The 113730-nt window shown below is 64.3% G+C and carries 105 protein-coding genes, 1 other RNA gene, 2 pseudogenes and 1 other annotated feature (2 of these 109 only partly in view); of the genes and pseudogenes, 58 read left to right on the top strand and 50 right to left on the bottom strand.

Annotation, left to right across the window (positions count from 1 at the left end; translation table 11 throughout):
* Positions 1–904: the 5' portion of a MoxR family ATPase gene (locus THIX_RS11625; protein WP_112486370.1), read on the bottom strand. 17 nt of this gene lie to the left of the window's left edge; the window shows 904 of its 921 coding nt (coding positions 1–904); its start codon is at positions 902–904; its stop codon lies beyond the left edge, outside the window.
* A 123-nt stretch (positions 905–1027) separates the two neighbouring features.
* Here THIX_RS11625 and THIX_RS11620 point away from each other — a divergent pair, with 123 nt between their 5' ends.
* The 10 genes from THIX_RS11620 to can all read left to right on the top strand — a co-directional run bounded on the left by THIX_RS11620 (position 1028) and on the right by can (position 11934).
* Complete coding sequence (locus THIX_RS11620; protein ID WP_112486369.1) at positions 1028–1960, top strand: histone deacetylase family protein; 933 nt, start codon at positions 1028–1030, stop codon at positions 1958–1960.
* An 86-nt stretch (positions 1961–2046) separates the two neighbouring features.
* Entirely contained in the window at positions 2047–3690 is a 1644-nt protein-coding gene (locus THIX_RS11615) for an acyl-CoA synthetase (protein ID WP_112486368.1), read from the top strand.
* A 53-nt stretch (positions 3691–3743) separates the two neighbouring features.
* Positions 3744–4547: an enoyl-CoA hydratase gene (locus THIX_RS11610; RefSeq protein WP_112486367.1), complete on the top strand. Its 804-nt coding sequence runs from the start codon at positions 3744–3746 to the stop codon at positions 4545–4547.
* A 117-nt stretch (positions 4548–4664) separates the two neighbouring features.
* Positions 4665–5996 carry a mechanosensitive ion channel family protein gene (locus THIX_RS11605; protein ID WP_112486366.1) on the top strand — a complete coding sequence of 444 codons (1332 nt, stop codon included), beginning with the start codon at positions 4665–4667 and terminating at the stop codon, positions 5994–5996.
* Between the two features lie 138 nt (positions 5997–6134).
* Entirely contained in the window at positions 6135–6884 is a 750-nt protein-coding gene (locus tag THIX_RS11600; protein ID WP_112486365.1) for an electron transfer flavoprotein subunit beta/FixA family protein, read from the top strand.
* Positions 6885–6965: 81 nt separating this feature from the next.
* A complete protein-coding gene (locus tag THIX_RS11595) occupies positions 6966–7898 on the top strand; it encodes an electron transfer flavoprotein subunit alpha/FixB family protein (RefSeq protein WP_112486364.1) in 933 nt (310 codons plus the stop codon).
* Positions 7899–7975: 77 nt separating this feature from the next.
* Positions 7976–9760, top strand: coding sequence for an acyl-CoA dehydrogenase (locus tag THIX_RS11590; protein ID WP_112486363.1), 1785 nt, complete (start codon positions 7976–7978; stop codon positions 9758–9760).
* A gap of 2 nt (positions 9761–9762) precedes the next feature.
* A complete protein-coding gene (locus THIX_RS11585; protein WP_112486362.1) occupies positions 9763–10725 on the top strand; it encodes a nitronate monooxygenase family protein in 963 nt (320 codons plus the stop codon).
* A 95-nt stretch (positions 10726–10820) separates the two neighbouring features.
* Positions 10821–11177, top strand: coding sequence for a DUF962 domain-containing protein (locus THIX_RS11580; RefSeq protein WP_112486361.1), 357 nt, complete (start codon positions 10821–10823; stop codon positions 11175–11177).
* Between the two features lie 88 nt (positions 11178–11265).
* Positions 11266–11934: a carbonate dehydratase gene (can, locus tag THIX_RS11575; RefSeq protein ID WP_112486360.1), complete on the top strand. Its 669-nt coding sequence runs from the start codon at positions 11266–11268 to the stop codon at positions 11932–11934.
* A gap of 38 nt (positions 11935–11972) precedes the next feature.
* Here the strand turns inward: can and THIX_RS11570 are convergent, their stop codons facing one another.
* Entirely contained in the window at positions 11973–12965 is a 993-nt protein-coding gene (locus THIX_RS11570) for a LysR family transcriptional regulator (RefSeq protein WP_112486359.1), read from the bottom strand.
* A 174-nt stretch (positions 12966–13139) separates the two neighbouring features.
* Between THIX_RS11570 and THIX_RS11565 the strand changes: the two genes are divergently transcribed.
* The 5 genes from THIX_RS11565 (at position 13140) to THIX_RS11545 (ending at position 18809) form a co-directional block, all read left to right on the top strand.
* Entirely contained in the window at positions 13140–14561 is a 1422-nt protein-coding gene (locus THIX_RS11565; RefSeq protein WP_112486358.1) for a form I ribulose bisphosphate carboxylase large subunit, read from the top strand.
* A 107-nt stretch (positions 14562–14668) separates the two neighbouring features.
* The gene (locus tag THIX_RS11560) at positions 14669–15025 is read left to right on the top strand and encodes a ribulose bisphosphate carboxylase small subunit (protein WP_112486357.1); all 357 of its coding nucleotides are present in this window, start codon (positions 14669–14671) and stop codon (positions 15023–15025) included.
* Positions 15026–15198: 173 nt separating this feature from the next.
* Complete coding sequence (locus THIX_RS11555; RefSeq protein ID WP_112488325.1) at positions 15199–16005, top strand: CbbQ/NirQ/NorQ/GpvN family protein; 807 nt, start codon at positions 15199–15201, stop codon at positions 16003–16005.
* A gap of 32 nt (positions 16006–16037) precedes the next feature.
* Positions 16038–18368: a nitric oxide reductase activation protein NorD gene (locus tag THIX_RS11550; RefSeq protein WP_112486356.1), complete on the top strand. Its 2331-nt coding sequence runs from the start codon at positions 16038–16040 to the stop codon at positions 18366–18368.
* 147 nt (positions 18369–18515) lie between these two features.
* A complete protein-coding gene (locus THIX_RS11545) occupies positions 18516–18809 on the top strand; it encodes a hypothetical protein (protein WP_112488324.1) in 294 nt (97 codons plus the stop codon).
* A 48-nt stretch (positions 18810–18857) separates the two neighbouring features.
* On the opposite strand, the gene THIX_RS11540 is transcribed toward THIX_RS11545, so the two are convergent.
* Together THIX_RS11540 and THIX_RS11535 are read right to left on the bottom strand one after the other, a co-directional pair.
* Positions 18858–19298 carry a hypothetical protein gene (locus tag THIX_RS11540; RefSeq protein WP_112486355.1) on the bottom strand — a complete coding sequence of 147 codons (441 nt, stop codon included), beginning with the start codon at positions 19296–19298 and terminating at the stop codon, positions 18858–18860.
* Positions 19299–19441: 143 nt separating this feature from the next.
* Entirely contained in the window at positions 19442–20656 is a 1215-nt protein-coding gene (locus tag THIX_RS11535) for a YihY family inner membrane protein (RefSeq protein WP_112486354.1), read from the bottom strand.
* Positions 20657–20667: 11 nt separating this feature from the next.
* Here THIX_RS11535 and wrbA point away from each other — a divergent pair, with 11 nt between their 5' ends.
* The 9 genes from wrbA to THIX_RS11490 all read left to right on the top strand — a co-directional run bounded on the left by wrbA (position 20668) and on the right by THIX_RS11490 (position 27649).
* Positions 20668–21270 (top strand): NAD(P)H:quinone oxidoreductase, encoded by a 603-nt coding sequence (gene wrbA / locus THIX_RS11530; RefSeq protein ID WP_112486353.1) that lies wholly within the window; start codon positions 20668–20670, stop codon positions 21268–21270.
* Positions 21271–21280: 10 nt separating this feature from the next.
* Positions 21281–21796, top strand: coding sequence for a DUF2069 domain-containing protein (locus THIX_RS11525; RefSeq protein ID WP_112486352.1), 516 nt, complete (start codon positions 21281–21283; stop codon positions 21794–21796).
* A complete protein-coding gene (locus tag THIX_RS11520; RefSeq protein ID WP_112486351.1) occupies positions 21793–23223 on the top strand; it encodes an FAD-binding oxidoreductase in 1431 nt (476 codons plus the stop codon). The genes THIX_RS11525 and THIX_RS11520 overlap by 4 nt, the downstream gene beginning before the upstream one ends.
* A gap of 22 nt (positions 23224–23245) precedes the next feature.
* Entirely contained in the window at positions 23246–24586 is a 1341-nt protein-coding gene (gene kch / locus THIX_RS11515) for a voltage-gated potassium channel protein (RefSeq protein WP_233224530.1), read from the top strand.
* 239 nt (positions 24587–24825) lie between these two features.
* Complete coding sequence (locus tag THIX_RS11510; RefSeq protein ID WP_112486350.1) at positions 24826–25458, top strand: phasin family protein; 633 nt, start codon at positions 24826–24828, stop codon at positions 25456–25458.
* A 41-nt stretch (positions 25459–25499) separates the two neighbouring features.
* Entirely contained in the window at positions 25500–25727 is a 228-nt protein-coding gene (locus tag THIX_RS11505; RefSeq protein ID WP_112486349.1) for a hypothetical protein, read from the top strand.
* A gap of 103 nt (positions 25728–25830) precedes the next feature.
* Entirely contained in the window at positions 25831–26337 is a 507-nt protein-coding gene (locus tag THIX_RS11500) for a translational machinery protein (protein WP_233224529.1), read from the top strand.
* A 132-nt stretch (positions 26338–26469) separates the two neighbouring features.
* Complete coding sequence (locus tag THIX_RS11495; protein ID WP_233224528.1) at positions 26470–26817, top strand: universal stress protein; 348 nt, start codon at positions 26470–26472, stop codon at positions 26815–26817.
* 79 nt (positions 26818–26896) lie between these two features.
* A complete protein-coding gene (locus tag THIX_RS11490; RefSeq protein ID WP_158540866.1) occupies positions 26897–27649 on the top strand; it encodes a Crp/Fnr family transcriptional regulator in 753 nt (250 codons plus the stop codon).
* Between the two features lie 28 nt (positions 27650–27677).
* Here the strand turns inward: THIX_RS11490 and THIX_RS11485 are convergent, their stop codons facing one another.
* Positions 27678–29141, bottom strand: coding sequence for a TolC family outer membrane protein (locus THIX_RS11485; protein WP_233224527.1), 1464 nt, complete (start codon positions 29139–29141; stop codon positions 27678–27680).
* Between the two features lie 85 nt (positions 29142–29226).
* Here THIX_RS11485 and THIX_RS11480 point away from each other — a divergent pair, with 85 nt between their 5' ends.
* From THIX_RS11480 to THIX_RS11460, 5 genes are all read left to right on the top strand, one after another.
* Positions 29227–30582: an IS1182-like element ISThsp16 family transposase gene (locus THIX_RS11480; RefSeq protein ID WP_112484377.1), complete on the top strand. Its 1356-nt coding sequence runs from the start codon at positions 29227–29229 to the stop codon at positions 30580–30582.
* A gap of 271 nt (positions 30583–30853) precedes the next feature.
* A complete protein-coding gene (locus tag THIX_RS11475; RefSeq protein ID WP_112488321.1) occupies positions 30854–31888 on the top strand; it encodes an efflux RND transporter periplasmic adaptor subunit in 1035 nt (344 codons plus the stop codon).
* Positions 31872–33653 carry an ATP-binding cassette domain-containing protein gene (locus THIX_RS11470; RefSeq protein ID WP_112486347.1) on the top strand — a complete coding sequence of 594 codons (1782 nt, stop codon included), beginning with the start codon at positions 31872–31874 and terminating at the stop codon, positions 33651–33653. The genes THIX_RS11475 and THIX_RS11470 overlap by 17 nt, the downstream gene beginning before the upstream one ends.
* 88 nt (positions 33654–33741) lie before the next feature.
* Complete coding sequence (locus THIX_RS11465) at positions 33742–34857, top strand: ABC transporter permease (RefSeq protein ID WP_112486346.1); 1116 nt, start codon at positions 33742–33744, stop codon at positions 34855–34857.
* A 2-nt stretch (positions 34858–34859) separates the two neighbouring features.
* Positions 34860–35969, top strand: a complete 1110-nt coding sequence (locus THIX_RS11460; protein WP_112486345.1) for an ABC transporter permease — start codon at positions 34860–34862, stop codon at positions 35967–35969.
* Between the two features lie 55 nt (positions 35970–36024).
* Here THIX_RS11460 and THIX_RS11455 read toward each other — a convergent pair whose 3' ends face one another.
* The 7 genes from THIX_RS11455 to THIX_RS11425 are packed head-to-tail and all read right to left on the bottom strand — an operon-like array spanning position 36025 to position 47034.
* A complete protein-coding gene (locus THIX_RS11455) occupies positions 36025–37158 on the bottom strand; it encodes an alpha/beta fold hydrolase (protein ID WP_112486344.1) in 1134 nt (377 codons plus the stop codon).
* Between the two features lie 13 nt (positions 37159–37171).
* On the bottom strand, positions 37172–39544 hold the full coding sequence (locus tag THIX_RS11450; RefSeq protein WP_112486343.1) for a plasma-membrane proton-efflux P-type ATPase: 2373 nt from the start codon (positions 39542–39544) through the stop codon (positions 37172–37174).
* A gap of 27 nt (positions 39545–39571) precedes the next feature.
* Positions 39572–40981 (bottom strand): dihydrolipoyl dehydrogenase, encoded by a 1410-nt coding sequence (locus THIX_RS11445; RefSeq protein WP_233224526.1) that lies wholly within the window; start codon positions 40979–40981, stop codon positions 39572–39574.
* Between the two features lie 23 nt (positions 40982–41004).
* Positions 41005–42384 (bottom strand): DUF4010 domain-containing protein, encoded by a 1380-nt coding sequence (locus THIX_RS11440; RefSeq protein WP_112486341.1) that lies wholly within the window; start codon positions 42382–42384, stop codon positions 41005–41007.
* Between the two features lie 4 nt (positions 42385–42388).
* Positions 42389–43588: an acetate/propionate family kinase gene (locus tag THIX_RS11435; protein ID WP_112486340.1), complete on the bottom strand. Its 1200-nt coding sequence runs from the start codon at positions 43586–43588 to the stop codon at positions 42389–42391.
* The gene (locus THIX_RS11430) at positions 43585–45030 is read right to left on the bottom strand and encodes a bifunctional enoyl-CoA hydratase/phosphate acetyltransferase (protein WP_112486339.1); all 1446 of its coding nucleotides are present in this window, start codon (positions 45028–45030) and stop codon (positions 43585–43587) included. The genes THIX_RS11435 and THIX_RS11430 overlap by 4 nt, the downstream gene beginning before the upstream one ends.
* 33 nt (positions 45031–45063) lie before the next feature.
* Positions 45064–47034 carry an alpha/beta hydrolase gene (locus THIX_RS11425; RefSeq protein ID WP_112488320.1) on the bottom strand — a complete coding sequence of 657 codons (1971 nt, stop codon included), beginning with the start codon at positions 47032–47034 and terminating at the stop codon, positions 45064–45066.
* Between the two features lie 259 nt (positions 47035–47293).
* On the opposite strand from THIX_RS11425, the gene THIX_RS11420 reads away from it, so the two are divergent.
* Complete coding sequence (locus THIX_RS11420) at positions 47294–48619, top strand: UDP-glucose/GDP-mannose dehydrogenase family protein (RefSeq protein WP_112486338.1); 1326 nt, start codon at positions 47294–47296, stop codon at positions 48617–48619.
* Here THIX_RS11420 and THIX_RS11415 read toward each other — a convergent pair.
* Genes THIX_RS11415 through THIX_RS11405 form a run of 3 tightly spaced genes read right to left on the bottom strand, consistent with a single transcriptional unit; the run spans position 48598 to position 52561 of the window.
* A complete protein-coding gene (locus THIX_RS11415; protein ID WP_112486337.1) occupies positions 48598–49893 on the bottom strand; it encodes a hypothetical protein in 1296 nt (431 codons plus the stop codon). The genes THIX_RS11420 and THIX_RS11415 overlap by 22 nt on opposite strands.
* Positions 49894–49911: 18 nt before the next feature.
* Positions 49912–51705, bottom strand: a complete 1794-nt coding sequence (locus THIX_RS11410; RefSeq protein WP_112486336.1) for an N-acetylglutaminylglutamine amidotransferase — start codon at positions 51703–51705, stop codon at positions 49912–49914.
* Positions 51706–51742: 37 nt separating this feature from the next.
* Positions 51743–52561 carry a GGDEF domain-containing protein gene (locus tag THIX_RS11405; RefSeq protein WP_112486335.1) on the bottom strand — a complete coding sequence of 273 codons (819 nt, stop codon included), beginning with the start codon at positions 52559–52561 and terminating at the stop codon, positions 51743–51745.
* Positions 52562–52781: 220 nt separating this feature from the next.
* On the opposite strand from THIX_RS11405, the gene ssrA reads away from it, so the two are divergent.
* The 9 genes from ssrA to THIX_RS11365 all read left to right on the top strand — a co-directional run bounded on the left by ssrA (position 52782) and on the right by THIX_RS11365 (position 59644).
* Positions 52782–53142: a transfer-messenger RNA gene (gene ssrA, locus THIX_RS11400) on the top strand.
* A gap of 181 nt (positions 53143–53323) precedes the next feature.
* Entirely contained in the window at positions 53324–53626 is a 303-nt protein-coding gene (locus tag THIX_RS11395; protein WP_233224525.1) for a DUF6516 family protein, read from the top strand.
* Positions 53608–53967, top strand: a complete 360-nt coding sequence (locus THIX_RS11390; protein ID WP_112486334.1) for a hypothetical protein — start codon at positions 53608–53610, stop codon at positions 53965–53967. The genes THIX_RS11395 and THIX_RS11390 overlap by 19 nt, the downstream gene beginning before the upstream one ends.
* 225 nt (positions 53968–54192) lie before the next feature.
* Entirely contained in the window at positions 54193–54678 is a 486-nt protein-coding gene (locus THIX_RS11385; RefSeq protein WP_233224524.1) for a hypothetical protein, read from the top strand.
* Between the two features lie 190 nt (positions 54679–54868).
* On the top strand, positions 54869–55261 hold the full coding sequence (locus tag THIX_RS23010) for a hypothetical protein (protein ID WP_146748526.1): 393 nt from the start codon (positions 54869–54871) through the stop codon (positions 55259–55261).
* A gap of 798 nt (positions 55262–56059) precedes the next feature.
* Positions 56060–58150, top strand: coding sequence for a hypothetical protein (locus THIX_RS11380; RefSeq protein ID WP_146748525.1), 2091 nt, complete (start codon positions 56060–56062; stop codon positions 58148–58150).
* Between the two features lie 50 nt (positions 58151–58200).
* The gene (locus THIX_RS11375; RefSeq protein ID WP_112486331.1) at positions 58201–58659 is read left to right on the top strand and encodes a hypothetical protein; all 459 of its coding nucleotides are present in this window, start codon (positions 58201–58203) and stop codon (positions 58657–58659) included.
* A 36-nt stretch (positions 58660–58695) separates the two neighbouring features.
* The gene (locus THIX_RS11370) at positions 58696–58923 is read left to right on the top strand and encodes a hypothetical protein (protein ID WP_112488318.1); all 228 of its coding nucleotides are present in this window, start codon (positions 58696–58698) and stop codon (positions 58921–58923) included.
* Positions 58895–59644, top strand: coding sequence for a hypothetical protein (locus tag THIX_RS11365; RefSeq protein WP_199195280.1), 750 nt, complete (start codon positions 58895–58897; stop codon positions 59642–59644). The genes THIX_RS11370 and THIX_RS11365 overlap by 29 nt, the downstream gene beginning before the upstream one ends.
* A gap of 89 nt (positions 59645–59733) precedes the next feature.
* Here THIX_RS11365 and THIX_RS11360 read toward each other — a convergent pair whose 3' ends face one another.
* Together THIX_RS11360 and THIX_RS11355 are read right to left on the bottom strand one after the other, a co-directional pair.
* A complete protein-coding gene (locus tag THIX_RS11360) occupies positions 59734–60960 on the bottom strand; it encodes a hypothetical protein (protein ID WP_112486330.1) in 1227 nt (408 codons plus the stop codon).
* Positions 60957–61445: a TonB-dependent receptor gene (locus THIX_RS11355; RefSeq protein ID WP_146748524.1), complete on the bottom strand. Its 489-nt coding sequence runs from the start codon at positions 61443–61445 to the stop codon at positions 60957–60959. The genes THIX_RS11360 and THIX_RS11355 overlap by 4 nt, the downstream gene beginning before the upstream one ends.
* 104 nt (positions 61446–61549) lie before the next feature.
* On the opposite strand from THIX_RS11355, the gene THIX_RS11350 reads away from it, so the two are divergent.
* The 3 genes from THIX_RS11350 to THIX_RS11340 are packed head-to-tail and all read left to right on the top strand — an operon-like array spanning position 61550 to position 62488.
* Positions 61550–61804 (top strand): type II toxin-antitoxin system HicA family toxin, encoded by a 255-nt coding sequence (locus tag THIX_RS11350; RefSeq protein WP_112486328.1) that lies wholly within the window; start codon positions 61550–61552, stop codon positions 61802–61804.
* Positions 61801–62136, top strand: a complete 336-nt coding sequence (locus THIX_RS11345) for a type II toxin-antitoxin system HicB family antitoxin (protein ID WP_112486327.1) — start codon at positions 61801–61803, stop codon at positions 62134–62136. Before THIX_RS11350 ends, THIX_RS11345 begins: the two co-directional genes overlap by 4 nt.
* Positions 62137–62158: 22 nt before the next feature.
* Positions 62159–62488 (top strand): hypothetical protein, encoded by a 330-nt coding sequence (locus tag THIX_RS11340; RefSeq protein WP_112486326.1) that lies wholly within the window; start codon positions 62159–62161, stop codon positions 62486–62488.
* A 31-nt stretch (positions 62489–62519) separates the two neighbouring features.
* Here THIX_RS11340 and THIX_RS11335 read toward each other — a convergent pair whose 3' ends face one another.
* The 14 genes from THIX_RS11335 to THIX_RS11265 form a co-directional block, all read right to left on the bottom strand.
* On the bottom strand, positions 62520–62711 hold the full coding sequence (locus THIX_RS11335; protein ID WP_112486325.1) for a hypothetical protein: 192 nt from the start codon (positions 62709–62711) through the stop codon (positions 62520–62522).
* 11 nt (positions 62712–62722) lie between these two features.
* Positions 62723–63340: a hypothetical protein gene (locus tag THIX_RS11330; protein ID WP_112486324.1), complete on the bottom strand. Its 618-nt coding sequence runs from the start codon at positions 63338–63340 to the stop codon at positions 62723–62725.
* Positions 63340–64119, bottom strand: a complete 780-nt coding sequence (locus tag THIX_RS11325) for a hypothetical protein (RefSeq protein WP_112486323.1) — start codon at positions 64117–64119, stop codon at positions 63340–63342. Before THIX_RS11325 ends, THIX_RS11330 begins: the two co-directional genes overlap by 1 nt.
* Before the next feature lie 71 nt (positions 64120–64190).
* Positions 64191–64916 (bottom strand): hypothetical protein, encoded by a 726-nt coding sequence (locus THIX_RS23005; protein WP_146748523.1) that lies wholly within the window; start codon positions 64914–64916, stop codon positions 64191–64193.
* Between the two features lie 469 nt (positions 64917–65385).
* Positions 65386–65598 carry an ATP-dependent Clp protease adaptor ClpS gene (locus THIX_RS11310; protein ID WP_112486320.1) on the bottom strand — a complete coding sequence of 71 codons (213 nt, stop codon included), beginning with the start codon at positions 65596–65598 and terminating at the stop codon, positions 65386–65388.
* A gap of 160 nt (positions 65599–65758) precedes the next feature.
* Positions 65759–66955 (bottom strand): DUF4352 domain-containing protein, encoded by a 1197-nt coding sequence (locus tag THIX_RS23400; RefSeq protein WP_158540865.1) that lies wholly within the window; start codon positions 66953–66955, stop codon positions 65759–65761.
* A gap of 305 nt (positions 66956–67260) precedes the next feature.
* Positions 67261–68271, bottom strand: coding sequence for a YafY family protein (locus THIX_RS11300; protein WP_112486319.1), 1011 nt, complete (start codon positions 68269–68271; stop codon positions 67261–67263).
* Between the two features lie 86 nt (positions 68272–68357).
* The gene (locus tag THIX_RS11295) at positions 68358–70448 is read right to left on the bottom strand and encodes an SNF2-related protein (RefSeq protein WP_112486318.1); all 2091 of its coding nucleotides are present in this window, start codon (positions 70446–70448) and stop codon (positions 68358–68360) included.
* Positions 70418–72268 (bottom strand): hypothetical protein, encoded by a 1851-nt coding sequence (locus THIX_RS11290; RefSeq protein ID WP_158540864.1) that lies wholly within the window; start codon positions 72266–72268, stop codon positions 70418–70420. The genes THIX_RS11295 and THIX_RS11290 overlap by 31 nt, the downstream gene beginning before the upstream one ends.
* Positions 72269–72376: 108 nt before the next feature.
* Complete coding sequence (locus tag THIX_RS23000; protein ID WP_146748522.1) at positions 72377–73576, bottom strand: hypothetical protein; 1200 nt, start codon at positions 73574–73576, stop codon at positions 72377–72379.
* Between the two features lie 64 nt (positions 73577–73640).
* Positions 73641–73880, bottom strand: a complete 240-nt coding sequence (locus THIX_RS11280; RefSeq protein ID WP_112486315.1) for a hypothetical protein — start codon at positions 73878–73880, stop codon at positions 73641–73643.
* Positions 73877–75322 (bottom strand): DUF2779 domain-containing protein, encoded by a 1446-nt coding sequence (locus THIX_RS11275; protein WP_112486314.1) that lies wholly within the window; start codon positions 75320–75322, stop codon positions 73877–73879. The genes THIX_RS11280 and THIX_RS11275 overlap by 4 nt, the downstream gene beginning before the upstream one ends.
* A gap of 17 nt (positions 75323–75339) precedes the next feature.
* On the bottom strand, positions 75340–76839 hold the full coding sequence (locus THIX_RS11270) for an ATP-binding protein (protein ID WP_233224523.1): 1500 nt from the start codon (positions 76837–76839) through the stop codon (positions 75340–75342).
* 17 nt (positions 76840–76856) lie between these two features.
* Positions 76857–78980, bottom strand: a complete 2124-nt coding sequence (locus tag THIX_RS11265; protein WP_233224522.1) for an ATP-binding protein — start codon at positions 78978–78980, stop codon at positions 76857–76859.
* Between the two features lie 335 nt (positions 78981–79315).
* On the opposite strand from THIX_RS11265, the gene THIX_RS11260 reads away from it, so the two are divergent.
* From THIX_RS11260 to THIX_RS11240, 5 genes are read left to right on the top strand one after another with little or no spacing between them, the layout of a single operon-like run.
* Positions 79316–79567: a hypothetical protein gene (locus tag THIX_RS11260; protein ID WP_112486310.1), complete on the top strand. Its 252-nt coding sequence runs from the start codon at positions 79316–79318 to the stop codon at positions 79565–79567.
* Positions 79568–79575: 8 nt separating this feature from the next.
* Positions 79576–80013 carry a hypothetical protein gene (locus THIX_RS11255; RefSeq protein WP_112486309.1) on the top strand — a complete coding sequence of 146 codons (438 nt, stop codon included), beginning with the start codon at positions 79576–79578 and terminating at the stop codon, positions 80011–80013.
* The gene (locus THIX_RS11250; protein WP_112486308.1) at positions 79989–80633 is read left to right on the top strand and encodes a type IV secretion system protein; all 645 of its coding nucleotides are present in this window, start codon (positions 79989–79991) and stop codon (positions 80631–80633) included. The genes THIX_RS11255 and THIX_RS11250 overlap by 25 nt, the downstream gene beginning before the upstream one ends.
* A 30-nt stretch (positions 80634–80663) precedes the next feature.
* Positions 80664–81653, top strand: a complete 990-nt coding sequence (locus tag THIX_RS11245) for a TrbG/VirB9 family P-type conjugative transfer protein (protein ID WP_112486307.1) — start codon at positions 80664–80666, stop codon at positions 81651–81653.
* A gap of 34 nt (positions 81654–81687) precedes the next feature.
* On the top strand, positions 81688–83151 hold the full coding sequence (locus THIX_RS11240; protein ID WP_112486313.1) for a TrbI/VirB10 family protein: 1464 nt from the start codon (positions 81688–81690) through the stop codon (positions 83149–83151).
* A 91-nt stretch (positions 83152–83242) separates the two neighbouring features.
* Here THIX_RS11240 and THIX_RS11235 read toward each other — a convergent pair whose 3' ends face one another.
* Both THIX_RS11235 and THIX_RS11225 read right to left on the bottom strand, forming a co-directional pair.
* Positions 83243–83572, bottom strand: coding sequence for an HU family DNA-binding protein (locus tag THIX_RS11235; RefSeq protein ID WP_112486312.1), 330 nt, complete (start codon positions 83570–83572; stop codon positions 83243–83245).
* 786 nt (positions 83573–84358) lie between these two features.
* On the bottom strand, positions 84359–86482 hold the full coding sequence (locus THIX_RS11225) for an ATP-binding protein (protein ID WP_233224521.1): 2124 nt from the start codon (positions 86480–86482) through the stop codon (positions 84359–84361).
* A 335-nt stretch (positions 86483–86817) separates the two neighbouring features.
* Between THIX_RS11225 and THIX_RS11220 the strand changes: the two genes are divergently transcribed.
* From THIX_RS11220 to THIX_RS11200, 5 genes are read left to right on the top strand one after another with little or no spacing between them, the layout of a single operon-like run.
* On the top strand, positions 86818–87069 hold the full coding sequence (locus THIX_RS11220; protein ID WP_112486310.1) for a hypothetical protein: 252 nt from the start codon (positions 86818–86820) through the stop codon (positions 87067–87069).
* 8 nt (positions 87070–87077) lie between these two features.
* Positions 87078–87515, top strand: coding sequence for a hypothetical protein (locus THIX_RS11215; protein WP_112486309.1), 438 nt, complete (start codon positions 87078–87080; stop codon positions 87513–87515).
* Positions 87491–88135, top strand: a complete 645-nt coding sequence (locus THIX_RS11210) for a type IV secretion system protein (RefSeq protein WP_112486308.1) — start codon at positions 87491–87493, stop codon at positions 88133–88135. Before THIX_RS11215 ends, THIX_RS11210 begins: the two co-directional genes overlap by 25 nt.
* Before the next feature lie 30 nt (positions 88136–88165).
* Entirely contained in the window at positions 88166–89155 is a 990-nt protein-coding gene (locus THIX_RS11205; protein WP_112486307.1) for a TrbG/VirB9 family P-type conjugative transfer protein, read from the top strand.
* 34 nt (positions 89156–89189) lie between these two features.
* The gene (locus tag THIX_RS11200) at positions 89190–90671 is read left to right on the top strand and encodes a TrbI/VirB10 family protein (RefSeq protein ID WP_233224520.1); all 1482 of its coding nucleotides are present in this window, start codon (positions 89190–89192) and stop codon (positions 90669–90671) included.
* Between the two features lie 91 nt (positions 90672–90762).
* On the opposite strand, the gene THIX_RS11195 is transcribed toward THIX_RS11200, so the two are convergent.
* From THIX_RS11195 to THIX_RS11140, 13 genes and pseudogenes are all read right to left on the bottom strand, one after another.
* On the bottom strand, positions 90763–91092 hold the full coding sequence (locus tag THIX_RS11195) for an HU family DNA-binding protein (RefSeq protein ID WP_112486306.1): 330 nt from the start codon (positions 91090–91092) through the stop codon (positions 90763–90765).
* A gap of 246 nt (positions 91093–91338) precedes the next feature.
* Positions 91339–91761, bottom strand: coding sequence for a hypothetical protein (locus THIX_RS11190; protein WP_112486305.1), 423 nt, complete (start codon positions 91759–91761; stop codon positions 91339–91341).
* Positions 91762–91826: 65 nt separating this feature from the next.
* On the bottom strand, positions 91827–92174 hold the full coding sequence (locus tag THIX_RS11185; protein ID WP_112486304.1) for a transcriptional regulator: 348 nt from the start codon (positions 92172–92174) through the stop codon (positions 91827–91829).
* Positions 92171–93217 (bottom strand): hypothetical protein, encoded by a 1047-nt coding sequence (locus THIX_RS11180; RefSeq protein ID WP_112486303.1) that lies wholly within the window; start codon positions 93215–93217, stop codon positions 92171–92173. The genes THIX_RS11185 and THIX_RS11180 overlap by 4 nt, the downstream gene beginning before the upstream one ends.
* A 151-nt stretch (positions 93218–93368) precedes the next feature.
* Entirely contained in the window at positions 93369–94226 is an 858-nt protein-coding gene (locus THIX_RS23395; protein ID WP_158540863.1) for a beta-propeller fold lactonase family protein, read from the bottom strand.
* 44 nt (positions 94227–94270) lie between these two features.
* Positions 94271–95377, bottom strand: a complete 1107-nt coding sequence (locus THIX_RS11170) for a beta-propeller fold lactonase family protein (RefSeq protein WP_112486302.1) — start codon at positions 95375–95377, stop codon at positions 94271–94273.
* Positions 95378–95417: 40 nt separating this feature from the next.
* Positions 95418–98027, bottom strand: coding sequence for a beta-propeller fold lactonase family protein (locus tag THIX_RS11165; RefSeq protein ID WP_158540862.1), 2610 nt, complete (start codon positions 98025–98027; stop codon positions 95418–95420).
* A gap of 265 nt (positions 98028–98292) precedes the next feature.
* Positions 98293–98622, bottom strand: a complete 330-nt coding sequence (locus THIX_RS11160; RefSeq protein ID WP_112488313.1) for a TfoX/Sxy family protein — start codon at positions 98620–98622, stop codon at positions 98293–98295.
* Between the two features lie 108 nt (positions 98623–98730).
* The gene (locus THIX_RS11155; RefSeq protein ID WP_112486300.1) at positions 98731–99165 is read right to left on the bottom strand and encodes a GFA family protein; all 435 of its coding nucleotides are present in this window, start codon (positions 99163–99165) and stop codon (positions 98731–98733) included.
* Between the two features lie 455 nt (positions 99166–99620).
* The gene (locus THIX_RS22995) at positions 99621–99974 is read right to left on the bottom strand and encodes a hypothetical protein (protein WP_146748521.1); all 354 of its coding nucleotides are present in this window, start codon (positions 99972–99974) and stop codon (positions 99621–99623) included.
* An 80-nt stretch (positions 99975–100054) separates the two neighbouring features.
* Positions 100055–100564: a hypothetical protein gene (locus THIX_RS11150; RefSeq protein ID WP_112486299.1), complete on the bottom strand. Its 510-nt coding sequence runs from the start codon at positions 100562–100564 to the stop codon at positions 100055–100057.
* Between the two features lie 893 nt (positions 100565–101457).
* Entirely contained in the window at positions 101458–101676 is a 219-nt protein-coding gene (locus THIX_RS11145) for an SWIB/MDM2 domain-containing protein (RefSeq protein ID WP_112486298.1), read from the bottom strand.
* 42 nt (positions 101677–101718) lie between these two features.
* Positions 101719–102944 (bottom strand): annotated as a pseudogene (locus THIX_RS11140) (IS3 family transposase).
* Positions 102550–102666: a sequence feature (AL1L pseudoknot), on the bottom strand. (Overlaps the previous pseudogene by 117 nt.)
* Positions 102945–103117: 173 nt before the next feature.
* Here THIX_RS11140 and THIX_RS11135 point away from each other — a divergent pair.
* Positions 103118–104164 carry an IS110 family transposase gene (locus THIX_RS11135; RefSeq protein WP_112486297.1) on the top strand — a complete coding sequence of 349 codons (1047 nt, stop codon included), beginning with the start codon at positions 103118–103120 and terminating at the stop codon, positions 104162–104164.
* Between the two features lie 423 nt (positions 104165–104587).
* Here the strand turns inward: THIX_RS11135 and THIX_RS11130 are convergent, their stop codons facing one another.
* The gene (locus THIX_RS11130) at positions 104588–104887 is read right to left on the bottom strand and encodes an H-NS family nucleoid-associated regulatory protein (RefSeq protein WP_112486296.1); all 300 of its coding nucleotides are present in this window, start codon (positions 104885–104887) and stop codon (positions 104588–104590) included.
* 195 nt (positions 104888–105082) lie between these two features.
* Between THIX_RS11130 and THIX_RS23795 the strand changes: the two genes are divergently transcribed.
* The 3 genes from THIX_RS23795 (at position 105083) to dinB (ending at position 107543) form a co-directional block, all read left to right on the top strand.
* Complete coding sequence (locus THIX_RS23795; protein WP_233224519.1) at positions 105083–105688, top strand: helix-turn-helix domain-containing protein; 606 nt, start codon at positions 105083–105085, stop codon at positions 105686–105688.
* Positions 105689–105732: 44 nt separating this feature from the next.
* Positions 105733–106233 (top strand): hypothetical protein, encoded by a 501-nt coding sequence (locus THIX_RS23790; RefSeq protein WP_199195277.1) that lies wholly within the window; start codon positions 105733–105735, stop codon positions 106231–106233.
* 152 nt (positions 106234–106385) lie between these two features.
* A complete protein-coding gene (gene dinB / locus THIX_RS11115; RefSeq protein WP_112488311.1) occupies positions 106386–107543 on the top strand; it encodes a DNA polymerase IV in 1158 nt (385 codons plus the stop codon).
* A gap of 114 nt (positions 107544–107657) precedes the next feature.
* Here dinB and THIX_RS11110 read toward each other — a convergent pair whose 3' ends face one another.
* The 3 genes from THIX_RS11110 to THIX_RS11100 form a co-directional block, all read right to left on the bottom strand.
* Positions 107658–108176 (bottom strand): hypothetical protein, encoded by a 519-nt coding sequence (locus THIX_RS11110; protein WP_112486295.1) that lies wholly within the window; start codon positions 108174–108176, stop codon positions 107658–107660.
* 73 nt (positions 108177–108249) lie between these two features.
* Positions 108250–109473 carry an ISAzo13-like element ISCARN37 family transposase gene (locus THIX_RS11105; RefSeq protein WP_112484360.1) on the bottom strand — a complete coding sequence of 408 codons (1224 nt, stop codon included), beginning with the start codon at positions 109471–109473 and terminating at the stop codon, positions 108250–108252.
* Between the two features lie 38 nt (positions 109474–109511).
* Complete coding sequence (locus tag THIX_RS11100; RefSeq protein WP_112486294.1) at positions 109512–110573, bottom strand: PIN-like domain-containing protein; 1062 nt, start codon at positions 110571–110573, stop codon at positions 109512–109514.
* Positions 110574–111035: 462 nt separating this feature from the next.
* Between THIX_RS11100 and ltrA the strand changes: the two genes are divergently transcribed.
* Positions 111036–112544 carry a group II intron reverse transcriptase/maturase gene (gene ltrA / locus THIX_RS11095; protein ID WP_112486293.1) on the top strand — a complete coding sequence of 503 codons (1509 nt, stop codon included), beginning with the start codon at positions 111036–111038 and terminating at the stop codon, positions 112542–112544.
* Positions 112545–112873: 329 nt separating this feature from the next.
* Positions 112874–113730 (top strand): annotated as a pseudogene (locus tag THIX_RS11090) (IS5 family transposase) (its annotated part continues 58 nt past the right edge of the window); the annotation flags it as partial.

Below are 113730 nucleotides of genomic sequence, written 5' to 3'. Positions count from 1 at the left end.
GCAGCAGCTCGGCAATCTGCCCGAGCACGGCGTCGCGCGAGCCCGCGGTTTCGGCCGCCGGGTGCAGGCGGTGCACGGCGATGGCGGGGAGCACGGTCTGCACGTCTTCCGGGCTGCAGTAGTCGCGCCCTTGCAGCAGGGCGTGGGCGCGGCTGGCGCGCAGCAGGGCCAGGCCAGCGCGGGGGCTCAGGCCTTCGGCGAAGCGGCGCGGGTCGCGCGTGGCGGCGAGCAGGCGCTGCACATAGTCCACCAGCGCGGCGGCGACATGCACGGCTTGCGCCTGCTGCTGCAGCGCGGCCAGCGAGGTGGCGTTGAGCAGGGCGGGCAGGCGGGCCAGCAGGCTGCGGCGGTCTTCGCCCAGCAGCAGCGCGCGCTCGGCGGCGGCGTCGGGGTAGCCGAGCGACAGGCACATGAGAAAGCGGTCGAGCTGGGACTCGGGCAGGGCATAGGTGCCGCGCTGGTCGTGCGGGTTCTGCGTGGCGATGACGAAAAACGGCGAGGGCAGGGTGCGGGTGGCGCCGTCGATGCTCACCTGGCGTTCTTCCATCGCTTCCAGCAAGGCGCTTTGCGTCTTGGGCGGGGCGCGATTGATTTCGTCGGTCAGCAGCACCTGGGTGAACACCGGGCCTGGATGGAAGGCGAAGGCGCCGGTGTTGCGGTCGTAGACGGTGACGCCGAGCAGGTCGCCGGGCATCAGGTCGGCGGTGAACTGCACGCGGGAAAACTCCAGCCCGAAGGTGTGGGCCAGGGTGTGGGCCAGGGTGGTCTTGCCGACGCCGGGGAGGTCTTCGATCAGCAAATGGCCGCCGGCCAGCAGGCAGCACACCGCCAGCCGGGATTGCGCATTCTTGCCGACCAGCACGGTGTCGATCTGGGCCACCAGGGCAGCGAGTTGGGGGTTCATGGGAGTAGAAAACGCGGCGCGACCCGTAGTAGCACAATGAACCAGCATTGTGCCTACGCACTGTGGAATCGGCTGAGTGCGGGGCATCGAAAATCGTCAGATGTCGAATCGCGAGGAGACACCATGCGCACCGGGTATTACACCCACCCCGATTGCCGCCTGCACGAGATGGGCGCGGATCACCCCGAAAGTCCGCAGCGCCTGGCTGCGATCGACGATCGGCTGATGGCCAGCGGCCTGGACTGGGTGCTGCTGCGCCCATCGGTGCCGCTGGCGGACGAGTCGGCGATGGAGCTGGCGCACAGCGCCGCCCTGATCGCAGGCTTGCGCGAGGCGGGCAGCATCGAGGCCGGTTATGCCTGGATCGACCCCGACACGGCGATGAACCCGCAGACCTGGCAGGCCATACGCCGTGCGGCCGGGGCGGCCATTGCGGCGACCGACGCGGTGTTGGACGGCAGCCTCGACAACGCGTTCTGTGCCATTCGCCCGCCTGGCCACCACGCCATGCGTGCGCAGGCCATGGGTTTTTGCTTCGTCAACAACGTGGCGGTGGCGGCGTGTCATGCGCTGGACAAGCGCGGGCTGGAGCGCGTGGCCATCGTCGATTTCGACGTGCATCACGGCAACGGCACGGAAGACATTTTCAGCGGCGATGCACGGGTGCTCATGACGAGTTTTTTCCAGCATCCCTTCTACCCGTACAGCGGCACCGAACAGCCGGCCGCCAACATGCTCAACGTGCCGCTGCCGGCCTACAGCAACGGCGCGCGGGTGCGCGAGGTGGTGCAGCAGCAGTGGCTGCCGCGCCTGCGCGCTTTTGCGCCGCAAATGATCTTCATCTCCGCCGGTTTCGATGCCCACCGCGAAGACGACCTCGGCCAGATGGGCTTGGTGGAGGCCGATTACGCCTGGATCACCCGCGCGCTGCGCGAGCTGGCGGCCGAGGTGTGCGAGGGGCGCATCGTCTCCTGTCTGGAGGGGGGCTACAACCTGAGCGCCCTGGGCCGCAGCGTCGCGGCGCATGTGCGCGTGCTGGCGGGCTTGGACGACTGAGGCGCCGCAAGGAGCCGCACGGAGTTGTCCACCGCGCAAGTTCACAGCAAGGCGGAAGGCGCAACATGGCCCTAACGGAGACCCGCATGAACGACACCGACCTCGTGCCCAACGCGGCCAACCACGCGCCGCTCACACCCCTGATTTTTCTCGACCGCGCCGCCGACCTGTACCCGCAGCGCATCGCCATCGCCCACGGCGCGCTGCGCCGCACCTGGGGGCAAACGCGCGAGCGCTGCCGCCGCCTGGCGTCCAGCCTGGTGCGGCGCGGCTTGCAACGTGGCGACGTGGTGGCGGTGATGCTGCCCAATGTGCCGGCCATGGTGGAGGCGCATTTCGGTGTGCCGCTGGCCGGCCTGGTGCTCAACGCGTTGAACACCAGGCTGGATGCCGAAGCCTTGGCCTACATGCTGCTGCATGGCGGCGCCAAGGCGGTGCTGGTGGATGCCGAGTTGACCGGCGTGATGCGCCGCGCGGTGGACCTGGCCGTGGCGCAGGGGCTGCCGGCGCCGCTGGTGGTGGACGTTCCCGATCCCGAATTCGTCGCGCGGGGCGAGTCCATCGGCAGCCTGGACTACGACGCGCTGCTGGCCGAGGGCGACCCCGCTGACGCCTTGCCGGGTGCGACGCACGAGTGGGAGTCCATCGCCCTGAACTACACCTCGGGCACCACCGGCAAACCCAAAGGCGTGGTCTATTCGCACCGCGGCGCCTATGTCAACGCGGTCTCCAACATCCTGGAATGGGACATGCCGCGCCACCCGGTGTACCTCTGGACCCTGCCGATGTTCCATTGCAACGGCTGGTGTTTTCCATGGACGGTGGCGGCGCGCGCCGGCATCAACGTCTGCCTGCGCCGGGTCGAGGCGCAGGCGATTTTCGAGCGCATGCGCGGCGAGGGCGTGACGCATTACTGCGGCGCGCCCATCGTCCACGGCCTGCTGGTGAACGCCCCGGCGGAGATGAAAGCGGGCATCGCGCAAAAGGTGCGGGCGATGGTGGCGGGTGCCGCGCCGCCGGCCGCGATGATCGAGGGCCTGGAGGCGATGGGCTTCGAGCTCACCCATGTGTATGGCCTCACCGAGGTCTACGGCCCGGCCACGGTCTGCGCCAAGCAGGCCGACTGGGATGCGCTGCCGCTGTCCGAGCGTGCCCGCCTGAACGCGCGCCAGGGCGTGCGCTACCACCTGCAGGACGGCGCCACGGTGCGCGACGCCGACACCCTGGACGAGGTGCCGCACGACGGCCAGACGATGGGGGAGGTCATGTTCAAGGGCAACATCATGATGAAGGGCTATCTGGGCAACCCGCAGGCCACGGCCGAGGCCTTTCGCGGCGGCTGGTTCCACACCGGCGACCTGGCGGTGGTCGACCCGGACGGCTACATCAAGATCAAGGACCGCAGCAAGGACATCATCATCTCCGGCGGCGAAAACATCTCCAGCATCGAGGTGGAAGATGTGCTGTATCGTCATCCGGCGGTGATGGTGGCGGCGGTGGTCGCCATGCCCGATGTGAAATGGGGCGAGACGCCTTGCGCCTTCATCGAACGCAAGCCTGGCGCGCAGGCCACGGCCGAGGACATCATGGCCTTTTGCAAACTCCATCTGGCCGGTTTCAAGGTGCCGCGCAAGGTGGTGTTCGGCGAGGTGCCCAAGACCTCCACCGGCAAGATCCAGAAATTCGCGCTGCGCGAGCGGGCCCGCTCGCGCAGCGCCATCGATCGGTGAGCGCGAAGTCCGCGACGACACTGAAAATTCAAGCAACGATCAAGGAGACCGTCATGAATGCCGTACTGCAAGCCCAACCCCCTCTGGTGCTCAACACCCGCGACGCGCGCGGCGTGGTGACGCTCACCCTCAACCGGCCGCAGGCCTTCAACGCCCTGTCGGACGCGCTGCTGGGCGCGCTGCAGGCCGAGATCGACGCGCTGCAGGGCGATTCGTCCGCGCGCGTCGTCATCATCCAGGGCGCGGGCCGCGCGTTCTGCGCCGGGCACGACCTGAAGGAAATGCGCGCCGAGCCGAGCGCCGAGAAAAGCAGCGATCTGTTCGAGCGCTGCAGCAAGGTCATGCTCGGCCTGCTCGCGCTGCCGCAGCCGGTCATCGCCCGGGTGCACGGCATTGCCACCGCGGCCGGCTGCCAGCTCGTGGCGCAGTGCGATTTGGCGGTGGCAGCAAGCGATGCGCGCTTTGCCGTCTCGGGCATCAACGTCGGCTTGTTCTGCTCCACCCCCAGCGTGCCGCTGGCGCGCAATGTGCCGCGCAAGGTGGCCATGGAGATGCTGCTGACCGGCGACTTCATCGACGCCGCAACCGCGCTGCGATGGGGGCTGGTGAACCGCGTGGCCGCTCCCGAGGCGCTGGACGCCGAGGTGGAGAAGCTGGTGCAGAGCATTCTGGCCAAGCCGGCTTCGGCCATCGCCATGGGCAAGGCGCAGTTTTATCGCCAGATCGAAATGGGCATTGCCAGCGCCTACCAGCTGGCGGGCCAGACCATGACGTGCAACTTCATGACCGAAGAGGCGCTGGAAGGCGTGCAGGCCTTCATCGACAAACGCGCACCGGCGTGGCGCGGTGGGCATTGAGGCCGGTTCAGGAAGTGCGCCCAGCCTTGAGACGGCGCTCCCGGGTCGACGCACAAGTGGCAGACGTGCGGCGCTTGCTGCCGATAGCATGCGGCTTTGGCCTAGCCGCACGCATCCATGGAATCCCCCCTGCTTCTCGCCGTCCTCCACCATCCCTGGGCGCAGCTGCGCTGGCAGCTGCTGCTGATTGCGGGTGCCCTGCTTCTGGGGCTGGTCGCAGGCATGTGGCTGGAGCGTCGCCTGATGGCGGCCGCCACCTGGAAGGCTGCGTTGCGCGCGGCGCTGGGCGACGGTGTGGGCATGCCGATCATCGCGCTGCTGTCGCTGCAGTTTGCGCGCCACGCCACGCCCATGCTGCGCAACGCGCCCTTGCTCAAGCTGGCGCTGCCAGCGCTGGCCGTGTGGCTGCTGGTGCGGGTTGCAGCCCGGGCTTCGCAACGCGCGTTTCCAGGCAGCGAACCCATCCGCTTCCTGGTGCGCGGCCTGAGCTGGCTGGCGTGGCTGGGGCTGTTCCTCTACCTGAGCGGCGCGCTGCCGGAAATCATCGAGGCGCTGGACGCCTTTTCCTTTCATCTCGGCAACCAGCGCCTCACCGGCTGGACGCTGATGCGAGGCATCGCCTCCATCGCCATCACGCTGGTCCTGGCCTTGTGGGTGTCGTCGCTGCTGGAAAGCAGGTTGCTGGCGTCGCCGCTGGAAATCAATCTGCGTCTGGTGCTGTCGCGCCTGATTCGCGCCGCCATCTTCACCGTTGCCTTGCTGGTGGCGCTGCAGATGGTGGGCATCGACCTCACCGTGCTGGGCGTGTTCGGCGGCGCCCTGGGCGTGGGCCTGGGGCTGGGCCTGCAGCGCATCGCGGCCAACTACGTTTCGGGCTTCGTCATCCTCCTCGAGCGCAGTTTGCGGGTCGGCGACAACGTGCGCCTGGACACCTTCCAGGGCAAGATCCTGGACATCAAGACCCGCTACACCGTGGTGCGCAGCAGCGGCGGCACCGAGTCCATCGTGCCCAACGAGATGCTGATCTCCAACCGCATCGAAAACCTGTCGTACACCGACCCCAATGTGTGGATGTCCACCACCGTCTCGGTGGGCTATGCCAGCGACCTGGACGTCGTGCTCCCCCTTATTCGCGAGACGGCCATCTCGGTCGCCCGCGTGCTGCACGACCCGGCTCCCAACGCCGTGCTCAGCAACTTCGGCAGCGACGGGCTGGAGATCACCATCGGCTACTGGATTGCCGATCCCGAGAACGGCACCCTCAATATCCGTGGTGCCGTGAACCTGGCGGTCTGGCGCGCGCTCAGAGCCGCCAACGTGGAGCTTCCCTTCCCGCAGCGGGTGCTGCATTGGGGCCCGGGACAAAAGCCGGATCGGCCCCCGGCTCCGGAGCCGGCCGAGCCTTCGTCCCCGGACAACAACCCCATTCGGCCCGTGCAAGGGGCTTGATTCGGTATCCACAGGCCGATACACTAGAAAAAAGAACGGTCGTTCGATTTTTTTGGGTTATTTGCCGTGAGCCCACTTGGCTCTGAATGGCGCTGCCTATACTCGGAAACCGTTGTTCCCATTCCTCAGGAGTCTTGAATGAAAGTGCTGGTCGCGGTCAAGCGCGTGGTCGATTACAACGTCAAGGTGCGGGTCAAAACGGATGGCAGCGGCATCGACACCGCGGGAGTGAAGATGAGCATGAACCCCTTCGACGAGATTGCCGTGGAAGAAGCGGTGCGCCTGAAGGAGAAGGGCGTGGCCAGCGAAATCATTGCCGTGAGTTGCGGCCTTGCCGCCTGCGGCGAGACCCTGCGCACGGCCATGGCCATCGGCGCCGACCGCGGCGTGCTGGTGGAGAGCGACACCGAACTGCAGCCGCTGGCCGTGGCCAAGCTGCTCAAAGCCGTGACGACCCGGGAAGGCGCGCAGCTCGTCATCCTCGGCAAACAGGCCATCGACGACGACAGCAACCAGACCGGGCAGATGCTCGCCGCCCTGCTGGGCTGGTCGCAAGCCACCTTCGCCTCCAAGGTGGAACTGGGCGCGACCGAGGCGAACGTCACGCGCGAAGTCGACGGCGGTCTGGAGACCATTGCTGTGAAGCTGCCCGCCGTCATCACCACCGACCTGCGCCTGAACGAGCCGCGCTACGTCACCCTGCCCAACATCATGAAGGCGAAGAAAAAGCAGATCGACACCCTCAAGCCGGGTGAGTTGGGCGTGGACGTGGCGCCGCGCCTGAAAACCCTCAAGGTGGTGGAGCCGCCCAAGCGCGGTGCCGGGGTGAAAGTGCCCGACGTGGCCACGCTGGTCGCCCGCCTGAAGACCGAAGCCAAGGTCATCTGATCGGCCCTTTGCGGCGCACCCCACGGCGCGCAACGCACTGGCACACCCTCCATCGGCCCGCCATCCCATCGAGAATTTTCCATGACCGCACTCGTCATTGCCGAACACGATAACCACGTTCTCAAGCCCTCCACCCTCAACACCATCGCCGCGGCGCTGCTGTGCGACCCGCAGGTGCATGTGCTCGTCGCGGGCGAAGGCTGCGCCGCGGTGGCGCAGGCCGCCGCACAAGCCGCGGGCGTGGCCAAGGTGCTGTGCGCCGACGCGCCGCACCTCGGCGCCGGCCTGGGCGAGAACGCCGCGGCGCAGGTGCTGGCACTCGCCCCCGCCTACAGCCACATCCTCGCCCCCGCCACCGCCTTCGGCAAGAACGTCGCGCCGCGCGTGGCCGCCCTGCTCGACGTGGCGCAGGTGTCCGACATCATCCATGTGCTCGGTCCCGACACCTTCGACCGCCCGATCTACGCCGGCAACGCCATCGCCACGGTGCAGAGCGCCGACAAGACCCTGGTCATCACCGTGCGCACCACCGGCTTCGACCCGGTCGCCGCCACCGGCGGTAGCGCCGCGGTCGACAGCATTGCCGTGGTGGCCGACACCGGCCTGTCCAGCCTGGTCGGGCGCGAAACCACCAAGAGCGAGCGGCCCGAACTCACCGCCGCGAAGATCATCGTCTCCGGCGGCCGCGGCCTGGGCAGCAAGGAAAACTTCGAGGCGGTGATGACCCCGCTGGCCGACAAGCTCGGCGCCGCGCTGGGCGCCAGCCGCGCCGCGGTGGACGCGGGCTATGCGCCCAACGACTGGCAGGTGGGGCAGACCGGCAAGATCGTCGCTCCTCAGCTCTATGTCGCGGTCGGCATTTCCGGGGCCATCCAGCATCTGGCGGGGATGAAGGACAGCAAGGTCATCGTCGCCATCAACAAGGATGAAGAGGCGCCGATTTTCGGCGTGGCCGACTACGGCCTGGTGGCCGATCTGTTCACCGCCGTGCCGGAAATGGTCAAGCAAATTTGACGCATCAAGCGCGTTCACGAACAGCAGAGGCCGCACAGATGGCCCCACCAAAACTACGCCCCAAGCCGGAGACTCGCATGAGCTACACCGCCCCCGTCCGCGACATGATGTTCGACCTCGAACATCTCGCGGGCCTTGATTCCATCGCCAAACTGCCCGGCTTCGAGGACGCCACGCCCGACACCGCCCGTGCCGTGCTGGAGGAGTGCGCCAGGTTCAACCAGGATGTGGTCGCGCCGTTGAACCGCGCGGGCGACTTGCAGCCCAGCACATGGAAGGACGGCGTGGTGACCACCACGCCGGGCTTCAAGCAGGCGTTCAAGCAGTTCGCCGAGGGCGGCTGGCAAGGCTTGCAGCATCCGGCGGAGTTCAGCGGCCAGGGCCTGCCCAAGAGCATTTCCGCGGCCTGCACCGAAATGCTCAACAGCGCCAATCTGAGCTTCGCGCTCTGCCCGTTGTTGTCCGACGGTGCGATCGAAGCCCTGCTCACTGCGGGTTCGGACGAGCAAAAACAGCGCTACATCCCGAAGTTGATTTCCGGCGAGTGGACCGGCACCATGAACCTGACCGAGCCACAGGCAGGCTCCGACCTTGCGCTGGTGCGCACCCGCGCCGAACCGCAGGGCGACGGCAGCTACCGCCTCTTCGGCCAGAAGATCTACATCACCTATGGCGAGCACGACATGGCCGAGAACATCGTCCATCTGGTGCTTGCCCGCCTGCCCGACGCCCCTGCTGGGGTCAAAGGCATTTCGTTGTTCATCGTGCCCAAGGTGATTGCTGACGGGCGGCGCAACGACGTGTGGTGCGCCTCCATCGAACACAAGCTGGGCATCAAGGCCAGCCCGACCGCCGTGCTGGTGTTTGGCGACGGCAAGGGCGCGGTGGGCGAGGGGGCAGTGGGGGAGTTGATCGGCGAGGCCAATCGCGGTCTGGAATACATGTTCATCATGATGAACGCCGCGCGCTACGCCGTGGGCCTGCAAGGCATCGCGGTGGCGGAGCGCGCCTATCAAAAGGCAGCGGCTTATGCGAAAGACCGCGTGCAGTCGCGCCCGGTGGATGGCAGCGCGGCGCAGTCCGTCGCCATCATCCATCACCCGGACGTGCGCCGCATGCTCATGACCATGCGCGCCCTCATCGAAGGCGCGCGCGCGCTGGCCCTGATGGCCGCCAGCCTGCACGACGTGGGCCGCGCCCACGCCGACGCGCACCAACGTGCCGCGCACGAGGCCGCGTATGAATTCCTCGTGCCGCTGGTCAAGGGCTTCTCCACCGAAATGAGCATCGAGGTGGCCAGCCTCGGGGTGCAGGTGCATGGCGGCATGGGCTTCATCGAGGAAACCGGTGCGGCCCAGTTTTACCGCGATGCGCGCATCCTCACCATTTACGAAGGCACCACGGCGATTCAGGCCAACGACCTGGTGGGGCGCAAAACCGTGCGCGATGCCGGCGCGTTGGCGCTGAACTTCGCGCGCCGCGTGGGGCAGACCGAAGAAGCGCTCAAGGCCACGGGCGACGCCCAGGCCAGCGCCATGGCCGCGCAACTCGCCACCGCACGCGCGGCCTACGAGCAGGTTGTCCACTTCATCGCTGCCAACGGCAAGTCCAATCCCAATGCCGCCTACGCGGGCAGCGTGGCGTATCTCATGCTGGCGGGCATTTTGATGGCGGGCTGGCAACTGGCGCAAAGCTGGCTGGCCACGGCCCATCTGCCGGGTGAAGATGCCGCTTTTGCCCAAGCCAAGCGCAGCACGGCAGCCTTCTATTGCGCCCACATCCTGCCGCGCTGCGGCGCGCTGCGAGACGCGGTGCTGCAGGGCGCGGACAGCGTGATGGCCTTGCCTGTGGAGGCGTTCTGACCATGGCGCTGCCCACCGGTTTATCCACGCTTCGCCTACCGGTCATCGGTTCGCCGCTGTTCATCATCTCCAACCCCAAGCTGGTGATTGCGCAGTGCACGGCCGGCATCGTCGGCAGCTTTCCGGCGCTCAACGCCCGGCCCGCCTCGCAACTCGATGAGTGGCTGGCCGAGATCACCGAGGCGCTGGCAGCGTGGGACAAGGCCCATCCGGACCAGCCCGCCGCGCCGTTCGCGGTGAACCAGATCGTCCACCGCAGCAACGACCGGCTGGAGCACGACATGATGGCCTGCGCCAAGTACCGCGTGCCCATCGTCATCACCTCGCTGGGTGCGCGGCCCGAGGTGAACCAGGGCGTGCATGCCTGGGGCGGCATCGTGCTGCACGACGTCATCAACCAGGCCTTCGCGCACAAGGCCATCGAGAAGGGAGCGGACGGGCTCATCCTCGTGGCCACCGGCGCGGGCGGGCATGCGGGCGTGCAATCGCCCTTCGCCCTGGTGCAGGAAACGCGGGCGTGGTTCGACGGTCCGCTGGTGCTCGCGGGGGCCATCGCCGGTGGCGACGCGGTGCTGGCGGCGCAGGCCATGGGGGCCGATCTGGCTTATGTCGGCAGCGCCTTCATCGCCACCGAGGAGGCGCGGGCGCCGGATGCCTACAAGCAAATGATCGTGGGCAGCAGCGCCCAAGACATCGTCTACTCCAACCTTTTCACCGGCATTCACGGCAACTATCTGCGCGGCTCGATTGTCGCCGCGGGCATGGACCCCGACCACTTGCCGGAGGGCGACCCGAGCAAGATGGATTTCGCATCGGCCATCGGTGGTGCCAAGGCGTGGAAAGACATCTGGGGCTGCGGCCAGGGCATCGGCGCCATCGACCGCGTCTTGCCGGCAGCCGAACTCGTGGCCAAGCTCGGCCAGGAATACCGCGCTGCACGGCAGCGGCTTTGCATCGCGGCATGACGCTGTGCAACCGGCATCCGGCCATGCGATTCGCCCGTTTCGGCCTATGCTTGTCGTGGGCATCCCGCCCGCAGTCCTGATGGAGGAAGCTTGTCATGCGTGCCCGTCATCAAGCCAACGGCCCCATCGCCGCACCCAACCCTGCGCGCTTGGCGCAGTGCAAGACCTTCGCCGAGTTCTATCCGCTCTACCTGGCCGAGCACCGCAACCCGGTGTGCCGGCGGCTGCATTTCACCGGCTCCACACTTGCGCTGATCTGCCTGTTCTTCCTGGTGTTCACCGGCAACCCTTGGTGGCTGCTGGCCGGCGTGGTTTGCGGCTACGGCTTCGCCTGGGTCGGTCATTATTTTTTCGAGCACAACCGCCCGGCTTCATTCAAGCGGCCCGTCTACAGTTTGATGGGCGACTGGGTGATGTGGTGGCAGACCCTGAGCGGGCGACTGGCGCTGTAAATCCGGTGCAATTCCAGGGAGTCGGCCTGGGCTAGGATGTTCACTGCCAGCGCGAGCCCGCGCTGGTGCGACCGCACAAGCCCTAGCCATGCCATCATCCCAAGACCCCGACTACGCCCTGCTGTTCGACAACAACCAGCGCTGGGTGGAGCGAACCAACAGCAGCAAGCCGGGCTTTTTCCAATCTCTGGCACAGCAGCAGGCGCCCAAGTATTTCTGGGTGGGTTGTTCGGATTCACGGGTTCCTGCCAACGAGGTCATCGACCTGGCGCCGGGTGAGGTGTTCGTGCATCGCAACGTGGCCAATGTGGTGCCGCATTCGGACCTCAACGCCCTGTCCACGCTGCAGTTCGCGGTCGACATTCTGCATGTGGAACACATCCTGGTGGTGGGGCATTACGGCTGCTCGGGCATCCGGGCGGTGCTGGACAACACGCGGGTGGGCCTGGCCGACAATTGGCTGGGCCATGTGGGTGACGTGATGGAGCGCCACCTGGCCTTGCTCGACAGCCTGCCCGACGCGCAGGCCCGGCACGACCGGCTGTGCGAACTCAACGCCCTGGAGCAGGCGCACAACGTGTGCCGCAGCACCGTGCTGCAGGATGCCTGGGGGCGAAACCAGCGACTGACGGTGCATGCCTGCGTCTATGGCTTGAAGGACGGCCTGCTGCGCGACCTGGGGTTCAATGTGCGCGAGCCGCACAAAGTGACCACGCAATACGCCCACGCACTGCACGGCTTGCGCCAGACGGGCTGAAGCCGCGCTTTGTGGTCAGTGCTTTGCGCAACGACCGCCTAGGGCGACCGTTGCGGCTTGGACTTTGACGGCGCCTTCACTTTGATTCCAGATGCGGGCGGCATGAAGGCGGGAATCTGCGGCAGGTAGCTTCGTGCCATGGCCTGACTTTCGGTGAGCATGAAATCCAGGAAGGTTTGCGCCACCACGGAAAGCTGCTTGTCGGCCGGGCGCAGCACATACCACTGGCGGCGAATGGGGAAGCCCTGCACGTCCAGCACCGTGATCTCGTCGCTGTTCTTCTCCAGCGCCAAGGTATGGGCGGAAAGCACCGCAAGCCCCAAACCGCCCGCCACGGCCAGCTTGATGGCTTCGTTGCTGCCGAGTTCCATGCGCACTTTGAGCGCCAGGCCGTGATCCTTGAAGTGATTTTCGGCCGCCAGCCTTGTGCCCGAACCGGGCTCGCGAATGAGGAAGAACTCTTGCGCCAAACGGGGCAGGGTGATGTTGCGCTCCAGTGCCAGCGGGTGCTCGTGCGGCGCCACCACCACCAGCGGGTTGTCGAGAAACGCTTCGGCGCGCACATCCATGTGCTCGGGCGGCTGGCCCAGCACGTACAGATCGTCGGCGTTGTCGCTCAGGCGCTGCAGCACCTTGCCGCGGTTGGTGACTTCCAGTGAGACCTCGATGCCGGGGTAGCGCTCGAAAAAGCGCCCGAGCAGGCGGGGAATGAAGTACTGCGCGGTGGTGATGACCGACAGGCGCAGCCGCCCGGCCTTCGTGCCTTTGAAGTCGGACACGACCATCTCGAACCGGGCCAGGTTGTCGAACATGGTCTGGCAGACCTTCAACAGCTCCTGCCCCGCATCGGTCAGGTACAGCTTTTTGCCCACCTGTTCCAGCAGCGGCAGGCCGACGATTTCGGACAGCTGCTTGAGCTGGATGGACACCGTGGGCTGGGTCAGGTGCAGTTCCTCGGCGGCGCGCGTGACGCTGCGCAGGCGAGCAATGGACTCGAACACTTTGAACTGGCGCAGGGTGGCGTGTCGCATAGATAGGGATGCTGCGATGCAATATTCAACATAGATTGGTATCTATGATAACGCAGTGTAAAAACAATTATTTTTTGCCGCCAAAGCCGACTACAGTTCGTTTGCTCGTCCGGGCACCATGCCATCTCACACGTGTCGGGAAGGCTTTCGTCTCAATCTTGCAAGGAGTTTTTAATGGCCACGAAAACCTATAACGCCGGTGTGAAGGAATATCGGCAAACGTATTGGACCTCCGATTACACCCCGAAAGACACCGACCTCCTGGCGTGCTTCAAGATCACGCCGCAAGCTGGCGTGGACCGTGAGGAAGTGGCTGCCGCCGTCGCCGCCGAGTCGTCCACCGGCACCTGGACCACGGTGTGGACCGACCTGTTGACCGACCTGGACTACTACAAGGGACGCGCCTACGCCATCGAAGACGTTCCCGGCGACGACACCTGCTTCTACGCCTTCGTGGCCTACCCGATCGACCTGTTCGAAGAAGGCTCCGTGGTCAACGTGCTGACCTCGCTGGTGGGCAACGTGTTCGGTTTCAAGGCCCTGCGCGCGCTGCGCCTGGAAGACGTGCGCTTCCCCATCGCCTACGTCAAGACCTGCGGCGGTCCGCCCAACGGCATCCAGGTCGAGCGCGACAAGATGAACAAGTACGGCCGTCCGCTGCTGGGTTGCACCATCAAGCCCAAGCTGGGCCTGTCGGCCAAGAACTATGGTCGCGCCGTGTACGAGTGCCTGCGCGGGGGGCTCGACTTCACCAAGGATGACGAGAACGTCAACAGCCAGCCGTTCATGCGTTGGCGCGACCGTTTTTCCTTCGTGCACGAAGCCACCCTCAAGGCCGAGCGTGAGACCGGCGAGCGCAAGGGCCACTACCTGAACGTGACCGCCCCCACGCCGGAAGAGATGTACAAGCGTGCCGAGTTCGCCAAGGAAATCGGCGCGCCCATCATCATGCACGACTACCTCACCGGTGGCTTTACCGCCAACACGGGCCTGGCCAACTGGTGCCGCGACAACGGCATGCTGCTGCACATCCACCGCGCGATGCACGCCGTGCTGGACCGCAACCCGCACCACGGCATCCACTTCCGCGTGCTGACCAAGTGTCTGCGTCTGTCGGGCGGCGACCATCTGCACTCCGGTACCGTGGTCGGCAAGCTCGAAGGCGACCGCGATGCGACCCTGGGCTGGATCGACATCATGCGCGACGAGTTCATCAAGGAAGACCGTTCGCGCGGCATCTTCTTCGATCAGGACTGGGGTTCCATGCCGGGCGTGATGCCGGTGGCGTCCGGTGGCATCCACGTCTGGCACATGCCTGCACTGGTGAGCATCTTCGGTGACGACTCGGTGCTGCAGTTCGGTGGCGGCACGCTCGGCCACCCTTGGGGCAATGCTGCCGGCGCCGCGGCCAACCGCGTCGCGCTGGAAGCCTGCGTGGAAGCCCGCAACCAGGGCCGCGCCATCGAGAAGGAAGGCAAGGAGATTCTCGCGGCTGCCGCTGCCCACAGCCCGGAACTGAAGATCGCCATGGAAACGTGGAAAGAGATCAAGTTCGAGTTCGACACCGTGGACAAGCTGGACGTCGCCCACAAGTAATCGGGTCTCAGGCATCGCGATGGCACGGTGCGGGGCTGCCTCGATCCAGTCCTGGCAAGTCCGCGTCCGCCCGATGCCCTGTCCCCTAACACCTCAAAGGAAATCAAATGTCTGAAGTGATGGATTACAAAAGCCGCCTGAGCGACCCCGCCAGCCGCAAGTTCGAGACCTTCTCCTACCTGCCCGCGATGAACGCGGCCAGCATCAAGAAGCAGGTCGAGTATTTGGTGAAAAAAGGCTGGAACCCGGCCATCGAGCACATCGAGCCGCAATACCTGATGGACTCCTACTGGTATATGTGGAAGCTGCCGATGTTCGGCGAAACCGACGTGGACAAGGTCCTGGCCGAAGCCGAAGCCTGCCACAAGGCCAACCCCGACAACCATGTGCGTCTGATTGGTTACAACAACTTCAATCAGTCCCAAGGCACGTCGATGGTGATCTTCCGCGGCAAGACGGTCTAAGCTGCGACGGGTGACCCGTACCGAGCCCCCCGTCGCCCGCAATCGGGCGCGGGGGGCTTTTGTTTGCCCGCGAATGGTTTGTCCACGCATGGCGCGTCAACAGGCCGTTGCGCCGTCACATGGTGCTCGCGCCATTCGTGGATCAATCAAAACGTCCCATGCAAGGAGCCAAGATGAACGACAACATCATCGACCAATACCGCATCACCAAGGAACCGTATTACCGCCCCGTCGCCGACGAGGTGGCCTTGTTCGAGGCGGCCTATTCGGTGCGCATGCCCATGATGCTCAAGGGCCCCACCGGCTGCGGCAAGACCCGCTTCGTCGAATACATGGCATGGAAACTGGGCAGGCCGCTCATCACCGTGGCTTGCAACGAGGACATGACCGCCTCCGACCTGGTGGGCCGCTTCCTGCTCGACGCCCAGGGCACGCGCTGGCAGGATGGCCCGTTGGCCATTGCCGCGCGCCACGGCGCCATCTGCTATCTCGACGAAGTGGTCGAAGCGCGGCAGGACACCACCGTGGTCATCCACCCCCTGACCGACAACCGCCGCGTGCTGCCGCTGGAGAAGAAGGGCGAGCTGGTGCATGCACACCCGGATTTCCAGATCGTCATCTCCTACAACCCCGGCTACCAGAGCCTGATGAAGGATTTGAAGCAGTCGACCAAGCAGCGCTTCGGCGGCCTGGACTTCACCTATCCCGAGCACGCCATCGAAAGCGAGATCGTCGTCCACGAATCCGGCGTCGCCACGGACGTTGCCGAGAAGCTGGTGTCCATCGCCGAGCGCAGCCGCAACCTCAAGGGCCATGGCCTGGACGAAGGCCTGTCCACCCGCATGCTGATTTACGCCGGCAGCCTCATCGCCAAAAGCGTCGATCCCAAGTCCGCCTGCCGCGTGGCGCTGGTCCGCCCCATCACCGACGACCCCGACATGCGCGACGCGCTGGATGCAGCGGTGAGCACGTTCTTCTGATGGCGGTGTTCTTCAACGCGGAGGCATGACCCATGGCCATCAATCTCGACGACTACGCCGATTACCTCGAAGATTTGTCCGAGCACACCCAGACCGTGCTCAAGTCCGCCTGGCCCGACGCCACCAAGGTGCTGAGCCCGCGCGGGCTGGACAACTACCTCAAGGGCGCGGGTGCGCTGCATGGCCTCGGCAAGGGCGATTCGCTGGTGGAGAACTGGATCGACAACGCCCCGCTGGTGGCCAAGGAAGTGGGCGAGGACGTGGTTGGCGAACTGGCCACGGCGGCGCTCACACTGGCCTCCAAAACATCGGGCGCGGTGATCGAACTGCTGCTCGCCACCGCCCCGACCGCGGCCAACCGTCTGGGCGATGCCGAGCTGTTCAGCAAGTATCTGCAGTTCATCAACACCCTCATCGCCCAGGCCCCGCGCGGCGTGCGGCCGATGCTGGGCAAGATCGATGTGCTGTTCCAGCAGCTCACCCTGGGCGGCCTGCGCCGCTGGGCGCTGTGGGGCGCGCACGCGCATCGCACCGACTACGAGGCGCAGATCCAGTACTTCAGCCTGGAGAGCAAGGAATCGCTCGCCATGCTGCAAAAAGAGCGCAAGGGCACGCTGCTGGTGGACGTGCAGCGGCGCATCAATATGTATTTGCGCGCGCTGTGGGGGCGGGACTTTTTCATGTGCCCCACCTCGGGCGACTTCGAGAACCGCGAGGGCTACAAGCCCTATATCGAAGACTATCTGCTGCACCTGCCCGACGCCTACGACGACCACGGCGGCGTGCCCGGCCTGGAGCTGTACCGCGCCGCCGCCGCGCATTGCGCCGCGCATGTGGTGGAGACCCGAACGCCCATTTCCGCCGAGGCGCTGAACCCCTACCAGATGGCGGTGATTTCCGTCATTGAAGATGCGCGGGTGGAAGCCCTCTCCATCCGCCGCTTCCCCGGCCTGAAGCAAATGTGGGCCCAACTGCACACGGCCACGCCGGAGATGGCGGCCACCGTCGGCGACTATCTCAACCGCCTCGCCCGCGCCCTGCTGGACGACAGCTATGCAGACGCTGACCCGTGGGTCGCCGAGGGCCGCGCGCTGTTCACGCAGGCCCGCGACCGCCTGCACGACAACCAGTTGTCGTGGGACATCGGCGTCACCCTCGCACACAAGCTGCAAGCCGACAAACGCATCCCCTTCAACGCCCGCAACGACCTGCTCACCGCCCCCTACCGCGATGACAACCGCTACTTCTGGGAGTTCGAGGAATTCGATTTCAACAAGGCCGCCAATGCCGGCTATGAGTCCGTCAAGCAGGTGCGCAAGCATGTCAGCGTGATGGACATGGCGAATGAGATCGACGTCGAGAACGCCGGCGACGACGCCGAGGAAATATGGGTGCTCGACACCGAGCTCTTCCCCTACGAAGACATGGGCAAGAGCTTCAACGAGATGGAGGGCAAGGAGCCGGTTTCCGAACCCTTCCATTACTCGGAATGGGACTACCAGATCCAGCTCGAACGCCCGGCCTGGGCCACGGTGCTGGAGCGGCGCGGCAAGCTGGGCGACCTGGCCGCGATCGACGCCATCACCACGCAGTACAAGCGCGAAATCCACCGCATGAAGTTCCTGCTCGACGCCATGCAGCCGCAGGGCGTGCAGCGCATCCGCAAGCTCGAAGATGGCGACGAGATCGACATCAACGCCGCCATCGCCAGCTTCATCGACATGCGCCTGGGCCAGCAGCCCGACCCGCGCATCATGATGCGCAGCGTGCGCAAAGTGCGCGACTTCTCCATCCTGGTGCTGCTCGACCTGTCCGAGTCCACCAACGACAAGGTGGCGGGCCAGGACTATTCCGTGCTCGACCTCACGCGCCAGGCCTGCGTGCTGCTGGCCGACGCCATCAGCAAGGTGGGCGACCCCTTTGCCATCCACGGTTTCTGCTCCGACGGCCGGCACGACGTGCAGTACCTGCGCTTCAAGGACTTCGACCAGCACTGGAACGAAGAACCCAAGGCGCGCCTGGCGGGCATGACCGGCCAGCTCTCCACCCGCATGGGCGCGGCCATCCGCCATGCCGGGCACCATCTGCAACTGCAGAAGTCCGCGAAAAAACTGCTGCTCGTCATCACCGACGGCGAGCCCGCCGACATCGACGTGCGCGACCCGCAATACCTGCGCTCCGACACAAAGAAGGCGGTGGAGGACGTGGCCAAACATGGCGTCGTCACCTACTGCATGAGCCTGGACCCGCGCGCCGACCAATACGTGGCGCGCATCTTCGGCCAGAACAATTTCATGGTCGTCGACCACGTGCAGCGCCTGCCGGAGAAACTCCCGCTGCTCTACGCGGGGCTGACACGGTAATCGGCAGATCCAAACCTCGACCAGAACGACGCGAAGACAATCCATAGCATGGCCTTGCTCCTTCCCCAAGCCTTCAGGAGCCCGGAATGGGGAGTGTTCTATCCTTCGCGCTCGTTCGCGCCTTTCGCGGATTTCAACAACGGACCCATGGACAAATACGTCGGCCTCGATCGGGACAAACACGGCATCACCCAACTCGGACGGGTCGTGCTGGATGCGCGGCTGTTCGGCTTCATCCCCGACACGCAGGACTGTGGCGGCTGGGATCTCGGTCAGATGCAGGCGCTGATGGGCAAGGTCGACAAGGAGTGGGACCGGTACGGCAACCTCCCCAGCAGCCTGCCGCCCGAGCTCGCCGAGCGCCACGCCCGCATCTACGCCGCGGCCATCACCCGCGCCAAGGATGAGGGGTGGGACGCGGAGTTGGGCGACGACGAGTGAGGCCGCCGCCGTGTGCGGCAAGCGCGCGTTGGAACGCTGCTTGAGCGGTCAGGCTCCGTCGGGAGGTGCCGGACGCTCGTCTCCACGGCGACGCGCATGGAAATTCAGCACCTTCGCCGGCCCGTCGATGCGCTGTTTCGCGGCCAGGTCCTGCAGCGCGAGATGGAGTTCGCGCGGCAGGCGGCGCATGGCTTCGACGCCGCTGTCTTCGTAGCACACGGACTCGAACGGCACCGGCGCGTCCAGAGCGCTGCGTTCATGGGCGAGGAAGCCCTGCCAGGCGAGCATCACCCAGCTTTTGGTGTGGCCGTCGAGAAACACGAACTCGGTGGCGTCGAGGATGGCCAGCACCTGCATGGAGCGCACGGGCACGAAGGCCACGCCGCTGGGGCTGCGCGCTTGCAGGGTGCGGGCCAGGTTGTAGGTGGCGGCGGGCAGGGTGCGGCTTTCGCGGGCAAGGGCTTCAGCGCGATAGACGGTGATGTCCATGATTCCTCCAATTCAGCAAGGGCGGGGCAAATCATCAAGGGACCGAGGCCGGCGCATGGGCTACGGCTGCGCTTTCAGCTTGGCAAGATTCGTACCCCAGGTGCGCACTGCGTGTCAGCGAGATCTGCTACCAGCATGCGCGCTCAGGGCGTGTCTTGCAGCAGCCGCTCCAGCATCAGCGCGCGTTCCTTGTCGCTGACGATGTTGCCGAGCAAGGGCGAAAACTCGGCGGCGGCCTCGTGGTTCAGCAGCAGCACGTCCACCAAGGCGGCCACAGGGGTTTGCGCCGGGTCCACCAGCAAGGCCCAGCGCACCGAGCGATGGCGCGCATCGGGCGTGACACGGCCGATCCAGCCGATGCCTTCGAGCGCATTCAGCAGCGGCTGCAGGTGCAGCGGGTCGCAGCGCAGGCTGCGGGCCAGGACCAGGGTCTCGCGGCCAACGTCGGGCGCCTTGCGCGCGGCAGCAAGCTGGCGCAGCAGCTTCAGCACCAGAAGAAATTCGCCTCCCGCCACGGCCTGCGGCGGCAGGGCGCGCACCCGCAGCAGCGGCAGGAATGCGGCCAGCATCGCGCCCAGCAGCACCACCATCCAGCTCCAGTAAATCCATATCAGAAAAATAGGCAGGGTGGCGAAGGTGCCGTAGACGGCGGTGAACGTGGGCACGCTGGCCACATACCAGGCAAAGGCGCGGCCGGCCAGGTCGAAGCCGATGGCGGCGAACAATCCTCCCGCCAGGGCATCGCGCCACTTCACCTCGGTGTTGGGCACGAAGCGGTAGAGCGCGCCGATGGCCGCACCCATGACGGCCCACGACAGCAGCGTGAGCAACACACCGGTACCGCCCGGAATGTGGTGCAACCAGCCGCGATGCGCCGCCATCAGCGCTGCCGACGCCGCCAGCCCGGTGCCCAGCACCAACGGCCCCAGCGTGATGCCGGCCCAGTACAGCAGCACGCGCTGCGCGAGCGGGCGCGGGCGTGCAGTGCGCCAGATGGCGTTGAGCGCCTTGTCCACCGTCAGCATCATCGAGGTGGCCAGGAACACCAGTCCGGCCACGCCCACGGCGCCCAGGCCCTTGGCCTTGGCGGCGAACTGGTTGAGATAGCGGAATACGGTTTCGGCAATATCTTGCGGCAGCAAGGCGTGGGCGAACTGCTGCTGCAGGTGGTCCTGCATGCGATGAAAGGCGGGAAAAGCGGTGAATAGCGACAGGCCCACCGCCAGCAGCGGCACCATGGAGATGAGGGTGGTGAACGTCAGGCTGCCGGCCGTCTGCGCCAGGCGTTCCTGGCCAAAGCGCTTGATGAGCAAGTGCAGGCTTTGGGGAATGTCGGGCGGTCGATAGCGGGGGCGCATAGGATTGCGGCATGCATGAAATCTTGATTCTGTATTACAGCGTACATGGTGGCACGCATGCACTGGCCGAGGCCATGGCCCGGGGGGTGGCCGAAGTTCCCGGCATGCTGCCGCGGGTGCGCACCGTGCCGCGCGTGGCGGCGCTCGTGGAGCATCCCGAACCGCCGGTTCCGCGCGAAGGTCCGCCCTATGTGGAGTTGGCCGACCTGGAGGAATGCGTCGGCCTGGCGCTGGGTTCGCCCACGCGCTTCGGCAATATGGCCGCGCCCATGAAGTATTTCTGGGACCAGACCTCCGCGCTGTGGCTTTCGGGGGCGCTGGCGGGCAAGCCAGCCGCCGTGTTCACCTCCACCGGCAGCCTGCACGGCGGGCAGGAAAGCACCTTGCTGTCGATGATGCTGCCGCTGCTGCATCACGGCATGCTCATCGTCGGCCTGCCTTATGCCGGCGAGCCGGACGTGATGAGCACGCGCAGCGGCGGCACGCCCTACGGCGCCAGCCATCACGCGGGGCACGACTCCAGCCTGGCGGCCACCGCCGAGGAACTGCGCCTGGCCACTGCGCTGGGGCGTCGCCTGGCGGGCGCGGCGCGCAAACTGAGTGCTCCTGCATGAGGCCCGGGCGATGAATCCGCAAACGCTTCAAGGCGACGCGCGGGCCAGCGACTCCCGCTTCGCCGCCCCCGCATGGCGGCGGGCCAACCTCACCCTGTGGGCCGCGCTCATCGCGCTGTGCCTGGGCTGGGAGCTGTGGTGGGCGCCGCTGCGCCCCGGGGGGTCGTGGCTGGCACTGAAGGTGCTGCCACTGCTGGCCGCCGCCCCCGGCATGTGGCGCGGCCGGCTCTACACCTACCAGTGGATGAGCATGCTGGTGTGGTTCTACCTGACCGAGGGTGTGGTGCGCGGGCTGACCGACCCGCAGGCGCTGTCGCGCATGCTCGGCTGGGCCGAATGCGTGCTGGCTCTGGCCACCTTCGGCATGATGGCCGCCACACTGCGGGCGCATGCGCACAGGCCGCAAGCGACGCCCCTGGCTGCGCAAACTCCTGCTGCCAGTGCCGATTTGCGCGTCGAGGCGCCTGCTGGTCGTCGCGTCGATGCGCCAGCCCCTTCGCCCTCCGCGTCCGATACGAGGCCATGAGCCCGCCTGAACGCATCCGCTTCCTCGACGCCATGCGCGCCCTGCTCGGGGCCAGCCAAGTGTTGGATCACGCCGCAGACCTTGCGCCCTATGCCACCGACTGGCGCGGCCGCTACCACGGCAAACCGCTGGCCGTGGCACTGCCGGCCGACACCGCGCAGGTTGCCGAGGTGGTGCAGCTTTGCGCCACGCATGGCGTGCCCATCGTTCCCCAGGGCGGCAACACCGGCTTGGTGGGCGGCGCCACGCCCGACGCCAGCGGTGCGCAATTGCTGCTCTCGCTCAAGCGCCTGAACCGCATCCGCGACCTGTCCGCGGCCGACGGCGTGCTGGTGGCCGAGGCCGGCTGCGTCTTGCAAAACGTGCAGGACGCCGCGCAGCAGGTTGGCCTGTTGTTCCCGCTGAGCCTGGCCGCAGAGGGCAGCGCCACCATCGGCGGCGTGCTCTCCACCAATGCCGGCGGCACCGCGGTGCTGCGCTACGGCAATGCCCGCGCGCTCTGCCTCGGGCTGGAGGTGGTGACACCGCAGGGCGAGATCTGGAGCGGTCTGAGCGCGCTGCGCAAGGACAACACCGGCTACGACTTGCGCGACCTGTTCATCGGCGCCGAAGGCACGCTGGGCATCATCACCGCCGCCAGCCTGCAACTCTTCACGCAGCCACTGGCGCAACGCACCGCGCTGGCGCTGGTGGCCCACGCGCAGGACGCCGTGGACCTGCTGCAACAGGCACGCGCGGCACTGGGCGCCGGGCTGACCGCCTTCGAGCTGATGAGCACGCACAGCCTGCAACTGGTGCAGCGCCATTTCCCGCGACTGCGCCTGCCCCTGGACCTGAGCACGCCCTGGTGCGTGCTGCTGGAACTGTCGGACAGCGAGAGCGAGACCCATGCCCAGGCGCGGCTGGAAGCCGTGCTCGGGGCGGCGCTGGAACAGGGCAGGGTGGCCGATGTCGCCGTGGCCCAGAGCCTGGCGCAGGCGCAAGGCATGTGGGCGCTGCGCGAACACATTCCACTGGCTCAGGCGCAGGAGGGGTTGAACATCAAGCACGACATCGCCGTGCCCATTTCGCGCATGGCCGCCTTCGTCGAGAGCACGGCCGAACTCGTCACCCAGGCTTTGCCGGGCGCGCGCCTGGTGGTGTTCGGGCATTTGGGCGACGGCAACCTGCACTACAACGTGCAGGCACCGATCGAGGGCGACGCGGCGGTGTTTCTGGCGCGCCACCAGGAGGCCTGCAACCGCATCGTGCACGATGCCGCGGCGGCCTGCGGCGGCAGCTTCTCCGCCGAACATGGCGTGGGCCAGCTCAAGACCGAGGAACTGCTGCGCTACAAAAGCCCCGTCGTGCTGTCCATGATGCGCGCCATCAAAACCGCGCTCGACCCGCATGGGCTGATGAACCCGGGCAAGGTGATCCGGCGATGAGCCCGGCTTCCTGGAGTTGCTGATGGCACCGCCCGAGCCGACGCTGGACCCGGTGCTCGACCCAGATGCGCCGTTGCCCGCGACGCCAGCCGGCAGCTTGGCGCCGCCGCCTGCGCCGCCCTCCGGGCCGCCGCCCTCGGCGCCCGATCCCGCTGCGCTGCGCAAGGCAGCCTGGCCGTATCGCCTGCGTGCGCGTTTGGTCGCAGCCTTGCGCTGGCTGATGAAAATGTGGCGCGAGCAGGGCCCGCAAGTGCTGGCGGCGCTGCTGGCGGCCAGCTGCGGGGCCTTGCAGGTGCGTCCGCAGTTCTTCCCGCTGCTCACTGCTTTGCACGGGCTGCTGGAGCATGGCGCCGATTCCATCGCCAGCGTGGCCAACCTGGCCGTCATCCCGCGCGTGTTCATCGGCTTCGGCCTGATGCTCATGGCCCTGGGCCTGTTGCTGCGCGCACGCGTGGCCTGGGTCATCACCCTGCTGCTGGCCTTGCTGTCGGCGGGCCTGGCGCTGTGGTACGCCCACAAGCCGAACACCGTGTTCGTGATTGCCGCGCTGCTCATCGTCGTGCTGGCGGTCTACGCCAGGCGCTTCGACCGCAGCAGCCTGGCTGCGAGTTCGCTGTTCGCGCTGCTGGGCATTGGCAGCCTGCTCATTTACGGCGTGCTCGGCAGCCTGTGGTTCGGCGCCGGCTATACGCCGCCCATCCGCACCCTGCCCACGGCGTTTTATTACGCCGTGGAAACCATGTCCACCGTGGGCTATGGCGACATCGTTCCCCGAACGGTGGAAGCGCGCATGTACACCGTCTCGCTGATTGTGTTGGGCATCACCGTCTTCGCCACCACCTTGTCGGTGGTCATTGGGCCGCTGGTGGGCGGCAGCTTGAAACGTGCTCTGGAGGGCAGGATGCACCGCGAAAATCGCCGCAACCATTACGTCATCATCGGGGTCTCGAGTCTGGCCTACACGCTGTGGAAAGAGCTGCGTGGCCGCAACGTGCCGGTCACGATCATCGCCCCGCCCGGCAAACCATCGCCCTATCCGGACGATGCGGACGTCATCGTCGGCGACGCCACCCGCAACGAGATTCTGGAGCAGGCTGGCGTGCCCCTGGCCAAGGCCGTGCTCACCCTGCGCGACGACGATGCCGAGAACGCCTTCGCCGTGCTCGCGGTGAAGGAGTTGGCGCCAGGGGTGAAGACCATCGCCGGCGTGAACGACGCCCGCCATCTGGCGAAAATTCGCCGCGTGCAGCCCGACATGCTGTTCGCCCCGCAGGTGCTGGGCAGCGACCTGCTGGTGCGCACCCTGTTCGACGAGCCCATCGACAACGACACGGTCTCCAAGCTGCTGTTCGCGCAGAACTGAAGCGGGCTGCGCAACGTGCGCGGCACGCGCCTGATGGCCCCGCGCCGCGCTCTGCCGCAATCCGCCAACCCGCCCTTGCGCTGGTGCCCCACATCGGCCTATCAAGAAAGAAAGAAGCGCGCGGCGGCCCCACGGCCGCCGGAGCGCCAGGTCTGGGCGAGGCTTGATGTCGATCAAGGAAGTTTGAATCATCGCGCGCATACTGGGCGCGTTATTCCACGTTTTCCGGGAGAACGGCGATGCAGACCCGTGAGCAGATTCAGGCGGTGCAGAAGGCGGAGTTGGAGTCCATGGCCGGCATGGCCGAGAAAGTCATGCATGGCTTCGAACAAGTGGCCCGGCTCAATCTGCAAATGCTGCGCGATGCCACACACGACGGCGCCGAGGCCATGCGTGCCGCAGTGTCCGCGCGTGACGTGCCGCAGTGGATGCGAGTCCAGACCGGCAATCCGGCGCAGGCCAACGGTCAGAAGGCCTTGGCCTATGCCCAGCGACTGGCTGAAATTGCCGGCACGACCCAGGCGGAACTGGCCGATGCCATGAACCAGGGCTTGTTGCGCATGCAGCAAGCCCTGCGTGAGACCATGGCGGTCGACGACAGCAAGCGTCCACATGCGCAAGGAAACGCGGGGCCGCTCCCAAGTTTTCTTGGCAGCCACGGGACGAGTCCGCTGGCGGACTCCTGGGGGCGCACCCCGGCGGCAAGCCTGATGCAAAGCTTCATGAACTTCACCACGCAGGCTCTGGAGGTGATGCAGGAGTCGCAGGGCAACGCGGTCAAGATCATGGCCGACAACGTGCGGAATCCGACACAAGCGGTGACGAAACATGCTGCAGCGCCACGCCCCCACGCTCGCAAGCGAGCGGCCTGAAAACGCGGTCATGGCCCGCCTTCCTAGCCCGTGGCAACGAGGTGGCGGCGAAGGCATTCAGGGATGCCACGGCCATCGCCGCCTGCCCATGGGACGCCAGCGACTTCGACGCCTGCTTCAACAGGGTGGCCGCCGTGGATCCCAAGGTGCTGGAAGGCGTCGTCGCGCAAATACCGGTGGGCAGGCTGGCCCAACCCGCCGAGATCGCCCGCGCGGTGGTGTTTCTCATCGACGCGAGCAGTCGGGCTTCATCACCGGCTCCACGCTGAGCATCAACGGCGGGCAGTCACTGGTCTGACCGCAGGAGGCCGGATCGGACCGAGCCCGTGCGGCGCGCAACCGCATTGCGTGTTTTTTGAAAGGAGAGTCGACATGTCGCATCGTCACGCCGTCGTCTGGGTCGATCATGCCCAGGCTCATGTGTTGTTCATCGACGCCGAGGACGTTGAAAAGGCCATCGTCGAGGCCGCCGGAAATCCCCATGTGCATCACAAGCGCGGCACCATCGGTCCAGGCAAGGCCGAGGAAGACCAGCCCTACTACCACGGCATCGCGCTGGCGCTTGCCGATGCGCAGGAAATCCTGATCACCGGCCCCGGCCAGGCCAAGCTGGCACTGTTCAAGCACATGCTGCATCACGATCCGGCCGTCGCGCAGCGTGTGCTGGGGCTTGAAACCGTGGACCACCCGACGGACGGCCAGCTTGCCATGCACGCGCGACAGTACTTCAGGGCCAAGGAGCGCATGCTGGGCGATTTTCCCGGAGCAGGCCCCGGCTCCACCGGCATGGCTGAAGAGGCCGCGCCGGGAAAGCCGAAGAAGACCAGCAAGAGCCATGCGGCGCAGTCCAAGCGCGCGCCGAACCATAGGCCATCCTGAAAATTCCAACCTCAAGCGGGTCACGACCCTGTCGCCCTACACCAAAATCCTCGTTCCCCTCGACGCCCCAGCAGCACGGCACAGACCGCCGCAGAACACGCCATCGCGCTGGCCCGGGGGCACAAGGCTGCGGTGCGCTTTCTCAGCGTGATCGACAACAACGGCTTCATCGGCGCCGTGCCCAGCCTGCTGCAGGTGATGGACAACGATGCCTGCCTCATGCTGGACGGCCGGATGAGGAAGGCCACGCAATGGGGCAGACGCCTGCACCGCGATCGCCGAAACCGAGCCGCCAAGCCCGCGCGTTGCCGATGCCATCGCGGCGGATGCGAAAGCATGGGACGCCGATCCCATCGTCGTCGGCAGCCATGGCCGCAGCGGGTGCGCCACCTGCTGCTGGGCAGCGCGGCCGAAGGCGTGGCGAGGGTCAGCCCGATTCCCGTGCTCATCGTCCACCCGCTACGTCCGTGCGCGGCCTGAACTGCCGGAAACCCCGCCCGGATCCGCACCGCCTGGCTGTCCGAACCGCGCCGATGCATGGCTTACCATGCGGCGGCATATGAATCGCATTCCGATTTCTGCGGCATCCATCCTTCCCGGTTCCGGCGCTTGCGAAGACTGCCTGCCACTGGGCCTCTCTGCGCATTTGCGGGCGCGCCTGCGCCTGCTGGCGGTCCATCGCATCCAGGTGGCGCACGGCGAGACGCTGCTCCACGCCGGCGCGGCTTTCCGGCATCTGTATGCGGTGTGCAAGGGCTCGTTCAAATCGGTCTTCCTGGGGGAGGACGGCGGCCAGCAAATCATCGCCTTTCACTGGCCGCGGCAATTGCTGGGGCTGAGCGGGTTTGCCGAAAAGACCTGCCTCACCGATCTCATCGCCCTGGAGCCGACCGAGGCGTACGAATTTTCCTGGCATGCCATCGAGGCGTTGGCGCGGGAGTCGCCCGAGTTCCTGGAGCATTTGCTGGACTCTATGTCCGAGCGCCTTGCGCTGGCCAAGCGCGATCAGTTCATGCTCGGCAGCATGTGCAGCACCCAGAAGATTGCCTATTTTTTGCTGCAAATGGCCGCCCACGCGCCTGCGTGCGGGCTGGCCGCCGGCTCGTTCACCCTGCCGATGACCCGCGAAGACATCGGCAGCTATCTGGGCCTGACCATGGAGACCGTCAGCCGTCTGCTGAGCCAGCTGAGCAAGGCCGGCGTCGTGCTGATCGACAGGAAACGGGTCACGCTCCGAAAGTCCGATGTCCTGCAGGCCTGGCTGGACGGCGAGACCAAACCCTTCGCCTGGAAATCGCCCATCCACGTCTGAGCGCCGCTCGCGCGCGGCGCTCCAGGGTTCAGGGAACATCCGGCTGCAGCAGGGCGTTGACGGCGTCCAGGTCCTGCTGGCTGAGTTCACCGGCGGCGAACTTGAGCTTGAGGTCGCTGACCAACACGTCGTAGCGGGCCTTGTCGGCCTGGCGCTTGACCTCGAACAATTGCGACAAGACGTTGAGCACGTCGATGTTCACGCGAACGCCAACCTTGTAGCCCGTCTCGTTGGCCTGCAGCGAGCTTTGGCTCGACTGGACAGCCGCCTGCAGCGCCTTGACCTGGGCGCGGCCCGATTCCAGGCCCAGATAAGCCGCTCGCGCGCTCTGCGCCGCGGCAAGCGTGGCCGTGTCGAGATCGGCCTGGGATTTGTCGAGCAGGTGCGCCGTTTCCTGCACATGGCTTTGCACGCCATGACCGGTGAAGATGGGCACCTGGATCTGCACCCCGATCGACGCGACGTCCGCCCGGTTGCCGAAGGGAAACAGATTGCTGCCGCCACTGGTGCTGGCATGGTCCAGCCGGGCATAGGCGTCCACCGTCGGCAGCCTGCCGGTTGCGGCCTTTTTCGCCTCCAGCCGCGCGTCGTCCACCGCGAGCCTGGCCTGCTCGACCGCCAGGTTGCGGTTTTCCGCCGCTTGCGCCCAGCTTTGCGCGTCGCCAGCCGGGGCCGGCAAGCGGATGTCGGACATGAGCCCGGCGGGCCGGCCGGGCATGCGGCCGGTGAGCTGCTGCAGGGCCGAGTACGCCAGCGCGACCTGGTTTTGCGCGGCGATGACCCGGGCCCCGGTCAGGTCGTCGCGCGCCTGCGCGTCGCGCACGTCGACGATGGTGCCGTTGCCGGCGGCGAAATTGCGCTTGGCCGATTCCAGCTGCCGGACGATCGCCTTGTCTTGCTCCTGCAGGGAACGCAGGCTGTCCTGCGCCGCCAGCACGTCGAAGTAGGCTGCCGCAACCCGCACCATCAGGTGCTGGTTTTCCTGCGCCAGCTGGGTGTAGGCGATGCGCGCGCCGATGTCAGCCTGGCTCACGCCGATGCCGTCGGCCGGGCGATACAGCGCCTGGGTTGCGGTGAGGTTGATGTCGCGGGCGACATAGTCCCAGCGGGTGGGAAAGCCGAAGCGTTGCAGCAATGGATTCTCGCTGTTGTTCTGCGCGTTGCCGCTCAGGCTGGCTCCGGCGGCGATTTGCGGCAGCAGACGCGACCTGGCCAGCGGCACGCGGGACAGCGCGGCCTGGTAGTTGGCTTGCGCACTGCGCAGTGCCGGGCTGTATTGCTGCGCCTGGGCGAAGACCTGAATCAAGGTTTCGGCACGGGCCGCGCCGGCCACGCCCACGCCCAGCGCCAGCGCCAACGCTTTCCCGGCCTGCCGGCGCCGCCCGGCCGAAGCCCTCGGGCAGGGCGGTCCGAGGTGTTGCGGATGCGTGGAAGGATGGTTGCGCATATCGGCGAATGGCGCAGGTTCGGGCGCGGTCTGACCGGTTTCCATGCTAGGAGACTGTCGGACTTTGCGGTCTTCCGGATGAAGACGCTATCCGAGACAATTGCTGCTGCACAACCGAGAGCCCGAGCCGATGAGCCGCTTCGTCCCTGTTGACCGAGACACCGCATATCTGTTGCCACCGTCGGTGGACGAATGGCTGCCCACTGATCACTTGGCGCGCTTCGTGGTCGAAGTCATCGAGCAGCTTGATCTGGGCGATCTGGCCCGACAGTACGCAGGCCGGGGCTCGGCGGCGCACCATCCGGCGGTGCTGCTGGGCCTGCTGATCTACGGCTACGCCAACGGCGTGCACTCCAGCCGCAAGATCGAGCGGGCGACCTACGACTCGGTGGCGTTCCGCTTTGTTGCGGCCAATACCCACCCCGATCACGACACGCTGGCGACGTTCCGCCGCCGCTTCTTGAAGGAGGTGGAGGCACTGTTCGTGCAGGTGCTGGTTCTGGCGCGCGAGATGAAGCTGCTCAAGCTCGGACACATCGCGCTGGATGGCACCAAGATCGACGCCAACGCCAGCAAGCACAAGGCCTTGTCGTGGGCTCATGCCAACAAGATCGAGGCGCAGCTGCGCCAGGAAGTACAAACGCTGCTGGCGCTGGCAGAGAACAGCGACCGCGCGACGGTACCCGACGGCATGGATGTGCCGGCGGAGATCGCCCTGCGTGCAGATCGCTTGAGCGCAATCGCGCAGGCCAAGGCCAAGATCGAGCAGCGCGCCAGCGAACGCCATCAGGTCGAGCAGCAGGAGTACGAGGCCAAGACCGCCAAGCGCCAAGCCCAGCGCGAGGCGGGCAAGAAGCCGCGCGGCAAGGACCCTGAGCCGCCAGAGGCCGGCCCCCGGAGCAGCGATCAGGTCAACCTCACGGATGAAGAGTCGCGCATCATGCCCGTGTCGGGTGGGGGCTTCGAGCAAAGCTACAACGCACAAGCCGGCGTGGACATCGCGACGATGATGGTGATCACCCAGCATGTGAGCCAGGCATCCAACGACAAGCGCGAAGTTGTGCCTACGCTGCAGCAGATCCAAGCGTTACCCGCGGTGCTGGGCGAGGTGCACACGCTCATCACGGACAACGGCTTCTTCAGCCAAGCCAACGTGATCGCGTGCAACGACGCGGGTATCGAGCCGCTGCTGGCGCTCAAGCGGGAGTCGCATCACACGCCGGTGATGGGGCGCTTTGCACCCGATGTGCCCGAGCCCCAGACGACGGATCCGCTCGTGCAGATGGCACACCGCCTGGGCACGCAAGCAGGCCGAGCCCTGTACGGCCTGCGCAAGCAGACAGTGGAGCCGGTGTTCGGCATCATCAAGCAAGTGATGGGTTGGCGCCAGATGAGCATGCGCGGGCTGGCCAAGGCACAAGGCGAATGGAGCTTGGTGACCATGGCTTGGAACATCAAGCGCATGCACGTCCTGCGAGCCGCGTGAGGGCAATAGTGCGCCCCGACCACGCCAAAACCGAGTCCCCAGGCCGCCCCATGTGCCCTCACAGTGTCTCGCCAACCATCGAGAGCGTTCGATCAGCGCGCCGCTGTCAAAAAAAACGCGTCGCACTGATCAATCGGATTCGCTCGGGTTCAAGTCCGACAGCCTCCTAGCCGCGGGCCGCCGGGCTTGTTTGCGCTGGATCAAGGGGGAGGGCAACCCTGACGCGACAATGATCGACCAGCGCATTTCCCGAAAGTTTTGCCTGACAGCCATGAAAAACAAGCGCCTTTCCGTGCTGGTTCTCGCCATCGTCCTCATCGCTGCGGGTGCCGCGGCCTATTGGGCGCTGCACCGCCCCAAGGCGCAAACCCAGACCCTGACGCTCTACGGCAACATCGACATCAGGCAGGTCCAGCTGGCGTTCAACGATGCCGGCCGCATCGCCAGATTGCGGGTGCAGGAAGGCGACACGGTGCACAAGAATCAGCCTGTCGCCCAGCTCGATCCGGCGCGTTTCCAGGACGTGGTGAACCGTGCCCAGGCGGCGCTGCTGGCCCAGCAAAACATCCTGGCCAAACTGCGCGCGGGCAGCCGGCCGCAGGAGATCGCCGGAGCGCGCGCCGGGGTCGATGCCGCGCAGGCCGCCCTGCAGAACGCGCAGGGCACCTACAAACGGCAGCAAACCCTGGTCGATGCTGACTTCCTCCCCAGGCAAACGCTGGACAACGCCGCCCAGGCGCTCAAGACCGCCAAGGCCGATGCGCAACGCGCGCAGCAGGCCCTGAGCCTGGCGCTGCAAGGCCCGCGCAAGGAGGACATCGCGGCCGCGCAGGCCCAGGCGCAGGCCGACCAGGCCGCGCTGGCCCTGGCGCGGCGCGAGCTGGCCGACACCGAACTGCGCGCGCCCGAGGCCGGCGTGGTGGAAAACCGCATCCTGGAGGAAGGCGACATGGCCGCGCCGCAAACCCCGGTGATGACCCTCGCGTTGAACAACCCGGTGTGGGCGCGCGCCTACGTGCCCGAGCGTGAGCTGGGCAGGCTGGCCCCTGGCATGCGCGCACGCATTTTCAGCGACAGTTTCCCGGGGCAGGCTTTCGACGGCTGGGTCGGCTTCATCTCGCCTACCGCCGAGTTCACGCCCAAGTCCGTGCAGACCACTGAGTTGCGCGCCGAACTGGTCTATCGCGTGCGGGTGTATGCCTGCAATCCGCAGGGCAGGCTGCGTCTGGGCATGCCGGTGACGGTGGAGGTTCCCCTGCGCGACAACGCTCCGCAACAAGTCCCGCGACATGCCTGCGCAGGATGATGCGGTCGAGCCGCCCGCCCTCGTGCTGGAGGCCGTGCACAAGCACTTCCGCCAGGGCAGGCGGCAGGTCCAAGCGCTGAAGGGCCTGAGCGCGCGCATCGCCGCCGGGGGCGTCACCGGCCTGCTCGGCCCGGACGGCGCGGGCAAGACCACCTTGATGCGCCTGGCCGCCGGGCTGCTGCTGCCGGACGCTGGCCATGTGCGGGTGCTGGGCCGCGACACGCGGCAGGAGGCTGCGACGATCCAGCAGGACCTCGGCTACATGCCGCAACGCTTCGGCCTGTACGAGGATCTCACGGTGCAGGAGAACCTCGATCTTTATGCCGATCTGCAAGGCCTGGACGCGGCGCAGCGCAACGCGCGCTTCGTCGAGCTGCTGCGCCTGACCGCGCTCGGACCGTTCGGCCAGCGCCGCGCCGGCGCGCTCTCGGGCGGCATGAAGCAAAAGCTGGGGCTGGCCTGCGCCTTGCTGCGCGCGCCGCGCCTGCTCCTGCTCGACGAGCCGACGGTGGGGGTCGACCCCATCTCGCGGCGTGAGTTGTGGAGCATCATCAAGAACCTGCGCGCGCAGGATGTGACGGTGCTGGTCAGCACGGCCTACCTGGACGAGGCCGAGCTGTGCGACGACATCCTGCTGCTGCATGAAGGCGAGCTGCTGGCGCAGCAGCCCCCGGCGGCCTTCGAGGCGCCGCTGGCCGGGCGCTGCTACATGGTGCGCCACGCCGGGCTGCGCAGGCGGCCATTGCAGGCCGCGCTGCAGGCACGCGCCGGCGTGCTGGACGCGCTGGTGCAGGCCGAAGGCGTGCGCGTAGTGGTGGAGGGGCGGGCGCCCTTGGCGCAGGGCGGCGAAGACTGGCAGCCGGCGCCCCCGCGCTTCGAGGATGCCTTCGTCAGCCTGTTGCGCAAGGCGGAGCCCGAGCTTGTGCCGGATGCCGCACTCCAGGCCTCCCGCCCCAGCCCTGCCGGTGAACGGGGAGGGTGCCAACAGTCGGCCGTGGATGCAGCGCCGGTGATCGAGGTGCAGGAATTGCGCCGCTTTTTCGGCAGCTTCGAGGCCGTCAAGGGCATCAGCTTTTCGGTGCGGCGTGGGGAGGTGTTCGGCCTGCTCGGCGCCAACGGCGCCGGCAAGAGCACCACGTTTCGCATGCTCTGCGGCCTGTTGCCGGCAAGCTCGGGCAGCCTGCGCGTGGCCGGGGTCGATTTGCGCCGCGCCTCGGCTGCGGCGCGTGGGCGCATCGGCTATGTGTCGCAGAAGTTCGCGCTCTACGGCAACCTGAGCGTGGCGCAGAACCTGAGCTTTTTCGCTTCGGCCTACGGGCTGCGCGGCGCGCGGCGTCAGCAACGGCTGGACTGGGCGCGGCGCGAGTTCGAACTCGGCGCCTACGCCGAGGCCAGCGCCGCCGATTTGCCGCTGGGCTACAAGCAGCGCCTGGCGCTGGCCTGCGCGCTGCTGCACCAGCCGTCCATCCTGTTCCTGGACGAGCCCACCTCGGGCGTGGACCCCTTGGCGCGGCGCGAGTTCTGGCAGCGCATCAACCTGCTGGCCGAAGCGGGCGTGACGGTGATGATCACCACCCACTTCATGGAGGAGGCCGAGTACTGCGACCATTTGGTGCTGATGTCGCTGGGCGAGATCCTGGCCTTCGGCACACCGCAGGAGATTCGCGGCAAGGTCAAAACCGAGGCGATGCCCGTCCCCAGCATGGAAGATGCCTTCATCGGCCTGATTCAGGCGCACGAGGCGCAGGTCCGGAGGGCGGCATGAGCGCCCCAGAGGCGGCGCGCCGCCACATCCCCCGCGGGGATCAAGGAAACTTGGGAGCGGCCCGGCCTTTCCTTGAGAGGAGGGAGAGATGAAGCGCATGCGTCTGCGTGGACTGGTGCGCAAGGAGTTCCTGCAAATCCTGCGCGACCCCTCGGCCATCGCCATCGCTTTCGTCATGCCGGTGGTGTTGCTGCTGCTGTTCGGCTACGGCGTGTCGCTGGACGCGCACCACGTGCCGTTGGCGGTGGTGGTCGACCAGCCCTCGGCGCAAACCAGCGCCTTCGTCGGCGGGCTCGAGCGGTCGGACTATTTCGCCCCGCGCCGCTATCCCGACATCATGGCCGCGCGCCATGCGCTGATGCGGCGGCAGGTTTCGGGCATCGTCTGGCTGCGCGGGAACTTCGCGCGCAAGCTGCTTTCCGGCCAGACCGCGCCCATCGCGGTGTGGGTGGACGGGGTGGATGCGAACAGCGCGCGCATCCTCGAAGGCTATCTGCAGGGCATGTGGCAGAACTGGCTGCGGTTGCAGGCCGAGCAGGCGGGCCAGCCGCTCGCCATTCCGGTGGTGGCCGAGGAGCGCATCTGGTTCAACCCGGCGGTGCGCAGCCGCGATTTTCTGGTCCCCGGACTGATCGCGGTGATCATGACCCTGATCGGCGCCTTGCTCACCGCGCTGGTGGTGGCGCGCGAGTGGGAACGCGGCACCATGGAGGCGCTGATGGCAAGCCCCGTGACCATGGGCGAGATCCTGCTCGGCAAGCTCATGCCCTACTTCATCATGGGCATGGGCGGCATGCTGCTGTCGGTGGCGATGGCGGTCTGGCAGTTCGGCGTGCCCCTGCGCGGCAGCCTGTGGCTGCTGGTGCTGTGCTCCGCGCTGTTCCTGCTGGTGGCGCTGGGCATGGGGCTGCTGATATCGACCCTGGCGAAAAGCCAGTTCGTCGCGGCGCAGGTCGCAGTGATCGTCACCTTCCTGCCGGCCTTCATCCTCTCCGGCTTCATGTTCGACATCGACTCCATGCCCGCCGTGATCCAGGGCATCACCCACGTCGTCGCGGCGCGGTACTACGTGGCCATCTTGCAGACCGTGTTTCTCGCCGGCAACGTGTGGCCGGTGGTGCTGAGCAACAGCGCGGCCCTGGCGGTGATGGCGCTGCTGTTCCTCGGCATCGCCTGGCGCAAGTCGCGCAAGAGGCTGGATTGACCATGTGGGCCCGCATCGTCGCGCTTGTCATCAAGGAGTTTCTCGCCCTGCTGCGCGACAAGGCCAGCCGCTTCGTGCTGATCGGCCCGCCGGTGATCCAGCTCCTGGTGTTCAGCTGTGCCGCGAGCTTCGACCTCAACCACATCCCCTATGCGGTGTACAACCAGGACGCGGGCTTTGCCTCGCGCGAACTGCTGGCGCGCTTCACCGGCTCGTCCACCTTCGAGCAGGTGGCCACGGTGCGCGACGAGGCGCGGATCGCGCCGCTGATCGACGACAAGGCGGCGCTGCTGGTGTTGCGCATCGGGCCGCATTTCACGCGTGATCTGCTCGCCCATCGCCCGGCCAAGGTGCAGATCCTGATCGACGGGCGCGACTCCAACACGGCCTCGCTTGCGCTCAATGACGCAAGCGGCGTGCTGCTGGCCTTCAACCAGCATTGGGCCGCAACCCATGGCTGGCAGGCGCCGCCGGCCCGACTCGACATTCGCCCCTGGTTCAACCCCAACCTGCTGTCGCGCTGGTTCATCGTGCCGGGCCTCGTCGCCCTGCTCACCCTGGTGGTGACGCTGCTGGTCACCGGGCTTTCGGTGGCGCGGGAGCGCGAGATGGGCACCTTCGACCAGTTGCTGGTCACGCCCATGCGCCCGGCCGAAATCCTGCTGGGCAAGGCCATTCCGGGTTTGATCATCGGCGGCCTGGAGGGGGCGTTCATCGCGCTGATGGCGGTGGCCTGGTTCCATGTGCCCTTCGTCGGCAGCGTGCTGGCGCTGGCCCTGGGCATGTTCTTTTTTCTGTTGGCGGCGATCGGCATCGGGCTGATGATCTCCTCGCTTGCCGTGACCCAGCAGCAGGGCCTGCTCGGCGTGTTCCTGTTCATGGTGCCGTCCATCATCCTGTCCGGCTTCGCCACGCCGATTGCCAACATGCCCGAGGCGGTGCAGATGCTCACCACCATCAATCCGCTGCGCTATCTCCTCGTCATCGTGCGCGGGGTGTTTCTGGAGGGAAGCGGGGTGAGTGCCCTGGCATCGCAGTACTGGCCGCTGGCGCTCATCGGCCTGGCCAGCATGACGGCTGCGGCGTGGCTGTTCCGGCACCGCAGCAGTTGAGACACAGCGCCGTCGATCGGATGCGGCGCGGCGCAATCGGTGCATGTTGTGGGCGTCACCGCCAGCCCGGCGGCTCCTGTTGGACGATCCAGGCGGCGATCTCGGGCCAGGCTTCCTTCAGCGTGCGCGCGCCCATGAACAGGCCCACGTGCCCGCCCGGCACCATGCGCTTGTGGATATGCGCCTCGGACGTGCCCATCAGATGCTCGGCGGCGAACACCTGCTCATGGCCGGTGATGTCGTCGCGCTCGCCGGCCAGCAGATACAGCGGGCAGGTGATGGTTTTGAGATCGAGCTTGCGCCCGAGTGCCACGTAGTCGTCTTTGGCCAGCAGGTTGCGTTTGAACAGTTGGTCGATGACTTGCAGGTACCAGCGGCCCGGCAGGTCCAGCGGGTTTTCGTACCAGCGCTCGAAAGCCTCGGTTTTCGACAGCCACACCGGGTCGTCGATATGCTCGTACAGGTCGATGTGCTCCTGCACATAGTGCTGCTCGGGGTGCATGTTCTTCCAGCCGGCGAGCATGGTTTTGCCCAGCATCAGCCCGCCGCCGCTGGCCACCAGATCGGCGTAAAAGCCCATCGGGCTTTCTTTCACCATCTTCACCAGCGGGCCTTTGCCGGCATGGGTGTCGATGGGCGAGCCGGCCAGCACCAGGCTGGCGACCTTGTCGGGATAGCGCGCCGCCAGCATCGCCCCCATCCAGCCCCCCTGGCACAGGCCGACCAGGTTGACGCGGCCGCCGAGGTCGTCGACGCAGGCCAGAAGTTCGCCGAGGTACTGATCGACTTCGAGGTCTTTCATGTCCAGCGTGGCGGAATGCCAGTCGGTGAGAAACAGGTCCCGGACGCCGCTGGCCTTGAGCGTCTGCATCAGGCTCTGGCCCTCGTGGTAGTCGGCGATCATCGAGGTGTGCCCGGCATAGGGCGCATTGACCAGGGTGGGAACGCCTTTCGCGCCGGGTGCGGAGTAGTCGCACAGATCCAGCGTGCGCAGCTTCAGCCGCTGCGTGTGCGCGGTGGCGAGCTTGGGCTTGATGCCGCCATGCAGCCGCACTTCCTCGTCGAGAAACTTCACGTTGCGCGCGGCCAGCTCCATGCCTTGCTCGGCCAGGCTGGCGGCGAGTTGCATGGGCCAGAAAAACGGCGAATTGATGTTGGGCACAGGTGCCGCGGGGCTGGGTGTGGACATGCGGATCGTCCTTTCAGGCGATGGCGAAGTGTTTGAACAGCGGACGTTTGGCTGCGTCCAGCACGAAAGAAAAAGCCACGCCGGACGCCAACAGCAGGACGATCAAGCTCCATGGCAACCGCGCCATCAGCACGCCCGAGCCGGCGAGCAGGCTGACGATTGCCAAATCACCGATGCTGGCCATGGCCATCCAGCGCGATGGGGCGAGGCTCCACAGCGGGGTGTTGGTGCGCAAGGCATAGATGCCGGCCTGATTGGTGAAGACCAGGATGAGGAAGGCCAAGGTCTGGCTTTGGTGGCCATCCAGCCCCCATGCGTTGCGGGCGATGAAGTAAAACGAGAGCGAAAACACCAGCGAAAGCGAAGCGAAGCCGGCAGCGGCGGCAACCAGTCTGCGCACGTCCCAGTGCTGCGGGGTCGGCGTCGGGCGCACGCGGTCGGTGGCGATGCTCATGGTGACGAAGTCGTTGGCGAACAGCATCAGCACGATCAGCATCGGCGAGATCACGAAGCCGCCGGTGAGCCACAGGCCCAGCGTCAGGAACACGGTGATCTCGAAGGTCTTGAGGGTCTTGTTGAGGGTGTAGGTGAGCATGCGCCGGTGCACCTCGCGCCCGGCCCGCACCACGGTCAGCACGCCGCCCAGGCCGGGATCGGTCAGCACCACGCCGGCGGCGGCCTTGGCGACGTCGGTGGCGCTGGCGACGGCGATGCCCAGTTCGGCCTGACGCAGTGCGGGTGCGTCGTTGACGCCGTCGCCGGTCATGCCGGTGACGTGGCCGGCCTTTTGCAGCGCGGCGACGATGTGGTGCTTGTCCTCGGGCAGCACGCGCGCGTAGAGGTCGCAGTCTTCGGGGTTTTGCGCACCCGCGCCCTGCGCCACGCACACGCGCGTGCCCAGGCCCAGCCTGGCGCCGATCGCGCGCGCGGTTTCCTGCGCGTCGCCGGTGGCCATGCACACGCGCACGCCGAGTTGCGTGAGCTGGGCGATCAGCGCGGCGGCGTCGGGTCGCGGCGGGTCGGACAGGCCCACCACGCCGAGCAGTTGCAGGGCATCGGCAGGGCCGGCCGCCACCGCCAGCACGCGCGCGCCGCTCGCGGCGAGCTGGCGTTCGGCCGCGTCCAGCGCGGCCTGCTGAGCAACATCGAGCTTGCACAGCGGGCCGATGACGGTGGCCGCGCCCTTGACCGCGTGCCACTCGTGGCCGTCCACGGTGTAGATGCCTTCGCTGCGTCGCGTGGCCGGGTCGAAAGGATGGAAGTCCTGCCGCGCGGGCGCGTCGGCCAGCAGCTTGCGTTCGCGCGCCGGGCCGAGGATGGCGAGATCGAGCGGATCCTGCGTGGCATCGTCGCTGGCCAGGGCGGCGGTGCGCAGCACGGCGTTGTCGTCGCTGCCCGCTGCGAGCGCGATCGCACCGGCGAGCGTCAGCGTGTTCTGCGTCAGCGTGCCGGTCTTGTCCGACACCAGGGTGTCCATCGCCGCGGCTTCCTCCACCGCGGGCAGGCGCGTCACCAGCACGCCCCGGTGCGCGAGCTTGAGGCTGCTGACGGCGGTGGCCAGCGTGTAGGTGGCCGGCAGCGCCACCGGCACCGAGGCCACCAGCAGCATCAGCGCGAACACGGCGGTGTCCAGCAGCGCCAGGTGGTGCAGCAGGGCGTAGGCCACCACCAAGACGACCAGCGCGGCGTCGAAGATCACCAGCCGCTTGACGATGGCGAAGATGGTGCGCTGCATGTGGCTGGGCGCGGTGGACGTACGCACCAGTTCCGCGGTGCGGCCGAAAAAGGTGTGCGCGCCGGTGGCGGTCACCTCGCCGCTGGCCTCGCCCTGGCGCACGATGGCGCCGGTATAGGCCGGTTTGCCGGGGCCGGCGTCGACCGGCAGCGACTCGCCGGTGAGCGCCGCCTGATCCAGCGCCACCGCGCCGTCGAACAGGGCCAGATCCGCCGGCACCAGATCGCCGGCGCGCAGGTGCACGATGTCGCCCGGCACCACCTGCTCGGCCGGAATCGGGCTCCACTTGCCGTCGCGCAGCACGCGCGCGTTCACGTGCAACTGTTTGCGCAGCAGCGCCAGCGCGTCCTTGGCGCGCTGCTCCTGCACGAAGGCCACCACCGCGTTGAACACCAGCAGCACGGCGATCACCAGCGCCTCCAGCCGGCGGTCGAGCAGGAGTTGGAGCACGATCACCGCCTCCAGCATCCACGGCACCGGCGCCCAGAACTTGGCGGCGAGCTGCCGCCACGCCGGCACCGACTTGTCGGCGATGGCATTGGCGCCGAATTGCGCGAGCCGGCGCTGCGCTTCGGCGGCGCTCAGCCCCTGCTTGCGGTCGGTGGGCGGCAGCGTGGGAGTGGCGGGTTTGGGGGAATCGGGAGTTTGCATCGTGCTTGCCTTTCGAGCCATTCCGGCTCATGCGCTCAAGGATGAAAAGAAAGCGCGCGCGGCCTTGTTGATGCCCTCGCTGAGCATGGGATGCGGAAAAGCGGTTTCGGCCAGCGCTGCCGCACCCAGACCCTGCTCCAGCGCCAGCGCCAGCGGCGCGATCAGTTGCGCGGCGTCCATGCCGGCGATCTGCGCGCCCAGCAGCAGGCCGTTGCGGAGGTCGAACACCAGCTTGATGAAGCCCAGCGTCTCGCCGTAGATCTGTGCGCGTGAGTCCGTCGCATAGTCGTAGTGCGTCACCGCCACGGCACCCGCGCCGAACGCGGCTTCGGCCTGCGCGGCGGTCAGGCCCACATGCGCCAGTTCCGGCTCGGTGAACACGGTCATCGGCACCGCGTCGAAACGCATGCGATCCACCGCCTGGCCGCCGGCGGCGATGCAGTGCGCGGCCACCAGGCTTTGCCGCACGGCCGAGTGAAACAGCATGCTGCGGCCGTTGACATCACCCGGCGCCCACACCTGCGGGTTGGTGGTGCGCAGGGTTGCATCCACCACCACATGGCCGTGTTCGACTTGCAGGCCCAGATGCGCGAAGCCCTCGGGCAGCACCGGCACGCGTCCTGTGGCCATCAGCACGGCGTCGCCTTGCACCGTATGTTCCTGCCCGTTCTGACGGTAGCGCACCGTGAAATCTGCGCCGTTGCGCTCGATGCCCAACACCTGCGCGGACAGTTCGATGCGCACGCGCTGCGCAAGGCTGGCGTGCAGGAAAGTGGCGAGTTCAGCGTCGAAGCCGGGCAGCAGTTGCGCGGTGTATTCCAGCACGGTGGCCCTGGTGCCCAGCGCCTGCAGCATCGAGGCGGTTTCCACGCCGATGTAGCCGCCGCCGATGATGACCAGATGCTCGGGCTGCGGCAGGTCGGCGCCGAGCCGGAACAGTTCGTGCGAGGTGATGGCCAGCTCGGCTCCGGGGATGGGCAGGCGCGCCGGGCGCGAGCCGGTGGCGAGGATGAGATGGCGAAAGCCGACTTCGCGCGTGCTGCCGTTGGCGGCGTCGATGCGGGCGCGATCCGGCGCGGTGATCGCGCCGCGCCCGTGCACGAACAGCGCGCCACCCTGGGCGATTTCCTCGCCATGCTGGGCGTAGCGCGTTTGCTGCACGCGGTCCTTGCGGGCCATCACCGCGCGCCAGTCCACGGCGGGCGCGGCGCCGCGCAGGCCGAAGTGGGCGAACTTGTCCGCCAGGCCGCGCACCAGCGCCGCCTCGCGTACCGCCTTGGACGGCACGCAGCCCTCGGCCAGACAGTCGCCGCCGAGATTGCCGATGGGATCGACCATCAGCGCCGACTTGCCGGCCTGGGCGAGAAAAAACGCCGCGGGGTAGCCGGCGCCGCCGGCGCCGAGGATCAGGCAATCGACCTGTGCAGGAACTGTCATGCTCACGGAAACCTCCACAAGTTCTACAGCCATCCGGTCCAGAATAGCGCCGCCACCAGGCACAGCGCGAACCAGCCGGCCACCGGCACCATGGCGCGCTGTCGCGCGAGCACCAGCGCATAGCCGGCGTTGACCAGGTTGTTGGTGACGGACGCGACGAGGATGGCGCTGACCATCAACGATGGGTTGACGACGCCATGCGTGGCCACCAGCGAGAGGATGAAGGGATTGATGTCGGTGAAACCGACCAGCAGGCTGAGCAGCTTGAGCGCTCCGGCGCCGTAGTGCGTGGTGATGAACTGCGTGATGGCGGCGAAGGCGATGAACAGGGCCGCGAACAGCAGCGCGATGGGCAAGGCCAGCGGGTTGTGCGGACCCAACTGCACGGCGCTGGCGCTTTGCGCAGCGGTTCGACTCCCGATCCGCCACAGCACGAACGCGACCACGCCCGAACCGAGCACGATGGTGCCGAAGGGCAGCAGCAGGGCGCGTGCCGCATCGAGGTGGCCGAGCAGGGCGATCAGCACCAGCAGGCGCACGTACATCATCATGATGGCGACGACGATGGCCGCCGGGGCCTGCGCGGCGATGCCCGCATCCGTGCGTGACTCGCGGCCCAGCACGATCGTGACCGCGGTGCTGGAGTACAGCCCGCCGATGATGCCGGTGACCAGCGTGCCGGCCTTGGGCCAGATGTAGCGGTGGGCGACATAACCGAGATAGGACAGGCCCGAGATGGCCACCACCGCCAGCCACACCTTCTGGTAACTCAATGTGGGCAGGCCTGGCAGCGGCGAGGCCGGCATCAGCGGCAGCACCAGGCCGGCGATGATGAGGAACTTCGCCAGGGTCACGCCCTCGGCGCTGGGGAAGGCGTCGGACAGGCGGCGGATGAGCGGCTTTTCGCCCAGCATCAGAATGGTCACGACCATCACCGCCGCCACGAACCAATCGGGCTGGGTGAGCACCAGCGGCCCCAGGGCGTAAGCCACCAGGGCGATGAGCGACGGCAGCAACGCGCCGCCGTTGTCGGCAGGCTGACTCGCCGCACGCGTGCTTCGCGCCACGCGCGGCCACAAGTCCACCGCCAGCCAGACGGCGAGCACCGCCAGTCCCGCCAGATAAAGCCCGCGCGTGCCCAGCAGATCCGAGGCGATGGCTGCAGCCGTCCCACCATTCGCAGGGTGCAGAAAAACTTGCGGCGCCCCGACGTTGGCCTGAACGCCGTCGAGCAGCCACAGCACGAAGCCGATGGCGCCGATCAGGGTCAGCGTGCGCGTGGTGCCGAAGCCGATGCCTTCATCCTGCGACCTGCGGTAACTGTGCAGCTCCAGCCCCAGCACGAAGCTCAGCAGCACGGTTGCGGCGAACTGCAGCAGCAGCGGGGGCAGGGCGTCGGTCATGGCTTCAAGCGCTGGCGGGCGCGACCAGGGCAGCGGCCTGCGCCGCCATCACCGCCTCTTCGTCGGTGGGCAGCGCCAGGATGGGAATGCGGCTGGAGCCGGAGGCGATGTTGAGATGCCCCGAGCTGTTGGCTGCGGCGTCGATGCCCAGCCCCAGCCAGGCCAGGCGCTGCACCACGGCGGCACGAATGGCGGCTTGGTGCGCGCCGATGCCGCCGGTGAACACCAGCGCATCCAGCCCACCGAGCGTGGTCGCGACAGCCCCGACTTGCCGCACGATGCTGGCGACGAACAGATCCACCGCCTGCTTCGCGCGCGGGTCCTTGCTGGCGAGCAGGTCGCGCGTGTCGGCGCTGATCCCGGAGACGCCGAGCAGGCCGCTGCGCTGGTACAGCAGGGTTTCCACGTCGTCGGCACTCAGCTGGTCGTGCTGGAACCATTGCAGCACCAGGCCTGGGTCGAGCGCGCCGCAACGCGTGCCCATCACCAAGCCGTCGAGCGCGGTGAACCCCATGGTGGTGGTGACGCTTTGCAGGCCGCGCATGCCGCACAGGCTGGCGCCGCTGCCCAGATGCGCCACCAGCACCGCAGCTTGCGCGCGCTCGCCCAACACGGCCGGCAGGCGGCGGCTGATGGCCTCGAACGACAGCCCGTGAAAGCCGTAGCGCTGGTAGCCGCGATCGTGCCAGCTGCGCGGAATCGCGTAGCGCCGCTCGGCATCCGTATGGCCTGCATGGAAGGCCGTGTCGAAACAGGCCAGTTGCACGGCTTCGGGCAAGACGGCCTGCGCCGCCTGCACCCCGGCAAGTCCTGGGCCCTGGTGCAGCGGGGCGAGGCTGGTGAGCGCCTGCAAGTCGCTGAACACCTCGGGCGTGATGCGCACGGCTTTGGTGTAGTGCAGCCCGCCGTGGACGATGCGGTGCGCCACGGCGATGGGCCGGGGTGCGTCGCAAGTGCGCGCGAGCCAGGCGATGAGCCACGCGGTTTCGGCGCCGATGTCGCCGCGCACGGCCCCTGGCGCCAGGCTTTCGGTGGTCTGGCCGGCGCGGGCATAACTGAGCATGGGCTTGCCCTGCGGCGCGTCGATCTCGCCGCGCAGCATGGCCACGGGCAGGCCCGATGGGTGGCGCGTGGCCTCGGCATCGAACAACGCGAACTTCAGGCTGGATGAGCCCGCGTTGAAGCAGAGGATGGTGGACGTCATGCGCTGGTCATTGGATCTTGCGATGTGGACGCTGGCGGTCTTGTGGCTGCCGCCAGCAACACCGCCAGCGCGCAAGACGCCATGCGTGCATCGGGCAGGTCGGAGCGGCTGGTGAGCACCACCGGCACGCGCGTGCCTAGCACGATGCCGGCGACCTTGGCCTCGGCCAGGTATTCGAGTTGTTTGGCCAGCATATTGCCGGCTTCCAGGTCGGGCGCGACCAGGATGTCGGCGTCGCCGGCCACTTCCGAGATGATGCCCTTGGTCTGCGCCGCGCGCTTGGACACGGCGTTGTCGAAGGCCAGCGGGCCGTCGAGCAGGCCGCCTTGGATCTGGCCGCGATCGGCCATTTTGCAAAGTGCCGCGGCGTCGATGGTGGAGGGAATCTTGGAGCTGACCGTCTCGACCGCGGCAAGAATGGCGACCTTGGGTTGCGCGATGCCCAGGGCATGCGCCAGATCGATGGCGTTTTGCACGATGTCGCGCTTGGCCTCCAGGTCGGGCGTCACGTTCACCGCCGCATCGGTCAGCAGTTGCAGGCGCGGCTGGCCCACGGCGTCGATCACGAACACATGGCTGATGCGCCGCGCCGTGCGCATGCCATTCTCGGCGTCGACCACGGCGTGCATCAGCTCGTCGGTGTGCAGCGAGCCTTTCATCAGCGCCTGCACCTCGCCGGCGCGTGCCATCGCCACGGCTTTCGCCGCCGCCGCGTGGCTGTGCTCGGTGGCCACGATGGGGTAGGGGCCGAGGTCGATGCCGGCGGCGACGGCGGCGGCGCGGATCTTCGCCTCGGGGCCGACGAACACCGGGGCGATGAGCCCGGCCTGCGCCGCATCCACCGCGCCGCCCAGCGACACGGCGTCGACCGCATGCACAACCGCCATCGCCAGCGGTGCGCGGCCGCTGGCGGCAGCCTGGGCCTGCGCGACCAGCGCGCGCAGCTTCACGCCGGGGTCGCGCAATTCCAGCCGCGGCAAATGGACCCGCTGGCGGCTGATCTTTTCAGTCGGCGCCAGCACCTGGGCGTCGCCTTGCACCACGGTTTCGTTGCGCTGGTTGACCACGCGGCAATGCAGGGTGGCGCGCGGGGCGTGGCCGGTGGGCGTGTCGATGGCGGCCACGGTCACGGTGACGCGCACCGTGTCGCCCAGGAAAACGGGCTTGAGGAATTGGAGGTTCTGGCCGAGGTAGGCCGTGCCCGGCCCCGGCAGCTGCGTGCCCAGCACGTTGGAGATGAGCGCCGCACTCCACATGCCGTGCGCCACAATCTTGTGGAAGGGATCGCTGGCGGCGAAGGTGGCGTCCACATGCGAGGGGTTCACGTCACCCGACATCAATGCGAAGGTCTGTACGTCGTCCATGGTGAAGTTGCGCGTCAGGCTTGCGCTGTCGCCGATCTTGAGTTCAGCCAACGGGCGGTTTTCGATCAGTTCGGTCATGAAGCTCTCATGGTCACTTGGGGTCAGTCGGATTCAGCGCTGCAGCACATAACTCCCGGGCGCGTCCATCAGCGGCGGCAGTTCGGGCGCGCCCAGGCGCGGCGGTGGCGCCATGCCGCTGCCGTGCGCCACCAGCCAATCGTGCCAGCGCGGCCACCACGAGCCCGCTTCCAGCGCTGCCTGTTCCAGCCACTGTTCCGGGGCGAGGAAGGCTGCGTCGTGCGCCTGCGTGGCCCAGCGGAAGTGCCGGTGCGGGTGCCCCGGCTCGCTGACGATGCCGGCGTTGTGGCCGCCGCTGGTGAGCACGAAGGTGATTTCACTGTCGGCCAGCAAGTGAATCTTGTAGACCGAGCGCCATGGCGCGACGTGGTCGGCTTCGGTGCTGATGACGAACCACGGCTGCGGCACGTTCTCCACGGTGACGGCCTGGCCGTCCACCTTCCAGCGGCCTTCGGCCAGATCGTTGCGCAGATACAGGCCGCGCAGATATTCGCTGTGCATGCGAAACGGCATGCGCGTGGCATCGGCGTTCCAGGCCATCAGGTCGTTGGGTGGGCGGCGTTCGCCGAGCAGGTAGTCGCGGGTGATGCGTGACCAGACCAAGTCGTAAGAGCGCAGCATCTGGAAAGCGCCGGCCATCTGCGTGGTGTCCAGATACCCCTGCGCCCACATCATGTCTTCGAGGAAACTCACCTGGCTTTCGTCGATGAACAACGACAGCTCGCCGGGCTCGGTGAAGTCGGTCTGCGACGCCAGCATCGTCACCGTGGCCAGGCGCGTGTCTTTTTTCGCCGCCAGAGCCGCCGCAGCGATGGCCAGCAGCGTGCCGCCGAGGCAGTAACCGGCGGCGTGCACCTTGTGGCCGGGCACGATGCGCAGCACGGCATCGAGCGCCGCCAGCGGGCCGAGCTTGAGGTAATCGTCCATGCCGAGGTCGCGGTCATCACTGGTGGGGTTTTTCCACGAGATCATGAACACGGTGTGGCCTTGGTCGACCAGGTATTTCACGAGGGAATTCTGCGGCGACAGATCCAGGATGTAGTACTTCATGATCCACGCCGGCACGATCAACACCGGCTCGGCGCGCACCCGCGGCGTGCTCGGGCTGTACTGGATCAACTCGATCAGCCGGTTGCGCAGCACCACCTTCCCCGGCGTGGCGGCCACCTCCCTGCCAGGGATGAAGTGTTCCGTGCCCGCGGGAGGCTGACCCGTGACGGCGCGCTGTGCGTCGTCCATCCACGCCTTGATGCCCGCAAGCAGATTCATGCCGCCGTGCTCGAGCGTGGCGTCGATGACCTCGGGGTTGGTGAGCGGCGAGTTGCTGGGCGCGAGCATGTCCAGCCATTGCCGTGCGGCGAAGGCCACCACCTGTTCGTGATGCGCCGAAACGCCATGCACCCCGGTGGTGGCTTCGCGCCACCAGTCTTCCTGCAGCAGGAAGGCTTGCTGCAGCAGGTTGAAGGGGTAGCGCTGCCAGGCCGGGTCGGCAAAGCGGGGATCGTTCGGGCTTGCGCCGATGCAACTCGGCGTGCCGCATTCACCCGGACGATGACCCATGGCACGCACGGCATAGTTGGCATAGGCGGCGGTCTGGCGCAGAGCATGGTTGGCCAGCGCCAGGCGCTTGCCGGGGGAGGCAGCGAGGTGGCCCCACCAGTCGGCCGCAGCCAGGCCCAAGGCCGCGGGCGAAAGCCCCAGGGTGCGCCGTGCCTGCATGGCATGGGCGGCGTGGTCGATGAGATCCGCCAGTCCTGCGTCAGGCCGTGGTGGTGGCGCCAGCGGGGACACGGCTGGAATCGGCTGGATCGGCAAGGGCGATGGCCGCTCGGGTGCCGATGCAGGCTGCGCCGGTTGGGCCGGTTGCATCGGGTGCATGCGGCCGGTTTCAACCCGCCCCGGCGCCGACTGGGGCTCGACGGGCTTGCGTCTTGACGCCGCGCTCACGATCACCCTGCGCGGTTCGCCACGTCGGGCCGGACGGGGTTGCGTGTTTGACTTCATGCCCATCTCCTGAAGCGGATCTGCATCGTTTGTAATGCTGCGCCGCCGCAGACCGCTTGATGTGCGTCAAGCCATCGCGGCGCCTGCGCTGGCGGACGCTCCGGGCGTGACTTGGCATCGAACGCGTGGTGCGGCGCACGTCATGTCATCATTGCACAATAACGCGCTATTGCGACCTACCGAGCCCCCGGCTGCACTGCCCCCGATGGGGTCCAAGGAACTCGGAAGCCGCGCTTCGTAACCTGGAGAGGATGTCTTCATGCGAGTCACCGTCATCGGCGCCGGCTATGTGGGCTTGGTCACTGCCGCCTGCTTTGCCGAAGTGGGCAATACCGTCACCTGCGTCGAGCGTGACCCGAGCCGCATCGCCGCGCTGGCCAAGGCCCAGGTGCCGTTCTACGAACCGGGCCTGAGCGAACTGGTGGCGCGCAACGCCGAGGCCGGGCGCATGCGCTTCGTGTCCAGCCTGGAACAGGGGCTGGAGGATGCGCAGGTCTGCTTCATCGCCGTGGGCACGCCGCCGCTGCCCAGCGGCCAGGCCGACATGAGCCAGGTGCGCGGTGCCGCCGCCGAGATTGGCCGCACTGTGGATGGCCCGCTGGTGGTGGTGCAGAAATCCACCGCGCCGGTGGGGACCGTGGCCATGGTGCACGGCGCCATCAACGTCGAGCTGGCCAAGCGCGGCGTGCAGCATTGGGTCAGCGTGGTGAGCAACCCCGAGTTCCTGAAAGAGGGCTCGGCCATCGAGGACTTCACCCGTGGCGACCGCATCGTGCTGGGCAGCAGCGACGAACGCGCCGTTGCCGTCATGCGCGAGTTGTACCGTCCGTTCAACCGCAACCACGAAAAAATCATGGTGATGAACCCGGCCAGTTCCGAACTCACCAAATACGCCGCCAATGCCATGCTGGCCACGCGCATTTCCTTCATGAACGAGCTGGCGCGCCTGGCCGAAGCCGTGGGCGCCGACATCGAGCAGGTGCGCTTGGGCATGGGCGTGGACCATCGCATCGGCAGCCACTTCCTGTACGCCGGCGCGGGCTATGGCGGTTCGTGTTTCCCCAAGGACGTGAAGGCCCTGACGTTCATGGCCCACGAGGCCGGCCTGCACGCCGAACTGGCCGAGGCGGTGGACGCCGTCAACCAGCGCCAGAAGCAGCGCCTGTTCGAGAAAATTTCGGCCCATTTCGCCGCCGACGGCTTGAAGGGCAAGACCTTCGCCATCTGGGGCCTGGCGTTCAAGCCCAACACCGACGATATGCGCGACGCCCCCAGCATCGACCTGATCGAAGCGCTGCTGGGTGCCGGCGCCAAGGTCCAGGCTTTCGACCCGGTGGCGATGGAATCCGCCGCCAGGCATTGGGGTGAGCGCGCGGGGCTGACCCTGGCGAAGAACGCCAAGTCGGCGCTGCAGGGTGCCGACGCCCTGGCCGTGGTCACCGAATGGCACGCCTTTCGCTCGCCTGACTTCAACCAGCTTGCATCGCAGTTGCGCGCCAAGGTGGTGTTCGACGGCCGCAACCTCTGGGACCCGCAAACCGTGCGCGCCGCAGGGCTGTCCTATTACGGCATCGGCCGGGGTTGAAACGCCGCAGCGATCGTTGCGGCCGGCTCGGTGTACACCGGGGCGAAGCCGCCTCCAGGTGTGCGGAAGTTGGTGGTCTGGCCTTGGTAAAGGCGGGCGGAAAACCACTGCACCTGGCCGGCGTCGGCGTAGGCGCGGAGGTCGAACTTGAGAGGTTGCGCAGACGTGGCATCGCCGATGCGTCGCTCGCCGGGGGGTGAAAGCGCCTGGGCGACGTAATCGCCTTGCACGATCTCGGCCCACACGCTTTTGGTGAGCTTGGCACCGCGGTAGGCGGCGCGGCTGCCAAAGCCGGCCCAGGGCTTGAAGAACAGGCCGCGACGCTCGGCCCACAGGCGTGCGGCATTGTCCGCGGTGACGATTTCGGTCTGCGGCACATGCGCGGCGAGCAAGGTGGCAGTCTCGGCGCTCGCACCCAGTTCGCGCAGCCGGGGCGCATCGCACAACAGCGCCAGGTTGCGCTTGTCGGCGAACAAGGCATGGGCGCGGGGGTGGGGGGTGATGACGGCAGCGTCGCATTCCCAAGCCTGGCGCAGCACGATGTGGGCGGGGGCGTCGAGGGCAAAATCGGTCAGGCGGTTGTAGACCAGATCGATGCGCTTCGCCTCATGCCACAAGCGCCCCGCCTCGGTGCGGAGTTCACCGGGGTCGGTGATCACGGCCTCGATGCCGGCGCGCTCGAACAGCCGTGCGAACAGCAGGAATTCGGCGTAGAGATATTGCTCGTTGGGCGCGGTGTCGACGATGGCGACGCGCTCGGGCTTGCCTGCGCGTCCGGCTCGGCTCCACTCCCGCAGGAACATGGCGACGATGCCGGCTTCGAACGCGTCGACCGACGCGGCGCTGGGCACCAAGCCTTGCATCTCCTCGCAGCAGGCCCGCTGCGCCCGCGCCAGCGCCGCGGAAAGCAGGGCGCCGCCGGGGTTGGTGTTGATCTCGATGAGGTGCAGGGCGTCGGCTTCCAGATGGAAGTCGAAGCCGAGAAACACGCCCGGGTTGCCGGGGTCGTGCTGCGCGGCGGCGGGCGCTGCGGCCAGCACGGCGCGCTGGTAGGCGGGCAGGGCGGCAACGACTTCCACCGCCTGCACCACGGCGCGCATGCGCTGCGCATGCCGGCCGGTGACGAACACCGGCTGGGCCGAGAACAGATGCGGGTTGCGCTGCTGCACCAGTTGGTAAAGCCCGGGCTGGCCGAGCGCGGATTCAAGCGCGTGGGACAGCAGCCGGCGGTCCAGGCTGATGCAGAAACAGTCGCGATTGAGGTGGTCGATCATGGGGTGGGGCATGCGGGTTCAGGCCGGGGCGCCGTCCACATGGACTTGCAGCCACCATTCCAGCAAGGCCAGGTGCCACAGCTTGCTGCCGTTGATGCGGGTGAAGTGCTCCGGCGCCTCGGGCGCGGCGAGCAGTTTGTCGACGAAACTGCGCTGGTACAGGCCACGGTTGCGGCAGGCGGCCGAGTCGAGCAGCTCGCGCATGCGCTGCAGGAATGGCCCGCGCACATGCTTGAGTGCGGGCACCGGGAAATAGCCTTTCGGGCGGTCGATCACGGTGTCGGGAATGAGGCCGCGCGACACCGCCTTGAGCGGGAATTTGCCGCCCTCGCGCAGCTTGAATTCGGGCGGCATGCTGGCCGCAAGCTCCACCAGCGCGCGGTCGAGAAAAGGCACGCGCAACTCCAGCGCGTGGGCCATGGGCAGGTTGTCCACGCGCTTGACCGGGTCGTCGACGATGAGGGTGGTGACATCGAAACGCAGCACCTGGTCGAGGAAGGTGTCGGCGCCGGGCCGGGCCAGCGCCTGCTCCACCAACACGGACGTCATATCCGGCACATGGAATTCTGGCGCGATCATTTGCAGCCACTCGGCATGGCTGCGGTCGAAGTAATGGCGGGCGAAGCGCTGCAAGGGCAGGCCGGTTTCGGCCTGCATGTTCGGATACCAGAAATAGCCACCGAACACTTCGTCCGCCCCCTGGCCGGCGAGCACGGCTTTCACGTCGCGTCCCACCCATTCGGCCAGCAGGTCGAAGGCCACAACATCGTGGCTGAACATCGGCTCGGTCATGCGCGCGATGGTCTGCGGCAGGCGCTGCAGCACCGCGCTGTTGGGGATGCTGAGCTTGTGGTGGCGGGTGCCGAAGGCTTGGGCGACGAGATCGGAATATTCGAACTCGTCGGCCTTTTCGGTGTCGCCGCCCAGGCTCTCGAAGCCGATGGAGTAGGTGCGCAGGTCATGCACATGGTCGGCCAGCAGGCCCACCAGCAGGCTGGAATCGAGCCCGCCCGAGAGCAGCACGCCCACCGGGACATCGGCGGCGTGCACATGACTGTCCACCGCGCTGCGCAGCGCCGCGCGGGTGCGCTGCAGCCACTCGGCCTCGCTCGGCACCGGGCTTGGACGTTGGGCCTGCAGGCTCCAGTAGGGTTGCAGTCGGCGGCTGCCATCGCGCCGCAGGCGCAGGGTGTGGGCCGGTTCGAGCTTGCGCACGCCTTGCAAAATGGTGCGCGGCGCGGGCACCACGGCGTGCAGGGTGAACAGGTGGTGCAGGGCGATGGGGTCGATCGCCGTGTTGACGCCACCACCGGCCAGCAGCGCCGGCAGGCTGGAGGCGAAGCGCAGGCGGCGCCCGTCTTCCGCCAGGTACAGCGGCTTCATGCCGAAGCGGTCGCGGGCGAGCAGCAGGCTGGCGTCGCGTGGGTCCCACAGGGCGAAAGCGAACATGCCTTCGAAGCGCCGCACGCAGTCCACGCCCCAGGCGGCGTAGGCTTTCAGAATGACTTCGGTGTCGCCTTGTGAGGCAAAGCGCTGGCCGGCGGCCAGCAGTTCGGCGCGCAGTTCACGGTAGTTGTAGAGCACGCCGTTGAACACCAGCACGCAGCCGGTGTCGGCGTCGCGCATGGGTTGATCACTCGCCGCGCTGAGATCGATGATGGACAGCCGCCGATGGCCAAAGGCCAGTGGCCCCGCGTCCCAGTGACCGGCATGGTCTGGCCCGCGCGGTGCCAGCGCCGCCGACATGCGCGCCACGGCGGCAAGGTCGGCAGCAAGGTCGTCGAAACGCAGTTCTCCGCAAAATCCACACATCTGTGGCAACTCTCAGTTCATCGTGAAGCTGCCATTGTCATGGAACCCCGCGCGGCCTGAGTGCCCTGGCACGGCCCGCACGCCTGTTGCAGGCCGTGCCAGCGGGCTCAGGCCGCCTGCGCGGCGTGGATTCGAGGCGGTTCTTGCCGGCGCTCTTGGCCGCATACAAGGCGTTGTCGGCCAGGCGCAGCGCGCTGCCCAGGTCTGCCTGCGGGCCATGCACCCCAGTCAGGCCGATGCTCACCGAAATGGCCAGCGGAACGCCCTGGAATTGCAGCTTCAGGTCGCGAATGCGCTGCAGCAGGTGCTGGGCGAGTTGCTCCGCGGCGTCCAGTTCGCTGGCGCGGAACAGGCAGGCGAATTCCTCACCGCCGATGCGCGCCACCACGTCGGATTCGCGCACCGCGGCACGGCAGGTCCGGGCAATCTGGCGCAGCACTTCGTCGCCACCCAGATGGCCGAAGCGGTCGTTGATGGACTTGAAATCGTCGACATCCACGATGGCCAGGGCAAAAGCCGTGTCCTCCCGCCGCGTTCGTTCCACTTCCTCGTGCAACATCTGCATGAAATAGCGCCGGTTATGCAGCTCGGTCAGGTGGTCGCGGTGAATGACCTCGTGCAGTTCGGTGTGGGCGCGGTCAAGCTGCTGCAGCAGGCGCAGGGTGATGCCCGACATCACCGGCGCAATCAGCGCCGGCGTCAGCAGGGTGATGATCCAGGCCGACCGCGTCATCGTGCCATCCAGCACGCCGTAAGTCATGCCGCTGGCGATGCCCGCCGACACGGCGATGGCCAGCAGGGTCAACAGGGCCACGGTCAGCCACAGCCCGTAACGCCGCAGGCAGGCTCTCAGCATGATGGCGGCAGGCAGGTGGCGAAGGCAGGCATGCGGGAATCATAGGGTTTTGAAGCGGCAGGCCGCTGCTGGCGTATTCAACCGAGTGCGGCACAGCAAGCCGCACCCAGAGTCAAGCCAGGCGTCCGAAATGAAATGCCGAGGACGAACCGCCCCGCCGTGAGGGCCATGGCCTGGCCTGCCTGCGCCATGGTGGCGATTGCGTTAACATATTCATTTTGGGGCCGACCTGGTTTCGACGTGAATGTTGACGCTGTGGAGTGCATGCCGAGCACCAGTAAGCTCGTAAATCCACTGGAAACAAAGTTAAACGCGAACGACGATAGTTTCGCACTCGCAGCTTAATTGCCGCGAGCCTTGCAACGGCACGCTGATGGGCCGGGGTGGCAACACCTGCAAGGTCATTCACATCAGATCGCTAGTCTGTGCGCCGCGCGCAGTCTCGTTAAATTCAGCGGATCGCTAGCCAGGAAGCATGTCCATCTGCGTCCTGGCGGTTAAAACCAAATGATGGCACTAAGCATGTAGAGCTTGCAGCAGAGAGTTTGCGGACGGGGGTTCAATTCCCCCCGGCTCCACCAATTATTCTTTCTAAGCTGTTGATTTTCAACGGCTTTTTCTTTTTGTGGATTTTCAGTTCTTACTGGCGAGCCACTCGACTGCTTGGGTTACGCAGCGGCGACGGACGCTGAAGGCATGCCTTCGCTTCGTGCGATCCCCGACCCAGCACGAACGTAGACATCAAGCTCAAGTGTTGGCATAATGGCCAACATGCAAGCGAAGGTTGAACTCGTCACTCGAATCCGCAACGTCTTGCGCGAAGGTGGCCTTGTCGAGATGGTGGTATGGCGCTTGCCGCAGCCGGTTCCGCCCAGCCCCCACGCGTTCAAGTACCGACTGGCCTACGTGGTGGATGGTGAACGTGTCGTCGGGTTCGACAACGAGCGCGGCAAGGGCGATCACAAGCACGTTGGCGCGCTGGAATGTCCGTACCAGTTCGTGGACGTGGATCGCCTGATCGACGATTTCCAGATCGAGGTGGAAACATGGAACAACGCACACTGACCATCACCGTTCGCCAACAGGGTTGGGCTGGGCTGCGCGAAGCCGCGCGCGCTGGATTCGCGGCAGATCGCTACCTTGGGGAATTCCTCAACTTTGAAACACCCGCCCTATTCTTCGGCCGCCTCACCGAGAAACGTTGGGACATGGTGAGAACGATGCAAGGCGCAGGGGAACTGCCCCTGCGTGAACTGGCGCGGCGCATGGGCCGCGATGTCAAGCGCGTGCATGAGGATGTGAACGCGCTCACGGATCTGGGGCTGTTCGAGCGCACGCCTGGCGGCGGCGTCGTGTGTCCCTACAGCGACATTCATGTGGATATGCACATCCGCCAAGCCGCCTGATCGATCCACTGCAGCGGCGCGGTGCCATCTCGGCCGACCAGAAAAACTATTGGCAATTTAATGCCATAGTCTGATGCAATGATGAAATCCCTGATGGACGTGAAACATTGTTTTAGTTATGCTATGCATTCGCCATGGTGTTATTGATGTTTTCTATTGATGTGCGTATATCAATAGAAAAATACCGTTTGAATTGACGAACGGTCATCAAGCAGAATGAAAGATATGGGAAAAGCCGCACGCCAGCGAAAGAGGGAGGCCAGGGACCTGGTCAAGGTCTGGACGCCTCGCATGTGGTGGTTTTTTTGGACTTTGTTTGTGCTGGCGACTGCGGCGTGGCTGGGTGATGCGGTCCATCAGCACGCCGCGGGCTTGGCTTGGGGTCAGGCGGCCTTCGCCGGTCTGCCGGCGACGATGCTGGTTTTGACCCTCGGACTTCTGCCGATCCTGCTGATGTTGCCGCTCATTTATTTTGAGCGAGATCTGAAAAACAGGGCTGCCGAGACGGCGCTGGCGGCGTTCAGGATTGCTGAAGAGATGAAGAAAACGGCCAGCTCAATGCTGGCTCTAGCCGAAACCGCTGTCAACACTGTCAGCAGCATTCTCCACCTATTTCTGGCTTGGTCCCCCCAGGGTTTAGGTGTCAACCAGACACTCGTGTACCTCACCCCACGCATTTTGGCCCAGCAGCCAATCGCTGCTCGCGACTGACGCAGGCGGCCACCACACAGTTTCACCCTAGTTTCACGAAAAGGTCGCCCCGCGCTGGTCATGCGCGCGTGCGGCCTTTTTGTTTGGCGCACTCTTCACAATCCCGAGCCGCGCGCTTGAGGCCCAGACGCAAAGAGTCAGTCGTATAGCCCACCCACCGGGAAATTGCGCCTCTGTTTGCGAGGCCAACATGCAAGATGAATTTCAAATCATTCAAAATTTTGTCGGGGAAATCAGGGCGAAAATCGGCGACTTCGACTACCTGACAAGCTCGCAGATCGCGCTGGCTGTCGGTCTGAAAAACGCCAACTCGCTCGCTTCCTCAGTTGGGCGAGGTAAAGACCACCACCCTAGGTGGCGGCTTTACGCTCAAGTTGTGGGTCGCGCCCACAAGACACGGGTGGAGCGTGTGGCTCGGTTTTTGGCGATCGAGGCTGGGTTTCTGGTGATCGATACCGGCGTGCCACCATCTCCTGTTCCAGCAGCGGCTGACGCCACCATCAAACCCAAACCCAAGCGCGGACGGCCGAGCGGAAGTAAGATTGGCGTCCCTTCGACCTGCAAGCACAAAAGCAAAGCTTGAGGTCCGACCATGCCCACCACCGCCACCCTGGCGGCGGGCCTGGCCGTTGCCTTGTCTGCCGCAGATTGCCGTGTCCACACCATACCCCTGTCTACCCCATCAGGAGCGGACATGGGCGCGCATGACTTCCCTCTCAACCCCATCACGCTGGCGGCCCGTGAGGCACGGGCCGCCGAACTACAGCCCGTACGTGACGCGGTGGATGCGGCGCTGGCTGAATACTTTCGTCAGCATGCCGCGAGGATCGCGGCGGACGACGACATCCGTGAGACGAACCGGCGCGTCAAGTCCACCGGCTCGCCAAAGCGCCCCAGTCCGGCACCCCTGCCCCCGCTGGGCATCGCGGCGATTCCCGGCATCGGCAAAAGCGTAGGCGTGACACCGGTCATCGAAACCGCCTATTCCAAGGGCTTGCCGGTAGTCATCCTGGTGCCAACCCACCAGCTCGCCCAGGAGTACTCCGAGCGTTTGAAACCCTTTGGGGCCGTGGTCTACCAGGGCCGTCGCGCACCAGCCGAGAGCAAGCCCAACGAAGCCCCGTGCGACCCAGGGCCGCATGCCTGCTACCGCCTGGAGCGCGTGTCGGATGCGGGCGACCAGAACCACAAGCCAGCCCAAGGGCTGTGCGGCAAATGCCCCAACGGCCATACCGGCGTACTGCAGTTCGTAAGTCGAGATGCAATGCGCCTCCAGCGCGCGTCCGACTTCTTCAATGCCCGCGGCATGGATCCGGCGAAGACGCCGCCGTGCCAGTTCCTCTTTCGTGGCCTGCCCAGGCAGCTTGCCGCGCCGATTCTGGTGGCGCCGATCGCCGCGTTCAGCGAGGCGATGGCCGACTGGCGCGAAGTCGACCCGATGTCCGGCGCGATCATGCATCAAGCCCAAAGGCTCGTCATCGTGGATGAGCACATCCCCATGGCGCGCGAGGTGGAGATCGACGCTGGCGATGTGAAGGTCTGGCGCAACCGGCTCGATGGCCTGCTGGAGCGCCTGGAGAAGACGATCCAATTGCTGGGGAAGAAAAAAGATCCAAACCAGGCCGAGACTGAAGAACTTGGCCGCGCACGTGCGATGCGAAAACTGGTGCCAGAGGTCGACAAACTGTTTCGCGATGTTGGCGCGCAGATCGCTGGGGATCAGCCCATCGACACGCAGCGCGTGATCGACATGCAGAAACGGGTGACGAAAGCCGGTGGGTCGACCGCAGGCACAGCAAGGTGGGAGAAGGTGAGTTATTCCCACGCGGACGACGATTTCTTCATTCCCTTGCGAGCGCTGTCCACCCTGGCGCGCAACTGTCAGGCGGGCACGACGCGGCAGGAAAAAGGCGCAGCGTTCATCTATGAGACCAGCCCGATCATCGAGTGGGCGCGGGACAAGGGCAGTATCATTTTCCTCGACGCCACGATGAGCCTGGCGATACGCCAGTTCATCCAGGCGCGGGGCGGGCGCATCCACGAGGCAACTGCCAGCCAGAACATGCACGTCACGCGCATGACCGGGCATCTGTATGCCCGCGGGGATGTGAAAAAAGCCGCGTATCCCGACGAGGCGCGGGCGCACCTGGCGGAAATCCGTGACCTGATCGCGCCACAACTGCCGCAGCCGGCGGCCATCATCGCCCATAAGGCCTACCTCCGTTACTCTCAGGTCGCGCACCAGGCCGACGATGCGACACAGGTGGCCGCGCAGCAATTCGAGGCCGAAACCGGTGTGCCGATCGGATGGTTTGGAAGGCATGATCGGGGGCTGGACCTCTGGGGCGGGCGGCATCTGGCGCTGGTCGGCATGCCGTTGCTCTCCAAGGAATCGCTGGCTGGGCTGTATGCCGCCACCCGTGCTGCCCTGGCCGACTGTGGTATCCAGCGGCCTGCATGGGATAGGGTCATGGACAAGGACAAGCCGGACGCCGACGGCCCGCCTCTGCCGCGCATGCCTGAAGTGCGCGCCTGGCTGCTCGATGAATATGCGCAGACCCTGGCGCAAGGCATCGGCCGCAACCGGGCCGTGAATCACCCTCGGGATGCCGCCCCGCTGCAAGTCCAGCTTTGGGGTGGTATCCAGACCATCGAGATGGACGCGGCGATGACCAAGTACGGTGTCGTGATCCATGACCGCAAGCGCAACCCGCGCAGCATTGCTGGGCCGAAAGTTGATCAGGGGGCGGTGAATGCCGCAATTGAGATGGTCCAGGCGGCCGGCCTGTCCGTGAGCGAGCGCAGCGTGCGCGCCGCGTTGGTCGGGCTGCGGCGCTGCGCATCGACGGATTCGATCCGCGCGCGGATCAGGGAACTTCGCGCAAGCGGCACACTCTCACCCGCAACTCGCGTGCGGGCTTCGAAGATCGACCCCGCCGTGGCCATCGACGCCATGCCGGAAACGGCTACAGCTTACGGTTCAGGCGAGGGGCAAGAGAACGACTCCCTCACCAGCGGTGGCCATGCCACAGCACCGGTGGCTGAGCCGGTATCAATGGACAGTTCCGCACCCGGCTTCACACCGGAAACGACTGCGCCGAATTCCCATAAAGACTCTTATAGAGGGAATTCGGCGCAGTGCATCACTGTCACAGAAACCCAAAAGCAGGGGCAAGAAAAGATTTTCTTTGCCCCTGCTGTTGCAGTGGAAGTTGCCGTCGACGACCACTCTGATGACTGGGCCACAGCCGCGATCGAGGACATGCTGCAGCAGGTGGCTGCGGAGATCGAGGCCAGCCTGGCGCAGCGATGCGACGACGATGATGACCCGGACGACCCGGGTCCTCGCGGCGGCGGGCAGCGCCCTGGCGCCACACCGTCCGAGCACGACCACCACGGCGCACACTTTGCTGACGCTCCCGATGGCGCGCATCGGCGCTGGCGCTTGGGCGCAACGGCCCCGCCATCGTGATCTGCGCGCTACGCCCCGCCCAAACCGAACGATGCAACAAAGGATATGCCATGAACACCACGAACACGATGAACCACGCAGCGACAAACACCACCCCGCGCAAGGCGCGCAATGAAACCATCCGCAACCACGGGCTTCGCCAGATTGGCGAGAGGCAGTGGCTAGACCCCGAGACCGCCAAGGCCTGCAAAACCATGCGCCTGGAAATGCTGGCATCACGCGAGCCGACGGCGCAGGAACTGGGCCTGTTCGTCTACCTGCGCGAGCCCATGCTGAAAGACCCGCATTTCCTGGTTGCTGCGTGGGAGCGCGAGCAGCCGAGGCCGGTGCTGTTCGAGCGCCACGCCACCATCGCCGCAGCGCTCAGCGCCATGCAGCAGGTCTTTCGCCGGGCGCTGGTCAACGACAACGCAACCCCGTGGTCCGAGCTGCACGGCGACGACGAGGCGTGGCGCTACGAAACCCGGTCGGCAGCCATCGAGGGTTTTGTCGGGCCGGAGTTTTATTGAGCCGCAAACCCCCGCCCCGATGCGATAATGGCCACCATGCAACACCGCCACCTCAACCACCAGGACTACACCCTGGCCGCCATCGACGACGTGATCTCCCGCGGCAAGCGGGACGATTGGGAAGACCTGCGCGCCGCCATCCTGGACGACTCGCGCCTGGCGGACAAGGTGCTGCGGGTATGCCGTCCTCACGCTGCCGAGCGCTACGCCCAGCGGCACCACTTCTGGGCGCAGTATGTCCGGCGACACGGTTTCGCTGCCTGAGTGGGAGCGCGTGCTGACGTCAGCGGCACGCTTGCAGCGCATCCTTCCCGAAGCCGTTCTCGTGGGTGGCACGGCCGCGGCGCTGTATGCGGGGCATCGGCGCTCGACGGATGCAGATCACATCCTGCCCGATCTGCGGCAACGATTCGACGCGGTTCTTGCGCACCTGGAGTCGGTCGCTGGGTGGAAGACAGCGCGGGTCCAGCGACCGGTGCAAATTCTCGGCAGCCTTGACGGCATCGAAACCGGCGTCCGGCAGTTGATCCGCGATGAACCGCTCGAAACGACGCAGGCCGAGATCCTTGGCGAAAAGCTGACCCTACCCACCCCAGCCGAGATTCTGCGCATCAAGGGTGTGTTGATCCTCAGGCGCAATGCGACCCGCGACTATCTTGATTTCGTGGCCCTGGCTGAGCACATGGGCGACGAGGCTGTGGTGGAGGCTTTGCGGCCTTTCGACCGCCTGTATCCCCAGCCGAACGGAGAGTCGGCCACACAGCAGTTGCAGATTCAGTTGAGCGATCCCCTCCCATACGATCTGGAAGAGGCTCGTTTAAGCGAGTACAAGAACCTGGCCCCGAAGTGGCGCGACTGGAACGCGGTCAAGGACGAAGCGGCACGGCTGGGCACGCTCGCCTTCGATGGCATGGCTCAGGAGCGCGATCGAACGAAAGTCCGCAAACGGGCAGGGCGAGACCGTGATCCAGGCATCGGGCGCTAAACCCAACAAGAAGATGAGCCGAAACCTCGATCTGGCGCTGCGGCGGTGAGGGTATCGCCCTGCGGCAGAAACACCCTTCGGCTTTCTGGTCAGGCCCGGTTCACCGCCGTCACCACCGCCGCACCCATGAGCCGTGCCCACATCGCCGTCGTGGCCACCTCGACACGGGGCGCTACAGCCCCGGCCGGCTCATACCAGGTGTTCGACACCCGCAGCACCACGGCAGGCCGCTGCACGAGCGCCTGCAGCCACGGCCAGGTGATGCCCTGGTCATAGCAGATCGAAGCCCAGGTGCGCACACCAGCAATGGTCTGCACCGGCTCCCACCATTGCGCCGCCGTGTAGGACTTCTCACCATCCCACGGCTTCCACATTCCGCCGGGCACAGGCACCGGCGAGGCGAACAGCACAGCATCGCCGCGCTGGCCAAGGCCCACCACGGTATTCAGATAACTCCCATCCCAATGCCTAGACGACAGCACCGACGCGCCAACCAGCCACACATCCCCAGGCCGCATCGCCGCCCGAACCTGTGCCGCCGTCCCTGGCCCCCAGGTTCCAGCCACATCCTCAGGCAGGACGACCACCAACCCCTTTGCCCCTGCTGTTGACTTTGACTTTGCTTCGGCGCGCACCACCCCATCCGCTTGATTGATCCATCGCTGGTTGCGTGCGACCTCGGCCATCACGTCATTGGTTTCGCGTCCGACATGCGTATCCACCCCAATCCAGCCAGCGGGCACGACGCGCGGCGCGTAGGCAGCATTCGCCCACATCGACACACCCGACAGCGCCACCGCCGCCACCATGGCCGCCGTGATGGCCTCCAGTGTGGATTCTGGCCTTGCCAGCACCGCCAGGGTCCACAAGGTCGACAGCCCGAGCGCCAAACCCAGAACACCTTGTCCTGGATAGAACACGCCCGCCACCGCCAGCGGCGACAGCCAGCCGAACAGCCCCAGCGGCGGCACCGCTTCGATCAGCAGCACGATGACCACACGCCAGCCGCGCGCTGCCCAGGCCCAGGGCAGGGCGAGCAGGGCGGCGGACAGCCACCAAAGTCCAACGCCGACGATCCAACCGGTGCCGAAGAAGTTCTGAACTTCACTTGGTAGCGCCGCGCCACCGATGCCAAAGTAGGCCAGCGCCGCCAGGAAGCGCCAGCGTGGGCCGTCCGCCAGCATGACGCCGATGATGAGCAAAGGCGACAGGACAACGCCGTAGGGCTTGCTGCTGAGTGTCCAGGACAGTGCAGCCACAGCGGGCAGCAGGACGGTCAGCAGGCGGCGTAGCGCACGCAATGCGGCTGGTTTCATAACGGCGCCACCAGTTGCAGACCGACGAAGCCCGAGCTGGTGGCAAGGTTCGGCACGGCCACGATGTTGACGCCCCAGCCTTGCGTAGTTCGGAGCGTGAGCAGACCCGCAGCGGCGAACGGAGAAACCGGGCTGACGTGCGCGTAACCGCTGACCAGCCCGCCGGCCAATCCCAAGCGAACCGTCAACCCGGCGGGCAGCGCCAGATGCAGCGGTGTCCAGGCGGCGAGCGCATAGGCACTGGTTCGCCGGAAGCTGTTGCGGTAGAACCCGCCAGATAGCCCGACATCCGGCGTGATCTGGTACGCAACGCCCAGACCGGGGTTGACCTGATTCAAGCTGCGGCGGGCAGCAGCTTTGTCGTGGATGCACGCCGTGGACAGGTCGAGACTGAGTGTGCCAGCGTGCGCGGCAAGTGGAGCGGTCGACAGGAGCAGCGCCGTAACGGCGGCAAGAACAGGGGCAAGACGAGAGGGGAGCTGCACGGCGATCTCCGGTGTGGTGTGGACACCGGGATATGCCGCGTGGCAGCAAAACAAATGCTTTCAATCATTGGCAGTGAGAATGCACATAGTGCTATCATTCCAAGATGAACTCAAAGCACCGCAAAACGCTGGAGGCCGTTTTTGCCAAGCCAACGACGATGACGCTGGAATGGTCCCGGATCGAAGCCCTTTTGGTCGCGTCGGGGTGTCAGGCTGAGGAAGGCCGTGGTTCCCGCGTTCGCTTCATCCGGGGCGATCTGGTGACGGTCTTCCATCGGCCGCACCCGCAGAAAGAGGCCAAGGCGTATCAAGTCGAGCAGGCCAGAGAGTTTCTTGAAAGCATTGGAGTTAAACCATGAACATCATGACGCACAAGGGCTACACGGCTCGCATTGAGTTCGATGAGCGGGACAACATTTTTGTGGGCCGGCTGCTGGGTATCCGGGACATCATCGGATTCCACGCCGACACCGTGGCGGATCTTCGTGTTGCGCTCAAGGAGTCTGTCGAGGATTACCTGGAAGCCTGTCGGAAGCTTGGCAAGCCGCCTGATAAACCAGCATCGGGCCGCATGATGCTGCGTGTGCCGCCATCGCTTCACGCTGCGGCCTTGGTTGCCGCGCAATCCACCGGGGTCAGCCTGAACCAGTGGGCGACACAGGTTCTCGCCGAAGCTGCCACCCATCGCTAACAGCCCGCCACCGGAGATCATCATGTGGACAACGATCAAGAATTCCTGGTCCTACGCCCGGCTGACGTTGCACATCGTCATCCTGCTGTCGCCCTTCGCGCTGGCGGCCTGGGTGTTCCATGCCGCCGTCAGCAACCACCTGGGTGGGACGCTGGGCGTGTTCGGCGCAGCGGCCGTGCTGCTCGTGTTCCGCCGCTGGTGGCGGCAGTGGGCTGTTCTGATCGCCGCGTTGTGGCGGCTCGTTGCACGGCTGGCCCCTGATCTGGTGGCGTTCGCCAGCATCAAGCTGCAACGGGCGCGGCGCCAGGTGCAAGGCGACTGGCGGGACTTGCAGCGCTGGGCGCGGCGATAAGCGACCAGGGGCGGCTCTGGCCGGGTTGGGTTCACGGACTGCGGCGGCGAGTTCGTGGTTCGCGCTCACAGATGTATTGCGCGCGCAACTTCGTCTTCGCGCTCATTGCAGGTTTGGGCTTGACCTCTGCGCCGTACAGCGCCAGTAACTGATCCATGCTTGCGATTGCCAGGATGGGGATGGCACAGATCTTCCATGCCGTGTTGAGCGTTTCGATTTCCATGTGATGCTCCTTTAACGCCGCCGATGGGGCACAACCGGCTCGGCGCGCGTCTGCTGGATCTGGCTCTGCATCTGCGCGATCACCGGCTGATCCCGCCATTCCACCTGCTTGCCGCCCCACCAGTAGGCCGCAATCGCCATCAGCAGCGCCGCACCGACACCGGCCGCCACCTGCCAGGAGAACAGCGTGTCAGACACCGCGCCGCGTAGCGCGGCATGGGCGGCTTCGGCATCCAGCTTGAGCACCCGGCTGCTCAGTTCAGTTTCGATGACGCCGCGAATCTCCGGCACGGCCGCTTTAGCCACAGCCTTGGCGATCTTGGCAGGGTCGATCTCCGGGGCCGGAACCTCGATCTCGGTGGCATCGATATGCCGGGCGACCGCCTTGCCCAGCCGGTCGGCATCCACTCCGCCCGTGCTCACGTTCTGGATGGCCCGCAACAGGGCTTCCTGATCGACGCGGGCCTGCTCGCGGCGGTTGGTGAACAGATAGGCCGGCAGGAAGTTCAGCAACGTGGAGTCGTTTTCGCCGATCTGCCCGGCCTGCATGATCTGCGCGATGTCAGCCGCCTGCTGGTCGCTCAGTCCATCGGGGACGAGCGCCCCGATCAAATCCTTGTACAGGCTCATCAGGCTTCTCCGTTGTAGTGCAGCGAGGGAATCGTTTCAGCGATCTTGAGAATCGACGTTCCCATGCCCGTGAATGCGCGCACATTCATGACGTCGCCCGGCCCGACCCGCAGGCCTTGCCAGGTGGTGCCGCCCTTGGCGACCTTGAACAACGGCGTGCGCCCGATGCGCTGCACCGTCAGGTCGGAGAGTTCAGGAATGGCGACCTCTTTCCAGTCGCCATCCAGGAGATCGCGGCGCACCTGCGAGCTGTTCCACATCACGAAGCGATCCTTGTCTCCAAAGAACTGATTGAGCACCACCAGGCCGTGCTCATAAGTTTTCGGAAACTCTTTCCAGCGGCGCTCAAGCTGCGAGATCGAATCCTCGGTGCGACCCATCACCCAAACCGGCACGGCGCGCAGGTACTCCAGCACGCCGATGGCCGAGCGGTCGGCTGAGAGCAAGGAACGCTCACCGATGCCTGCTGGCAGATTGATGACCACGCGAACCTCACCAAGCGCCGATGCGGCAACGGCACCCTCAAGGTCGTTCGCCAGTTCACCCCACAGGCGTGGCGCCGAGAGGTCAACCAGCATGGAGCCGAATTGGTCGCAGGTCTCATAGCCGCCTTCGCCACAGAAGTCGGGGTTGGTCTTGTCGGCATCCGCCACCATGAGTTGGCACTTGGGCAAGCCAAGTTCCTCGCCCCGCAGGTAGGTTTCCGCGAGCAGGCGCGACACCATGGTCTTGCCGACCCCGCCCTTGTCGCCATCGACGACGAATGTTTTGAGTGACATCGTGGTTCTCCATCAGGTTCATGACCGGAACGACCAGCCCTGAGTGGATATGCACTGGGGCCGCAAACCGGTCACAAGCCCTCGGCCCGACGCAGGCCGCGCCGCTGTTCCTCGGGCGAAGGAAAATTGCCGCGCACGATGCCCGCCGGGATGAGGTTGAGTTTTCCTGTGACGGGGTCGATGGTTGTCTTCGGCGGGTGGTACTGATCCGTCTGCGGATGATGAAACCAGTCTGGCGGAATGGGCTTGCCGCTTGTCTTGTCAACATGTCCAGGCCCAACCGGACCGACCGAGCCAGGCGGTGGCGCAACACCGGGCATCGGCGTCCATGGTGCAGCCCCATCGTTCTTTGCCCCTGCCATTGAGGTTGATTGTGGTGGCGCGGCGGGTGTGGACATGGGCGCGGGATGCGAGGCGGGCGGCGGTGCGACCGCAGGTGTGGTCACAGACACGACCGGCCTCGCCGCGCTCAGATCCTCGCCAAGCGCGGTCTTTTTCGGGCGATGGCCGCGAGGAAGTTTGAACTCGACGCCGATGCCGGCAAGAGTTTGTCGAAGCCCCTCAATGGCTGCGCGTCGGTCTACACCGCAGCGCCGAACCACCGATTCGACAATCAATTCCATCGGTACGCCGGCGTGGATCGTCGCGGCGATGTCATCGCGCAATCCAATGGTTTCGGCATGCACCCGAGCAATCGGGCCACCATCACGGAATCGTTTGAGGTCGCCAAGGATGAGAGCCTGGCGTGCGCTCATTCTTTCACCCTTTTGGGGTTGATTTTCAGGCTCGTCGGCCATGGCATCGCACTCTGTATTCATGATGAGTGCTTATCGAGGGGGGCCGCAAACCGCCGTCAAGGCTTCGTCGAGGCCACGTCGAGGTCGCGTCATGCCTCAGTCAGTGCCACGGGATGGCCTCGTCGAGGCTTCGTCAGCCCCTTGTCACTGCTCCGTCACTGCCTCGTTTTCAATCCCGCCATGCCGAACACTCAAGAAAGAAGTGCAGGGTAGGGGGCCGTGGTCACAATCCTCGAAACCGCCCGCGCTTCGCTTGCCGGTTTCTGCGTTTGTGCCCCCGTCCCCACCTGCTCAGGCTCCGCCCGAGACCCGAAAAGCATCGTTCTCGGCTGCGCCTTGAACGCCAAAAACACCAGCACCCTCGCGGGGTGCCGGTACAAATCAAAGGCGGGGACAAGGGATAACGGGTTCCCGGATCTACAACTCGGAGCAGGTGCTTGGCGGCGTCAATAAGCAGCACCCAGTAGCCTCAAGCATCCCGCACTGAGAACATCAACTGCGGACATCCCTCGGTCTCGGCCACCCGATCACACACGTTGCTCTTGGCCTCGATGACCTCCCTGCTGGCTGTGAACACGTCAGCCGTGCCCTCCCGATGCGCCTGCAGGGCAATCTGGCGGATGATCTGGATGGGAAAGTTGAATGTCCGCCCCAACACCGCCCAGACTTGCTGAAAGCTCACATCGCGGTGTTGTGGATCACCAGTGTTTTCATGGCAGGTCGTTGCACGCCAGCGACGGCCCGGCTCGTTCCAAAAATTTCCATGCTCCGCTCCTGTTGAATCAGCCCGTCAAGGCTATGGTTGCAGCGCCAAGTCTGGCGAAAACTGGCCGTCCTGCCCCCTACGGCTGAGACTGTGCTGAAACGCTGGCCGGGGCCGTTGGTGATGCCGTAGTCTGTGAAGCGGATGCAACTGGCGCAGCGGGCAATGCAGGTTCAGATGCTGTGCTCGCCGCACCCATGGGGGCCGAAGACACCGCCGGTTGGATCGAAGCACGCGCTACCGCCTGCACACTCGGTTTGACAGGGGCGCTTGCCTGCGTCGACGACAACGCTGGGAAGCGCACGATCACGTCCTGCCCATCCACACGCACCTGAATCGTCCAGGTGGCGGGGTTGAACTGTGTCGAGCTGACTTCGAACACGTCACCATCGGTCAGCGTGATGCCGGGATTCACGTCGCTGAGCGCCTTGGCGCTGGCATGGATTTGCGCGGCATAGAAGCTGGACGCCTCCAGGTCGGCGTCGTAGCGATGGCCTTGCGCATCGAGCAGATGCACACTGGGCACGGCGAACGCGGAGACCGGCGCCTGGGAGCGATTCGTGTAGCGCCAGGCGACCGCCACATACTCGGCGCCAGCGGGGGCCTTGCTGGTGAGCAGGTCGCCCACGCTGTGCACCACGGAGGCTGAAGTGATGGTGACGTGGAAGGTCTGGGTGGCGAATGTCTCCCCCACCTGAAACGCCTGGGGCGACGAAGCCGCTGCGGCAGGTGAGGACGTTGACTGTGCCGGTACTGGTGACCGCGCTGGTGCCGATGCTGGCGTCAGCGAACCATGCCCGCCGCCACCCCGCTTGCTCTCGATGCCGATGGCCATTAGGGCGACGATGGCCACGGCAACGACGGCAGCCACAGCGCCCAGCACTTTCCCCAGTTTGCCGCGTCGCCGCGTGGGGATGGCCGAGGGCGCGAGGGTGGTTCCGGCAGGCTCCGGTTTGGTGCCGAGCGTGGCGAGCACACCGCCCACCAGCGCCAACACCATGCAGATGGCCACCATGGTGCCGCCGAGGATGGCACCGCCCAGCGCGCTCAGCGTCAACAGCACGCCGACCGTGCGGGACCGTGCTCCCAGGCTCACCGCCCCGAAGATGATGCTCAGGAACGAGAACGCCAACCCGCCCCAGCCCAGACCGATGATGGTACCCGCCCCGCTCGCCTGGAACGCACCGCCCACCCCGCCAATGAACAAGGTGACCAGCGCGGCGAACACGCCAAACACGCCACCGATGATGCCCAGAATTCCCCCTGCTTTCTTCATCCCCAACTCCTGTGGTTGCGACAACGAACCGCGGGGTGCGTGCTGGATTCACCGGCCATCGATCAATGCGTCGCCCGGCCTTTCGCAACGCCACATCAGGCGCGAAAGTGGTCAGACAAGCTTCGATACAGACCGGCGGTGCAAACAGCCCTCCGCGATGGATGACTGCATTCTGCGCAGGGTGTGCGACAACATACGTCGCGCAAAGGGAGGGGGTTGCGCTGCGTCACAACGCCGCACAACAAGGGGAAACACAGGGGCAATGAACGAGACGCCGAAACCGGACAACGGCCCGGCGGGCGCACTCAAACCCCGTACAACGCCGCCGCCTCGGCGATGCGCAACGTCAGATCGGCGCGCAGTGCAGCGGGGCTGAGCACCACGGCCTGATTGGCATGGCTCAGCAGCCACCAGCGCAGTTGCCAGGTGTCCTGCACGGTGGCGTTCAGGGCACAAAAGCCGTTCCAAACTTGACCCAGGCTTTGGTCTTCCGACAACGGCGTTTCGCGCAGGATTTGCGCCAGGGCCACATCGACACGTGCTTTGAGGCGAATGGTTTGGCCAGCACCGAACTGCAAGGCGCCGGAGGCGATGTAAGCGTCCAGATCAAACCCGGCAGGCGCTTGCGCGATCTTCTCCAGCACCTCGGCGCTGCGCATGCGGTGCACGGCGTAGGTGCGGATATCGGGGTAGTCGAATGCCGTGGCCACCAGATAGCTCACCGGCCCGCGCTGCACCAGGGCCAGCGGATGCAGGGTGTAGAGGGTGGCATCGGTTTCGCCCGCGCGCTGGTAATGCACCTGCACTTGCCTGTCTCCCAGCAAGGCCTCCTGCACGGCGTCGAGCACGCCGGGCATGACTTGCGGCGGCAGCAAGGGCAGACTGGCAGGAACCGTCCGCACCTTGCGCGCCCAGCGCGCCTGCGCATTGCTCGGCGCCAGTTCCGCCAGTTTGTCGCGCGCTTGTTGCAAGCGTGGCTCCAAGGCACGAAGCAAGGCGGAAGGCAGCAGCGGGCGCAACTGGTCTTCCACCAGGCGCAGCGACAAGGCGTCCCCCAGACTGACGCCGGGCAGGTTGAGCGACGCCCCTTCCATCCAATGCCAGCCATAGGGCATGCGTTCGTCGTTGCAGGTGAAGCCGAACAAGCGCGAAAGCTCGTTCAGATCACGCTCCACCGTGCGCTTGGTCACGTCGTAGCCCAGATCGCCGAGTTTGCCCGTCAACTCGGCGGCGGTGATCCCCGGCGGGCGCGGCGGCAGCAGCTTGAGCATCTCCCATTGGCGGGCCAGAGTGTGATTGGCTTCAGCGCGCGGCATGGTGCTGTCCGCGTGCTGCCAGATTCATGTAGTGCACAACGTCAGGACTAGAGGGATGGAAAAATGTCATCTGAATAAGTCGGAGGTTACTTGCCTGCTACACAGAGCTTTTTATTGTTCGAACAGAGTCTGCTGTCCGCCTCTTTCAAAACGGAATCCGCAAAGCTTTGTTTGGCACTGCTCGTGTCGCTGTCGAGAGTCGGCACGCCGCCAAGCAGTATTCCAAAAGCATCAATGCGTCTACGCATGATTTCCGTAGCTTTTTCATCCCGGGTACCTTTGAACATGGGATAGGCGTAACGTATCGGCTGTTGAGTCACCGCAGCCCACGAACCGACGCGGCGGATGCGTCCGTTGCGCTGGATAGTGCGCACCGGGCTGGGGTCAAGTTCATAGTGAATCAAGTGGCGACAGCAACGATGCAAGTCGACGCCCTCGCTCAAGCGATCAGTTGCGACGAGAACATCTGGGCCGAACGGGCTGTTGAAGAGCGCGAGCACGATATCGGGCTGGCCGGTGTAAAGCGTTTCCAGCGATTCGCCCTGGTCGTCTTGATCCCATGCGCCCATTGCCCGAAAGCCTTCATCCAGCCTTCCGGGGAACCGCGAGCCAAAGCAGGCTTTTCCGATGGAGTTCAACACTGCTCGGGTGGACTTCGACTGCTTGTCAAGAAGCGTGTCACTCAATCTCCTCGCAGCATCGCGGATCGTTGGCACGTCTTTGGCGGAGTGACGTGGCCTCGTATTTTCGAATTGTTTGGCAAGTTCTTCCGCGGTGCGCGCCGGTTCGCCAATCCAGGTAGTCAATTGGGCACGCAAGCCAGGCGAGCAGAACCAGTCGATCAACGGGTTTATGAGTGAATCCTCATTTGGCAGCAGCGTCAGCTTCCATGCTTCCCTCCACACTTCCTCGGATGGGCTGTCACAGGGAACGACAGTTCTCAGACCGATTTCGAGCGCGCCAAGCAATTCGCTAGCGGTTGCGCGATGGTGGCAGAACACCAGCACTTTTTCGCCTCCATCAATCACCGGTCGGATCGCTTCGCATACAGCAGCAATCTTCGGATGGGGATGTGTCTGTTTTTTCAGCGATTCCTGCGCTGATCTGATGTGCTCGTGCAATGCATCATCAGCACGGGCCGATACCCGCTTGGCGGCGCACGCCAGTTCAATTTCAATGTGCTGCCAACCGACGTGAAAACGCGGGTCGTTGCGACGTTCGCCTTTACGCTCTGGCGCCAGTTGAAGAATACGGTCCACCCGCAAAAGAAGCTGAACGTCCTCGTCTGAAGCTGGTGGTGTTTGAATCTCCCATGATTCCCCGATCTCACCATAATGTTTCTTCTCGCTAGGCAGATCTTCCACGCTATGGCGAATGATGTAGGTTTTTATTTCTTCGATCGCCTTTTCCGCTGCTTGGACAAGGCGGGCGGCTTCGCCTTTTGCGTCGTGGCCATCGCCCAAGGTGTAGAGACGTTCCAGATCGTCCGCATACCGTGTCACGGCATCAAAATTCGTCGCGCCGACGAACTTCAGCAAGCTGACAAGTTCTTTGATGCGGATGCTGAATGGCGTGGCTGTGAGAATCAGCTTGCGCTTGGCACTGCCGCCAAGTTTGTTCAGGGCATCGCTAAAAGCGCTTTCTTCGCCTTTCGCGCGGTGTGCCTCATCGATGATCATCAGATCACATCCCGTTTTCTGTTCGCGATTCGTGTGGCTTTTCACCAGGTCAAAGTGCGTCGTGACTTGAATCCTGCCATCATGCAACCTCTTGACACTGCCCTGCTTGCCCTGCTTGATCCGGTCCGCGCTCGCGCCTTTGATGTCTTTGAGCTTCTCTGCCCAGTCTTCGAGCTCCTTTGCCCAGCGTCGCCGAAGCACATCGTTGGGGGCGTAGATGCGCACGCGTTTGCCCTGGCAGGCGACCGCCCAAGCGACAAGCGCACCAACGGTTGTTTTGCCTAGGCCGACATCATCGGCCAAGAGCACGCCCCGCCCATCCTGCATGCATGTGAGGATATGTTTGGCTGTTTTGAATTGGCGCTTTAATGGCTCAAGCTTGAGCTTGAGCGAGCTGTCGCTGTTGATATAAGCATCGGGTTTGTCGAGAAAGCGCCATTTCCGCCCGTCGAGTTTGAGGTCATCCATCAGGTTTTTTCTTTGAGGTTGAGACGCCATTCCAATTCCTCTGCAACGAGCCTATCGGCTGCTTCAATGCTGCGTGCGAAGTAGGCCTGCAGTGCCCGGCCGTCCGCATACACAGACTCGTACGATATAGGGTCGTTTTCCGCGTCAGTCAGGACATTTTGCCACGCATCGACAATTCCGAATCCCTTGCGTGCCACTGTCAACGCCATTACCGAGTAGTCAGCAGGCTGCGCTGCAGAACCATGGGACTTTGGGTTGCCAGGTCTGATTGCCAAGCTTTCCTCGGCGTCTAACCCGCCATAACGCTGCAGCAGAAACGAATCGCGCAGCTTCTGTTCAGCGTCGGGATCGAGGTCGGTTTCGGGTAGTGGGGTCTTCTTGAACTCTTCCGATGGCCGAAGATCAAGGACATTGACCTCAAGGATCGAATTCTCTTGCGTGAACCGTGCGTAGTGCGGCGTATTTTCTGCGTCATTCCACGGAAATGAACCAACGCCATCCATGATCGCTACTGGTTTCTCGACCGGGGCCTTGCTGAAAAATAGAGAGGCTGTGATTTTTGTATCCGGGCTGGAACTGCGGACGTGCAGAGTAACCACCTCGTCTTTCCAAATCGCTTCTGCCCACTCCAATGTTGACGTGCTTTCATCCTCATCGGATTTGTCAACATAACAAGGCGGATCGGACGTATCGAAGGCTTTGTCGATCGATTTGATTGCAGACCAATCGGTCTGGACAACCACGCCAAGCTCGAAGTTGCGTGGGGCCGTCTTTCCACATCCCCATGCAGCAGCGCTCCAATTGGCTGAGGTTACCAGCAGATAAAAGTTGCGTTGCCTGGGTTTGCGCAGCAGGTACAGCTTCGCATGACTCCATCGCTCATCTTCCTTGCGGTGTTGTTCGCTGAGCCAAGGCTCAGCCGGAATGCGCTGGATTTTCACGCGATTGGCCAGGAGTTTTTTACACGCTGACTCTGTCAGGGACCACCCCGGCCTTGCCGCCCATGGATGGCTTTGGGCGATCCACTTCAAATGCAGCTTGTCGGGGCTAACGCCTGCATCGTCACTCCAAGCCTTGATGGTTTTATCGTTCCATTCGCCAATCGTCGGCGTGAGGATGTGCATCTCGCTCGGGGTGAACTGCTTGAGCTGTTTGGCCGCACTTTTGCCGCCAGGGGTACTGACAATGAACGTTACGTCATCGGGGCATTTCGCACGATCGAGTGCGCCGATGAGTCGCTTAAGACGCTCGTTGGCCGTATCGCCAGCCGATTCTGCGAGCGCACTGAGGAATGGCACGAGCTCGCCCCAGGTGGCTGTTTGCTCTGTGGTGTTCAGAGGTACCGTCACCTGCCAGCCGGCTTGCACCTGATGTTTGAATGCAGACTCGGTGAGATTGGTCGAGGAGATGTGCAGTTCAAGTTGATCAACGGCCCCCTTGAACTGCCAGTGAAATGCCCACAATTTGGCATGCTGGACGGCACGTTCTTCGGCACCGACCGTGAAGTGGCTAACGTAACGCCACAGCCACGGGTATTGCGAAGTCTCACGCTCCCCGCGTGGGGGCGACGTGAGTATGGTGATTCGGTTGCGGAACGACTCAAGTGTTGTTCCCAGTTCGCCAAAAAACAGTTTGCGTTCCTTAACCTCCAGCGACAGCGAGTTGTTCATGCCTAATAATGAAGGCAGCAGATGTTCCACCAGCAAACCCTCATCGGGCAGGTCGAAGGCGGTCATCCACGCCTCTTTGAGCCGCCCTCCTTTCGGCGCAGCCGGAAGAACTTCTTTCCAGTCTGGATCATTCATCGTCTGCTTCCTCATCGCCGGAATCTTTTGGGACGATTGCGTCATATGCATTTCTCATGTCACCGACACCACACTGTGCTGCCAGACGCACTAGGGGAAGCAGTCGAAAGCGGTAGGCAGACGCTGAAATACCGTTGTCGGCAACGAGCGGCTTTAGCTTGTCATCCTGAATGCGGAACCAGCGCCGCCCCCCCCATATTCTTCGTGGTGTAGAGACAGGGCACGAATTTGATCGGTGGGCGTCTTGGCTTTTGATAAAGATTCGGCAAGCGCTGTCACTACGTCGTGTCCTTTCGGGAAGCCGCTTTGTTGATTCGACTTCAGCCACGCACACCATTCACGGCCTGCCTTAAGAAGTGGTTCCAGCCCGTTAGATTTCATAGACCCGGCGATGGAATCGATGGTCGGCGTCTGGCTGTCTTTGTTTTGGTTGATCTGAATCCACATCGCGCGCATTGCATCCATTGCCGCGTCAGCGAAGCGCGTGAATGCTGGGAGAGAAGAGAGAGTGTCTGGAAAATTTTTAGCGAGCACATCGCAAATCTCGGCGTGTGTCTTTGCGTTTTCCGCACGGGCAACAATTTCCGCCATCTTCAAACGCGTTGAGTCCTTGTCGAATATCGCAGCGCGGAGGATCTTGCGTTCCTCATTTGGCAATAGTTCAAGGATGGCTTCGTTGGGCGTCGGAAGAAATTGCCTGGATGATTTGCAATTCCAATCTTTCCAGCCATTTTCGACCCAGTAACGAGCTTCATTACCAGACCAACTCCCCCATCTAGTGCTTTTAAACTGTTCTTGTTCAAGCTGCGCGCTCTTGGGAAGATTCTGGTTGACAAGTTTTGCGAGCTTTTGCCCCTCGTCCCCAAGTGTCCATCCGTCGCCCGTCGTCAGCCCCGGCATGCTGCGCAACGCAACGCGGTAGACCCCGTATGTGCCGATTTGCCGATAGCGCCGAAATTGATCGGCCGACATTGTGAAGTTTGCTGGGCGTTTGCGCTCTTTTAGATTGAGCCAGCGCTGCACACCTCTTTTGCCGCGTAGCTGACCAGTAGTTTGTCCTGACTCAAGCGTGCGAGCGACCCACAACAGTTCAAGCGGGCGCAGCCATGCGTAGCGCGCCTTCTGGCCGTCGCGCGTTGAGAGATCGCCCCCTCCGGCCTTGCGCCAGGCAACCCCCGACCATTGCAAACACCACGAAAGGATCGCTATCCAGCGTGCATCCGAGGTGCCATTGCTCAGGCCAGGAGCGATCAGGTCTGCGAAATGGTCTGCGATTAACCGAAACCCGAGTGCATCGCCACGCCGGATCGGGACTGGATCCCAAGGGGCAGTGAAATACCAGTTTTCATTCATTGATTTTTTGATCCGAAAAGGGCATTGAGAGTCGTCCGGTCGATGTATCAATCCGAGGAGTGCGTCACGAGAGTTTGGCGCGTTCTGCTTCAAAGGCGGTTAGGCGTCCCATGATGAAGGCATAAGCATCGGGCAGGTTCTGGGTGAAATACAGCGAATCCGTCCCCGAAAACACATGAAAGCCGGACGACACCTCTTCATAGAAAGTGTCTCCCTTAATGCCCTTGCATGCGGAGTACGAAATGATGTTGTAGATGACGAATCCGGCGGTACCGCCGATGGGTTTGAGAGTAAAGTGAATCATCGTAAAAACTCCACCACCCGCACCATCGCCAGCGTATCCCGCTCGCAATAGGCTAAAAGCGACTTGCGCTTGGATTCTCTCTGATCAGCGTCGATTTTCTGCGACAAGATGTGTCGAAACGCCTCCTGCGCCATCATGCCGCCAGCCACCTCCAGATCGTCATACGCCAGATCCGGAGCAATGGTCGGCAGCACATCCTTGATTGACCAGGAGCCCCTCATGTCGGGGTGGTAGTAGTGCTCGCGGACGAGAGGCCACAAATCGACCATGCGGCCAATGAGTTTTTGAATCTTGGTGGCGAGTTGGGGATACATCTCGGCCAGTTCTCTTAACCGGCTCTTCTCGAAGGTTTGATTCCACACCAGCACGGGGCCGGTTTTGCCCACGGCGTCAAGCAGGGTGCGGATGAATTTCGGACGGGGATCATCATGACCTTCCGCCAGAAACGCTTGATGTTCCACGCTGCCATCAGCCTGCTGAATATGGCACGACCACTGGAAGGGAACCTGCTGATAGGGCCGGGTTCCGGCCCACAGCGGAATGGCGGGGTTGAGGGTTTCGAAGTCGATGTAAATGCGTGGGTACGGCAAAGCGCGCAGGGTTTCGCGAAGCGAAGCGTCGATATAAGGCTTGCCGCTGCGGGTGGCGGCCCACACGCGCACATGGCGTGGGTTGGTGAGGCGTGCTTGGGGCACGTCGCGCAAATCGGCATAGCCCTCGGCCTGAAGTTGTGCCACGAGTTTGCCGCCATGCGGAAGGATGTGGACCGGGTAGCCCTCCTGAGGCAAGATGCAATGGGCCTGGAACGGACAGGGAAAGGGATCGGTGCATTGCGCGCCGGGTTCAATCTTTGGCTCCCGTTTCATGCTCAACGTCTTGCGCGCGGCGTCGATCCACTGGGGCACCTGGGGTTGCAACGCGGCCACGGCGTCGGACTGGTGTTGTTCGATCAGCAGTCCGTCGTAGTTGTCGCCTCCGGGATAGACGAACGCGGTGTTGATGTGGGCAATGCCCTCGCCGCACAGCGGCACCCCGGCCTGACGAAACACCCAGCTCTGGATGGCGGCGTCTTCCACCTGATTGTCCTTCACACGGGCCGAGGATTTGACCTCCACCATGCGCCAGCGCCTCCCCTGGGGAATGAGCACGTCGGCCTGCACCAGCACGCCCGCGTGTTGCACCGTGGCTTCGAAGATTGGGCGGCGGGGTTTGGCGGCCAAGGCCAGCGTGGTCTGGTGCAGGGCTATGCGCAAGTCTTTGATGTCGATGAGAACGCCGTCGGGCACCAGGCTCTGGGCAATGGCGCCGACCTTGTGGCCGGTCTCCATGGCAGCCTTGGTCGCCGTGTCGTCCAAGAGGTCGCGGCGGTTGACGGTCAGCCACAGCCGTTTGGGGCATTGGCGGTTGCTGGTAATGCGGGATTTGCTCAGACCGTGCGACATGTTGTGCTCCGAAGTGTTCAAACGAAACCAATGGCTGCCTTGTGGCCCTGCTTGAGGGCGCATTCGGCACTGAGCGCCTCCACCAAACTGCGTGCGCTGACCATCGGTTGGAAGCGGTGGCAACGAATCACGGCGGCAAAGTCACCCGGCGTGAGCAGACCCAGTCGGTCAAGATGCTTGCGCAAGCCGGGCTCGGGCGACGGCAGATCAAGATGGCTGCATTGACGCCGCAGCAAGGCCCAGGCTTGCTCGGGAGTGAGGTAGTCGAAGCGGGCCTTGAGGTCGAAGCGGCGCAAGGCGGCTTCATCCAGGTCATCCATCAGGTTGGTGGTGGCGATGAATACGCCGGAGAAGGCTTCCATTTGCGTGAGCATCTCGTTCACTTGCGTGACTTCCCAGGAATGCGTAGCCCCACGCCGCTCCTGCAGGAAACTGTCCACCTCGTCGATGAGCAGCACCGCGCCATCACTCTCGGCTTGCTGGAAAGCCTGCGCGATGTTTTGTTCGCTCTCGCCCAGCCACTTGCTGAGCAGGTCGGAGGCGCGCTTGACCAGCAGGGGACGATCCAGCCGCCGGGCCAGCCAGCGAGCGTAGGCGGTCTTTCCTGTTCCTGGTGGGCCGTACAGACACAGGCGGGCACTGCCGGCCTGCTGGATGCCGGCAGCCATGGCGGCCAGATCCGTGTCGGCGTGGATGAAGGCGGGGTCGTAGGTGTCCGGCANGGCCCACACGCGCACATGGCGTGGGTTGGTGAGGCGTGCTTGGGGCACGTCGCGCAAATCGGCATAGCCCTCGGCCTGAAGTTGTGCCACGAGTTTGCCGCCATGCGGAAGGATGTGGACCGGGTAGCCCTCCTGAGGCAAGATGCAATGGGCCTGGAACGGACAGGGAAAGGGATCGGTGCATTGCGCGCCGGGTTCAATCTTTGGCTCCCGTTTCATGCTCAACGTCTTGCGCGCGGCGTCGATCCACTGGGGCACCTGGGGTTGCAACGCGGCCACGGCGTCGGACTGGTGTTGTTCGATCAGCAGTCCGTCGTAGTTGTCGCCTCCGGGATAGACGAACGCGGTGTTGATGTGGGCAATGCCCTCGCCGCACAGCGGCACCCCGGCCTGACGAAACACCCAGCTCTGGATGGCGGCGTCTTCCACCTGATTGTCCTTCACACGGGCCGAGGATTTGACCTCCACCATGCGCCAGCGCCTCCCCTGGGGAATGAGCACGTCGGCCTGCACCAGCACGCCCGCGTGTTGCACCGTGGCTTCGAAGATTGGGCGGCGGGGTTTGGCGGCCAAGGCCAGCGTGGTCTGGTGCAGGGCTATGCGCAAGTCTTTGATGTCGATGAGAACGCCGTCGGGCACCAGGCTCTGGGCAATGGCGCCGACCTTGTGGCCGGTCTCCATGGCAGCCTTGGTCGCCGTGTCGTCCAAGAGGTCGCGGCGGTTGACGGTCAGCCACAGCCGTTTGGGGCATTGGCGGTTGCTGGTAATGCGGGATTTGCTCAGACCGTGCGACATGTTGTGCTCCGAAGTGTTCAAACGAAACCAATGGCTGCCTTGTGGCCCTGCTTGAGGGCGCATTCGGCACTGAGCGCCTCCACCAAACTGCGTGCGCTGACCATCGGTTGGAAGCGGTGGCAACGAATCACGGCGGCAAAGTCACCCGGCGTGAGCAGACCCAGTCGGTCAAGATGCTTGCGCAAGCCGGGCTCGGGCGACGGCAGATCAAGATGGCTGCATTGACGCCGCAGCAAGGCCCAGGCTTGCTCGGGAGTGAGGTAGTCGAAGCGGGCCTTGAGGTCGAAGCGGCGCAAGGCGGCTTCATCCAGGTCATCCATCAGGTTGGTGGTGGCGATGAATACGCCGGAGAAGGCTTCCATTTGCGTGAGCATCTCGTTCACTTGCGTGACTTCCCAGGAATGCGTAGCCCCACGCCGCTCCTGCAGGAAACTGTCCACCTCGTCGATGAGCAGCACCGCGCCATCACTCTCGGCTTGCTGGAAAGCCTGCGCGATGTTTTGTTCGCTCTCGCCCAGCCACTTGCTGAGCAGGTCGGAGGCGCGCTTGACCAGCAGGGGACGATCCAGCCGCCGGGCCAGCCAGCGAGCGTAGGCGGTCTTTCCTGTTCCTGGTGGGCCGTACAGACACAGGCGGGCACTGCCGGCCTGCTGGATGCCGGCAGCCATGGCGGCCAGATCCGTGTCGGCGTGGATGAAGGCGGGGTCGTAGGTGTCCGGCAGGCGGTTGGGGTCGCTCGCCTTCACCCGTGCATGGCCTTGCGCCTGCAGCGTGTTGTTCACCAGTTGCAGCAGCGCTGTGTTGCTTTGGCCGGTCGGGATGCGGGACTGGATTGTTTGCAGCACGGACGCAGCGCGGGTGAGCACGGCGGGCGCCAGGTCGTTGCTGGATGCCAGTGCGCGCAGGGTGGGCGCATCGGCCAGCTCCCCGACGCATTCGGTAGCGATGGTCTCGCGCACGCGCTGCGGCGGCACAGGCAGTTCCAGCACGAAGTCGAAGCGGCGGATGTAGGCGGCGTCCAGGCTGCGGATGGAATTGGTCAGCCAGAAGGTGGGCACGGGGTTGGCTTCCAGACTCTTGTTGATCCAGCCCTTGCGCTCGCGGCCGCCGCCAGATCGGCGGAACAGGCCGTTGAACATGGACGGGGCCTCCTCGGTGTTGAACACATCCTCGATTTCATCGAACAGGATCATCACCCTGCGGCGTTCCAGGAAGCGCTGCGCTGCGCGATAGGCACGCAAGCGGGCTTCGCCGCCAATCGGGTCACCCTCGTCATCCTCGGTGGACACTTCAAAGAGATCACAGCCCAGTTCGTGCGCCAGGGTGCGGCTGAGTTCGGTCTTGCCGGTGCCGGGCGGGCCGTAGAGCAGGATGTTGACCCCGGGCTTGTGCTGCGCCTGGGTTTCCTGCAAATACCCCTGGAGCATCTGCAGGTTCAAGCCCAGATGCGGATAGTCGCTGAGCTGCAGCTTTGACGGCGGGCTGGGCGTGACGACACCTCGTAGCAGCGACAGCGGCTCGGTGTCTGGGGCGAGGATGGCATCGGCGAAGTTGTCGGACAACAGATCGAGCTTGCCTTTCAAGGTGCAGTGACCATTGCGCGCCAAGGTCAGCAACCCGCAGCGCGCCAACTGGCTGCTGGAAGACAGGGCTTGTTTCACCTCAGACTCGGGCAGACCCAGGAGTTTTTCCAGGACACCCAGGGTTCGGGATGTCGATAATTGCCCCAGACTGTCCGCAGTATCGTCCAGGTCGCGCACGGCATGCAAAAGGCTGGCGAACTCCAGAATGCGGCACTCGGTTGGGGAAAGGTTCACCAACGCGGCCAGCCGCCCGATGTTGGCGACGAGGGCTTCGGATGGCGTGAGCTTGTGGGCGGTGCGCTCGGCACGCTCCCACATCTGTTTGACCAAGGTACTGGCCTGACGGGCTTGGGCATTGAGGCTGCCGCCATCGTCAATCGCAGAGGATGAGATGCCTAGCTGGGTCAACAGGTCGGGAACACCGATCGACTCCCGGATCAGAACACGTAACCCACCCATGGGGACCAGCATGCGCAGCATCCATAAGTGGACGATGGGCTCCTGGGGGCTGTTGTCACGCCCGATCAGGGACTCGAGTTCATGGCGGCTGCGTCGCATGCTGTTCTCCGGTGGTGTGAGAACATTGTGCGAGGCTGGTGCGACAGGATATGTCGCGAGTCGATGTCGTCAGTTAGGTCCTTGTTCCGCGCATGCACCATGCGGATACATGCCGGGTCAAGGCTGATCAGGTGTACGGGGGGTATGCGAGCCACGAGCCTCGGATCGAGTGTCTCGCACGCGCGCCCGGCCTTGGTCTTGCCTCGCGTGGTGACCGGTACTTCCCCGTACAGTTGCATCGTCCGTCCAGACATCGGTCAAGGCACTGACTGAGACATACCGGTCGCCAGCACCTCGATGGCTTCCGCGCGGCGCTGCCCCGGAACTCCGAACCCATGGCGACGCTGAACTCGACCGGCCTGGGCGCGCTGATTCATGAACCTGCCGTGACCACCAACCGCCTGCTGGAGCGCCTAGGGCTGCAACAGCGCAATGCCCGTGGCGACTGGGAACTCACCGAAGCTGGCATGCGGCACGGCGAGGCCTACCCCTACACCAACGGCCGCCATTCTGGCTACCAGATCCTGTGGAAGCCGTCCGTCGCCGTCATCCTGCGCGACCCACAGTTCAACCTTTACATCCAGTGAGCGCGGCCATGACACCACTTGAATCCAGCCTGGTCGATGCCGGCAAACAACTCAAGATCGCACAGTCCAGCGCCATCGTGGACCGCGCCATGCGTGCGGATGGCGCCGTTGGCCCCGATAAGCGCGCCCGGTATCTCGAAAAACTGGGGCGGATGCGCAGGCGTGGATTTTTCTCGATCGAGGAAACCAACTTCGGCGGTGACTCCGGCGGCCACCTGCTGCAGTTCATTGGCGCGCCCGTCGCCGCAGCACCCGCCGCCAACCCGCCCCGTGACCGCAGCGGCCTGGGTTGGGTTGGCACATCGGCATCGACCTTCAAAACGCCTGGAGCCGCCGCATCCGTCGCTGAACCCATGTGTTCACGCTTTGCGCCCCCTTGCCATAAGCCCTCAGCAACTCTCAATCCCCCAGGAGCACCACCATGGCCCAAGCCAACCCTTACCTGAATGCCCGCCGCGAGTGGGATGAACGCTACGGCGATCAAATCTCCCGGGCGCGAAGCTGGCGCATCGCCGCCATCGCCGCGCTGTCCGTGGCCGCTGTGGCCGTCGTGGGTGTTGCCTACATCGGTGCCCAAAGCAAGATCAAGCCCTTCGTCGTCGCCATCGACAGGATGGGCAGCCCCATCGCGGTGGCGACCCCCAGCGACGGCTCCGGTGTCACCCAACGCATCATCGAGGCGCAGCTCGCCAACTGGATCGTCAACACCCGCATGGTGCTGCCCGACCAGAGCGCGCAGCAGACCCTGCTGAATCGCAGCTACGCCATGTTGTCCAGCAATGCTGCCAACACCCTGAACGACTGGTTCAAGGCTCACAGTCCGTTCGGCGCCGCCGACACCGTCAACCCCCAGGTCAACAGCGTGCTGCCGACCGGGGCCAACACCTATCAGGTGAACTGGACCGAGACCAAGGCCACTCCTGGACAGAACAGCACGACCACCCACTGGAAAGCGCAGATCACCGTCGGCGTGGACGCCAGGCTGGCTGACAAGCCGCAAGTGATGCTCGACAACCCGCTGGGCATCTTCATTCAGTCGCTCAACTGGACGCAGAGCGTGTCCTGATTCCACAAACCCCCATTCTGGAGAACCCCCATGAAACGCACTCTCGTTGCCGCCTCTCTTTTTGCGCTCTTCACATCAGCCTTCGCTGCTGACCAACCCGTGATTGGCTTTGTGCCTGTCCGGCGCACCGCCAGCACACCGGCGGTCGGCACACCTGACAACGGTCGCACCAGCCACGAACTGATTGATCAAACCCCACCTGTGCCCCTGTCTGACCGCGCCACCGACGCCGCCGCGCAGCAATGGCTGCAAACCGGTGTTGCAAACGACATCATCGGCACCAACGGCTCCGTCATGTACGCCTACGGCCAAAGCCACCCGACGATCACCTGCGCGCCGCTGCATGTCTGTGTCATCAACCTGCTGGCCGGGGAGCACATCACCAGCCTGAGCATCGGCGACTCGGTGCGCTGGCTGGTGCAGCCGACCGACGCCGGCAACCGCCCCGTGGTGATCGTCAAACCCACCCAGGCCGGGTTGGTCACCAACCTGGTGGTCACCACCGACGCTGGCCGGGTGTATTACATGACCCTGGTGAGTGATGCGCACAACTATGTGCCGCTGATTGGGTTCTATGACCCGCAGGCGCTGGTCATCAATCTTCAGCAGCAAGCCGCGCAAGAGCGCGCAGCCGAGCAGGCCAAGGTCGAAGCACACCAACAAGCCGTGGTCGCGCCTCTCGGTGACATCGACCCGGCCAAGTTGGATTTCAACTTCCGCTGCAAAGCCGACGACAACCATGCCGATCTGGACAACGCGGATCTGATGCCGACGCGCGTGTTCGCCGGTGGCGGCCACACCTATCTGCAGATGCCCAGCACGATGAAATACACCGACGCACCTGCCGTGTTCAACACCACGGGCGGCAGCACCGAACTCCTGAACAGCCGCCTGGTGCATGGCTATTACGTCATCGATGGACTGCCGACCCGGTTCAAGCTGGTGCTGGGCGTGGGCAAGAACTCCCGCGCCGTCACCTGCCATCACGAGCAGGTGAACGCCGGATTCTGGGCACGTTGATTCAGCAAACCCAAGTCAACACAGGGGCATAGACATGAGTGAAGCAATCCAACCCGTAGGCGCCATCGAGGGTGCAGCCTTGCCGCAAGCCTTGCCACCCATTGCCGATGTCATCGGCCCCGGCAAGGTCGCCAAGGCGGGCAAGAACGCCAAGGGCATGAAGCTCAAGGCCGACCCGAAGCAGGGCAAACGCCTGTCGAAGAAAAGCAAGACGCTGATCTTCGGTGGACTGAGTGCCTTGTCGGTCTTGATCCTGGTCGGCATCGCCACGTCGGGCAACAAGGCTGCCGCTCCAGCAGGAGCGCCAGCCAGCAGCACGGATCAGGTGGGCATGACGCAGGCCCCGGCGCCAACGTCGGCGCAGCAGCGTGCCTTCAAGGTGCGGGCGACGGCGGCGAATGCTGGCGAGGGGGGCTCTATTCCGTCCGTTGTCGGCGGCACATCGGCATCGTTGGCGCCCCGTGGCGCGAGCGGCGCCGATGCTGAGTTGACACAGGGCGTGGCGCTGCAGGCTGGACAGACCCCAGGCCCGACGCCTGCCGAGAAATACCGCCAGTGGCTGGTGGACAACCACTACAAACGGCTTGAGGGCCTGGTGCTGGCCTCGCAGAGCGCCAACCTGGCGAAGACCAGCGCGGGATCCATGCAGTCCTCGCAGGGCGGCGGCCCGTTCGCGCAGCAAGCCAGCCCGACCGGAATCCTGGCCTTGCAGAAGAAACTCACCGAGACCTTGGCGCAGAACCCCCGGGCCGCGAACGACCCCAATGTGCGCAAGCTGTTGGCGTCTCTGGGCGGCATGGGTGGACTCCCCGGCGCACCAGGCGCAAGCCAGCGATCCGGCAACCAGGGCTTCCTCGATGTCCAGCAGCACCAGGACGGCAACGGCTATCTGGCTGCGGTCGTGCAGCCCAAAGCCTCGAACCACGAACTGTTCGCCGGCTCGGTCATCCCGGCCGTGCTGCAAACCGGCATCGACAGCGACCTGCCCGGCACGATCACCGGCATGGTGCGGCAGACGGTCGATGACAGCCTGAACCCCGGCATCGTGCTCATTCCCCAAGGCACCCAGGTCATCGGCGCCTACAGCAGCTCCGTGGCCTACGGTCAGAGCCGCGTGCTGGTGGCCTGGAACCGGCTGATCTTCCCCAACGGATCGATGATCGACCTGAAAGGCATGGTCGGCGCGGACGGGCAGGGCGAGAGCGGCCTTGGCGACGAGGTGAACAACCACTTCACGCGCATCTTTGGCAGCGCCATCCTGATGAGCCTGCTGGGTGTCGGTGCGCAGTTGAGCCAGCCGCAGAATGCTGGCGCCTTCAACACGCCGAGCGCCAGCGCGCAGGCGGCAGGAAGCTTGTCGCAGCAACTCGATAGCGTCGGCACGAACCTGCTGAACAAGAACCTGAACCTGCAACCCACCCTGAACATCCGCCCGGGCATGACGTTCAACGTGCTGGTGAACCGGACAATGATCCTGCCGCCGTATCCAGGGAATTGAGAGGCGAGACTGTGCCTCCGCAACGACGGATGCAAGGGCTGTGGGTGGACGAAGACGGGCGTCTGGATCGCAACGACCAGCCCCGTCTTCGTTATTGTTGCGGCAGTGAATCGATGGAGGCCAGGGCAATCGCTTGTCCAGCTTGCATTGGGTCCAGCGCCTGGAGCGGCTTGCCGGCCCTGAACCTTGGCGACCGCATGGCCGGCGCCATGAACGTTTCGCCGGATCGCGGGTTGCGCACCATGCGCGCCCGGCGTTCGGAGGCGCTGAAGGCTCCGAAGTTGCGAATCTCCACGCGCTTGCCCTCGGCCACGGCCTGCATGATGGCGTCCAGAATGACCTCGACGCTTTGCTCGGCATCCTTGCGTGCGAGGTGAGGGTGGCGCTCGGCAAGGCGGTCGATCAGTTCGGAGCGGAGCATGGTTGGAGTGGAAGGGGGCGGGATTTTCTCGACACTCACCTGGCATGACACCGGGCGTACACCATCAATCGAGCAAGGGAACCGAGAACGCCAAGCCATTGATTCGTGGTCTTGGCGGTTCTCNGGCCTGGAACGGACAGGGAAAGGGATCGGTGCATTGCGCGCCGGGTTCAATCTTTGGCTCCCGTTTCATGCTCAACGTCTTGCGCGCGGCGTCGATCCACTGGGGCACCTGGGGTTGCAACGCGGCCACGGCGTCGGACTGGTGTTGTTCGATCAGCAGTCCGTCGTAGTTGTCGCCTCCGGGATAGACGAACGCGGTGTTGATGTGGGCAATGCCCTCGCCGCACAGCGGCACCCCGGCCTGACGAAACACCCAGCTCTGGATGGCGGCGTCTTCCACCTGATTGTCCTTCACACGGGCCGAGGATTTGACCTCCACCATGCGCCAGCGCCTCCCCTGGGGAATGAGCACGTCGGCCTGCACCAGCACGCCCGCGTGTTGCACCGTGGCTTCGAAGATTGGGCGGCGGGGTTTGGCGGCCAAGGCCAGCGTGGTCTGGTGCAGGGCTATGCGCAAGTCTTTGATGTCGATGAGAACGCCGTCGGGCACCAGGCTCTGGGCAATGGCGCCGACCTTGTGGCCGGTCTCCATGGCAGCCTTGGTCGCCGTGTCGTCCAAGAGGTCGCGGCGGTTGACGGTCAGCCACAGCCGTTTGGGGCATTGGCGGTTGCTGGTAATGCGGGATTTGCTCAGACCGTGCGACATGTTGTGCTCCGAAGTGTTCAAACGAAACCAATGGCTGCCTTGTGGCCCTGCTTGAGGGCGCATTCGGCACTGAGCGCCTCCACCAAACTGCGTGCGCTGACCATCGGTTGGAAGCGGTGGCAACGAATCACGGCGGCAAAGTCACCCGGCGTGAGCAGACCCAGTCGGTCAAGATGCTTGCGCAAGCCGGGCTCGGGCGACGGCAGATCAAGATGGCTGCATTGACGCCGCAGCAAGGCCCAGGCTTGCTCGGGAGTGAGGTAGTCGAAGCGGGCCTTGAGGTCGAAGCGGCGCAAGGCGGCTTCATCCAGGTCATCCATCAGGTTGGTGGTGGCGATGAATACGCCGGAGAAGGCTTCCATTTGCGTGAGCATCTCGTTCACTTGCGTGACTTCCCAGGAATGCGTAGCCCCACGCCGCTCCTGCAGGAAACTGTCCACCTCGTCGATGAGCAGCACCGCGCCATCACTCTCGGCTTGCTGGAAAGCCTGCGCGATGTTTTGTTCGCTCTCGCCCAGCCACTTGCTGAGCAGGTCGGAGGCGCGCTTGACCAGCAGGGGACGATCCAGCCGCCGGGCCAGCCAGCGAGCGTAGGCGGTCTTTCCTGTTCCTGGTGGGCCGTACAGACACAGGCGGGCACTGCCGGCCTGCTGGATGCCGGCAGCCATGGCGGCCAGATCCGTGTCGGCGTGGATGAAGGCGGGGTCGTAGGTGTCCGGCAGGCGGTTGGGGTCGCTCGCCTTCACCCGTGCATGGCCTTGCGCCTGCAGCGTGTTGTTCACCAGTTGCAGCAGCGCTGTGTTGCTTTGGCCGGTCGGGATGCGGGACTGGATTGTTTGCAGCACGGACGCAGCGCGGGTGAGCACGGCGGGCGCCAGGTCGTTGCTGGATGCCAGTGCGCGCAGGGTGGGCGCATCGGCCAGCTCCCCGACGCATTCGGTAGCGATGGTCTCGCGCACGCGCTGCGGCGGCACAGGCAGTTCCAGCACGAAGTCGAAGCGGCGGATGTAGGCGGCGTCCAGGCTGCGGATGGAATTGGTCAGCCAGAAGGTGGGCACGGGGTTGGCTTCCAGACTCTTGTTGATCCAGCCCTTGCGCTCGCGGCCGCCGCCAGATCGGCGGAACAGGCCGTTGAACATGGACGGGGCCTCCTCGGTGTTGAACACATCCTCGATTTCATCGAACAGGATCATCACCCTGCGGCGTTCCAGGAAGCGCTGCGCTGCGCGATAGGCACGCAAGCGGGCTTCGCCGCCAATCGGGTCACCCTCGTCATCCTCGGTGGACACTTCAAAGAGATCACAGCCCAGTTCGTGCGCCAGGGTGCGGCTGAGTTCGGTCTTGCCGGTGCCGGGCGGGCCGTAGAGCAGGATGTTGACCCCGGGCTTGTGCTGCGCCTGGGTTTCCTGCAAATACCCCTGGAGCATCTGCAGGTTCAAGCCCAGATGCGGATAGTCGCTGAGCTGCAGCTTTGACGGCGGGCTGGGCGTGACGACACCTCGTAGCAGCGACAGCGGCTCGGTGTCTGGGGCGAGGATGGCATCGGCGAAGTTGTCGGACAACAGATCGAGCTTGCCTTTCAAGGTGCAGTGACCATTGCGCGCCAAGGTCAGCAACCCGCAGCGCGCCAACTGGCCGCTGGAAGACAGGGCTTGTTTCACCTCAGACTCGGGCAGGCCCAGGAGTTTTTCCAGGACACCCAGGGTTCGGGATGTCGATAATTGCCCCAGACTGTCCGCAGTATCGTCCAGGTCGCGCACGGCATGCAAGAGGCTGGCGAACTCCAGAATGCGGCACTCGGTTGGGGAAAGGTTCACCAACGCGGCCAGCCGCCCGATGTTGGCGACGAGGGCTTCGGATGGCGTGAGCTTGTGGGCGGTGCGCTCGGCACGCTCCCACATCTGTTTGACCAAGGTACTGGCCTGACGGGCTTGGGCATTGAGGCTGCCGCCATCGTCAATCGCAGAGGATGAGATGCCTAGCTGGGTCAACAGGTCGGGAACACCGATCGACTCCCGGATCAGAACACGTAACCCACCCATGGGGACCAGCATGCGCAGCATCCATAAGTGGACGATGGGCTCCTGGGGGCTGTTGTCACGCCCGATCAGGGACTCGAGTTCATGGCGGCTGCGTCGCATGCTGTTCTCCGGTGGTGTGAGAACATTGTGCGAGGCTGGTGCGACAGGATATGTCGCGAGTCGATGTCGTCAGTTAGGTCCTTGTTCCGCGCATGCACCATGCGGATACATGCCGGGTCAAGGCTGATCAGGTGTACGGGGGGTATGCGAGCCACGAGCCTCGGATCGAGTGTCTCGCACGCGCGCCCGGCCTTGGTCTTGCCTCGCGTGGTGACCGGTACTTCCCCGTACAGTTGCATCGTCCGTCCAGACATCGGTCAAGGCACTGACTGAGACATACCGGTCGCCAGCACCTCGATGGCTTCCGCGCGGCGCTGCCCCGGAACTCCGAACCCATGGCGACGCTGAACTCGACCGGCCTGGGCGCGCTGATTCATGAACCTGCCGTGACCACCAACCGCCTGCTGGAGCGCCTAGGGCTGCAACAGCGCAATGCCCGTGGCGATTGGGAACTCACCGAAGCTGGCATGCGGCACGGCGAGGCCTACCCCTACACCAACGGCCGCCATTCTGGCTACCAGATCCTGTGGAAGCCGTCCGTCGCCGTCATCCTGCGCGACCCACAGTTCAACCTTTACATCCAGTGAGCGCGGCCATGACACCACTTGAATCCAGCCTGGTCGATGCCGGCAAACAACTCAAGATCGCACAGTCCAGCGCCATCGTGGACCGCGCCATGCGTGCGGATGGCGCCGTTGGCCCCGATAAGCGCGCCCGGTATCTCGAAAAACTGGGGCGGATGCGCAGGCGTGGATTTTTCTCGATCGAGGAAACCAACTTCGGCGGTGACTCCGGCGGCCACCTGCTGCAGTTCATTGGCGCGCCCGTCGCCGCAGCACCCGCCGCCAACCCGCCCCGTGACCGCAGCGGCCTGGGTTGGGTTGGCACATCGGCATCGACCTTCAAAACGCCTGGAGCCGCCGCATCCGTCGCTGAACCCATGTGTTCACGCTTTGCGCCCCCTTGCCATAAGCCCTCAGCAACTCTCAATCCCCCAGGAGCACCACCATGGCCCAAGCCAACCCTTACCTGAATGCCCGCCGCGAGTGGGATGAACGCTACGGCGATCAAATCTCCCGGGCGCGAAGCTGGCGCATCGCCGCCATCGCCGCGCTGTCCGTGGCCGCTGTGGCCGTCGTGGGTGTTGCCTACATCGGTGCCCAAAGCAAGATCAAGCCCTTCGTCGTCGCCATCGACAGGATGGGCAGCCCCATCGCGGTGGCGACCCCCAGCGACGGCTCCGGTGTCACCCAACGCATCATCGAGGCGCAGCTCGCCAACTGGATCGTCAACACCCGCATGGTGCTGCCCGACCAGAGCGCGCAGCAGACCCTGCTGAATCGCAGCTACGCCATGTTGTCCAGCAATGCTGCCAACACCCTGAACGACTGGTTCAAGGCTCACAGTCCGTTCGGCGCCGCCGACACCGTCAACCCCCAGGTCAACAGCGTGCTGCCGACCGGGGCCAACACCTATCAGGTGAACTGGACCGAGACCAAGGCCACTCCTGGACAGAACAGCACGACCACCCACTGGAAAGCGCAGATCACCGTCGGCGTGGACGCCAGGCTGGCTGACAAGCCGCAAGTGATGCTCGACAACCCGCTGGGCATCTTCATTCAGTCGCTCAACTGGACGCAGAGCGTGTCCTGATTCCACAAACCCCCATTCTGGAGAACCCCCATGAAACGCACTCTCGTTGCCGCCTCTCTTTTTGCGCTCTTCACATCAGCCTTCGCTGCTGACCAACCCGTGATTGGCTTTGTGCCTGTCCGGCGCACCGCCAGCACACCGGCGGTCGGCACACCTGACAACGGTCGCACCAGCCACGAACTGATTGATCAAACCCCACCTGTGCCCCTGTCTGACCGCGCCACCGACGCCGCCGCGCAGCAATGGCTGCAAACCGGTGTTGCAAACGACATCATCGGCACCAACGGCTCCGTCATGTACGCCTACGGCCAAAGCCACCCGACGATCACCTGCGCGCCGCTGCATGTCTGTGTCATCAACCTGCTGGCCGGGGAGCACATCACCAGCCTGAGCATCGGCGACTCGGTGCGCTGGCTGGTGCAGCCGACCGACGCCGGCAACCGCCCCGTGGTGATCGTCAAACCCACCCAGGCCGGGTTGGTCACCAACCTGGTGGTCACCACCGACGCTGGCCGGGTGTATTACATGACCCTGGTGAGTGATGCGCACAACTATGTGCCGCTGATTGGGTTCTATGACCCGCAGGCGCTGGTCATCAATCTTCAGCAGCAAGCCGCGCAAGAGCGCGCAGCCGAGCAGGCCAAGGTCGAAGCACACCAACAAGCCGTGGTCGCGCCTCTCGGTGACATCGACCCGGCCAAGTTGGATTTCAACTTCCGCTGCAAAGCCGACGACAACCATGCCGATCTGGACAACGCGGATCTGATGCCGACGCGCGTGTTCGCCGGTGGCGGCCACACCTATCTGCAGATGCCCAGCACGATGAAATACACCGACGCACCTGCCGTGTTCAACACCACGGGCGGCAGCACCGAACTCCTGAACAGCCGCCTGGTGCATGGCTATTACGTCATCGATGGACTGCCGACCCGGTTCAAGCTGGTGCTGGGCGTGGGCAAGAACTCCCGCGCCGTCACCTGCCATCACGAGCAGGTGAACGCCGGATTCTGGGCACGTTGATTCAGCAAACCCAAGTCAACACAGGGGCATAGACATGAGTGAAGCAATCCAACCCGTAGGCGCCATCGAGGGTGCAGCCTTGCCGCAAGCCTTGCCACCCATTGCCGATGTCATCGGCCCCGGCAAGGTCGCCAAGGCGGGCAAGAACGCCAAGGGCATGAAGCTCAAGGCCGACCCGAAGCAGGGCAAACGCCTGTCGAAGAAAAGCAAGACGCTGATCTTCGGTGGACTGAGTGCCTTGTCGGTCTTGATCCTGGTCGGCATCGCCACGTCGGGCAACAAGGCTGCCGCTCCAGCAGGAGCGCCAGCCAGCAGCACGGATCAGGTGGGCATGACGCAGGCCCCGGCGCCGAGTGCGGCGCAGCAGCGTGCCTTCATTGTGCACGCGACGGCAGCGAATGGTGGTACAGGCGGTGACGCCAGCGGTGTTCCGGCCGTTCCCGGCGGCACATCGGCATCGTTGGCGCCCCATGCCGCGAGTGGCGCCGGTGCCGCGTTGACACAGGGCGCGGCGCTGCAGGCTGGACAGACCCCAGGCCCGACGCCTGCCGAGAAATATCACCAGTGGCTGGTGGACAACCACTACAAACGGCTTGAGGGCCTGGTGCTGGCCTCGCAGAGCGCCCATCTGGCGAAGACCAGCGCGGGATCCATGCAGTCGTCGCAGGGCGGCGGTCAGTTCGCGCAGCAAGCCAGCCCGACCGGAATCCTGGCCTTGCAGAAGAGGCTCACCGAGACCCTGGCGCAGAACCCGCAGGCCGCGAACGACCCCCATGTGCGCAAGCTGCTGGCGTCTCTCAGCGGCCTGGGTGGCCTGGGTGGACTCCCCGGCGCACCAGGTGCAAACCAGCCATCCGGCAACCAGGGCTTCCTCGATGTCCAGCAGCACCAGGACGGCAACGGCTACCTGGCTGCGGTCGTGCAGCCCAAAGCCTCGAACCACGAACTGTTCGCCGGCTCGGTCATCCCGGCCGTGCTGCAAACCGGCATCGACAGCGACCTCCCCGGCACCATCACCGGCATGGTGCGGCAGACGGTCTATGACAGCCTGAACCCCAGCATCGTGTTGATCCCGCAGGGCACCCAGGTCATCGGCGCCTACAGCAACTCCGTGGCCTACGGCCAGAGCCGCGTGCTGGTGGCCTGGAACCGGCTGATCTTCCCCAACGGGTCGATGATCGACCTGAAAGGCATGGTCGGCGCGGATGGGCAGGGCGAGAGCGGCCTGGGTGATGAGGTCAACAACCACTTCATGCGCATCTTCGGCAGCGCCATCCTGATGAGCCTGCTGGGAGTGGGGGCGCAGTTGAGCCAGCCGCAGAACGCTGGCGCCTTCAACACGCCCAGCGCCAGCCAGCAGGCTGCGGGGGCCTTGTCGCAGCAGATCGATAGCGTCGGCACGAATCTGCTGAACAAGAACCTGAACCTGCAACCCACCCTGAACATCCGGCCGGGCTACACCTTCAACGTGCTGGTGAACCGGACGATGATTCTGCCGCCGTATCCAGGGAATTGAGAGGCGAGACTGTACTTCCGCAACGACGGAGGCAAGGGCTGTGGGTGGACGAAGACGGGCGTCTGGATCGCAACGACCAGCCCCGTCTTCGTTATTGTTGCGGCAGTGAATCGATGGAGGCCAGGGCAAGCGCTGGTCCGGCTTGCATCGGGTCCAGCGCCTGGAGCGGCTTGCCGGCCCTGAACCTTGGCGACCGCGTGGCCGGCGCCATGAACGTTTCGCCGGATCGCGGGTTGCGCACCTGACGCGCCCGGCGCTCGGAAGCGCTGAAGGCTCCGAAGTTGCGAATCTCCACGCGCTTGCCCTCGGCCACAGCCTGCATGACGGCCTCCAGAATGACCTCGACGCTTTCTTCGGCATCCTTGCGCGCAAGGTGCGGGTGGCGCTCAGCCAGGCGGTCGATCAGTTCGGAGCGGAGCATGGTTGGAGTGGAAGGGGGCGGGATTTTCTCGACACTCACCTGGCATGACACCGGGCGTACACCATCAATCGAGCAAGGGAACCGAGAACGCCAAGCCGTTGATTTGCGGCCTGGTGCGCTCTCGTTTCAAGTGCTCTCGAAAACGGTGGTTTACGGCATTTTGGGCGCTACTGTCCACATATTGATGGCTTCAGTCCGACAGTTCATCCATCAACGCACTTGGCAAACAGTTTTCTGAAATGGACCCTATTGCATTGACTTGAGATTGAACTCCGCTTTCATGACGCCGGGGTTGGAGCCGGTTTTCTCGCCGGGGATGGTGATGAGGAATTTACCCGCAACCACGTCCTGACCCGGCGTCCAAGTTTTGTCGTCGAAGCTGATCCAGCGCTTGTAGATGTAGACGCCCTTCTTCAGGGTCACGGTCATGGGAGCTTTTGCGCCTTGCTCAAACAGGCTACCCTCGACCGATGCGTCCACCGGCAGTGGCGTGTTGGCCGGGAGGAAGAGCACATACTCCTTGTGCGTCGGCGCCTGTTCGCCAAAGCGCACGACCGGCAGCTTGGCCATGGTGTCGGCACCGGGTAACACCAGACCGGCGCAGCCGGACAGGGAGAGGGCGGCCATGACCGCAGCGGCGATGGTGATGGTGTGGAGGCTTGGTTTCATGGGTGAATCCTTTGCGGATGGTGGGTGGAGAACGAGGGAAATGAGCAGATTCCAAGCAGCAGGTTTTAGGCAGGCCTGACCCGCTGGGATGCGGTGGGCAAGGCGGGGGCCGCTTCACTCAAGGTCATCAGCGTGTGCAACTGCGCGATATAGGCCGCAAGTGCCTTGCGCCCTGCGGGCGTGAGGCTGAAAACGGTCTGCGCGCGCCCCGTGGCCGCCTCCTGTTTGCGCGCCTTGACGTAGCCCACGTCGGTGAACTTGGTCATGTGCGAATCGAGGTTGCCGTCGGTCGCCTTCAGCGCCTGCTTGAGTTCGGAGAAGGTGGCCTCGCCGCGCGCCGCCAGATAGGCGGCGATCTGGGTGCGCAGCGGCTGATGTAGTAGCGGGTCGAATTGGGGCAAGGTTGTGTTCATGGCAGACTCAGAACAGGGTTGGTGGTGCGGAAGGCAGCATGCACTTGTAGCTCTGCGCTCTGGCCCTGGAGCGCAACGCGGATGCTGTCGATGCGCAGGAACAGGAGCCCGTCGCTGAGGCCATGCCACCCCTGCCCGGAGAGCTGGTAGCGGCCATCGGGCTGGCCATCGCGGGTCGACAGCAGGATGGGTTGATCCACGGTGATGGGCAGTGAAGCCGATGGGCTGGCGGCCAGCAAGGGGCTGTCGAGATCGAGTCGGATGTGGGCAACGGTTCCGGCAGGAAGCAGCAGCACCTGCGCCCCCGGCTGCGGATGAAACGCGCCGATGGGCACAGGCCGGGCGTTGGCAGGCGTTGCGCCCAGGCTCGGCATGGCTGCGATCAGCAAGGCCGGCAGGATCACGGCAGCGAGCCAGAGGCCGAGAGCCGCCAGCCGCGTGGCAAGCGCCCTGCCGTCGGTAGACAGACTGAGTGTGCCGGCGAGCGGCAGGCCGATGGCAAAGCAACACGCGGCCAGCCAGCGCAGGATGGGCATGGGTAGACCGAAAGCCAGCCCGGCGATGCCCAGCAGGATGGTGGACATGCCGATCCACTCGATCAGGGCGCGGGAAAACAGCCCGAACAGATACACGCCCATGCCCAGCAGCACAATCCACAAGGCGTAGATCATCTGCCCGCCGCCATAGAAAAACGTGGCCACCGTGCCCAGTATGCCGAGGCCGAACAGCAGCCACCAGGCGCGCGTGATTTGCGCCTGGGCGAAGGGCACGGTTTCATCGCGCACCTGCCGGGCGCGCCGGGTCAGGCCGTGGTCGAGCAGCGCGGCAGAGCCGAGCCAGAACGACAACCACAGCAGCACCGCGAGGGCGCGCAGATTACTGCTCGGGACCCACTGCGGCGTCACCACCAGGTCGGTGAGGGCGCAGAGTAGACCTCCGGTGAATCCCCAGATCAGCAGGCTGTGACGCTCCAGATGCACACTGCGCTGCCCAAGGCTGAGCATGGACTGGATGGATAAGAGGCGAGCCTCGGCGTCTTGCATAGCTTGAGTTGATTTACTCTGAGTTGCAGAGTTTATGCTCTGCAACTCAGAGCGTCAAGCGATGAAGTGAGCGTCAAGATGGCGATGGGTCAAAACACGGTCAGCGCGTACTTGCCTTCGAATTATCGAAAACGGTGATTTACCACCCGCATTATGGCTGCACTACTGTGACGGAGACGAGCGCGTTTCCCGTCGCGAACGGGCTGCCCTGGACGGGGGTGAGCGCCCCGGTGGCGGCATTGATTTGGTAGGCCGAGATGGTGCCTTTGCTGGGACCGTCGCCAAAGTTCGCCACATAGGCGAAGGTGCCTGCGGGGTTGACGGCGACGGATTGGGGGTAACGTCCCGCCACGAACGGACTGCCAAGGACGGGCGTGAGCGCTCCGGTGGTCGCATGGATGCGATAGACCGAAATGGTGCTGTCATCGACATTGGCCACATAGGCGAAGGTGCCTGCAGGGTTGGTCGTGACGGAGATGGGGTTGTTTCCCGCTTTGAACGGACTGCCAGGGATTTCGGTCAATCCACCGGTGGTGGCGTTGATGCGGTAGGCCGAAACAGACCCGTCACCGGGGTCTGCTGCGTAGAGGTATTGGTGTTTTGGTGCCGTCGATTGCAAGAGTCTGAGCGTGGAACGCCCGTTCTTGCTGGTGAGCACCAGCACCTGGCCCGGCAAGATCCAATGCGGGTTGGGAATCTGCGCCCGATTCATCCCCCAGAGTGCGGGCCAGCGCCCGGGTTTTTTCAGGTATTGGCCAGCAATGCGCCAGAGCGTGTCTCCACGCTGGATGGTGTAGCGCTGCGGCGCATTTGGAGCCAATTCGGTCACGGGGATGCCGTGCAGCGCCGCTGTATTGGCTTGGGCACGCTGCAGCGGTGTGATTGAAGCATTCGGTACGCCCCGGCGCGAGGGGTGGTTGGCAGAGTTGGCCCCTGTATGGGCCAGCGCCGCACCAGAGCACAGCAAAAGCCCTGCTGCGGCAACGTGACTGATCAGTATGTTTCGCATGGATTGATGTCTCCGGCCCCCTCTGAATCCCGGGCGGTCAGAGGTCAAGGTTGCGCGATCGCAAGATGTGCCGGGTTCGCTCCCGCCGCGAACGGACTGCCCGGCACAGGGGTCAGTGTGCCGGTGGTGGGATTGACCCTGAAAGCCGAGACGGCTCTCCCGCCACCAGTCCCCTGATAAACGAAGGTGCCTGCGGGGTTGATAACCACGGAAGCGAGGTAAGCGGGCAGACTGCCCACAACCGGGGTGAGGGCGCCGGAGGTGGTATGGATGCGGTAGGCTGAAATCGCGCTGTTGTCCGTCACATAGGCGAAGGTGCCAGCGGGGTTGACAACCACGGATTCGGGGCCATCGTCGGCCGCTGCGAACGGACTGCCTGCAACCGGGGTGAGTGCGCCGGTGGCGGCATTGATGTGATAGACCGAGATGCCGTTGCGGCCCGCCATGTAGGCGTAGGTGCCTTGGGAATTGATTGTGACGGAGGCGGCAGCGTTTCCAGTGGCAAATGGGCTGCCCTGGACGGGGGAAAGCGCGCCAGTGGCGGCGTCAATGCTGAAAACCGAGATCATGCCGATGTTGCCATCCACGACGTAGGCGAAGGAGCCTGCGGGGTCGATCGTGACTGACGAAGCTCCCGGTTTTGCGGGGAACGGACTGCCCGGAATGGGGGTGAGCGCACCGGTGGAGGCCTGGATGCGGTAGGCCGACACGGTGTTGCTGTATCCGCTCGCCACATAGGCAAAGGTGCCTGCGGGGTTGATCGCGATACGGCTTCCTTGATAGCCCGTGCCAAACGGACTGCCCGGAATGGGGGTGAGCGCACCGGTGAAGGCATGGATGCGGTAGGCCGAGATGCTACCTCCGAAATAGTCCAGCACATAGGCGAAAGTGCCTGCGGGGTTGACCGTGATCGAGTCGGCCATTCCTGCGGCAAACGGGCTTCCTGGGACTTGCGTGAGCGCGCCGGTGGTGGCGTTGATGCGGTAGGCCGAAACGGTCCTGTCACCGGCGTTTGCGGCGTAGAGGTACTGCGGTCTTGGTGCCGCTGATTGCATCCCCCCGAGCGTGGAGCACGCCGTCATCGATAAGATCGCCATCAAGCCGAGAATGAGCCTGACAGGCGTGCGTGGGCTTTGTCGCATGTGTTTCATGTTGAACTCTCGTGGGGGTAGCGCGCTTCGGACGCAACCATCAAGGCTGCACGACCGTGACGAATGCGGGACGAGTTCCCGTCGCGAACGGACTGCCAGGGACTTCGATCAATGCCCCGGTGATGGCGTTGATGCGGTAGGCCGAGATGGTGCCTTTGGTGAATCCGTAGCCCAGGTTCGCCACATAGGCGAAGGTACCTGCGGGGTTGACAGCTACGGAGTGGGGGTTGTGAAGTCCCGTCGCGACCGGATTACCCGGGACTGGGGTGAGCGCGCCGGTGGTGGCGTTGAGGCGGTAGGCCAAGACATCGCCGGTGTCGTCGAGATGCTGTTCCGTCACATAGGCCAATGTGCCTTCGGGGTTGATCGTGATGGATTTGGCATCCGGATTTGCGACATCGCGCTCTCGGATTTCATGGTGAGACCCATTTGCGGCATCGATGCGGAACACCGCGATCCCGTCGTTGACCAACCAATAGGCGAACGGGCCTGCGGGACTGACCGTCGCATTTGGGGCGGGAAGATAGGCGTTAAGTTGGCGAACGGAATCCCAATCGTCGTCCGCGGGGGTGAGTGCTTCGGTGGAGGGATCGATGCGATAGGGCCGGAAGCCGTTGCTCATCCAGTTTGCGACATCGACCATCGTGCCGTCTGCGCTCACCCTGACGACGTAGGGCTGGTTTCCCGCTTTGAACGGACTGCCAGGGATTTCGGTCAATGCCCCGGTGGCGGCGTTGATGCGGTAGGCCGAGACGGTGCCGCCGCTAGTGTTCGCGACATAGGCAAAGGTGCCTGCTGGGTTGGCCGTGAGAAATTGGGGGCCGCCGTGATCCGCAAACGGACTGCCAGGGACTTCGGTGAGTGCCCCGGTGTTGGGATTGATGCGGTAAGCCGAGATGCCGTCGCCGTTCGCCACATAGGCGAATTGAGGTTTCGAGGGCGAGAACTCAAGCGTGGAGTGTCCTTTCTTGAGCATGAGAGCCTGCGCCTGATCCGGTAAGCCTTGCTGAAACGGCACCAGCACCGGGGTTGCGACGATCTCACTCGACCCATTGCCGAGTTGACCGTGCCGGTTGTATCCCCAGACCCAGAGATGGCCGCCGTTGTCGAGGGCGTAAGCGGAAGCGGAGCCGGCGTTGTCGCGGATGTAAACGGGAGTGAGAGGGGAATCGACGTTTTTGTTGCTCGCGGCGACCACGCTGACGATCGAAGCGGGCCCCCGAGCAACGGGGAATGGGACCAGCGCCGGTGGATTGAAGCTATTCGCGAGCGACCCATTGCCCAGTTGACCGTACCTGTTGTTTCCCCAGGCCCAGAGTCGTCCAGCGCTGTCGATGGCGTAAGCGGAGTAGCCATCAGCTTCCATACGGATGATCGAAGCCCCACCCAAGGCGGACGGGAACTGGACTCGCACCGGGGTGGAGCACTCCTTGAGCGACCCATTGCCCAGTTGACCGTACCTGTTCCCACCCCAGGCCCAGAGATGGCCGGCGCTGTCGATGGCATAGGCGGCGCCGTCGCTGTTGCGGGTGGCCGCCACGCGAACAATCGAGGGCGGCCGCCGCCACCAAGGCGCGGGGAACTCAATCCGGACCGGAGTGGATTGACGCGTCGTCGACCCCAGCCCTAGTTGGCCGTATCCGTTGTGTCCCCAGGCCCAGAGATGGCCGGCGCTGTCGAGGGCGTAGACGTATCCGTTGCCGGCGCTCCCAGTTGCCATGCTGACGATCGAGGCGGACCCCAATGCGGCGGGGAACTGGACCTGAGCCGGGGTTAAGGAGCCACTCTTCGATCCATTGCCCAGTTGTCCGGCCTCGTTGTCTCCCCAGGCCCAGAGATGGCCGGCGCTGTCGAGGGCGTAGATGGAGAGGAAGCCGTTGTCGTCGTCATCGACCTCGACGCGGACGATCGACGCATTCCCCAGGGTCCTTGGAAACGGGACGCGCGCCGGGGTGGAACGACCCTTGGTCGGCCCATAGGCCAGTTGGGCGTACCCGTTGCCTCCCCAGGTCCAGAGATGGCCGGCGCTGTCGATGGCGTAAACGGGTCCGAAGTCGTTATGGACGGTCGCCACGCTGACGATCGAAGCGGCCCCCAAGGTGGCGGGGAAACGCACCTGCGTCGGGGTAGAGCGATTCGCGAGGTCCCCATGGCCGAGACCCAATTGGGCGTGCGCATTGTCTCCCCAGGCCCAGAGATGGCCAGCGCTGTCGAGCGCGTAGGCGGAGTGGTAGCCGTTGACAGCCACGCTGATGATCGAAGCATCCCCCAAGCCAGCAGGGAACCGGACCTGCACCGGGGTTGAACGATTCGTGGTCGACCCATCCCCCAGTTCACCGACCTTGTTGTCTCCCCAGGCCCAGAGGCGGCCGGCGCTGTCGATGGCGTAACTTGAGGAGCCATCCGTCGCAAAGCGCTTGTTTGCGCCTGACTTTGCGGTGACAAAAGCGGGGGTGATCACCGCAGGCCCATTCGCCACGTCGGCGAATTGCGGCCCTCTGGACACCGTACTCCCGCTGCCCACACCATGCAAGCTGCCGCAGGCCGTCATGGAAAGGGCCAGTGTGGCGCTGGCGGCAAGGATCAAAGATGAACGCAGATGCATGGCGAAGGCTACGAGGAAAGGGATGGTCATCCGCAAGGCGGGCATGGGATGTGTGCAGTTTGTTTTCTTGCAAACACGGGTTCGCCGCCTACTGCGGTTGCACAATCGTGATGGAATCGGGCTTGGTTCCAAACGTGAACGGACTTCCCGGCACGGGTGTGAGCGCACCGGTGGCGGCATTGATGCGGTAGGCCGAGATGGCCCCTAGGCGGCCGACATGCAGAGGCTGGCGAAGCCCGTTGGAGCATGTCCGCTCGGTGGAGTGGTTTGGCTGCGACGTCATAGACACTGCGCGCATGGGAGATGAGTGCTACTTCTTTGGCAGCGAGCCAACAAATTGAAGCGCCGCGGCGATGAGCTGGCAACGCATGTCGTCATCACCGTACACGCTCGCACCGGCGCGAACCCAACCGTGCATGTGTTTGCCGCGAGAAAGCATGGGCTCAATGCCGGTGACTGCGAGCGCCCAGGCGTCGTTGCCTTTGCCCAACCGGACGAGCATTCCGTCATCGCGTGCTCCGCAAAGCAGGTTTCCGCAGAGTAGCCATGCCCAGCCGCCGAACATCGCCTTGTCCGTGATGCATGGCGTCGCCCGGAGTTCGTCATAGATAAGTTCTTCCAATCCTTGGTCTCGCGCCATGATCGCTTGATCTATTGCATGAGCGAAATTGGCAACAGCGTCACCGTTGCGGCCCAACGTCAAGTTGAGGGGCGCCCCGCTTTTGGCGCGCCCCGCTTGAACGCCATGCTAGGCATGAGTGTCCGAGTGTAGAAACTCAACGAACTCGGACAATTCCGGCATGGTTTCAAACTGTTTCCCCGGTGATGCAATCACGTCCCACGAAGCTTTGGAGCCAACGAACAGATGAGCGGCGATTGCCAGTTGGCCCTCTTCATCAAGCAAGCCGACAGGCACCCAATAATATGGCGCGCTTCTGAGAGGGTTGGGTACGGGAGAGCCGCATTTTGAGCAGAAGTCAGAACGAAACCCCGTGTCCTTAACCCAGGTGGAAATGTATTCCTGACCGGCAAACCACCGGAAATGCTCAATACCAACAATAGTCGCAGTATTCGATGAGGAACCGCCCAGCTTTCGACAAAGTGAGCAATGACATTGGTAGAGCTTCGGAATAGCGCCGACAATTTCAAACTCAACTTGCCCGCAGAGACATTTGCCATGCATAGAGTCACCCTTGATGCCTGACGTAATATAGATCGTCTGATAAACCCGACATCACAGGTTATCTGACGCGATAACCACAACAGTGAACTGGGTGTGCAGGTACGCTGCAGGGAAGAGACTCGCGTGAAACGGGCCATACAAACCAATGAGCCCCGTCGCCCATATCACCCAATCCACATGCCTGGTGGAGCAGAACCAAAAAACAAGATCTTTTGCGCCCACCATCAATCAAGTGAGGAAACCGAGAACGCCAAGCCCTTGATTTGCGGCCTAGGGAAGCGCTGATTTATTCGATTGGCCAGCTTTCGGTCAACGGTATACCATTGATTCGTCAGTGCATCACTGTTCTAGCGTAGGCGTCATTCTGATTAAATCAGCGTTTCCCTAGTGCGCTCTCTCGTTTCAAGTGTTTTCGAAAACGGTGGTTTGGGATGCTCTTCAACTTTGAACCCGCCTCATTTATTCTTGACTTCGACGGTGACATTGGGGGAAAAAGGCAATCCATCTGGATTACGTGCCAGCTCTGGGTCGCCTTTAGGTAAACACTTAAATTGCAGTTCAGCATTGCCAAAATTACTAAAACTGGCATCCTTTTGGCGAGAACGCAGGGGGAGCATAACTTCGCTTTTATCTGCGCAGAACTTATCGGCATTCTTATAGAGTCCTGCCTTTAGCCCGGCACCAGAACTCCAGGACCACGCACCTGTGTCCGTCATCATGTATGTATCGCCGCCCATCGCAACTGGCCCAGAAGCACAGCCGGAAAGCATTGAAACTAAAAATACTGTAAGCAAATAAATCCCCTTCATGGGTTTCCTTTCTGTTTGTTGAATTTAATATGGTTTGTGTCACGTAGAAGTCACCGGCGCTGCGCGGTTAGGCTGCCGACTCACCAAGCAATCTCATCCATTTTATCAAGTGCGGTGATTCGCGCACCCTCCTCTGAAATTGGCTGCCACCACATGAGGAGTGCAGCCACAATCTGGGCAATGGGTGCCTCGTCCTCACCAAATACGTTTTCTACTATTTGCTTGAAGGTACGGAGTAGCGGCGCTTGTGGCTCTTCACCAGCTCGAATTACAAATAATCCGGAATACTCATTCAAGCGCTTGTCGAAAGCTGGGATAACCAATCGGGAGATTTCATCGTGGGAATAGTCATCGCTGAGCCAAGCAAGTAGTTCATCCATGAGGTGGGAGCCAGTTTTCTCCAACTTTGGTCTCGGCAGGCCTTGCAATGAACGTTCGACTATCCAGAACATTGCGATAACTGCCTCAAGGTTATTAACCGAACATTTCTCGAATGCCTTTTCAGCCTTGAGCCTGATCGCCATAGCTTTGTTCAGAGCCTCAATCACGACGCCTTGGTATGGCACTTTCTTTTTTCCGAACCACCCCATCAGTATTCCCCGAAGTTTTGTGATGCCCAATGTCCAACCTCGACCGCCAGCCCGCCGTAGTGAAGCAGAGGGGTTGGTCGGCGAAGGCGCTTGGTTGGGCATAACCCATCCAACTCTGATGTGCTCAAACACGCGATCTGTCATTTCTGCTTCTCTGATACGAGTCGCTGGGCTGGTTTTCAGCTTTCGTCCTTGGCGAGCCGGTGGCCCTCAACGTCAAGGCGAAAAATTTCAGGCCGGTAAAAGAAGCGCGGAGCATCCGGATCTGACGGAACCCGGTAAAGCCGACCCCCACATGAATGAACGAAGTTCGACGAGGTTCCTTGTTCGTCGAAGGCAATGTAGGAGACATCTTCCTTTCCACAACTGAGGCATCGGGCCGACGAACGCCTCAGTTCTGCTAGGCGAAGTAAGTTAGCAAGCTCTTGCAACTGGATTTGAGCGTCGTTCGATTTGCCACCCAGAGCGCGATCGATGGCATTCTTGAAGAGCCCCGAGATCGGCTGGCGCTTTGGCTTCCGTGTTTCAAGCTCGCTCCTGATTGCGTTGACATCGAGTGTTCCCTCGACGTCACGTATTCCTTCGCAGTTTCTGCACCATCCAAACTCTCGACCAGTGTCGACCGTGTCGCCGTCAGGGAGCAAGTATCTCAGCGTTACGGGTCGATGCTGCATGACTCCTTGATATTCGCATCCATGACAGCGGATGTGGCTACTTGGGACAGACATATTTGTCTCCTGAGACGCCAACGATTGAGATCACCAGCCGCGGAGGGAACCTGCAAACGCAGCTTACAGGCGGTTCGTGTTGACCGAAGGGTTATGCGTGGCTGAAAAAAGAGACCTTTTGCGTCAAACGGCCATATCGCACGAAGTCAGGCCCTCGCCGGTCGGTTATCTCAGATGCGCGTTGAGCAGCTTGGTCATCTCAAACATGCTCACCTGGGGCTTGCCGAAGATGGGCCTCAGCTTGGCGTCGGCATTGACCATGCGTTTGTTGGCCGGGTCTTGCAGGTCATGCTTCTTGATGTGCTCCCAGGTCTTTTTGATGACTTCGGTGCGCGGCAAGGGGGCTGCGCCGACGATTTCCGCCAGTTCAGGACTTGGGGTCAAAGGTGAACCGCCCCGGGTTTCGTGGAGGCTGGTTGGTTTAAGTCATGCCGGAATGGCGTGGTGACTGGCTTGTTGCCGCCAGTAGTTTGCCTCAGCTTCTGCCGGAGGGATACCCCCAATTGGTTTGAGCAGTCGGGTGTGGTTGAACCAGTGCACCCATTGCAGGGTGGCAAGTTCTACGGCTTGCCTGGTTTTCCAGGGTCCGCGGCGGTGAATCAATTCGGCCTTGTACAGCCCGTTGATGGTCTCGGCCAGGGCGTTGTCATAGGAGTCTCCTTTGCTGCCCACTGAGGGCTGGATGCCTGCCTGCGCCAAGCGTTCGGTGTACTTGACGCTGACGTATTGCACTCCTCTGTCCGAATGGTGGACCAAGGCATTGGCAGCGGGCCGACGCGCGTACAAAGCCTGCTCCAGCGCGTCCATCACGAAATCGGTCTGCATGGATGTGCTCACCCGCCAGCCAACGATGCGTCGGGCAAACACGTCGATGACGAAGGCCACGTACAGCCAGCCTTGCCAGGTGCTCACATAGGTGAAGTCCGACACCCAGAGCTGGTTGGGCCGCTCGGCTTTGAACACCCGGTTGACGTGGTCCTGTGGACATGGCGCGCAAGTGTCGGGTACCGTGGTTCGCACCTTCTTGCCCCGCCGGGCACCCTGCAGCCCCAGGCGTTTCATCAGCCGCTCGACCGTGCAGCGCGCCACCCGATTGCCCTCGCGGTTCATCTGCAACCAAACCTTGTCAGCTCCATACACCTAACAGTTGGCGTGCCACACACGCTGGATGTCGGCAGCCAGCGCATCGTCGCGCTGAGCACGGGCGCTGCGCAACTCGGGGTTGCGCTGGCGGGCGGCATGGCGCCAGTCACACGACGGGGCCATCTGCAGCACTTTGCAGATGGGCTCGACCCCGTGCATGGGGCGGTGCTGGTCGATGAATCGCTTCAGCCCTTCAAACGGCGGTCGAGCTCCGCCTGGGCGAAAAAAGCACTCGCCGCTTTGAGGATGTCATTGGCCCGGCGCAATTCCTTGTTCTCGCGCTCGAGTTGTTTGAGGCGTTCACGCTCGCTGCTCGTCAGGCCGTCGCGCTGGCCTGTATCGACTTCCTCGCGCTTGACCCATTCGAGCAGCGTCTGTGGCACGCAGCCAATCTTGGGGGCCATGGATTCGACTGCGGCCCACAGCGAGGGGTACTCGCCTCGGTGCTCCTGGACCATGCGTACCGCGCGCTCGCGCACTTCGGGGGAAAACTTGTTCGTCTTGTTCATGGCTCCATCTTCTCAAAGGTTGGAGCCTCCTCAAAACCCGGAGATGGCATGGTCCGCCCACCTACAGCGCCGCCGCTGAAGTGAGACCATCCACCCAGTGGGGGCCTCGCAGAAACGGCATCAGAGTGCCAAAGTGGAAGCTCTAGCAACCACCTCAACCTGGAGGCCCCGCCATGCAATCTACTGCAAATCTGCCAGTCATTGGTCTGGATTTGGCCAAGTCCGTGTTCCAGTTGCACATCGTTGACGCGGAGACTGGCGAGATTCAGCGCCGCCAGATCAAGCGCGCCAAGCTCACCGAATTCTTCGCCAAATGCCAGCGCAGCCTGGTGGCGATGGAGGCTTGTGGCACATCACACTACTGGGCGCGGGTGATCAACTCCTTTGGGCATGAGGTCAAGCTACTGCCGGCCCAGCATGTCAAGGCGTTCTTGCTGCGTGACAAGACCGACGCCATGGATGCGCAGGCGATTTGGGTCGCAGCCCAGCAGCCCCATATCAAGCCCGTACCCGTCAAGACGGAGCGGCAACAAGCCTGCATGGCCTTGCACGGCATGCGCCGCCAGCTCATGAAGATACGCATCATGCAAACCAATGCGCTGCGCGGCATCTTGGCCGAGTTCGGCATCGCTCTGCCAGTGGGTCACAACCAACTGCTCACAACGATCCAGGGCGAGCTGGCCAAGGCACAGGAGGATGATCTGCTACGCGCAGATCTGGTGCTCAGCGTACAGGAACAACTCAGGCGCATTGAAACCTTGCAAGATGACATCGATCACCTTGGTCAGCGGCTGCGCGCCATGATCCGGGAAGATCGGCAGATGCAGGCGATCCAGCAAATTCCCGGCGTTGGGGAGTTGACAGCCTCAGCGCTGGTGGCGGCCGTCGGAGATTTCTCGACCTTCAAATCTGGTCGCCAGTTTGCGTCTTGGGTTGGGTTGACGCCACGGCAGGTCGGTACCGGGGGAAAGACGCAGCAGTTGGGCATCTCCAAGCGTGGCGATACCTATTTGCGTACCCTGCTGATTGCGGGGGCCAGAGCTGTGATCGCCAGGGCAGCGACGTCAGGTTGGATCCCTCGGCTGCTGGAGCGGCGCCACTACAACGTGGTCGTGGTGGCTCTGGCCAACAAGATGGCGCGCACAGTGTGGGCAGTCCTGGCCAAAGGCTCAGGCTTTGACCGGGTCAAGTGGAATCCGCTGGAGCCGGTGAGCGCCTGATCAGCATGCGTTGAACAACATCCCGACCGTGACCGAGTGATCCCGTTTTGAAGGAGAGCCTGCAAGAGGCGTGATGATGGAATGAGGGTCAAACCAGGTTGGAAACATCCCGATGAACCGCCCGTACCCCAAGTACAACCCGGAGATAGGAATTCCGACCGCGTATCGCCATCATGGGCAGCAGCACCAACTGCACAAACAGCCCGGATGTAAGGCAGCAAACCTTTCAAACTCTCACAACGCTAAAACTTGCTCTCCTTGGGCGGACCATGTAGGCGGTTCAAGGCTTGAGGAAAGCCGAGTTCGCGGGCTTGGCGGTTTTTGGGGCTGCTGCTGCTTTGGGCATGGGTTGGCTCTTGCGTGTGGAATGTCCGAATTGTTGCGTAGGTCGCGGAGCAGGGCAGGGTTGATCAGCCAGCCTAATCAAGCAGTCGCAAACACCGTGATCTCTTTGCCCGCAGCGATCTCCGCCGCCAGCCAGCGCGGATGCTTGCCACGCCCGCTCCAGGTCTGGCCGGTGGCCGGGTGACGAAATTTCACGGGCGCGGGTCTGCCCTTGCGAAAGCTGGCGCGCTGACCGCCCAAGTCCTCCATCGTGATGCCGTAGTCGGCCATCTGCTGCTTGATCTCTGCCACCACACGGGCGAGTTCACTGCGACGGGCAGCCTCGGCCTGCGTGATGAGGGCGGCAATCTGGGCTTGCAATTCGGCGTAGGTGGGCATGGGCTCGCTGTTGTGTCGATGAATGGGATGGTTTGCTCTCAGCCTATCGGTGACCCCGCCATTTAGCAAGATCAAGATCAGGGGATGTCGGGAGCAAATGAGTTGTCCGGTTCGTAGCAAGTAGTCTGTCCGGTTTATGGAGGAGCGATGCACGCTCCCATGAGCCGGACCCGCTACATGCAGGAGAACCGGAAGATGAGATGCGAAGAGGCAGACCAGGGCTGGGCGGGCGGGCGGCTGACGCAGGCCGAGGCGGCGATGCTGCTGGGGCAATGCGAGCGCAGCTTTCGCCGCCACGTCGAGCGCTACAAGGCCGACGGGCTGGGGGGCCTGCTCGACAAGCGGCTGAGCCAGGTCTCCAAGCGCCGGGCCGGCGCGGCGGAGATTGACCGTGTTGTGCAGACCTACAAGAGCGGCTTTACCGGCTGGAACGTGGCGCACTTTCACAGCAAGTACCGCAGCGAGTTCAAGGGCACGCGCAGCTACAGCTGGCTCAAGACCGTGCTGCAAGGGGCGGGCCTGGCCCGAACGGCCAAGCGCCGGGGCAAGCACCGCATCAAGCGCGAACGCGCGCCGCTGCCCGGGATGGTGGTGCACCAGGATGCCAGCACCCACCGCTGGGTCCCTGATGCGGTGTGGGGCCTGGTGGTCACGATGGACGACGCCACAGGCGAGCACACGAGCATGTTCTTCTGCGACCGGAGGGCACGGCGTCGAGCTTTCACGGGCTGGGCCAGACCATCGCACGCTACGGCCTGTTCGCCAGCCTGTACAGCGACCGGGGCAGCCACGACTTCCTGACCCCGCAGGCCGGCGGCAAGGTCGACAAGCAGCAGTTCACCGAGGTGGGCCGCGCGCTCAAGCAGTTGGGCATCGAGCACATTGCCGCGTACTCGCCCGAGGCGCGGGGCCGCAGCGAGCGGGCGTTCCAGACGCATCAGGGCCGGCTGCCGCAGGAGCTGGCCCGCGCGGGGATCACCGACATGGGCAGCGCCAACCGGTCTCTGGAGCAGGTCTACCGCGACAGCCACAACCGGGAGTTCGGCGTGGCCAGCACGCGGCCAGGAACGGCCTACGTGCCCTTCCTCAGCGGCAGTCTGCCCGACATCCTGTGCGAGCAGCACGAGCGCACGGTGGGCAACGACCACTGCGTGAGCTTCGAGGGCATGAGCCTGCAACTGCCGGCCGACGAGATGCGCTACCACTACGTACGCACCCGAGTTCGGGTGCATCGCTATGTGGACAACACGCTGGGCGTGTTCCACGGCCCGCGCAAGCTGGCCGGCTACGACGCCAAGGGCCAGTCCACCAACACAAGCAAGGAGGTGCTGCGAGCGGCCGCCTGAGGGCCGCATCGACCACTCGCGCTTCATGCAACAATTCCCTGCAGTCCTGATCGCGCGTGGCCGCAGCGTCCCCCGGACCATCGCGCATGGACCGTATCCATCGTCGCGTTGCGCTGGGGCTCATTTCGTCCTGGGCGAAGGATTCCACCATCATGAACCCCCGCCGCATCGCCCACCTGGACATGGACGCTTTCTTCGCCTCGGTGGAGTTGCTGCGCTATCCCGAACTGCGCGGCCTGCCCGTGGTGGTGGGTGGCCGCCATGACTGGCATCCCACCCTCCAGCCTGACGGCAGCCACCGCTTTGCCCGGCTGCGCCAGTACGTCGGCCGAGGTGTGGTGACCACCTCCACCTACGAAGCCCGAGCCTTCGGGGTGTTCTCCGGCATGGGCATGATGAAAGCGGCTCAGCTCGCCCCGGACGCCATCCTGCTGCCGGCCAACTTCGAGGCCTACCGCCACCACTCCGCCCTGTTCAAGGCGGCGGTGGCCCGGATCGCGCCGCAGATCGAAGACCGCGGCATCGACGAGATCTACATCGACCTCACCGATCTGCCGGGCGAATCCCACACCCTGGCCGTGCGCATCAAGCAGGCCGTGCACGCCGCCACAGGTCTTTCCTGCTCCATCGGCATCACCCCCAACAAGCTGCTGTCGAAGATGGCCTCGGAACTCGACAAGCCCGACGGCATCACCATCCTGAGCCAGGAGGATGTTCCCAGCCGTATCGGTCCGCTGGCCGCCAGCAAGGTGGGCGGTATCGGCCCCAAGGCCACGCTCAAGCTCAAGGACCTCGGCGTCCACACCCTTGCCGATCTGGCAGGGGCCGATGCCGCTGTGTTGCAGCAGCACTTCGGTGCCACCTATGCCGCGTGGTTGCAGGATGTGGCGCAAGGCATCGACGACCGTCCGGTCGTCACCGTGCGCGAGCCCAAGTCCGTCAGCCGCGAGACCACCTTCGAGCGCGATCTGCATCCTCGCCATGACCGCGCAGCCCTCTCGGCGGTGTTCACCGAACTCTGCCAGCGCCTGGCCGGGGATCTGCAGCGCAAGGGCTTGGTCAGCCGCACCATCGGCATCAAGCTGCGCTTCGAGGACTTCCGCACCGTCACCCGGGATCTGTCCCTGGACGTGCCGACCGACGAAGCACAAGGGATTCGCCGTGCAGCCGGGCAGTGCCTCAAACGGATCGAGATGCAGGGGCGGATACGACTGCTGGGGGTGCGGGCTGCAGCGTTGATGACTGTGCAAGACCTGGAGCATTCAGGCCCCTCGTTACAGAGGCAGCTTGCCTTGATTGATGGGGTTTGATGCTGGACAGTGCGCATCCGGACTCTGGCTGGTCACGGTCATGGCAGGCGCGTGCGCAGCAATTCGATAGCAGATCGTCAAAGATGAGCTAAAGCTATCAGCCAGAAGCCGCGCTTAGGTGTGCTGGCCCGGCACATCAAGCGCCCGCCTCGGGTCAAAATCCCGCCCATCCGGCAAGATTAGTTTGACACCGGCCGGAAGTGATGGCTCGAACCGACAGTTGAGGGCCCATTTTGGAATGGCCAGTTCTCGCGAGATCTGGGCTTTGATGCTTCCTTGGCTTAGGAGGGACGAAGACGATGTTTGGAACGGTGAGCGCGTGGTCGGTTCGTCGCGGTCGCACATCAACTCGACATCATCCAGCGTGACAGACTCCAGCCTATTGACTGGTTCTGGGAAAGTGCCCTCATCATGTTGATCAATTGGCACTGACTGTATGCGAACGATTAAGGGCTCCCGGGAACCGGGCAAGAACTTGAGCCGTGCGCGGTATCTATTCAATTGGAAGCGAATGAAATTTCGGGCATCGTCATAGACCGGTTCCGCCGCCAGTGCCAATGGCTTGTCCGCATAGGAAAATTTCAGCATGTCGCGAAATCGACCGTGCGAGTCAAAGTAGATTTCGAAAAGCATACCGGCGAGAAGATGCTGCGCTGTTGGTGGTGGAAACTGTGCTTAGGCGTCGTTCAGAAATAACTTGATTGATCTACCCTGAGCGGATGCAGTAGTTCCAATCGCCGTGGAACTTGTTCGGTTCGATGCGAATGGTGGCCAAGGCTGCATCGGTGACGACGACACCCTTCGGATACGAGTTGGTGTCCAGTTCGGCATGCACGGTGAGCCCGCTTCTGGTCTTGGTGCCGGCAATGAGATTGACGATCACTTCGTGGCTGACCAAGGGCTGCGCCCGCCAGTTCATCGTGATGAAGGAGAACATGCGGTGCTCGATCTTGTTCCACTTGCTCGTGCCAGGCGGGAAGTGGCACACGCGGATGTTCAGCCCAGCCTCTTGGGCGAAGCGGCCCAGTTCGAGTTTCCACAGCCGCACCCGGTGGCCGTTGCTGCCGCCGCCGTCGGCGGTGATCGTGAGCTCGCGCGCCTTGGGGTAGCGCGGCTTGCCCATCGCGTACCACCAGCGCCGGATAGTTTGCACCGCAAACGTGGCGGTGTCGTGATCCGTTCCAACGCTCACCCAGCCTTGGTCGGCTCCGATGTCGTAGACCCCGTAGGGGCTGGCTCGGCCGAGTTCCGGGTCCACGAAGTCGTGCACCTTCACCTGCGCCGGCTCGCCCACGGGGCTCCACTCCTTGCCGCCGTTCCTGAACTGGCCGACCAGTTCCTTCTTCTTGGTGTCCACCGAGATGACGGGCTGCCCGCGCGCAAGCGCGGCGCTGACAGTCGCGTTGATGTGCTCGAACTGTGCATTGCGGTCGGGGCTCTGGTTGCCCTCGATCACCTTGGCGTTGCCCTGCAGGCTGAAGCCCTGGGCCTTCAGCAGTTGGCCCACCACCACATGACTGACAGCGTGACCCTGCTGCTGGAGTTGCTCGGCCAACACGCGAAGGCTCTTGCAGCTCCAGCGCAATGGCGACTCGGGATCGCCGCGCGTGGTCGGCTCGACAAGTGCGAGCAGGTCCGCCACGAGCGTCGGATCCTTGTGCGTCAGCGGCTTGCGCCCGCCGCCGGGGCGCCGCGTCGCCGAAGGGGGCGCCAACTGCGCGCCAGCCATGAACTCGTTGTCCGTGCCCTCCAACTCCAGCATGCCCGCGGCGATCGTGCCGCGAGCCAGGCCGGTGGCCGCCGCAACCTGCGAAGTGCCTCCGCGCCCAATCACCTTGGCTTCGGCGGCGGCCAGCGCCCGGCGCTGCCGCTCGTCGAGGCGATCTCGCATCAGTGCCCAGCGCTGCCCAATCGGCGAATCGGCTTGCATGGACCGCAAGCCTAACCGACTCGAGGAAACTGAACAAGTTATTTCCTAACGACGCCTAACTGAGACTCCAGGCCAGCCATAAACTCCATGGCCTTCTGCGAATTGCCGCAAGCTGCCTGATAGATGTTTCTGCCGAGGACGAACCAGGATGAAGGCGTGAAGTCTTCATTGCGAATAGCGCTGATCCTCACAATTGCCGGGTTCTGTGTATACCAGTTCAGCGATTTGAGGGCACGGATGATTGCGTTGATGTCCGAGGGCGCGTCGGCTTGGTACTCACTATCTTCAGTGGCGTTTTGGTCGTAGTGAAGGGACAGCGCGGCAGGTTCCAGGGGTTGAATGGGCTGAGGTGGCTCCGGCGTCTCGGTGCCAGGCTCTTCCCTGGGTGGCAATGCCTCAACAGTGGCCGTGGGCGGTTCAGTGGGGGTGGGGGCGCGGTCGGGTGGGCTTTCCTCTGAAGCTGCACCGTCTGCACCAAAGGTCTGGGCCGGCTCTTCCGTATCGATTTGAATCGCGGCTGCAAGTTGGGCGAATTGCATCGCACTGACCTTGGAAAGCCCTTCGACTAGGGTCGCAAGGCTACAAATGACAAAGCTTGCGTGACCGGTTCGACGTTGAAACTCGGAGACGAGCCTAGGATCCGCCAACTTGATCTCTGGGTTGGTGTTCCCCACAGACTTTCGTGCGCTGCCTACGATCTCTGTACGCATCTTCGGCGTGTACACCCAGTCCGACTTCTCGTCGTTGGTGATGAAAAGGACGTTGGGAAAATCGGTCGCGCTCGACGTTGATTTTTCTAGTATCTCAAACCAGATGATGAGATCACCGAAGCGGTTCTCGCCCTTGTTACTGTCGCGGAAGCCGGGAGGGAGTCGATGCTCAAACCTAGCGCTACCTTCCTGCGAAGCACGCACGCAGAGCGCGGCGAGATCGGAATCGAGGACTGCAGCAGAAAGGTGCTGCACAATTTGCTGGTGGATAACGCCGGGGTCAAACTGCTGCGAGAAAACGTGCGTGTACGGTATCAGGGCGTCGATGGCCCGTCGGAACTCGGTCAGGTATTGAGTGCGGTCGCCGCTGAATGCAATCTTGTGCAGCAAGGAATCGTCTACGAACAGAGACGCCGTCTCGTGCAGGGCGTCTAGCGCTTTCCTGACTTGCGAGGGCTCCTGTGCGCCGGTTAAAGCCGGCGAGATGTTGTGAATGAAAGAGTCATACGTTGAAGGCTTAGCCAGCTACGGCGGCCCCGAGTCATGCGTGCACATTCGTGAGGATGTGGGCGAAGCGTTGACAGGGGTACGCGCGGGCCGGGTATCGAGCCGCGTAATACATGCCCCGTGGCGAGAGCTGCGGGTGGTCCGGGGTGCCGAGGCAGTAGGAGCTTGCCGAAGGCCACACCGATGCTGCCGCTTTGGCGAGGCGGCATCGGACCCCGCGCGGTCAGAGACCTCGCGCACGCGCGGAAACATCTCGCACGGAAACCGGGAGGTCCCGCGTCCTTCTGCATCGCGCTGGGAAGCGTCGAGTGCAGAGCGCATCGTGAAGCCCAAGGGCACACGACGATGAGCAACAGGCGCGGGAAGTCGGACTGCTGCGTAGTACCGAAGAAACTGCCGAACAAGGCCGTGGGTGAAAGTCCTGCGGCGGCGGAGGTGGTGGAGGGAAGGCGGCAGGCCAAGGGCAATGCTGTTGCGGCGCGCATGTCCCGGAGAACCAGCCGGGTCTATGACGTGGGAACCGCGCTCGACGGCATACGACAGACGGCAAGGGACCGTCGCGATGCAAGGTTCGACAACCTGCTGCATCACATCGACGCGGTCGAACGTCTTCGGCAGGCCTACCTCGCGGTCAAACGCGACGCGGCCGCCGGGGTGGACGGCCAGACCTGGCAGTCGTACGGGCAGAACTTGGAGGGCAACCTCCTGGACCTGTCGGATCGGCTGGCCCGAGGGGGCTTCCGGCCCCAGCCTGTGAAGAGGGTGTACATCGACAAGGCCGACGGGAGTAAGCGCCCTCTGGGCGTGCCCGCGCTGGAAGACAAGATTGTCCAGCGCGCATCGGCCGAAGTCCTCAACGCCATCTACGAACAGGACTTCCTCGGGTTCAGCTACGGCTTCAGGCCGGGGAAGAGCGCGCACAAAGCGCTGGACGCCGTGGCGGTGGGTGTGAGCGCAAGGAAGGTGAACTTTGTTCTCGATGCTGACATCAGCAAGTTCTTCGACACCATCGAACACGACTGGCTGGTGAGGTTCATCGAGCATCGCGTGGCTGACGCGCGCGTGGTGCGGCTGATCAAGAAATGGCTGCACGCGGGTGTACTGGAGGACGGCAGGTTGACGCAGAGTGAACTGGGTACGGTGCAAGGCGGCAGCATCAGTCCGCTGCTGGCCAACATCTACCTGCACTACGCGTTCGACCTGTGGGTCGAGCAATGGCGGGGGCGCCACGCCCGAGGCGACGTGATCGCGGTGAGGTATGCCGACGATTGGGTTGCCGGGTTCCAGTACCGCGACGACGCCGAGCGCTTCAAGCGCGCGGTGGAAGAACGGCTGGGCCAGTTCGGGTTGAAGTTGCACCCCGAGAAGACGCGGCTGATCGAGTTCGGGCGTTTCGCCCAAGAGAACCGACGCCGCAGGGGACAGGGCAAACCGCAGACCTTCGACTTCCTCGGGTTCACGCACTGCTGCGGGAAGACGAGGAAGGGCTACTTCATGGTCTTGCGGCTGACGAGTGCCAAACGCCTGCGAGCCAAACTCCAGGCGGTCAAACTCGAACTCAGACGGCGCATGCACCACCCGATCCCAGAGCAGGGCCAGTACCTGCGCGCGGTGGTGGCTGGGCATGGCCGGTACTTCGGCGTGCCGTGCAACGGCGCGCGGCTGAGGACATTCCGCCATCAGGTGGCCGGGCTGTGGCATCGCACGCTGTGCCGCCGCAGTCAGAGCCGCGGCCTGACCTGGCGTCGAATGTATCGATTGATGGCGCAGTGGTTGCCTGTTCCGAACATCTGCCAGCCGTACCCGAACCAGCGTCTGATCGTCACGACCCAAGGCAGGAGCCGTATGCGGTAGTGCCGCACGTACGGATCTGTGGAGGGGGTGCTGGGTGACTGGCATTCCTACTCTGACTGCTCTTCGGCGTGTACGAGTCGAGGTCCTTCGACGTGACACGGGAAAGGTACTCATTCGCGGCCCAGGCCGGGATGGCTATGCGGTTCTCGGAGGCTATTTGATCAGACCACACGAAGAACTCGCGCCGCGCTTCTGCGTGAAGCTTGTATAGATAGTCGGCCCTGCAAAACCCCGCCAGCCCGCATGAATGCTCACAGTTTTCTGTTTTTCTGTGCACCGAATCCCTTGAGAAGCGTTATTGGAGAAACTGATTTCTGAGGGATTTGAGGATGACCACGCCCGACTTTTTCCGCAGCCGCATCGACGCCATGATCCACCTGAACGATCCCCTGGCAGTGCTGGCCACGCGGCTACCGTGGGCGCAGTTGGAAGCGGCGCTGGCCGTCAAGTTTGAACACCAGGCGCGGCAGGGTGCAGTCCTCGAAGGGCACGACCTGTTCGGCCCTACACAGTCGCTGGTGGGCGCAGGCGCCAGTCCCGCCGGACGCCCCCGGCTGCCTCTGCGGTTGATGATCAGCCTGCTGTATCTGAAGCACACCTTCAACCTGAGCGATGAGGACCTGGTGGTGCGCTGGAGCGAGAACGTGCTGTGGCAGTTCTTCAGCGGACGGGTGTACTTTGAGCATCGCCCGCCGTGCGACCCCACCCAGATCGGGCGCTTTCGCCGCGCCCTGGGCGAAGACGGGCTGGAAGAGCTGCTCAAAGCCACCATCGACACCGCCGTGACGATCCAGGCCGTGCAGCCCCAGGAACTGCAGCGGGTGATCGTCGATACCACGGTGCAGGAGAAGGCTGTTGCCCACCCCACCGACAGCCGCCTGCTGGAGATTGCGCGCCACAAGGTGGTGCGTGCAGCCAAACAGGCGGGCATCGCGCTCAAGCAGACCTATGCCAAGGAAGGCAAAGGCTTGCGCTTCAAGGCTGGCGGCTACGCCCATGCCAAGCAGTTCCGCCGCCTGCAGCGCTGCATCAAGCGTCAGCGCACGATCCTGGGCATTGTGCTGCGCGCGGTGCAGCGCAAGTTGCAGGCGGCGGCCCAATCTCCCTCCGTCGACTCTTGCCCCAAAGCGCTGGCGGCGCTGCAGCAGTGGATGCAGCGCGCCGAGCGCGTGCGCACGCAAAAACC

This window comes from Thiomonas sp. X19 (genome assembly GCF_900089495.1).
Lineage (GTDB): Bacteria > Pseudomonadota > Gammaproteobacteria > Burkholderiales > Burkholderiaceae_C > Thiomonas_A.
Note: the sequence above shows the minus strand (reverse complement) of the source record. Positions and strands in the feature narration are given on the sequence as shown.

Excerpts from the sequence above, each read along its gene's own strand:
- THIX_RS11220 (WP_112486310.1), top strand. The coding sequence starts at position 86,818 with ATGGCGACGCTGAACTCGACCGGCCTGGGCGCGCTGATTCATGAACCT.
- THIX_RS11195 (WP_112486306.1), bottom strand. The coding sequence starts at position 91,092 with ATGCTCCGCTCCGAACTGATCGACCGCCTGGCTGAGCGCCACCCGCAC.
- THIX_RS11410 (WP_112486336.1), bottom strand. The coding sequence starts at position 51,705 with ATGTGTGGATTTTGCGGAGAACTGCGTTTCGACGACCTTGCTGCCGAC.
- THIX_RS11200 (WP_233224520.1), top strand. The coding sequence starts at position 89,190 with ATGAGTGAAGCAATCCAACCCGTAGGCGCCATCGAGGGTGCAGCCTTG.
- THIX_RS11620 (WP_112486369.1), top strand. The coding sequence starts at position 1,028 with ATGCGCACCGGGTATTACACCCACCCCGATTGCCGCCTGCACGAGATG.
- THIX_RS11440 (WP_112486341.1), bottom strand. The coding sequence starts at position 42,384 with ATGACCGACGCCCTGCCCCCGCTGCTGCTGCAGTTCGCCGCAACCGTG.
- THIX_RS11605 (WP_112486366.1), top strand. The coding sequence starts at position 4,665 with ATGGAATCCCCCCTGCTTCTCGCCGTCCTCCACCATCCCTGGGCGCAG.
- THIX_RS11210 (WP_112486308.1), top strand. The coding sequence starts at position 87,491 with ATGGCCCAAGCCAACCCTTACCTGAATGCCCGCCGCGAGTGGGATGAA.
- THIX_RS11240 (WP_112486313.1), top strand. The coding sequence starts at position 81,688 with ATGAGTGAAGCAATCCAACCCGTAGGCGCCATCGAGGGTGCAGCCTTG.
- wrbA (WP_112486353.1), top strand. The coding sequence starts at position 20,668 with ATGCATGAAATCTTGATTCTGTATTACAGCGTACATGGTGGCACGCAT.
- THIX_RS11455 (WP_112486344.1), bottom strand. The coding sequence starts at position 37,158 with ATGTCCACACCCAGCCCCGCGGCACCTGTGCCCAACATCAATTCGCCG.
- THIX_RS11430 (WP_112486339.1), bottom strand. The coding sequence starts at position 45,030 with ATGACCGAACTGATCGAAAACCGCCCGTTGGCTGAACTCAAGATCGGC.
- THIX_RS11535 (WP_112486354.1), bottom strand. The coding sequence starts at position 20,656 with ATGCGCCCCCGCTATCGACCGCCCGACATTCCCCAAAGCCTGCACTTG.
- ltrA (WP_112486293.1), top strand. The coding sequence starts at position 111,036 with ATGAGCAACAGGCGCGGGAAGTCGGACTGCTGCGTAGTACCGAAGAAA.
- THIX_RS11480 (WP_112484377.1), top strand. The coding sequence starts at position 29,227 with ATGAGCCGCTTCGTCCCTGTTGACCGAGACACCGCATATCTGTTGCCA.
- THIX_RS11520 (WP_112486351.1), top strand. The coding sequence starts at position 21,793 with ATGAGCCCGCCTGAACGCATCCGCTTCCTCGACGCCATGCGCGCCCTG.
- THIX_RS11560 (WP_112486357.1), top strand. The coding sequence starts at position 14,669 with ATGTCTGAAGTGATGGATTACAAAAGCCGCCTGAGCGACCCCGCCAGC.
- THIX_RS11435 (WP_112486340.1), bottom strand. The coding sequence starts at position 43,588 with ATGACGTCCACCATCCTCTGCTTCAACGCGGGCTCATCCAGCCTGAAG.
- THIX_RS11610 (WP_112486367.1), top strand. The coding sequence starts at position 3,744 with ATGAATGCCGTACTGCAAGCCCAACCCCCTCTGGTGCTCAACACCCGC.
- THIX_RS23000 (WP_146748522.1), bottom strand. The coding sequence starts at position 73,576 with ATGAATGAAAACTGGTATTTCACTGCCCCTTGGGATCCAGTCCCGATC.
- THIX_RS11375 (WP_112486331.1), top strand. The coding sequence starts at position 58,201 with ATGAACACCACGAACACGATGAACCACGCAGCGACAAACACCACCCCG.
- THIX_RS11160 (WP_112488313.1), bottom strand. The coding sequence starts at position 98,622 with ATGGCGCGAGACCAAGGATTGGAAGAACTTATCTATGACGAACTCCGG.
- THIX_RS11170 (WP_112486302.1), bottom strand. The coding sequence starts at position 95,377 with ATGAAACACATGCGACAAAGCCCACGCACGCCTGTCAGGCTCATTCTC.
- THIX_RS11445 (WP_233224526.1), bottom strand. The coding sequence starts at position 40,981 with ATGACAGTTCCTGCACAGGTCGATTGCCTGATCCTCGGCGCCGGCGGC.
- can (WP_112486360.1), top strand. The coding sequence starts at position 11,266 with ATGCCATCATCCCAAGACCCCGACTACGCCCTGCTGTTCGACAACAAC.
- THIX_RS11110 (WP_112486295.1), bottom strand. The coding sequence starts at position 108,176 with ATGCTTTTCGAAATCTACTTTGACTCGCACGGTCGATTTCGCGACATG.
- THIX_RS11500 (WP_233224529.1), top strand. The coding sequence starts at position 25,831 with ATGTCGCATCGTCACGCCGTCGTCTGGGTCGATCATGCCCAGGCTCAT.
- THIX_RS22995 (WP_146748521.1), bottom strand. The coding sequence starts at position 99,974 with ATGAAGGGGATTTATTTGCTTACAGTATTTTTAGTTTCAATGCTTTCC.
- dinB (WP_112488311.1), top strand. The coding sequence starts at position 106,386 with ATGAACCCCCGCCGCATCGCCCACCTGGACATGGACGCTTTCTTCGCC.
- THIX_RS11450 (WP_112486343.1), bottom strand. The coding sequence starts at position 39,544 with ATGCAAACTCCCGATTCCCCCAAACCCGCCACTCCCACGCTGCCGCCC.
- THIX_RS11590 (WP_112486363.1), top strand. The coding sequence starts at position 7,976 with ATGAGCTACACCGCCCCCGTCCGCGACATGATGTTCGACCTCGAACAT.
- THIX_RS11425 (WP_112488320.1), bottom strand. The coding sequence starts at position 47,034 with ATGAAGTCAAACACGCAACCCCGTCCGGCCCGACGTGGCGAACCGCGC.
- THIX_RS11370 (WP_112488318.1), top strand. The coding sequence starts at position 58,696 with ATGCAACACCGCCACCTCAACCACCAGGACTACACCCTGGCCGCCATC.
- THIX_RS11395 (WP_233224525.1), top strand. The coding sequence starts at position 53,324 with ATGGCCAACATGCAAGCGAAGGTTGAACTCGTCACTCGAATCCGCAAC.
- THIX_RS11470 (WP_112486347.1), top strand. The coding sequence starts at position 31,872 with ATGCCTGCGCAGGATGATGCGGTCGAGCCGCCCGCCCTCGTGCTGGAG.
- THIX_RS11340 (WP_112486326.1), top strand. The coding sequence starts at position 62,159 with ATGTGGACAACGATCAAGAATTCCTGGTCCTACGCCCGGCTGACGTTG.
- THIX_RS11555 (WP_112488325.1), top strand. The coding sequence starts at position 15,199 with ATGAACGACAACATCATCGACCAATACCGCATCACCAAGGAACCGTAT.
- THIX_RS11260 (WP_112486310.1), top strand. The coding sequence starts at position 79,316 with ATGGCGACGCTGAACTCGACCGGCCTGGGCGCGCTGATTCATGAACCT.
- THIX_RS23395 (WP_158540863.1), bottom strand. The coding sequence starts at position 94,226 with ATGCGAAACATACTGATCAGTCACGTTGCCGCAGCAGGGCTTTTGCTG.
- THIX_RS11325 (WP_112486323.1), bottom strand. The coding sequence starts at position 64,119 with ATGTCACTCAAAACATTCGTCGTCGATGGCGACAAGGGCGGGGTCGGC.
- THIX_RS11265 (WP_233224522.1), bottom strand. The coding sequence starts at position 78,980 with ATGCGACGCAGCCGCCATGAACTCGAGTCCCTGATCGGGCGTGACAAC.
- THIX_RS11130 (WP_112486296.1), bottom strand. The coding sequence starts at position 104,887 with ATGCCCACCTACGCCGAATTGCAAGCCCAGATTGCCGCCCTCATCACG.
- THIX_RS11510 (WP_112486350.1), top strand. The coding sequence starts at position 24,826 with ATGCAGACCCGTGAGCAGATTCAGGCGGTGCAGAAGGCGGAGTTGGAG.
- THIX_RS11365 (WP_199195280.1), top strand. The coding sequence starts at position 58,895 with ATGTCCGGCGACACGGTTTCGCTGCCTGAGTGGGAGCGCGTGCTGACG.
- THIX_RS11390 (WP_112486334.1), top strand. The coding sequence starts at position 53,608 with ATGGAACAACGCACACTGACCATCACCGTTCGCCAACAGGGTTGGGCT.
- THIX_RS11165 (WP_158540862.1), bottom strand. The coding sequence starts at position 98,027 with ATGCCCGCCTTGCGGATGACCATCCCTTTCCTCGTAGCCTTCGCCATG.
- THIX_RS11290 (WP_158540864.1), bottom strand. The coding sequence starts at position 72,268 with ATGACGCAATCGTCCCAAAAGATTCCGGCGATGAGGAAGCAGACGATG.
- THIX_RS11245 (WP_112486307.1), top strand. The coding sequence starts at position 80,664 with ATGAAACGCACTCTCGTTGCCGCCTCTCTTTTTGCGCTCTTCACATCA.
- THIX_RS11345 (WP_112486327.1), top strand. The coding sequence starts at position 61,801 with ATGAACATCATGACGCACAAGGGCTACACGGCTCGCATTGAGTTCGAT.
- THIX_RS11600 (WP_112486365.1), top strand. The coding sequence starts at position 6,135 with ATGAAAGTGCTGGTCGCGGTCAAGCGCGTGGTCGATTACAACGTCAAG.
- THIX_RS11135 (WP_112486297.1), top strand. The coding sequence starts at position 103,118 with ATGCAATCTACTGCAAATCTGCCAGTCATTGGTCTGGATTTGGCCAAG.
- THIX_RS11255 (WP_112486309.1), top strand. The coding sequence starts at position 79,576 with ATGACACCACTTGAATCCAGCCTGGTCGATGCCGGCAAACAACTCAAG.
- THIX_RS11250 (WP_112486308.1), top strand. The coding sequence starts at position 79,989 with ATGGCCCAAGCCAACCCTTACCTGAATGCCCGCCGCGAGTGGGATGAA.
- THIX_RS11350 (WP_112486328.1), top strand. The coding sequence starts at position 61,550 with ATGAACTCAAAGCACCGCAAAACGCTGGAGGCCGTTTTTGCCAAGCCA.
- THIX_RS11595 (WP_112486364.1), top strand. The coding sequence starts at position 6,966 with ATGACCGCACTCGTCATTGCCGAACACGATAACCACGTTCTCAAGCCC.
- THIX_RS11585 (WP_112486362.1), top strand. The coding sequence starts at position 9,763 with ATGGCGCTGCCCACCGGTTTATCCACGCTTCGCCTACCGGTCATCGGT.
- THIX_RS11185 (WP_112486304.1), bottom strand. The coding sequence starts at position 92,174 with ATGAACACAACCTTGCCCCAATTCGACCCGCTACTACATCAGCCGCTG.
- THIX_RS11485 (WP_233224527.1), bottom strand. The coding sequence starts at position 29,141 with ATGGAAACCGGTCAGACCGCGCCCGAACCTGCGCCATTCGCCGATATG.
- THIX_RS11295 (WP_112486318.1), bottom strand. The coding sequence starts at position 70,448 with ATGGCGTCTCAACCTCAAAGAAAAAACCTGATGGATGACCTCAAACTC.
- THIX_RS11570 (WP_112486359.1), bottom strand. The coding sequence starts at position 12,965 with ATGCGACACGCCACCCTGCGCCAGTTCAAAGTGTTCGAGTCCATTGCT.
- THIX_RS11330 (WP_112486324.1), bottom strand. The coding sequence starts at position 63,340 with ATGAGCCTGTACAAGGATTTGATCGGGGCGCTCGTCCCCGATGGACTG.
- THIX_RS11525 (WP_112486352.1), top strand. The coding sequence starts at position 21,281 with ATGAATCCGCAAACGCTTCAAGGCGACGCGCGGGCCAGCGACTCCCGC.
- THIX_RS11360 (WP_112486330.1), bottom strand. The coding sequence starts at position 60,960 with ATGAAACCAGCCGCATTGCGTGCGCTACGCCGCCTGCTGACCGTCCTG.
- THIX_RS11490 (WP_158540866.1), top strand. The coding sequence starts at position 26,897 with ATGAATCGCATTCCGATTTCTGCGGCATCCATCCTTCCCGGTTCCGGC.
- THIX_RS11335 (WP_112486325.1), bottom strand. The coding sequence starts at position 62,711 with ATGGAAATCGAAACGCTCAACACGGCATGGAAGATCTGTGCCATCCCC.
- THIX_RS11280 (WP_112486315.1), bottom strand. The coding sequence starts at position 73,880 with ATGATTCACTTTACTCTCAAACCCATCGGCGGTACCGCCGGATTCGTC.
- THIX_RS11405 (WP_112486335.1), bottom strand. The coding sequence starts at position 52,561 with ATGCTGAGAGCCTGCCTGCGGCGTTACGGGCTGTGGCTGACCGTGGCC.
- THIX_RS11155 (WP_112486300.1), bottom strand. The coding sequence starts at position 99,165 with ATGCATGGCAAATGTCTCTGCGGGCAAGTTGAGTTTGAAATTGTCGGC.
- THIX_RS23400 (WP_158540865.1), bottom strand. The coding sequence starts at position 66,955 with ATGAAGAAAGCAGGGGGAATTCTGGGCATCATCGGTGGCGTGTTTGGC.
- THIX_RS11205 (WP_112486307.1), top strand. The coding sequence starts at position 88,166 with ATGAAACGCACTCTCGTTGCCGCCTCTCTTTTTGCGCTCTTCACATCA.
- THIX_RS11150 (WP_112486299.1), bottom strand. The coding sequence starts at position 100,564 with ATGGGGTGGTTCGGAAAAAAGAAAGTGCCATACCAAGGCGTCGTGATT.
- THIX_RS11215 (WP_112486309.1), top strand. The coding sequence starts at position 87,078 with ATGACACCACTTGAATCCAGCCTGGTCGATGCCGGCAAACAACTCAAG.
- THIX_RS11225 (WP_233224521.1), bottom strand. The coding sequence starts at position 86,482 with ATGCGACGCAGCCGCCATGAACTCGAGTCCCTGATCGGGCGTGACAAC.
- THIX_RS11180 (WP_112486303.1), bottom strand. The coding sequence starts at position 93,217 with ATGCAAGACGCCGAGGCTCGCCTCTTATCCATCCAGTCCATGCTCAGC.
- THIX_RS11300 (WP_112486319.1), bottom strand. The coding sequence starts at position 68,271 with ATGCCGCGCGCTGAAGCCAATCACACTCTGGCCCGCCAATGGGAGATG.
- THIX_RS11235 (WP_112486312.1), bottom strand. The coding sequence starts at position 83,572 with ATGCTCCGCTCCGAACTGATCGACCGCCTTGCCGAGCGCCACCCTCAC.
- THIX_RS11385 (WP_233224524.1), top strand. The coding sequence starts at position 54,193 with ATGGGAAAAGCCGCACGCCAGCGAAAGAGGGAGGCCAGGGACCTGGTC.
- THIX_RS11460 (WP_112486345.1), top strand. The coding sequence starts at position 34,860 with ATGTGGGCCCGCATCGTCGCGCTTGTCATCAAGGAGTTTCTCGCCCTG.
- THIX_RS11190 (WP_112486305.1), bottom strand. The coding sequence starts at position 91,761 with ATGAAACCAAGCCTCCACACCATCACCATCGCCGCTGCGGTCATGGCC.
- THIX_RS11415 (WP_112486337.1), bottom strand. The coding sequence starts at position 49,893 with ATGATCGACCACCTCAATCGCGACTGTTTCTGCATCAGCCTGGACCGC.
- THIX_RS11580 (WP_112486361.1), top strand. The coding sequence starts at position 10,821 with ATGCGTGCCCGTCATCAAGCCAACGGCCCCATCGCCGCACCCAACCCT.
- THIX_RS11420 (WP_112486338.1), top strand. The coding sequence starts at position 47,294 with ATGCGAGTCACCGTCATCGGCGCCGGCTATGTGGGCTTGGTCACTGCC.
- kch (WP_233224530.1), top strand. The coding sequence starts at position 23,246 with ATGGCACCGCCCGAGCCGACGCTGGACCCGGTGCTCGACCCAGATGCG.
- THIX_RS11540 (WP_112486355.1), bottom strand. The coding sequence starts at position 19,298 with ATGGACATCACCGTCTATCGCGCTGAAGCCCTTGCCCGCGAAAGCCGC.
- THIX_RS11615 (WP_112486368.1), top strand. The coding sequence starts at position 2,047 with ATGAACGACACCGACCTCGTGCCCAACGCGGCCAACCACGCGCCGCTC.
- THIX_RS23005 (WP_146748523.1), bottom strand. The coding sequence starts at position 64,916 with ATGGCCGACGAGCCTGAAAATCAACCCCAAAAGGGTGAAAGAATGAGC.
- THIX_RS23795 (WP_233224519.1), top strand. The coding sequence starts at position 105,083 with ATGAGATGCGAAGAGGCAGACCAGGGCTGGGCGGGCGGGCGGCTGACG.
- THIX_RS11275 (WP_112486314.1), bottom strand. The coding sequence starts at position 75,322 with ATGTCGCACGGTCTGAGCAAATCCCGCATTACCAGCAACCGCCAATGC.
- THIX_RS23010 (WP_146748526.1), top strand. The coding sequence starts at position 54,869 with ATGCAAGATGAATTTCAAATCATTCAAAATTTTGTCGGGGAAATCAGG.
- THIX_RS11465 (WP_112486346.1), top strand. The coding sequence starts at position 33,742 with ATGAAGCGCATGCGTCTGCGTGGACTGGTGCGCAAGGAGTTCCTGCAA.
- THIX_RS11550 (WP_112486356.1), top strand. The coding sequence starts at position 16,038 with ATGGCCATCAATCTCGACGACTACGCCGATTACCTCGAAGATTTGTCC.
- THIX_RS11545 (WP_112488324.1), top strand. The coding sequence starts at position 18,516 with ATGGACAAATACGTCGGCCTCGATCGGGACAAACACGGCATCACCCAA.
- THIX_RS11565 (WP_112486358.1), top strand. The coding sequence starts at position 13,140 with ATGGCCACGAAAACCTATAACGCCGGTGTGAAGGAATATCGGCAAACG.
- THIX_RS11105 (WP_112484360.1), bottom strand. The coding sequence starts at position 109,473 with ATGCAAGCCGATTCGCCGATTGGGCAGCGCTGGGCACTGATGCGAGAT.
- THIX_RS11475 (WP_112488321.1), top strand. The coding sequence starts at position 30,854 with ATGAAAAACAAGCGCCTTTCCGTGCTGGTTCTCGCCATCGTCCTCATC.